This is a genomic window from Pseudorhodobacter antarcticus (assembly GCF_900110135.1).
In the GTDB taxonomy this organism is placed as follows: Bacteria; Pseudomonadota; Alphaproteobacteria; order Rhodobacterales; family Rhodobacteraceae; genus Pseudorhodobacter; species Pseudorhodobacter antarcticus.
The window spans coordinates 1-92,692 of sequence record NZ_FOCO01000013.1; the positions used below are offsets into that span (position 1 = coordinate 1).

General features: G+C 56.4%; 95 protein-coding genes and 3 pseudogenes. 69 read left to right on the forward strand and 29 right to left on the reverse strand.

Features of this window, described 5'->3' with window-relative positions:
- Window positions 1-77: 77 nt before the first annotated feature.
- Window positions 78-710, reverse strand: coding sequence for a Fic family protein (locus BMY36_RS08340; protein WP_050518132.1), 633 nt, complete (start codon window positions 708-710; stop codon window positions 78-80).
- A gap of 116 nt (window positions 711-826) precedes the next feature.
- On the opposite strand from BMY36_RS08340, the gene BMY36_RS08345 reads away from it, so the two are divergent.
- The 7 genes and pseudogenes from BMY36_RS08345 to BMY36_RS20445 all read left to right on the forward strand — a co-directional run bounded on the left by BMY36_RS08345 (window position 827) and on the right by BMY36_RS20445 (window position 4,020).
- Complete coding sequence (locus BMY36_RS08345) at window positions 827-1,417, forward strand: phospholipase D-like domain-containing protein (RefSeq protein WP_050518133.1); 591 nt, start codon at window positions 827-829, stop codon at window positions 1,415-1,417.
- Between the two features lie 42 nt (window positions 1,418-1,459).
- Window positions 1,460-2,125 (forward strand): phospholipase D-like domain-containing protein, encoded by a 666-nt coding sequence (locus BMY36_RS08350; protein WP_074818614.1) that lies wholly within the window; start codon window positions 1,460-1,462, stop codon window positions 2,123-2,125.
- Window positions 2,126-2,170: 45 nt separating this feature from the next.
- Window positions 2,171-2,488, forward strand: a complete 318-nt coding sequence (locus BMY36_RS08355; protein WP_050518135.1) for a calcium-binding protein — start codon at window positions 2,171-2,173, stop codon at window positions 2,486-2,488.
- 71 nt (window positions 2,489-2,559) lie between these two features.
- On the forward strand, window positions 2,560-2,820 hold the full coding sequence (locus BMY36_RS08360) for a hypothetical protein (protein ID WP_050518136.1): 261 nt from the start codon (window positions 2,560-2,562) through the stop codon (window positions 2,818-2,820).
- A gap of 26 nt (window positions 2,821-2,846) precedes the next feature.
- A complete protein-coding gene (locus BMY36_RS19445) occupies window positions 2,847-3,041 on the forward strand; it encodes a hypothetical protein (protein WP_156215046.1) in 195 nt (64 codons plus the stop codon).
- On the forward strand, window positions 3,017-3,352 hold the full coding sequence (locus BMY36_RS20440) for a calcium-binding protein (RefSeq protein ID WP_050518137.1): 336 nt from the start codon (window positions 3,017-3,019) through the stop codon (window positions 3,350-3,352). Before BMY36_RS19445 ends, BMY36_RS20440 begins: the two co-directional genes overlap by 25 nt.
- Window positions 3,240-4,020: pseudogene (locus BMY36_RS20445) on the forward strand (Hint domain-containing protein). Before BMY36_RS20440 ends, BMY36_RS20445 begins: the two are co-directional and overlap by 113 nt.
- Window positions 4,021-4,030: 10 nt before the next feature.
- On the opposite strand, the gene kdsA reads toward BMY36_RS20445, so the two are convergent.
- Complete coding sequence (gene kdsA / locus BMY36_RS08380) at window positions 4,031-4,861, reverse strand: 3-deoxy-8-phosphooctulonate synthase (protein WP_050518168.1); 831 nt, start codon at window positions 4,859-4,861, stop codon at window positions 4,031-4,033.
- Between the two features lie 137 nt (window positions 4,862-4,998).
- Between kdsA and BMY36_RS08385 the strand changes: the two genes are divergently transcribed.
- The 30 genes from BMY36_RS08385 (at window position 4,999) to BMY36_RS08525 (ending at window position 33,354) form a co-directional block, all read left to right on the forward strand.
- On the forward strand, window positions 4,999-6,156 hold the full coding sequence (locus BMY36_RS08385; protein WP_050518140.1) for an acyl-CoA dehydrogenase family protein: 1,158 nt from the start codon (window positions 4,999-5,001) through the stop codon (window positions 6,154-6,156).
- 48 nt (window positions 6,157-6,204) lie between these two features.
- Window positions 6,205-7,809, forward strand: a complete 1,605-nt coding sequence (locus tag BMY36_RS08390) for a carboxyl transferase domain-containing protein (protein ID WP_050518141.1) — start codon at window positions 6,205-6,207, stop codon at window positions 7,807-7,809.
- Between the two features lie 74 nt (window positions 7,810-7,883).
- On the forward strand, window positions 7,884-9,818 hold the full coding sequence (locus BMY36_RS08395; RefSeq protein ID WP_050518142.1) for an ATP-binding protein: 1,935 nt from the start codon (window positions 7,884-7,886) through the stop codon (window positions 9,816-9,818).
- Window positions 9,815-10,456 carry a glutathione S-transferase family protein gene (locus BMY36_RS08400; RefSeq protein ID WP_050518143.1) on the forward strand — a complete coding sequence of 214 codons (642 nt, stop codon included), beginning with the start codon at window positions 9,815-9,817 and terminating at the stop codon, window positions 10,454-10,456. The genes BMY36_RS08395 and BMY36_RS08400 overlap by 4 nt, the downstream gene beginning before the upstream one ends.
- The gene (locus BMY36_RS08405) at window positions 10,457-11,332 is read left to right on the forward strand and encodes a hydroxymethylglutaryl-CoA lyase (RefSeq protein ID WP_050518144.1); all 876 of its coding nucleotides are present in this window, start codon (window positions 10,457-10,459) and stop codon (window positions 11,330-11,332) included. It abuts the gene before it with no gap.
- Window positions 11,313-12,098, forward strand: a complete 786-nt coding sequence (locus tag BMY36_RS08410) for a crotonase/enoyl-CoA hydratase family protein (RefSeq protein ID WP_050518145.1) — start codon at window positions 11,313-11,315, stop codon at window positions 12,096-12,098. Before BMY36_RS08405 ends, BMY36_RS08410 begins: the two co-directional genes overlap by 20 nt.
- Before the next feature lie 177 nt (window positions 12,099-12,275).
- Window positions 12,276-12,641, forward strand: a complete 366-nt coding sequence (locus BMY36_RS08415) for an NADH-quinone oxidoreductase subunit A (protein WP_074818620.1) — start codon at window positions 12,276-12,278, stop codon at window positions 12,639-12,641.
- Window positions 12,632-13,165: a NuoB/complex I 20 kDa subunit family protein gene (locus BMY36_RS08420; protein WP_050518147.1), complete on the forward strand. Its 534-nt coding sequence runs from the start codon at window positions 12,632-12,634 to the stop codon at window positions 13,163-13,165. Before BMY36_RS08415 ends, BMY36_RS08420 begins: the two co-directional genes overlap by 10 nt.
- Before the next feature lie 12 nt (window positions 13,166-13,177).
- Window positions 13,178-13,789: an NADH-quinone oxidoreductase subunit C gene (locus tag BMY36_RS08425; RefSeq protein ID WP_050518148.1), complete on the forward strand. Its 612-nt coding sequence runs from the start codon at window positions 13,178-13,180 to the stop codon at window positions 13,787-13,789.
- Window positions 13,789-15,024 carry an NADH-quinone oxidoreductase subunit D gene (locus BMY36_RS08430; protein WP_139193982.1) on the forward strand — a complete coding sequence of 412 codons (1,236 nt, stop codon included), beginning with the start codon at window positions 13,789-13,791 and terminating at the stop codon, window positions 15,022-15,024. The genes BMY36_RS08425 and BMY36_RS08430 overlap by 1 nt, the downstream gene beginning before the upstream one ends.
- Window positions 15,021-15,326, forward strand: a complete 306-nt coding sequence (locus BMY36_RS19450) for a hypothetical protein (protein WP_139193983.1) — start codon at window positions 15,021-15,023, stop codon at window positions 15,324-15,326. Before BMY36_RS08430 ends, BMY36_RS19450 begins: the two co-directional genes overlap by 4 nt.
- A gap of 10 nt (window positions 15,327-15,336) precedes the next feature.
- The gene (locus BMY36_RS08435; RefSeq protein WP_050518150.1) at window positions 15,337-16,491 is read left to right on the forward strand and encodes an NADH-quinone oxidoreductase subunit E; all 1,155 of its coding nucleotides are present in this window, start codon (window positions 15,337-15,339) and stop codon (window positions 16,489-16,491) included.
- Between the two features lie 15 nt (window positions 16,492-16,506).
- Window positions 16,507-17,325, forward strand: a complete 819-nt coding sequence (locus tag BMY36_RS08440) for a helix-hairpin-helix domain-containing protein (protein ID WP_139193984.1) — start codon at window positions 16,507-16,509, stop codon at window positions 17,323-17,325.
- A 2-nt stretch (window positions 17,326-17,327) separates the two neighbouring features.
- Window positions 17,328-17,570 carry a DUF5337 domain-containing protein gene (locus tag BMY36_RS08445; RefSeq protein WP_050518152.1) on the forward strand — a complete coding sequence of 81 codons (243 nt, stop codon included), beginning with the start codon at window positions 17,328-17,330 and terminating at the stop codon, window positions 17,568-17,570.
- A gap of 9 nt (window positions 17,571-17,579) precedes the next feature.
- Window positions 17,580-18,875 carry an NADH-quinone oxidoreductase subunit NuoF gene (gene nuoF, locus BMY36_RS08450; protein WP_050518153.1) on the forward strand — a complete coding sequence of 432 codons (1,296 nt, stop codon included), beginning with the start codon at window positions 17,580-17,582 and terminating at the stop codon, window positions 18,873-18,875.
- Window positions 18,872-19,162, forward strand: a complete 291-nt coding sequence (locus BMY36_RS08455) for a hypothetical protein (protein WP_050518154.1) — start codon at window positions 18,872-18,874, stop codon at window positions 19,160-19,162. The genes nuoF and BMY36_RS08455 overlap by 4 nt, the downstream gene beginning before the upstream one ends.
- On the forward strand, window positions 19,153-19,647 hold the full coding sequence (locus tag BMY36_RS08460; protein WP_050518155.1) for a DUF3291 domain-containing protein: 495 nt from the start codon (window positions 19,153-19,155) through the stop codon (window positions 19,645-19,647). Before BMY36_RS08455 ends, BMY36_RS08460 begins: the two co-directional genes overlap by 10 nt.
- A gap of 4 nt (window positions 19,648-19,651) precedes the next feature.
- Window positions 19,652-21,673: an NADH-quinone oxidoreductase subunit NuoG gene (nuoG, locus tag BMY36_RS08465; protein ID WP_050518156.1), complete on the forward strand. Its 2,022-nt coding sequence runs from the start codon at window positions 19,652-19,654 to the stop codon at window positions 21,671-21,673.
- Window positions 21,674-21,676: 3 nt separating this feature from the next.
- A complete protein-coding gene (locus tag BMY36_RS08470; RefSeq protein WP_050518157.1) occupies window positions 21,677-22,084 on the forward strand; it encodes a YNQ4 family lipoprotein in 408 nt (135 codons plus the stop codon).
- Between the two features lie 40 nt (window positions 22,085-22,124).
- Complete coding sequence (gene nuoH, locus BMY36_RS08475) at window positions 22,125-23,162, forward strand: NADH-quinone oxidoreductase subunit NuoH (RefSeq protein ID WP_050518158.1); 1,038 nt, start codon at window positions 22,125-22,127, stop codon at window positions 23,160-23,162.
- 2 nt (window positions 23,163-23,164) lie between these two features.
- On the forward strand, window positions 23,165-23,668 hold the full coding sequence (gene nuoI / locus BMY36_RS08480; RefSeq protein WP_050518169.1) for an NADH-quinone oxidoreductase subunit NuoI: 504 nt from the start codon (window positions 23,165-23,167) through the stop codon (window positions 23,666-23,668).
- Window positions 23,665-24,075, forward strand: coding sequence for a carboxymuconolactone decarboxylase family protein (locus BMY36_RS08485; RefSeq protein ID WP_050518159.1), 411 nt, complete (start codon window positions 23,665-23,667; stop codon window positions 24,073-24,075). The genes nuoI and BMY36_RS08485 overlap by 4 nt, the downstream gene beginning before the upstream one ends.
- Window positions 24,072-24,686, forward strand: coding sequence for an NADH-quinone oxidoreductase subunit J (locus BMY36_RS08490; RefSeq protein ID WP_050518160.1), 615 nt, complete (start codon window positions 24,072-24,074; stop codon window positions 24,684-24,686). The genes BMY36_RS08485 and BMY36_RS08490 overlap by 4 nt, the downstream gene beginning before the upstream one ends.
- Window positions 24,687-24,764: 78 nt before the next feature.
- The gene (gene nuoK / locus BMY36_RS08495; protein WP_050518161.1) at window positions 24,765-25,070 is read left to right on the forward strand and encodes an NADH-quinone oxidoreductase subunit NuoK; all 306 of its coding nucleotides are present in this window, start codon (window positions 24,765-24,767) and stop codon (window positions 25,068-25,070) included.
- A 5-nt stretch (window positions 25,071-25,075) separates the two neighbouring features.
- Complete coding sequence (nuoL, locus tag BMY36_RS08500; protein ID WP_074818625.1) at window positions 25,076-27,148, forward strand: NADH-quinone oxidoreductase subunit L; 2,073 nt, start codon at window positions 25,076-25,078, stop codon at window positions 27,146-27,148.
- A complete protein-coding gene (locus BMY36_RS08505; protein WP_050518162.1) occupies window positions 27,148-28,686 on the forward strand; it encodes an NADH-quinone oxidoreductase subunit M in 1,539 nt (512 codons plus the stop codon). Before nuoL ends, BMY36_RS08505 begins: the two co-directional genes overlap by 1 nt.
- A 10-nt stretch (window positions 28,687-28,696) precedes the next feature.
- Window positions 28,697-30,136 carry an NADH-quinone oxidoreductase subunit NuoN gene (nuoN, locus tag BMY36_RS08510; protein WP_050518163.1) on the forward strand — a complete coding sequence of 480 codons (1,440 nt, stop codon included), beginning with the start codon at window positions 28,697-28,699 and terminating at the stop codon, window positions 30,134-30,136.
- The gene (locus tag BMY36_RS08515) at window positions 30,126-30,884 is read left to right on the forward strand and encodes a biotin--[acetyl-CoA-carboxylase] ligase (protein ID WP_050518170.1); all 759 of its coding nucleotides are present in this window, start codon (window positions 30,126-30,128) and stop codon (window positions 30,882-30,884) included. Before nuoN ends, BMY36_RS08515 begins: the two co-directional genes overlap by 11 nt.
- Before the next feature lie 17 nt (window positions 30,885-30,901).
- On the forward strand, window positions 30,902-31,681 hold the full coding sequence (locus BMY36_RS08520) for a type III pantothenate kinase (RefSeq protein WP_050518164.1): 780 nt from the start codon (window positions 30,902-30,904) through the stop codon (window positions 31,679-31,681).
- Entirely contained in the window at window positions 31,678-33,354 is a 1,677-nt protein-coding gene (locus BMY36_RS08525; RefSeq protein ID WP_050518165.1) for a ribonuclease J, read from the forward strand. The genes BMY36_RS08520 and BMY36_RS08525 overlap by 4 nt, the downstream gene beginning before the upstream one ends.
- Before the next feature lie 75 nt (window positions 33,355-33,429).
- Here the strand turns inward: BMY36_RS08525 and BMY36_RS08530 are convergent, their stop codons facing one another.
- The 5 genes from BMY36_RS08530 to BMY36_RS08550 all read right to left on the reverse strand — a co-directional run bounded on the left by BMY36_RS08530 (window position 33,430) and on the right by BMY36_RS08550 (window position 39,847).
- Entirely contained in the window at window positions 33,430-35,061 is a 1,632-nt protein-coding gene (locus BMY36_RS08530; protein ID WP_050518166.1) for a DEAD/DEAH box helicase, read from the reverse strand.
- 117 nt (window positions 35,062-35,178) lie between these two features.
- Window positions 35,179-36,324, reverse strand: a complete 1,146-nt coding sequence (locus BMY36_RS08535; protein ID WP_074818628.1) for a glycosyltransferase family 2 protein — start codon at window positions 36,322-36,324, stop codon at window positions 35,179-35,181.
- Window positions 36,324-37,088 (reverse strand): hypothetical protein, encoded by a 765-nt coding sequence (locus BMY36_RS08540; RefSeq protein WP_139193985.1) that lies wholly within the window; start codon window positions 37,086-37,088, stop codon window positions 36,324-36,326. Before BMY36_RS08540 ends, BMY36_RS08535 begins: the two co-directional genes overlap by 1 nt.
- Window positions 37,089-37,285: 197 nt before the next feature.
- Window positions 37,286-38,884, reverse strand: a complete 1,599-nt coding sequence (locus BMY36_RS08545) for a peptide chain release factor 3 (RefSeq protein ID WP_050518173.1) — start codon at window positions 38,882-38,884, stop codon at window positions 37,286-37,288.
- 45 nt (window positions 38,885-38,929) lie between these two features.
- A complete protein-coding gene (locus BMY36_RS08550) occupies window positions 38,930-39,847 on the reverse strand; it encodes a Hint domain-containing protein (RefSeq protein WP_050518221.1) in 918 nt (305 codons plus the stop codon).
- A gap of 338 nt (window positions 39,848-40,185) precedes the next feature.
- Here BMY36_RS08550 and BMY36_RS08555 point away from each other — a divergent pair, with 338 nt between their 5' ends.
- The 4 genes from BMY36_RS08555 to BMY36_RS08570 all read left to right on the forward strand — a co-directional run bounded on the left by BMY36_RS08555 (window position 40,186) and on the right by BMY36_RS08570 (window position 43,568).
- Window positions 40,186-40,965: an SDR family oxidoreductase gene (locus tag BMY36_RS08555; RefSeq protein WP_050518174.1), complete on the forward strand. Its 780-nt coding sequence runs from the start codon at window positions 40,186-40,188 to the stop codon at window positions 40,963-40,965.
- A gap of 244 nt (window positions 40,966-41,209) precedes the next feature.
- On the forward strand, window positions 41,210-41,830 hold the full coding sequence (locus BMY36_RS08560; protein ID WP_139193986.1) for a hypothetical protein: 621 nt from the start codon (window positions 41,210-41,212) through the stop codon (window positions 41,828-41,830).
- Window positions 41,827-42,411, forward strand: coding sequence for a histidine phosphatase family protein (locus tag BMY36_RS08565; protein WP_050518176.1), 585 nt, complete (start codon window positions 41,827-41,829; stop codon window positions 42,409-42,411). The genes BMY36_RS08560 and BMY36_RS08565 overlap by 4 nt, the downstream gene beginning before the upstream one ends.
- A 74-nt stretch (window positions 42,412-42,485) precedes the next feature.
- The gene (locus tag BMY36_RS08570; protein WP_050518177.1) at window positions 42,486-43,568 is read left to right on the forward strand and encodes an ABC transporter ATP-binding protein; all 1,083 of its coding nucleotides are present in this window, start codon (window positions 42,486-42,488) and stop codon (window positions 43,566-43,568) included.
- A 15-nt stretch (window positions 43,569-43,583) separates the two neighbouring features.
- On the opposite strand, the gene BMY36_RS08575 is transcribed toward BMY36_RS08570, so the two are convergent.
- The gene (locus tag BMY36_RS08575) at window positions 43,584-43,949 is read right to left on the reverse strand and encodes a helix-turn-helix transcriptional regulator (RefSeq protein WP_050518178.1); all 366 of its coding nucleotides are present in this window, start codon (window positions 43,947-43,949) and stop codon (window positions 43,584-43,586) included.
- A gap of 149 nt (window positions 43,950-44,098) precedes the next feature.
- Between BMY36_RS08575 and tatA the strand changes: the two genes are divergently transcribed.
- The 4 genes from tatA to BMY36_RS08595 are packed head-to-tail and all read left to right on the forward strand — an operon-like array spanning window position 44,099 to window position 46,608.
- Complete coding sequence (gene tatA, locus BMY36_RS08580; RefSeq protein ID WP_050518179.1) at window positions 44,099-44,308, forward strand: twin-arginine translocase TatA/TatE family subunit; 210 nt, start codon at window positions 44,099-44,101, stop codon at window positions 44,306-44,308.
- A gap of 25 nt (window positions 44,309-44,333) precedes the next feature.
- Window positions 44,334-44,912: a Sec-independent protein translocase protein TatB gene (tatB, locus tag BMY36_RS08585; protein ID WP_050518180.1), complete on the forward strand. Its 579-nt coding sequence runs from the start codon at window positions 44,334-44,336 to the stop codon at window positions 44,910-44,912.
- Window positions 44,909-45,763, forward strand: coding sequence for a twin-arginine translocase subunit TatC (gene tatC / locus BMY36_RS08590; RefSeq protein ID WP_050518181.1), 855 nt, complete (start codon window positions 44,909-44,911; stop codon window positions 45,761-45,763). The genes tatB and tatC overlap by 4 nt, the downstream gene beginning before the upstream one ends.
- Window positions 45,760-46,608, forward strand: coding sequence for an ATP-binding protein (locus BMY36_RS08595; RefSeq protein ID WP_050518182.1), 849 nt, complete (start codon window positions 45,760-45,762; stop codon window positions 46,606-46,608). The genes tatC and BMY36_RS08595 overlap by 4 nt, the downstream gene beginning before the upstream one ends.
- A 29-nt stretch (window positions 46,609-46,637) precedes the next feature.
- On the opposite strand, the gene BMY36_RS08600 is transcribed toward BMY36_RS08595, so the two are convergent.
- From BMY36_RS08600 to surE, 3 genes are read right to left on the reverse strand one after another with little or no spacing between them, the layout of a single operon-like run.
- Window positions 46,638-47,825 carry a LysM peptidoglycan-binding domain-containing M23 family metallopeptidase gene (locus BMY36_RS08600; RefSeq protein WP_139193990.1) on the reverse strand — a complete coding sequence of 396 codons (1,188 nt, stop codon included), beginning with the start codon at window positions 47,823-47,825 and terminating at the stop codon, window positions 46,638-46,640.
- Between the two features lie 59 nt (window positions 47,826-47,884).
- Complete coding sequence (locus tag BMY36_RS08605; RefSeq protein ID WP_050518222.1) at window positions 47,885-48,538, reverse strand: protein-L-isoaspartate(D-aspartate) O-methyltransferase; 654 nt, start codon at window positions 48,536-48,538, stop codon at window positions 47,885-47,887.
- Between the two features lie 11 nt (window positions 48,539-48,549).
- Window positions 48,550-49,335, reverse strand: a complete 786-nt coding sequence (gene surE / locus BMY36_RS08610) for a 5'/3'-nucleotidase SurE (RefSeq protein WP_050518184.1) — start codon at window positions 49,333-49,335, stop codon at window positions 48,550-48,552.
- Window positions 49,336-49,569: 234 nt separating this feature from the next.
- Between surE and BMY36_RS08615 the strand changes: the two genes are divergently transcribed.
- From BMY36_RS08615 to BMY36_RS08655, 7 genes are all read left to right on the forward strand, one after another.
- Window positions 49,570-50,937 (forward strand): phosphohexomutase domain-containing protein, encoded by a 1,368-nt coding sequence (locus BMY36_RS08615; RefSeq protein ID WP_050518223.1) that lies wholly within the window; start codon window positions 49,570-49,572, stop codon window positions 50,935-50,937.
- A gap of 1,023 nt (window positions 50,938-51,960) precedes the next feature.
- Window positions 51,961-52,851, forward strand: a complete 891-nt coding sequence (gene hemF / locus BMY36_RS08625; protein WP_050518186.1) for an oxygen-dependent coproporphyrinogen oxidase — start codon at window positions 51,961-51,963, stop codon at window positions 52,849-52,851.
- A complete protein-coding gene (gene idi / locus BMY36_RS08630) occupies window positions 52,842-53,369 on the forward strand; it encodes an isopentenyl-diphosphate Delta-isomerase (protein ID WP_050518187.1) in 528 nt (175 codons plus the stop codon). The genes hemF and idi overlap by 10 nt, the downstream gene beginning before the upstream one ends.
- A gap of 55 nt (window positions 53,370-53,424) precedes the next feature.
- A complete protein-coding gene (locus BMY36_RS08635; RefSeq protein ID WP_050518188.1) occupies window positions 53,425-54,840 on the forward strand; it encodes an amidohydrolase in 1,416 nt (471 codons plus the stop codon).
- Window positions 54,841-54,843: 3 nt separating this feature from the next.
- Window positions 54,844-55,458, forward strand: a complete 615-nt coding sequence (locus tag BMY36_RS08640; protein WP_050518189.1) for a glutathione S-transferase family protein — start codon at window positions 54,844-54,846, stop codon at window positions 55,456-55,458.
- 266 nt (window positions 55,459-55,724) lie between these two features.
- A complete protein-coding gene (locus BMY36_RS08650) occupies window positions 55,725-56,378 on the forward strand; it encodes a protein-L-isoaspartate O-methyltransferase family protein (protein WP_050518191.1) in 654 nt (217 codons plus the stop codon).
- Window positions 56,379-56,435: 57 nt separating this feature from the next.
- On the forward strand, window positions 56,436-57,791 hold the full coding sequence (locus tag BMY36_RS08655) for a TolC family outer membrane protein (protein ID WP_050518192.1): 1,356 nt from the start codon (window positions 56,436-56,438) through the stop codon (window positions 57,789-57,791).
- A 14-nt stretch (window positions 57,792-57,805) separates the two neighbouring features.
- On the opposite strand, the gene BMY36_RS19895 is transcribed toward BMY36_RS08655, so the two are convergent.
- Window positions 57,806-57,976, reverse strand: coding sequence for a hypothetical protein (locus tag BMY36_RS19895; protein WP_156215053.1), 171 nt, complete (start codon window positions 57,974-57,976; stop codon window positions 57,806-57,808).
- 71 nt (window positions 57,977-58,047) lie between these two features.
- Here BMY36_RS19895 and BMY36_RS08660 point away from each other — a divergent pair, with 71 nt between their 5' ends.
- A complete protein-coding gene (locus BMY36_RS08660; protein WP_050518193.1) occupies window positions 58,048-58,959 on the forward strand; it encodes a hypothetical protein in 912 nt (303 codons plus the stop codon).
- Window positions 58,960-59,051: 92 nt separating this feature from the next.
- On the opposite strand, the gene BMY36_RS08665 is transcribed toward BMY36_RS08660, so the two are convergent.
- The gene (locus BMY36_RS08665) at window positions 59,052-59,372 is read right to left on the reverse strand and encodes a DUF6280 family protein (protein ID WP_050518194.1); all 321 of its coding nucleotides are present in this window, start codon (window positions 59,370-59,372) and stop codon (window positions 59,052-59,054) included.
- Window positions 59,373-59,586: 214 nt separating this feature from the next.
- Between BMY36_RS08665 and efp the strand changes: the two genes are divergently transcribed.
- Window positions 59,587-60,150, forward strand: coding sequence for an elongation factor P (efp, locus tag BMY36_RS08670; protein WP_050518195.1), 564 nt, complete (start codon window positions 59,587-59,589; stop codon window positions 60,148-60,150).
- Window positions 60,151-60,180: 30 nt separating this feature from the next.
- Here the strand turns inward: efp and ygfZ are convergent, their stop codons facing one another.
- Complete coding sequence (ygfZ, locus tag BMY36_RS08675) at window positions 60,181-60,957, reverse strand: CAF17-like 4Fe-4S cluster assembly/insertion protein YgfZ (protein ID WP_050518196.1); 777 nt, start codon at window positions 60,955-60,957, stop codon at window positions 60,181-60,183.
- A gap of 227 nt (window positions 60,958-61,184) precedes the next feature.
- On the opposite strand from ygfZ, the gene BMY36_RS08680 reads away from it, so the two are divergent.
- From BMY36_RS08680 to BMY36_RS20950, 3 genes are all read left to right on the forward strand, one after another.
- Window positions 61,185-62,402: a pyridoxal-phosphate-dependent aminotransferase family protein gene (locus BMY36_RS08680; protein ID WP_050518197.1), complete on the forward strand. Its 1,218-nt coding sequence runs from the start codon at window positions 61,185-61,187 to the stop codon at window positions 62,400-62,402.
- 43 nt (window positions 62,403-62,445) lie between these two features.
- On the forward strand, window positions 62,446-62,820 hold the full coding sequence (locus tag BMY36_RS08685; protein ID WP_050518198.1) for an antitoxin Xre-like helix-turn-helix domain-containing protein: 375 nt from the start codon (window positions 62,446-62,448) through the stop codon (window positions 62,818-62,820).
- Window positions 62,821-62,929: 109 nt separating this feature from the next.
- Window positions 62,930-63,523: an RES family NAD+ phosphorylase gene (locus BMY36_RS20950; RefSeq protein WP_414811667.1), complete on the forward strand. Its 594-nt coding sequence runs from the start codon at window positions 62,930-62,932 to the stop codon at window positions 63,521-63,523.
- Window positions 63,524-63,551: 28 nt separating this feature from the next.
- Here BMY36_RS20950 and BMY36_RS08695 read toward each other — a convergent pair whose 3' ends face one another.
- Together BMY36_RS08695 and BMY36_RS19205 are read right to left on the reverse strand one after the other, a co-directional pair.
- Window positions 63,552-64,508, reverse strand: a complete 957-nt coding sequence (locus tag BMY36_RS08695; protein ID WP_050518200.1) for a magnesium transporter CorA family protein — start codon at window positions 64,506-64,508, stop codon at window positions 63,552-63,554.
- A 39-nt stretch (window positions 64,509-64,547) separates the two neighbouring features.
- Window positions 64,548-64,775, reverse strand: a complete 228-nt coding sequence (locus BMY36_RS19205) for a DUF305 domain-containing protein (protein ID WP_082224724.1) — start codon at window positions 64,773-64,775, stop codon at window positions 64,548-64,550.
- Between the two features lie 204 nt (window positions 64,776-64,979).
- Here BMY36_RS19205 and BMY36_RS08705 point away from each other — a divergent pair, with 204 nt between their 5' ends.
- Window positions 64,980-65,774, forward strand: coding sequence for a gamma-glutamyl-gamma-aminobutyrate hydrolase family protein (locus BMY36_RS08705; RefSeq protein ID WP_050518224.1), 795 nt, complete (start codon window positions 64,980-64,982; stop codon window positions 65,772-65,774).
- A 74-nt stretch (window positions 65,775-65,848) separates the two neighbouring features.
- Here BMY36_RS08705 and BMY36_RS08710 read toward each other — a convergent pair whose 3' ends face one another.
- Window positions 65,849-66,763, reverse strand: a complete 915-nt coding sequence (locus BMY36_RS08710; RefSeq protein WP_074818636.1) for a L,D-transpeptidase — start codon at window positions 66,761-66,763, stop codon at window positions 65,849-65,851.
- Between the two features lie 318 nt (window positions 66,764-67,081).
- Between BMY36_RS08710 and BMY36_RS19900 the strand changes: the two genes are divergently transcribed.
- Complete coding sequence (locus tag BMY36_RS19900; RefSeq protein ID WP_175469272.1) at window positions 67,082-67,264, forward strand: hypothetical protein; 183 nt, start codon at window positions 67,082-67,084, stop codon at window positions 67,262-67,264.
- Here the strand turns inward: BMY36_RS19900 and kynU are convergent.
- A complete protein-coding gene (gene kynU / locus BMY36_RS08715; protein WP_050518202.1) occupies window positions 67,261-68,457 on the reverse strand; it encodes a kynureninase in 1,197 nt (398 codons plus the stop codon). The genes BMY36_RS19900 and kynU overlap by 4 nt on opposite strands.
- A 91-nt stretch (window positions 68,458-68,548) precedes the next feature.
- Here kynU and BMY36_RS08720 point away from each other — a divergent pair, with 91 nt between their 5' ends.
- From BMY36_RS08720 to BMY36_RS08735, 4 genes are all read left to right on the forward strand, one after another.
- Window positions 68,549-68,986, forward strand: coding sequence for a methyltransferase family protein (locus BMY36_RS08720; RefSeq protein ID WP_050518203.1), 438 nt, complete (start codon window positions 68,549-68,551; stop codon window positions 68,984-68,986).
- A 131-nt stretch (window positions 68,987-69,117) separates the two neighbouring features.
- Window positions 69,118-70,695, forward strand: coding sequence for a Re/Si-specific NAD(P)(+) transhydrogenase subunit alpha (locus BMY36_RS08725; RefSeq protein ID WP_050518225.1), 1,578 nt, complete (start codon window positions 69,118-69,120; stop codon window positions 70,693-70,695).
- 12 nt (window positions 70,696-70,707) lie between these two features.
- Window positions 70,708-72,153 (forward strand): NAD(P)(+) transhydrogenase (Re/Si-specific) subunit beta, encoded by a 1,446-nt coding sequence (locus BMY36_RS08730; protein ID WP_050518204.1) that lies wholly within the window; start codon window positions 70,708-70,710, stop codon window positions 72,151-72,153.
- A 177-nt stretch (window positions 72,154-72,330) separates the two neighbouring features.
- Window positions 72,331-73,614, forward strand: coding sequence for a DUF3422 family protein (locus tag BMY36_RS08735; protein WP_050518205.1), 1,284 nt, complete (start codon window positions 72,331-72,333; stop codon window positions 73,612-73,614).
- Here BMY36_RS08735 and BMY36_RS08740 read toward each other — a convergent pair.
- The 6 genes from BMY36_RS08740 to BMY36_RS08765 all read right to left on the reverse strand — a co-directional run bounded on the left by BMY36_RS08740 (window position 73,611) and on the right by BMY36_RS08765 (window position 80,664).
- Entirely contained in the window at window positions 73,611-74,660 is a 1,050-nt protein-coding gene (locus tag BMY36_RS08740) for a YeeE/YedE thiosulfate transporter family protein (protein WP_050518206.1), read from the reverse strand. The two genes, BMY36_RS08735 and BMY36_RS08740, sit on opposite strands and share 4 nt — an antisense overlap.
- Before the next feature lie 217 nt (window positions 74,661-74,877).
- Entirely contained in the window at window positions 74,878-75,798 is a 921-nt protein-coding gene (locus BMY36_RS08745) for an ABC transporter permease (RefSeq protein WP_082224723.1), read from the reverse strand.
- Window positions 75,791-76,798 (reverse strand): ABC transporter permease, encoded by a 1,008-nt coding sequence (locus BMY36_RS08750; protein ID WP_050518208.1) that lies wholly within the window; start codon window positions 76,796-76,798, stop codon window positions 75,791-75,793. Before BMY36_RS08750 ends, BMY36_RS08745 begins: the two co-directional genes overlap by 8 nt.
- 80 nt (window positions 76,799-76,878) lie before the next feature.
- Entirely contained in the window at window positions 76,879-78,579 is a 1,701-nt protein-coding gene (locus tag BMY36_RS08755; RefSeq protein WP_050518209.1) for a peptide ABC transporter substrate-binding protein, read from the reverse strand.
- Window positions 78,576-79,655, reverse strand: coding sequence for an ABC transporter ATP-binding protein (locus tag BMY36_RS08760; RefSeq protein ID WP_050518210.1), 1,080 nt, complete (start codon window positions 79,653-79,655; stop codon window positions 78,576-78,578). The genes BMY36_RS08755 and BMY36_RS08760 overlap by 4 nt, the downstream gene beginning before the upstream one ends.
- The gene (locus BMY36_RS08765) at window positions 79,648-80,664 is read right to left on the reverse strand and encodes an ABC transporter ATP-binding protein (RefSeq protein WP_050518211.1); all 1,017 of its coding nucleotides are present in this window, start codon (window positions 80,662-80,664) and stop codon (window positions 79,648-79,650) included. The genes BMY36_RS08760 and BMY36_RS08765 overlap by 8 nt, the downstream gene beginning before the upstream one ends.
- Window positions 80,665-80,875: 211 nt before the next feature.
- On the opposite strand from BMY36_RS08765, the gene argE reads away from it, so the two are divergent.
- From argE to BMY36_RS08780, 3 genes and pseudogenes are all read left to right on the forward strand, one after another.
- Window positions 80,876-82,042 (forward strand): acetylornithine deacetylase, encoded by a 1,167-nt coding sequence (gene argE, locus BMY36_RS08770; protein ID WP_050518226.1) that lies wholly within the window; start codon window positions 80,876-80,878, stop codon window positions 82,040-82,042.
- Window positions 82,043-82,327, forward strand: a pseudogene (locus tag BMY36_RS08775) (NAD(P)/FAD-dependent oxidoreductase); the annotation flags it as partial.
- A gap of 147 nt (window positions 82,328-82,474) precedes the next feature.
- Window positions 82,475-83,638, forward strand: a complete 1,164-nt coding sequence (locus BMY36_RS08780; protein ID WP_050518213.1) for a M20 aminoacylase family protein — start codon at window positions 82,475-82,477, stop codon at window positions 83,636-83,638.
- Window positions 83,639-83,650: 12 nt separating this feature from the next.
- On the opposite strand, the gene BMY36_RS08785 is transcribed toward BMY36_RS08780, so the two are convergent.
- On the reverse strand, window positions 83,651-85,246 hold the full coding sequence (locus BMY36_RS08785) for an AMP-binding protein (protein ID WP_050518214.1): 1,596 nt from the start codon (window positions 85,244-85,246) through the stop codon (window positions 83,651-83,653).
- Between the two features lies 1 nt (window position 85,247).
- Window positions 85,248-85,745: a hypothetical protein gene (locus tag BMY36_RS08790; RefSeq protein ID WP_050518215.1), complete on the reverse strand. Its 498-nt coding sequence runs from the start codon at window positions 85,743-85,745 to the stop codon at window positions 85,248-85,250.
- A 76-nt stretch (window positions 85,746-85,821) separates the two neighbouring features.
- On the opposite strand from BMY36_RS08790, the gene moaA reads away from it, so the two are divergent.
- On the forward strand, window positions 85,822-86,826 hold the full coding sequence (moaA, locus tag BMY36_RS08795; protein ID WP_050518227.1) for a GTP 3',8-cyclase MoaA: 1,005 nt from the start codon (window positions 85,822-85,824) through the stop codon (window positions 86,824-86,826).
- 69 nt (window positions 86,827-86,895) lie between these two features.
- On the opposite strand, the gene BMY36_RS08800 is transcribed toward moaA, so the two are convergent.
- The 3 genes from BMY36_RS08800 to glmU are packed head-to-tail and all read right to left on the reverse strand — an operon-like array spanning window position 86,896 to window position 90,742.
- Complete coding sequence (locus tag BMY36_RS08800; RefSeq protein WP_050518216.1) at window positions 86,896-87,576, reverse strand: DNA alkylation repair protein; 681 nt, start codon at window positions 87,574-87,576, stop codon at window positions 86,896-86,898.
- Complete coding sequence (glmS, locus tag BMY36_RS08805) at window positions 87,573-89,387, reverse strand: glutamine--fructose-6-phosphate transaminase (isomerizing) (RefSeq protein ID WP_050518217.1); 1,815 nt, start codon at window positions 89,385-89,387, stop codon at window positions 87,573-87,575. The genes BMY36_RS08800 and glmS overlap by 4 nt, the downstream gene beginning before the upstream one ends.
- The gene (gene glmU, locus BMY36_RS08810; RefSeq protein WP_050518218.1) at window positions 89,387-90,742 is read right to left on the reverse strand and encodes a bifunctional UDP-N-acetylglucosamine diphosphorylase/glucosamine-1-phosphate N-acetyltransferase GlmU; all 1,356 of its coding nucleotides are present in this window, start codon (window positions 90,740-90,742) and stop codon (window positions 89,387-89,389) included. The genes glmS and glmU overlap by 1 nt, the downstream gene beginning before the upstream one ends.
- 103 nt (window positions 90,743-90,845) lie before the next feature.
- On the opposite strand from glmU, the gene BMY36_RS08815 reads away from it, so the two are divergent.
- Both BMY36_RS08815 and BMY36_RS08820 read left to right on the forward strand, forming a co-directional pair.
- On the forward strand, window positions 90,846-91,514 hold the full coding sequence (locus BMY36_RS08815) for an HAD family hydrolase (protein WP_050518228.1): 669 nt from the start codon (window positions 90,846-90,848) through the stop codon (window positions 91,512-91,514).
- 574 nt (window positions 91,515-92,088) lie between these two features.
- Window positions 92,089-92,562: pseudogene (locus BMY36_RS08820) on the forward strand (transposase); the annotation flags it as partial.
- Window positions 92,563-92,692 lie beyond the last annotated feature (130 nt).

Genomic DNA, 92,692 nt, shown 5'->3' on the forward strand with positions numbered 1-92,692 from the left:
CATCTGTGAAGGCATGACCATCTGTTCGTTCTCCTGCGCCCTCAAGTGTAAACTTCAGCCAGTCGATTGTCTCACGATTATTGGCACGGAGGGCGGGATGGAACAGAATAGCGTTGCAAGCCAAGACCAAAGCCGGGGCCGTAAGGGCGGTTGGCAACTTGCCACTGTGGTGTAACGGAAAGATCGGTGCGTCGTGCCAGCGCAATCATCGTCAATCGCCAGACATGGCCGTTGCCATCCAAGAAGGGATGGATCCAGAACATCCTGTGGGTCATATCGCACAGGTGGGGCAGCAGGGCTGTAGGCGGCATGTGCCAAAACTTTGCGATGTCGTCGCACAGCTGTTGCATGGCGGGGCCAACGGCGCTGGGCGGCGCACAAGGGTCATTGCGGCGCAGGCCAGGGGCCATAACGCGCGTAACAACAATACGCCTTGGCGTTTGCAGCAGTGGCGCTGGGCTGCCGCGATACGCACCCACCACCTGATCGGCAAAAAGGCCGCCGTAAAGCTGTCGATGCAGTGTTCGCGGATCGCCCATCAGCGGCCAGAGTTGGGGGGTGGGCAAGGTCCGAAATGCAGCTTCGGCCGTGGTGCAGCGGTTTGTCAGCAGGGCAATGGCTGCGGCGTTCAACCGCGTGGCCGTCCGCCGGATGCTTGCGGCGCGCCCTGCGGCGGTGCCGGGTTCAGACGATCCTGTGTCGCGCGCCATTGTGTGGCCCTAATTCCCAAAACCTATCTTACTCCTGCCACGGTTTGACAATTATCTAATCATGATTTTTCGCGATGTTTGCGCCAGTGGTGTGTGATGTACCGAGGAATTGGTTGATGAAAAAGGTTTTGTTTTCCAGCATTGATGGTGGCAGCGTGCACCAAGGCCTGATTTTGGCGCAGCTTGACGAAATCATGACCATTGCCCAAGCCACATCCGATATCATTACCCTAGAGGTGATGACCTTTGCGTTTGCCGGTACAGACATTGCCACGGCGATGGAAACGCTGGTCGCGCAATGCGATACCATACACATTAAAATTCTAGCTGATTGGAGCCAAGGCGCGCCGAAAAGCCCCAGTGTTGTGTCGCGGCTGGCGGCGCACCCATCCGGTCGCATCACGTTGAAATACAAGTTGGATTTGCCCTATTCCACTGACCCTATCAGCGAGCGGGTTAGCTGGCGGTATCACACCAGCCACGGGATGTTGCATCACAAAACCATGTTGATGACCCGTGCGGGGCATGCGGAACGGTTAATCCTTGGCAGTTTCAACTGGAGCGCACGCGGGGCGGTTGCGTATGAAAACACACTGCTTTTGGTGCGCGATGGCGTGACCGATGTGGTGCTGGATGCCTTTTGTGCTGAATTTGCGGCCCTGTGGGGGGATTTTTTTGCGTCTGTCGCCCCGGCGCAGGCGGCGTAGTTGGCAATCATTGCGCGCCAAAAGGTGCAATCTGGGGGGAATATGCACAATCTGGATGATTTGCAGGCTGTGCTTGAATCATATGCGCCCAGAACTGAATCCGAAACCGTACCTGCAACTGACATGGGCGCGCGCGGCCAGACCTATCTGTGCGAAGGTTCTATTCTGCCTGCGTTCTCTGGCCGCTACCTGACAAGGCGCGAGGCACATTACGGGTTTGCCCCAGCCAACAACAGCCGAAACCTTGATTTGTTGCGACCGTTCGGCGCGCGCCGGCCTGCCCCATGTTCGGTGAACGCAGTTGCGTTCGAGGCAATCCGCGCTGTGCCAGACGGCGGGCGATTGAAAGTCGCAATGTACGCCATGTCGGCGCGTGTGCCCGAATACGGCGCGTTGATAGAGGCCGCCCGCCGCGGCTGCCCTATTGAGGTGTTGCTTGACCGTAAAATTGGCAAAGTTTTTGGCGAGGATTTGGCTGCGCGCGCAAAAACCGAAGGGTTGCCGATCACCGTTCGAGGCACCAATCGGCGGATGCACCAAAATTACATTCTGGCCCAAGATTGCCACAGCGTGGTGACCGGGACCGCCAATCTGACCCAAGATTCCGCCAATCGTCACGCAGAATATCGCATTTTATTCCGAAATGACCCCGCGCTTGCTGCCCAGTTTGAGACTGACTTCAACACCATCTGGCAGCGCGTCGCCTAACGTCGCATCCCCTTCAACCGTTCCGCAATTGCAAAGATCACCTTTATGCCCACCTTTTATGGCACCCCTTCAAATTATCAGATCGACGGAAGCGTCGATTCTGACGATATTTTTGGCGGCGATGGTGACGACCTTCTTTATGGTCATGGTGGTGACGATGGAATTTATGGCGAGGATGGCAACGACCACCTGTCTGGTGGCGCGGGGGATTACACGCTTGAGGGCGGTGACGGCGATGACCGTCTTTATGGTGGGTTGGGTAACGACAGTCTGGACGCGGGCAACGGCGATAACAGTGTGTTTGGCGGGACGGGTGACGACACTCTGTTTGGCGGCGACGGCAACGACACAATGGGTCTGTAAACAGCAGCCCCAATCTGATCGCCAATGGTGGATTTGAAAACGGCACCCACAGCGCAAATGGCGTAAATGGGTTGACGGGCTGGGCCAACTTTTCGGGATCACCAGACAGTGCCGATGATGGCGCAGCGGCGGAAAGCTGGAACACCACCAATTATGCTGCGGATGGCACGGGTTATGTGACGATGTGGGGCACCACGAACGGCACCCAAGAAGCGATGAGCCAAGCCTTGGCAGCGCCGCTTTTGGCGGGTGTCACCTGCACTGTCACGCTGGATGCGATTTCATCGGATAATATTGGCGGGCAATGGTTTACCCCGGCCAATATCCCTTAGTTTTCCAGATGCTCGACCAATCGACCATGACGGTTTTAGGATCTGTCACGGTGCAATCCACCGGGTATGAAAGCTATAGCTTTACCATCACGCCAAGCACGCCCGTCACCAGTATTGTCATTCGGCCTATGGGGGCGGGGCTGGGCACTTACCCTTCCTTGATCATCGACAAGGGATTTATGCGAGGACGCCCACGTTGGGCGAGGCTGGAAATGATCTGATTGACGCGGGCGGCGGTGATGATCTGATTTATGCCGGAACGGGCAATGACACGATCGCCGCATGCGAAGGTGCGGATACGGTCTATGGCGGGGCGGGCAATGACCTGATTTATGCCAAAGCGGCGGACGGCGTTGCAGATCAGATTTTTGGCGGGTCCGGCGCAGATGTGATTTACGCAGGCGGCAATGATACCGTCGATGGCAGCGTTGTCGGCATTGACACAGATATTTTGCGTTTGGGGCCTGCGCCCGTTGGTGGATCAAAAAAATGTGGTGATCATCGGGGCGGACAGCAACGGCAACGGCTTTGACGGTTACGTAGAGTTTTTGGATGCCAGCGGCACCGTCGTGTCCACCCTGCAATTCACTGGGATTGAGACGATTGTGCCCTGTTTTATCCCTGGCAGTCGCTTTGAAACCGATCGCGGTCCGGTTCTGGTGGAAATCTTGCGCCGAGGTGACCGCGTTTTGACAAAGGACCAAGGGTTTCAACCCTTGGTTTGGGTTGGGCATAAAACCCTGACGCAGCAGGCCTTGGCGGCGGCCCCCCATCTGCGTCCAATCCGAATTTCTGCAGGTGCGCTGGGCGCGCGTGCGCCTTTGCAAGATGTGTGTGTCACCTCAGCATCGCATGTTGATCAGTGGTGACGCCGTAAATCTGTGGTTTGGCGCCGATGAAGTGTTGTTTGCGGCCAAGTACTTGACGGTTTTGGACGGTATTGCACCCGTTTCGGTCGATTGCGTCACTCACGACCATGTGATGTGTGAAGCACATGAGATTATCTTGGTCGATGGGGTCTGGACCGAAAGCTTTCAGCCCGGCGATGCTAGCCTCTGCGGCCTAGATCACGCCGCACCGGCAGAAGTTCTGGCCTTGTTCCCCGAGTTGCAAGGCCAAGACGCGCTTGAGTATGTCGCAGCCCGCCCCAGCCTGCGCAAGCATGAGGCGATGGTGCTGTTGGCTAGTCATTCCAGTTAAGATGGGGCGGTTAGGTAGCCTTTACCAAAGCATCAATCGCCTTCAGGCTGGTCAAAAGTCCGGCCAATTCGGACAAAGGCACCATATTGGGGCCATCTGATGGAGCGCGGTCTGGGTCGTCGTGGGTTTCAATGAAAACCCCTGCCACACCCACTGCCACCGCCGCACGAGACAGAACAGGCACAAATTCGCGCTGCCCGCCTGATGATCCGCCCATTCCCCCTGGTTGCTGCACGGAATGGGTTGCATCAAAGATCACAGGTGCGCCGGTTTGCGCCATAATGGGCAAGCTGCGGAAATCGCTGACCAATGTGTTGTAGCCAAAACTGGCCCCCCGTTCGGTTAACATCACATTGTTATTGCCTGACCCGGTGATTTTCGCCACTACATTCACCATATCCCAAGGGGCAAGAAATTGCCCCTTTTTCACGTTGATCACTCGGCCGGTTTGGGCAGCAGCAATCAGCAGATCCGTTTGGCGGCATAAGAAAGCTGGGATTTGCAGAATGTCACAAACCTCGGCTGCGGGGGCACAATGGGCGGCTTCATGCACATCGGTCAGCACGGGCATGCCAAAACGTTCTTTTACCTCAGCAAAAACCGCCATTGCTTGTGCCATGCCGATGCCGCGCGGGCCGGTCAGGCTGGTGCGGTTGGCCTTGTCATAGCTGGCTTTGAACACCGCCTGCACGCCGACGTTTCGCGCAATTTCGTCAATCGCAGCCGCCATTTCCAGCGCGTGGTTGCGACTTTCCATTTGGCAGGGGCCAAGGATAAAGGCCACGGGGGCCGCGTTATCAAACACCACATTGCCGGCGGTTACGGATGTCTTTGCTTGCATTTCAGGCCCCACATTTTGCACCCCCCTGCGGTGGCGCAAGCCCGCCCGCGTGTCAAGCAAGATTGGTTTTTCTTGACACGAGCCTGTGCATGGGTGCATTAAATGAACATACGTTCAATTCAGGCGGGGGTTGCTGAATGTTCATGGCGTCAATGCGTTTCGATTTGGGCGATGATATCGTGGCCCTGCAAGATATGGTGCATCGCTGGGCGCAAGAACGGGTAAAGCCAATGGCGCAAGCGATTGACGTCGATAATGTCTTTCCAGCGGCGTTGTGGCGCGAAATGGGCGACCTTGGCATGCTGGGGATCACTGTGGCCGAGGAGGAAGGCGGTGCGGGCATGGGATACCTTGCGCATGTGATCGCGATTGAGGAAATCGCGCGGGCCTCTGCCTCCGTTTCGTTGTCATACGGGGCCCATTCCAACTTATGCGTGAACCAGATCAAGCTGAACGGCACAATAGGTCAAAAGGCCAAATACCTGCCCGGTTTGATTGCTGGAACCCATGTTGGCGCGTTGGCGATGTCTGAGGCGGGGGCGGGGTCGGACGTGGTCAGCATGAAGTTGCGGGCGGAAAAGAAGGATGGATACTACGCGCTGAAGGGCAACAAATATTGGATTACCAATGGCCCGGATGCCGACGTGTTGGTGGTTTACGCCAAAACCGACCCGGAGGCGGGCAGCAAGGGCATGACCGCGTTTATTGTGGAAAAGACCATGAAGGGGTTTTCCACCAGCCCGCATTTCGACAAACTGGGGATGCGCGGATCCAACACCGCAGAGCTGATTTTTGACAATGTCGAAGTGCCGTTTGAAAACGTGCTGGGCCTTGAGGGCAAAGGCGTGCGGGTCCTGATGTCGGGTCTGGATTATGAGCGGGTGGTGCTGTCTGGCATCGGCACCGGGATTATGGCGGCCTGTCTGGATGAGGTTGTGCCTTATCTGCAAACCCGTGAACAATTTGGCCTACCCATTGGCAATTTCCAACTGATGCAAGGCAAAGTGGCCGACATGTATACGGCAATGAATTCCGCCCGTGCCTATGTCTATGCGGTGGCGCGCGCCTGCGATCGTGGCGTGGTGACGCGCGCCGATGCGGCGGCCTGCGTGCTTTACGCGTCGGAGCAAGCAATGGTGCAGGCGCATCAAGCGGTGCAAGCCTTGGGCGGTGCCGGATTTTTGGCCGACAGTGTTGTGTCACGCTTGTTTCGCGATGCAAAGCTGATGGAGATTGGGGCTGGCACGTCTGAAATCCGGCGGATGCTGATTGGCCGAGAGGTTTTGGCAACTTAATCATGTGTTTTTCGTCCCTTTAAGTTTGCAGTCACCCAAGAGGCCCTGATGAAGTTGCAATCGACGTTCCTGCCCAATTCGGAAGCCGCCCGCACCAATCGGGCCGCCCATCTGGTGATGTTGGATGCTGTTGCACAGGCCGCGACACTTGCGGCGGCAGGGGGCGGGGCGGCATCCCAAGCGCGGCACATTTCGCGCGGTAAAATGCTACCTCGGGACCGGGTGGCAAACTTGCTAGACCCCGGGTCGCCGTTTTTGGAAATTGGGATCACGGCTGCGCACGGGCTTTATGGTGGTGAAGCGCCTTGTGCGGGCGTCATAGCGGGCATTGGCCACGTCATGGGGCAAGAGGTTATGGTGGTGTGCAATGATGCGACCGTCAAAGGTGGTACTTATTATCCAATGACGGTCAAAAAACACCTGCGCGCCCAAGAAATTGCCGAAGAAAACCATCTGCCTTGCATCTATTTGGTCGATTCAGGCGGGGCCAACCTGCCCAACCAAGATGAGGTGTTTCCCGATCGCGACCATTTTGGGCGGATTTTTTACAATCAGGCCCGCATGTCGGCAAAAGGGATTGCGCAGATCGCCGTGGTCATGGGGTCATGTACCGCTGGCGGCGCTTATGTTCCCGCCATGTCCGATGTGACCATCATCGTTCGCGACCAAGGCACGATTTTTCTGGCGGGCCCCCCATTGGTCAAGGCTGCCACCGGGGAAATCGTCAGCGCCGAAGACCTTGGCGGCGGCGACGTGCATACCCGCCTGTCTGGCGTCGCAGATTATCTGGCCGAGGATGATGCGCACGCATTGGCGCTTGCCCGCCGTGCGGTAAGCCATTTGAACCGCGCCAAACCTGTGACCGTGCAATGGCAATCGGCAGAAGATCCGGCCTATGACCCCGATGAAATCCTTGGCCTCGTGCCCCCCGATCTGCGCACGCCCTATGACATCCGTGAGGTGATTGCCCGCGTGGTTGATGGGTCGCGTTTTGATGAATTCAAAGCGCGGTTCGGCGAGACGCTGGTCACGGGTTTTGCCTATGTAAACGGCTGCCCGGTCGGGATTGTGGCCAACAATGGCGTGCTGTTTTCAGAGGCGGCTGTGAAAGGTGCGCATTTCGTGGAACTGTGCAGCCAGCGCAACATCCCTTTGGTTTTTTTGCAAAACATCACGGGGTTCATGGTGGGGCGCAAATACGAATCTGAAGGGATTGCGCGCCACGGCGCCAAGCTGGTCACGGCTGTGGCGACCACCAATGTACCCAAAATCACCATGTTGGTTGGCGGCTCTTTTGGCGCGGGCAATTACGGCATGGCGGGGCGCGCTTACAGCCCGCGCTTTTTGTGGTCATGGCCAAATTCGCGCATCGCGGTTATGGGCGGCGCGCAGGCGGCAGGGGTGTTGGCATCGGTCAAGCGCGACGGCATTGAACGCAAAGGTGGCGCGTGGAGTGTAGAGGCAGAAACGGCCTTTAAACAGCCCACGTTGGATATGTTTGAGGCGCAATCCCACCCGCTTTATGCCAGTGCGCGGCTTTGGGATGATGGGATCATTGACCCGCGTAAAACCCGTGCAATTCTCTCCCTCTCCCTTTCTGCCGCCCTTAACGCCCCGATTGAGCCTACCAAATTCGGCATTTTCCGCATGTAAATCATCATGTGGTCCCAAATATCCCGGGGTTCTGGGGGCTGGCCCCCGGCGACCTTAACCAAGCGAGACGCCCCATGTTTCAAAAGATACTGATCGCCAACCGTGGTGAAATTGCCTGCCGAATTATCGAAACCGCCCATAAACTTGGCGTTGCGACGGTCGCAGTTTATTCCGATGCCGACGTTGCGTCCAAACATGTTGCGATGGCGGATGAGGCGGTTCATATCGGTGGATCTGCCCCGCGTGACAGTTATCTGCGCGGCGATATGATCATTGCGGCGGCGCAGGCCACGGGCGCGCAGGCAATCCATCCCGGTTATGGATTTTTGTCGGAAAACCCAGATTTTGTTGATGCTGTAGATGCTGCGGGTCTGGTTTTCATCGGCCCCTCAGCGCAGGCAATCCGCGCGATGGGGCTGAAAGATGCTGCGAAACGGCTGATGATGGCTGCAGGGGTGCCGGTGGTGCCCGGCTATCTTGGTGAAAACCAAGACTCAGCACATTTGGCTGCGGAAGCGTTAAAAATCACCTATCCTGTGTTGATAAAGGCCGTGGCGGGTGGTGGGGGCAAAGGCATGCGCTTGGTCGCCAATTCAGGCGATTTTGCAGCCGCATTGGCAAGCGCGCAAGGTGAGGCGGCGACCGCGTTTGGCAATGACGCAGTACTGATTGAGAAATATGTCGATAAACCCCGCCATATTGAGGTGCAGGTGTTTGGCGATGGTGTGGATGCGGTGCATTTGTTTGAACGCGATTGTAGCCTACAACGGCGCCACCAAAAAGTGATTGAGGAGGCGCCAGCCCCCGGCATGACACCCCAAATGCGCACCGCGATGGGCGATGCGGCCGTCAATGCTGCCCGCGCGATTGGGTATAAAGGGGCCGGCACCATCGAATTTATCGTTGATGCCAGTGACGGCCTGCGCGTTGATCGGTTTTGGTTCATGGAAATGAACACACGGTTGCAAGTAGAACATCCCGTGACCGAGGCAATTACTGGGGTTGATCTGGTCGAATGGCAGCTTCGGGTGGCATCTGGCGAACACTTGCCGCTGCGCCAGCAGGATTTGACAATTAAAGGCCACGCGTTTGAGGCCCGCCTCTATGCTGAGGATGTACTCGCCGGGTTTTTACCGGCAACGGGGCGGTTGGACCATTTGGTATTCCCATGTGATGCGCGTGCGGACAGTGGGGTGCGGGCGGGTGACACCATCAGCCCGTGGTACGATCCAATGATCGCCAAGATCATTACGCACGGACCCAGCCGCGCCGTGGCATTGTCGAAACTGTCGCGCGCCTTGGTGCAAACGCAAGTGGCGGGATCGGTCACGAACCTTGCGTTCCTTGTCGCGTTGACCCGGCATCAAGGGTTTGGTCAGGGGGATGTTGACACAGGATTGATTGGGCGGGATTTAGATGCTTTGATTGAAACGCCCATTGCCACTGCGCCCATCAAAGCGCTTGCGGCATTGGAAGTGGCCAAGTTACCAAACGATGCTTTAGCGGGTTTTTTTCAATGGAACCCTTTGCGTCAAACCATCCTTTTGCGGCATCAAAGCGCGGTGTGCGATGCGATGCTGGAACTCCTTGGCCCCAACGCCGCGCGTGTTACCATGGACGGTCAAACACTGGTTGCAGATCGCAAAAACGGACTTTGGCACATAGACGGGGCGATAGGCGCAAAGGCGATGTGGACAGGGGCCAGTGTGACGGTCTTTGCACCAGAATGTGCGTTTAGCTTTTTCCCGATGGATCCCTTGGCGAAAGATGCTGTGGTGGCAGGGGATGGGCGCGCCACGCTGTCGCCGATGCCGGGAATGGTGAAGGCCGTTTTTGTGGTGGCAGGCCAGACGGTCACGGCGGGTGACCGTTTGTGTGTGCTGGAAGCGATGAAGATGGAACATACCCTGACCGCCACGCGCGATGGGGTTGTTGCCGAAGTGCTGGCATCAGCGGACGAACAGGTCGAGGCGGGGGTGGCCCTGATCTTGTTAGAGGGGTCGGAATGATCCGGCTGCACCATATCGCACAATCACGATCTTTTCGCATTTTGTGGTTGCTAGAGGAGATCGGGCTGCCCTTTGATCTGATCCCACATGCGTTCGACAAAACCCTGCGCGATCCTGCTTATTTGGCCTTGTCGCCCGTTGGTCGCGTGCCTGCCTTGGAAATCGACGGGCAAGCATTGTTTGAAAGCGGCGCGATTGCAGAATATTTGGTGGAAACCCGCGCTCCGCATTTGATGCGCGGTCCGGGGCAGGCGGGCCGCAGCACCTATCTGGAATGGGTGCATTTTGGTGAAACCATTGGTCAACATCTGGCCAATCTGACCCAGCATAACATCGCCCTGCGCGAGGATTGCATGCGATCCCCGACAGTGATGCGTCTGGAGGCGAAGCGGCTGGCAAATTGCCTTGAGGCGGTCGCAGCGCAAGCAGGCGATGGATATGTGGCGGAAGATTTTTCAGCGGCGGATATTCAATGCGGATACGGGCTGTGGCTGGGTCAACGTTTTGTTCGCTTGTCGACTGCGGCGCAGCAATATTTGAACCGACTGACGGCGCGCCCTGCGTTTCGGGCGGCATTGGCCAAGGATGGCCCCGCCAAGATCTATACCCGCGACTTTTATCCCGCACCGGAGGCGTAAATGGAGCGCGTTGAAATCTGCGAAGTTGGCCCGCGAGATGGTCTGCAAAATGAGACGCGGCTGATTCCCTTGGCCGAAAAGGTGGCATTGATTGATATTTTGTCGCGCGTAGGCTTTCGGCGGGTGGAGGTGGCCAGTTTCGTGTCGTCAAAATGGGTGCCGCAAATGGCCGACAGTGCGCAGGTTATGGCGCAAATCGCGCGTGTGCCCGGTGTTACATACGCGGCGCTGACCCCCAATATGCAAGGTTATGCGGCGGCGCGCGCGGCGCGGGTTGATGAGGTGGCGATTTTCGCCTCAGCCTCTGAAGGGTTTTCAAAGGCCAATCTGAACGCGACGATTAACGAAAGCCTTGCGCGCTTTGCCCCGGTGGCGCAGGCGGCGCGACGCGATGGGGTCAAGCTGCGTTGCTATGTGTCTTGTGTCACGGATTGCCCTTTTGATGGGCCTGTGCCCCCCGATGATGTCGCGCGTGTGGCGGCTGCGCTGAGCGATTTAGGGTGCCATGAGATCAGTCTGGGTGACACAATTGGGCGCGGCACGCCGCAAACGATAGATGCCATGTTGGACGCGGTTTTGAAGGTGGTGCCCACTGGCCAATTGGCGGGGCATTACCATGATACCAACGGTCGCGCGCTGGAAAATATTGGCGCATCACTTGCGCGGGGGCTGCGGGTGTTTGATGCGGCGGTTGGGGGCCTTGGCGGTTGCCCTTATGCGCCGGGGGCGGCGGGTAATGTGGCGACAGAGCGGGTGGCGCGCTATTTGACCGCCCAAGGGTTTGCGCATGGTTTAGATGTGGGGCTGTTGGACCAAGCGGCGGGGATGGCGTGGGCAATGACAAGGCGGGATAAGCATGACATATCAGACAATTGATCTGCAAACAGACGCACGGGGCGTGGCGACCTTGACGCTGGCGCGGCCTGAAAAACGCAATGCAATATCAGCGCAGATGATTGCGGATTTGACCGATGCGGCAACTGTTCTGGCGGCAGATACGGCGGTACGCGTGGTAGTGCTGGCCGCACTTGGCGACAGTTTTTGTGCAGGAGGGGATCTAGGCTGGATGCGAGATCAAATGGTCGCTGATGGGCCGACACGCGCCGCTGAGGCACGCAAATTGGCGATGATGTTGGCCGCGTTGAACAATTTGCCCAAGCCTTTGATCGGGCGCGTGCAGGGGCAGGCCTATGGCGGTGGGATTGGGTTGATGGCGGTTTGCGATGTGGTCGTTGGGGTGGAAGGCGCGCGATTTGGCTTGACCGAAACTCGCCTGGGCCTGATCCCTGCGACCATCGGTCCTTATGTGATCGCGCGGATGGGGGCAGCCTGTGCGCGCAGGGTTTTTGCTTCCTCCCGGGTGTTTGATGCAGCACAAGCGGTTGGGTTGAACTTGATAAGCCAATTGGTCCCGGCCGATGGTTTGGATGCTGCGATTGAGGTGGAAGTGCTGTCATATCTGTCTTGCGCACCCGGTGCTGTGGTAGAGGCTAAGGCATTGATAAGGCATCTATCTCCGGCCCCCGATGCGGCCCAGATTGAGGTAAGCATCGCAGCCCTTGTCACCCGCTGGGAAAGCGCGGAGTGCGCTGAGGGCCTTGCTGCATTTTTCGCAAAGACCAGGCCAAGCTGGGTGCAATGAGGGGCGCATTAAGCCCTTAAGCCATATTTTTAATTCAGTGAATTTACCACGTTTTCGCGGGGGTTTTCACACGGCCTTCGGTTGACCCCGCCCAGGTGGAGGAGTACATTGAACACTAAATGTCTTTCGCCCTTCGGCGCTGGATGGTCGTGTGCCCTGATGGATAGGAGCAACTTCGTGGATCAAATGCTGCGGGAATATCTGCCGATAATCATTTTCTTGGCCATTGCTATTGGACTGGGGCTGGTTTTGTTGCTTGCCGCAGTCGTGCTGGCGGTCAGCAACCCCGACCCAGAAAAAGTTTCGGCTTATGAATGTGGCTTCAACGCTTTTGACGACGCGCGCATGAAATTTGATGTTCGCTTCTATCTGGTGTCGATCTTGTTCATCATTTTTGACCTTGAAGTGGCGTTCTTGTTCCCTTGGGCTGTCGCCTTTGGCGAAATTTCGATGACCGCGTTCTGGTCGATGATGGTGTTTCTGGCCGTTTTGACGGTCGGTTTTGCATATGAATGGAAAAAAGGAGCGCTGGAATGGGAGTGATGGCAGGTTCCAACACCGCAGCCGCGGATCTGGAGGCTTCGACGCAAGCCTTGAATGCTCAATTGCAGGACAAAGGATTTTTGCTGACCTCGTCCGAGGATATTATCAACTGGGCGCGCACGGGATCGCTGCACTGGATGACCTTTGGGTTGGCCTGTTGCGCGGTTGAAATGATGCATACCGCGATGCCGCGTTATGATGTGGAACGGTTTGGCTTTGCGCCCCGCGCATCGCCGCGGCAGTCGGATGTGATGATCGTGGCAGGCACGTTGACCAACAAAATGGCCCCGGCGCTGCGCAAGGTTTATGACCAGATGCCAGAGCCGCGTTACGTGATTTCCATGGGGTCCTGCGCAAACGGGGGCGGGTATTACCACTATAGCTATTCTGTGGTGCGTGGCTGTGACAGGATTGTTCCGGTTGATATTTACGTGCCCGGCTGCCCCCCAAGTGCTGAGGCGTTGCTATATGGTATCTTGCAGTTGCAGCGCAAAATTCGCCGTACCGGCACGCTGGTTCGTTAAGGAGCGATTGAAATGAGTGAAATCCTTAGTGAATTGGCTGCGCGGCTGGAACTGCGTCATCCTGATGCGATTGTTTCGACAGCGATCACGCATGGCGAACTGACTGTGACAGTGCAGGCGCGCGCATTGGTAGGCTTTGTCGACTACCTGAAAACGGATGGGAATTGCCAGTTTTCGAGCCTTGTTGACATCACGGCGATTGATTACCCCGAGCGGACATCAGCGCGGTTCGATGTTGTCTATCACTTCCTGTCGATGTACCAAAACACCCGCCTGCGCGTGAAATTGGCGCTACGCGAGGATGAAATGGTGCCGTCGATCACCTCTGTTCACCCATCCGCCAATTGGTTTGAGCGGGAGGTGTTTGACATGTTCGGCATCTTGTTTTCGGGGCATCCAGATTTGCGGCGCATCCTTACAGATTACGGGTTTCGCGGCCATCCTTTGCGCAAGGATTTTCCGACCACCGGCTATACCGAAGTGCGCTATGACGAGGTGCAAAAGCGCGTGATTTATGAACCGGTGACCTTGGTTCAAGAATACCGCCAGTTTGATTTCATGTCGCCATGGGAAGGTGCGCAATATGTGCTGCCCGGCGATGAGAAGAAAGAGGGAGCGAAGTGATGGACGGCGATATCCGCGTGAACACTTACGACGATGGCTCCACCGATTTTGAGACGGGCGAACAACGTATCCGCAACTTTAACATCAACTTCGGGCCGCAACACCCTGCGGCGCATGGTGTTTTGCGTCTTGTGCTGGAGCTGGACGGCGAGATTGTGGAGCGCTGTGATCCGCATATCGGCCTGTTGCACCGTGGCACCGAAAAGCTGATGGAAAGCCGCACCTACCTGCAAAATCTGCCCTATTTTGATCGCTTGGATTATGTGGCGCCGATGAACCAAGAGCATGCTTGGTGTTTGGCAATCGAGCGATTGACGGGTGTGGAAGTGCCACGCCGTGCGCAGTTGATCCGGGTTTTGTTCTGCGAAATTGGGCGTGTTTTAAGCCATTTGCTGAATGTGACCACTCAAGCGATGGACGTGGGCGCATTGACCCCGCCCTTGTGGGGGTTTGAAGAGCGCGAAAAACTGATGGTGTTTTATGAGCGGGCCAGCGGAGCGCGTTTGCATGCTGCGTATTTCCGGCCCGGCGGCGTGCATCAAGATCTGACATCCGCGCTGATTGAAGATATTGACGAATGGGCGCAGGATTTTCCGCGCGTTTTGAATGATATTGACGGGTTGTTAACCGAAAACCGCATTTTCAAGCAGCGCAACGCTGATATTGGTGTGGTAAGCGAACAAGACATTTTGGACTGGGGCTTTTCTGGCGTCATGGTGCGCGGCTCCGGGCTTGCATGGGATTTGCGCCGTGCGCAACCTTATGAATGTTATGATGAATTTGAATTTCAAATCCCGGTTGGCAAGAATGGTGATTGCTATGATCGCTACCTCTGCCGGATGGCGGAAATGCGGGAAAGCACATCAATCATCCGACAAGCGCTGGCCAAGCTGTGCAAAGAGCCCGGTGATATTTTGGCGCGCGGCAAGATCACCCCGCCAAAACGGGGTGAGATGAAAACCTCGATGGAAGCGTTAATTCACCATTTCAAACTGTATACTGAAGGGTTCCACGTACCCGCTGGTGAAATTTATGCGGCTGTTGAGGCACCAAAAGGTGAATTTGGCGTCTATTTGGTCGCTGATGGGACGAATAAACCTTACCGTGCCAAAATCCGGGCACCGGGTTTTTTACATCTGCAAGCGATGGATTACCTGTGCAAAGGTCATCAATTGGCCGATGTTGCCGCGATCATTGGCACCATGGACGTGGTGTTCGGGGAGATTGACCGGTGAAGAATACGCTTCTGACACTTTTATTTATGACAATACCAGTTGTCGCCTCGTCATTTGAGACGGGCACTTCTGCATTTCGGTGGTCATCAGATTTAGCGGCAGAGGAGTTTGCGCCGATCGCAATGTCGGGTGTCCCAAATTCGATCTATGGCATGGCGCGGGATGGTGCGATCTATCTTTGTGTTGTTGCTGACAGCTCTGAAAATCAAGCCAAACGCAAGCTTGTCTTGCTGGCAGAACTCGCGGGGGAGAACCCGGAGCCAATGCTTCCGAATATTCCCGTTACCTGTATTCTGACCTAATAGGACCGCCATGCTCCGCCGTTTGCACAAAGAACAGCCCGCCACTTTTGCCTTCACCCCTGCCAATCAGCAGTGGGCCGCTGGCCAGATTTCCAAATATCCCGAAGGGCGGCAGGCCAGCGCTATCATTCCGCTGCTTTGGCGCGCGCAGGAACAAGATGGCTGGCTGACCCGGCCCGCGATCGAACATATCGCGGATATGCTGGGCATGGCCTATATTCGGGCGCTGGAAGTTGCCACATTTTATTTCATGTTCCAGCTGCAACCTGTTGGCAAAATTGCTAATATCCAGATTTGCGGCACCACGTCTTGCATGATTTGTGGGGCCGAAGATTTGATTGCGGTTTGCAAAGAATTGATTGCGCCCAAAGCGCACACGCTGTCAGCCGATGGTAACTTTTCATGGGAAGAAGTTGAATGTCTTGGGGCCTGCACCAATGCGCCGATGGCCCAAATTGGCAAGGACTATTATGAGGATTTGACCCCTGACACGCTGCGCGATTTGATTGCACGGTTCGCCAAAGGCGAGGTCCCCGTGCCCGGCCCGCAAAATGGTCGCTATGCCTCGGAGCCATTGATCGGTTTGACCAGTCTGCAAGATCATGCCGCTGGCCGCAAACCCTACAACGCCAGCGCGCAAGCGGCTGTGGATTTGGGCGATACAGTAAAGCGCATCGACGGCACTGAAGTGCCGATTTTGACGCCTTGGCTTGGGAAATCAGGCAGCAAACCTGCCAAAGCACCTAACCCGACCCAGGGCGCACCCAAGATGCAATCCGCGATGAGCGCGCCGCAAATGATCGCTTCCGAAAAAGCGGCCAGCACGACTGCTGTCGACAAAGGGCGCCCGGCCACAGCAACCGCAGATGTTGGCAGCAAGCCAGCGGCGTTAGCATCTGCCCGTGATGGTAAAGCGGATGATTTAAAGCAGATCAAAGGTATCGGGCCAAAGCTGGAAGAGCTTTGCAACACCCTTGGGTTTTACCATTTTGATCAGATTGCCAATTGGTCCGATGCAGAAATCGCATGGATGGACGAGAATTTGGAAGGTTTTAAGGGGCGTGTCACCCGTGACACTTGGGTGGCACAAGCAAAACCTTTGGCTGCGGGGGGAGAAACTGATTTTTCCGCGCGGGTAGAAAAGGCAGTGTCTATTGACCTATAGATGCAAGGGAACGTCATGATGCAAAAGAAATCATACATCTTTACCTGTCCGGGTATTTGCTGGATTGTCGGTGCCGCCTTTGGTGTGCTGCTGGCGATTTTGCTTGGCTTGGGGATGCTTGCAGGTCTTTTTTGTGCCGTGGTTGTCAGTGTCGGTGCGGCGTTGTTTTTGCAGTGGGCGCTCTGTCATGTGCAGGGACAAACACCTGTTTCCGAGGCGATGCCAGCATCAAACCCAACGTCCGTTGGGCAACCTGCAGCGCAAAGTACTGGTTTCATTGCGGATACTGTGAAGGCTGATCTGTCGGCAGGATCGGAAGTAGTTTCGCCACCGCCTGTTTCCTTGGTATCTGCTGCTGTCACTGTGCCCGAAGTCCAAAACGTACAAAAACCCGCTGCATTCAAGACAAAGTCGGCTGCCGCTGAAAAGTCGGTTGTGAAAGCTGAAACGCCCAAAAAGTCAGCGGAAAAGATTAAGTCGCAGACGAGCGTCAAAAAAACAAAGCCTGCCGCAAAAGTTGCACCAGTGGGTGGGACTGTTGCAGTAGATGGCAAACCTGAGATGCTTTTAGTCGCGCGCGATGGAAAAGCAGATAATTTGAAAGAAATTAAAGGGGTTGGTCCGAAACTGGAAGCTTTGCTGAACCGGATGGGCGTGTTTCATTTTGATCAAATTGCCAGTTGGCGGGTTGCAGAGGTTGCTTGGGTCGATCAAAATATTGAAGGCTTCAAGGGCCGAGTGTCTCGCGATGCTTGGGTTGATCAAGCCAAAATCCTAGCTGCTGGTGAAGACACGGCGTTTTCCAAGCGCGTCGACAAGGGCGAGATCTACTGAAAATGTCCAAATCGCAACCCAGTAAGATTGACGTTCAGAACGCAAAAGACTCGTGCTTGGTGGCCATCGTGCTGGTCGGTACTATGGCGCTTTGGCTGGGCGCACAGTGGATGGGCGGTGAACTGGGTTGGGAGCCGCGCTTTGTATTTCTGTTTGATTTGGCCGCATTGGCCGCGTTCTTTTGGACGATGGTCGTAACTTATCGGATCTGGCGGCGGAATAAATCCGTCTCCGGGCGCAATTGAGGGCATGACATGCTGAAAGACCAAGATCGGATCTTTACCAATCTTTACGGGATGCATGACCGCACCCTTGCTGGCGCAAAAAAGCGTGGGCACTGGAACGGTACGGCAGGATTTATCGCCAACGGGCGTGGTTGGTTGGTGGACCAGATCAAGGCGTCCGGCCTGCGCGGTCGGGGCGGGGCTGGGTTTCCGACCGGTTTGAAATGGTCGTTTATGCCAAAGGAGTCTGATGGCCGCCCATCATATTTGGTGATCAACGCTGATGAGTCGGAGCCGGGCACCTGCAAAGACCGCGAAATCATGCGCCATGACCCGCACACCTTGATCGAAGGCGCGTTGATCGCGTCTTTTGCGATGGGGGCCAATGCTTGCTACATCTATATTCGCGGCGAATACATTCGTGAAAAAGAAGCGCTGCAGTCGGCAATCGACGAATGTTACGATGCTGGGTTGATCGGCAAGAACGCGTCGGGTTCTGGCTGGGATTTCGACTGTTATTTGCATCACGGGGCAGGTGCCTATATTTGTGGTGAAGAAACAGCGCTGCTGGAAAGCCTTGAGGGCAAAAAGGGCATGCCGCGGATGAAGCCGCCGTTTCCGGCGGGCGCTGGTTTGTATGGCTGCCCGACCACCGTAAACAATGTGGAATCAATCGCGGTTGTGCCGACGATTTTGCGCCGTGGTGCGGATTGGTTTGCAGGCATCGGCCGCCCCAACAACGCAGGCACCAAGCTGTTTGGCATTTCGGGCCATGTCATTAACCCTTGTGTGATTGAAGAGGCGATGTCGATTTCGCTGAAGGAATTGCTGGACCGTCATTGCGGTGGCGTTCGCGGCGGCTGGAAAAACATAAAGGCGGTGATCCCTGGTGGGTCGTCCGTGCCAATGTTGAACGCGGCGCAATGCGATGACGCGATTATGGATTTCGATTGGTTGCGTGAACAGAAGTCGGGCCTTGGCACGGCGGCGGTCATTGTGATGGACCAATCGACGGACGTGATAAAAGCGATCTGGCGTTTGTCGAAATTTTACAAACACGAGTCCTGTGGCCAGTGTACACCGTGCCGCGAAGGTACAGGCTGGATGATGCGCGTGATGGACCGGTTGGTGCGCGGTGAGGCAGAGGTTGAGGAAATCGACATGCTGCTGTCCGTGACCAAGCAGGTTGAAGGTCACACGATCTGCGCGCTGGGGGATGCCGCGGCGTGGCCGATCCAAGGTTTGGTGCGCCATTTCCGTGAGGAAATTGAGGACCGCATCAAAGCCAAGAAAACAGGGCGCATGGGCGCAATGGCGGCTGAGTGAACCGTTTCACCGCCTCCTTTGCTTTGGGCGCTTTGGCCTTGTCGGGATGTTTTGGCGTACAGGCCCCGCAGGCGCGCGGCTCGATTGTTTTGGAAGGCGTGCAATACGCTGTTGCCAAACGCCCATCGGGTGCGGTGGAAGTTGCGCGGATGGGCCGTCCCTTTGAAAATTGGGAAGGTCAAGTGGCGCGGCGCGCTGCGGATGCTTTTTGCGTTGGTCGTGCAAATACGTCCATGCGCGACAGGTTTGAAGGTGTGACTTGGCTGATCACCGGGGGATGTGCATGATGCATCTGGCAGAGCTGAACGTTGGCCGCTTGTTGGCCCCGACAGACGACCCGCGCGTGCAAGATTTTATGCGCGCCCTTGATACCGTCAACGGACTTGGCAAGCGGATGCAGGGTTTCGTTTGGATGATTGAAGGGTCTGGCACGCCGGGGCAGGGCAATACCGAAGCCAAGATTGATGGCGACCCGCAGTATGTGTCGAATTTGACGGTGTGGGAAGATGTTGCCAGCCTAGAGGCGTTTGTGTGGAAAGCAGTGCACAAGCAGTTTTACGATCGGCGCGCGGAATGGTTTGAAGTGCTGGGCAAGATGCATTTCGTGATGTGGTGGGTGCCGCAAGGGTACAGGCCAACATTGGATGAGGCGCTGGAAAAACTAGCGTATAAACAAGAACATGGGGATAGTGATGTGGCCTTTGGCTGGTCCTATCTGAAAGAAGCGCAGGCGTGGAAAACCCATGGTTGCGCAGCAGTGGCGGCGGAGTAAAAGCATGTCCAATCTGAAAAAGATCATCATTGACGGCATCGAGGTTGAGGTTGAAGGCGCGATGACGCTGATCCAGGCCGCTGAAGTGGCTGGGATTGAGATCCCGCGCTTTTGTTACCACGAACGTTTGACGATCGCGGGCAATTGCCGGATGTGTCTGGTCGAGGTTGTGGGCGGGCCGCCAAAACCTGCCGCATCTTGCGCGATGCAGGTCAAAGATTTGCGCCCCGGCCCCGAAGGCCAGCCGCCGGTTGTGAAAACCAATTCGCCCATGGTGAAAAAAGCGCGCGAAGGCGTGATGGAATTTTTGCTGATCAACCACCCTCTGGATTGCCCGATTTGCGATCAGGGCGGTGAGTGTGATTTGCAAGACCAAGCCATGGCCTATGGCGTCGATTTCAGCCGCTACCGTGAGCCGAAACGCGCCTCTGAGGATCTTGACCTTGGGCCGTTGGTTGCGACCACGATGACCCGCTGTATTTCTTGTACCCGTTGCGTGCGCTTCACCTCCGAGGTGGCTGGCATTTTGTCGATGGGGCAGACTGGGCGAGGTGAAGATGCTGAAATCACGACCTATTTGGGTGCGACGTTGGACAGCAACCTACAAGGCAATATCATTGATTTGTGCCCGGTTGGCGCGCTGACCTCCAAACCTTACGCCTTTACCGCCCGCCCTTGGGAGTTGACCAAGACCGAGACGATCGACGTGATGGATGCGCTTGGCGCCAATATTCGAGTGGACACCAAAGGCCGTGAAGTCATGCGCATTTTGCCGCGCAACCATGACGGCGTGAACGAAGAATGGATTTCGGACAAAACGCGTTTCGTGTGGGATGGACTGCGTCGCCAACGTCTTGATACGCCTTATATCCGCGAAAACGGCAAATTGCGCAAAGCTGGGTGGAATGAGGCGTTGCAGGTTGCAGCCGCCGCGATGAAGGACAAAAAGATTTCTGGGTTGGTTGGGGATTTGGTTCCTGCTGAGGCGGCGTTCAGCTTGAAGGTTATGATCGAAGGGTTGGGTGGCAAAGTTGAATGTCGCACTGACAAAGCCCAGTTGCCAGTTGGTAATCGGTCCGCCTATGTGGGTACTGCGATGATCGAAGATATTGATAATGCGAAATATATCTTGCTGGTTGGCACCAACCCGCGTGTTGAAAGCCCCGTTTTAAATGCGCGTATCCGGAAGGCGTGGAGCGTTGGCTGTGACGTTGATTTGGTCGGGCCTGCTGTCGATTTGACTTATGACTATTCCCACAAAGGTGTGGGCCGGGCGGCGTTGATGGGTTTGGCCAAGGTCAAATGCACGGATAAGGTTAAAGAAAACCCTTCTATTATCATCGTGGGAATCGGTGCCTTGAATGAGGCTGATGGCGAAGCGGTTTTGTCGCACGCGATGGCGATGGCCGAAGCGTCAGACAGCAAGTTGATGATTTTGCACACAGCTGCCGGGCGGGTTGGCGCGATGGATGTTGGTGCTGTCTCCGATCATGGGATGACCGCCGCCTTGGATGGCGCCGAAGTTGTTTACAACCTTGGTGCTGATGAGGTGGACATCGCGGCGGGCGCGTTTGTGATTTATCAAGGCAGTCATGGTGATCGTGGCGCGCATCGTGCCGATTTGATTTTGCCAGCGGCTGCTTATACCGAAGAATCGGGACTGTTTGTAAATCTGGAGGGGCGTCCGCAGCTTTCGGCCCGCGCAGGGTTTGCGCCGGGTGAAGCAAAGGAAAACTGGGCCATTTTGCGCGCCCTATCGGGTGAACTGGGTCAGGCAATGCCTTGGGACAGCCTTGCGGCTTTGCGCAAAGCTATCGTGGTTGTGGTGCCGCATTTGGGCAATATCGACGAAGTGCCGCAAAACGACTGGCAGCGCATTGCTTTGCGTGATCCTGCAAGCGCGGATTTCCGCTATATTATCAAGGATTTTTATCTGACCAATCCAATTGCGCGTGCGTCCAGTCTGATGGGTGAGCTATCAGCACAAGCAAAAGCGCGGGCTGAACAGCCGATGGCAGCAGAATAATCCATGGTTTTGCGCGTGCCCATCACCACGACCTTGTTGGCTTTGGCCAGCCTGTCGGCTTGCGCGCCGACAGACCAAGACGTGGCAGCGCGCGTTGCGTTAAATCCGACTTACAGCGGGATTCAAACCGTGCTTTTGGATGGGGATTTGGTGAATTTCCACGTCACCATGCGTGGCGCGCGCGATCAGGGCGACGTCGAAACCTATGCGCGCTGTGCTGCAGCGCAGTATGCATTGATCCGTGGCGCCGGATTCACGCGCCATGTTCGCACATCCGTTGCTAAGACGGGTGGTAATTGGCGCGGCGATGCGGTTTACACCATCTCAAAAGATTTGCCGCGTGGATCTGCAACCATTGATGCCGAAGTAACGGTTCGTGATTGCGGCGCGCAGGGGATACCAACGATATGACGAATTCGAACACGAACAAGGCCGGGGGATAACAGGCGTCATGGATCAATTTCTGCAAACCGGTTTGGGCATCACTTTGTTGATCGTGGCGCAATGCCTGTTGGTCATCGCTTTCGTGATGATTTCGTTGTTGTTTCTTGTTTATGGCGACCGCAAGATTTGGGCCGCTGTTCAGATGCGGCGTGGGCCAAACGTTGTTGGTGCTTTTGGTCTTTTGCAGTCGGTCGCTGATGCGCTGAAATATGTGGTCAAGGAAATTGTGGTGCCCGCGGGTGCGGACCGGCCGGTGTTCTTTCTGGCCCCGATGCTGTCTTTTGTCTTGGCGATCCTTGCCTGGGCAGTGATCCCTTTTAATGAGGGGTGGGTATTGTCTGACATCAACGTGGCGATCTTGTTCGTATTCGCTATTTCGTCTTTGGAAGTTTACGGCGTGATCATGGGGGGCTGGGCGTCAAACTCCAAATATCCGTTTCTTGGGTCGTTGCGGTCCGCCGCACAGATGATCTCATATGAAGTCAGCTTGGGCTTGATTATCATCGGGGTTATCATTTCCACAGGCTCGCTTAACTTTGGCGCGATCGTTGAGGCGCAGCGCGGTGACTATGGGTTGTTCAATTGGTATTGGATCCCGCATTTTCCAATGGTATTCTTGTTCTTTATCAGCGCCCTGGCGGAAACTAATCGCCCTCCCTTCGATCTGCCTGAGGCAGAATCCGAACTGGTCGCGGGGTTTATGGTCGAATATTCCTCCACCCCGTATTTGTTGTTCATGGCGGGGGAATACATCGCCATCTTCTTGATGTGTGCCTTGATGTCGCTGCTGTTTTTTGGCGGTTGGTTGTCGCCCATTCCCGGCCTGCCTGACGGTGTGCTGTGGATGGTGGGTAAGATGGCCGTGTTCTTTTTCATGTTTGCGATGGTAAAGGCGATCGTGCCACGCTACCGCTACGACCAATTGATGCGGATCGGCTGGAAAGTATTCTTGCCGCTGTCGCTGGGTTGGGTGGTTTTGGTTGCGTTTTTGGCAAAATTTGAAGTGTTCGGCGGCTTTTGGGCGCGCTGGGTCATTGGAGGCTGATCATGGGTGAGAACCGTCCTGTCGATTGGGGTCGTGCCACAAAATATTTCCTGTTGATGGATTTCATCAAAGGGTTTGGCTTAGGCTTCAAATACTTCTTTGCCCCCAAGGCGACACTAAATTATCCGCACGAAAAAGGCCCATTGTCGCCACGTTTTCGGGGGGAACATGCGTTGCGGCGTTACGCCAATGGCGAAGAGCGTTGTATCGCCTGTAAGCTGTGCGAGGCGGTTTGTCCGGCACAAGCCATTACGATTGATGCAGAGCCGCGCGATGACGGCAGCAGGCGCACCACTCGCTATGACATCGACATGACGAAATGCATCTATTGCGGGTTCTGCCAAGAGGCCTGCCCTGTGGATGCCATTGTCGAAGGGCCCAATTTTGAATTCGCAACAGAGACCCGTGAAGAGCTTTTTTATAACAAAGAAAAGTTGTTGGACAACGGCGATCGCTGGGAATCTGAAATTGCACGCAACTTGGAAACGGATGCGCCCTACAGATGAGCGATGATATTGCAAAAATGTTCAAGGCCATGATGGCGCAGGGCCAAGATATGGCGCGTGCTTTTGCGCCCGCAATGCAGGGTGCGGATGTCAAAGGGTTTGAGGCGTTGTTCCCCTCCATGCCGCCTGAGATGTTGGAGCTGTGGTTTGGGAAAACCTTCAACCCTGAGGGGCTGGATGCGCGCACGCGATTGCTGGTGACCATCGCAGCATTGACCGTTTTGGGTGCGCAAGCCGATGCGCAATTGCGATTGACCATTGAACAAGCCTTGGCCGCCGGGGCGACAAAACGCGAGATTACTGAAGTGACTTGGCAGATGAGCATGTTCGGGGGCTTGCCAGCCATGCAAAAGGCGTTGGAAATTGCCCAATCCGTTTTTGCCGAAGTTGAGGAGACTGAAAGATGACCGTCGCCGATTTGGCCTTTTACGCTTTTGCCCTGACGGCTGTGACCGCCGGGGTCTTGGTGACCGTCAGTCGAAACCCTGTTCATTCAGTTCTTTGGTTGATCCTTGCATTCCTGTCGGCGTCTGGGTTGTTCGTTCTTTTGGGTGCTGAATTTGTCGCGATGTTGCTGATCATCGTCTATGTCGGGGCTGTGGCGGTTCTGTTCTTGTTTGTGGTGATGATGCTGGATGTGGATTTCGCCCAACTGAAGGGCGAAATGGCAAAATATATGCCGATTGCTTTGTTGATCGGCGTTGTTTTGTTGATGCAATTATTCATCGGGCTTGGAACATGGGTCCAGGCGGATGCGGCGATGGCGTTGCGTAAATCCGTGACACCAGATATGGCGCAGGTGGAGAACACGCGTGCGATTGGGCTGCTGCTCTATGATGAGTATCTGATGGTATTTCAGCTTTCCGGGATGATTTTGTTGGTCGCCATGATCGGCGCGATTGTCCTGACGCTGCGCCATCGTAAGGACGTGAAGCGTCAAAATGTGATGCATCAGATGTGGCGCGATCCCGCCAAGGCGATGGAACTTAAAGATGTGAAGCCGGGGCAGGGGTTGTAAACTTTAACCGGACGTTGCGGGGTGTAAGCCTCTAAGAATATAAGAAAAAATCGGGCAACTGACCCGGAGGGACGTAATATGGTGGGACTAGAGCATTACCTCGCGGTGGCAGCAGCGCTATTCGTGATTGGGATTTTTGGCATCTTCTTGAACCGCAAGAACGTGATCGTCATCTTGATGTCGATCGAGTTGATGTTGCTTGCGGTTAACATCAACTTTGTTGCCTTCTCCTCCTTCCACGGTGATTTGGTCGGGCAAATCTTTACCATGTTCGTCCTGACGGTTGCGGCGGCAGAGGCTGCGATTGGTTTGGCCATCCTTGTTGTGTTCTTCCGCACTCGCGGCACCATCGACGTCGAAGACGTCAATGTGATGAAAGGCTAAATCAAATGGCAACGATTATTCTTTTCGCGCCCTTGATTGGCGCCCTGATCTGCGGCTTTGGCTGGCGCCTGTTTGGCGAATTCGCGGGGCAGGTTATTTCAACCAGCTTGGTGTTTTTGGCCGCTATTTTGTCGTGGGTCATCTTCTTGGGCCCAATTGATGAAACGCAACACATCGTCATCTTGCGTTGGATCGAGAGTGGTAGCCTCGCGACGGATTGGGGCATCCGGCTGGATCGTTTGACGGCGATAATGCTGGTAGTCATAACTACAGTTTCTGCGCTCGTTCACCTCTACAGCTTTGGTTACATGGCGCATGACGATAATTGGTCGCACCATGAACACTATAAAGCGCGGTTCTTTGCATATCTGTCGTTTTTCACTTTTTCGATGTTGATGCTGGTGACTGCAGATAACTTGGTGCAGATGTTCTTTGGTTGGGAAGGTGTGGGCGTTGCGTCTTACCTTCTGATTGGTTTTTACTATCGCAAGCCCACCGCAAATGCGGCAGCGATGAAGGCTTTTGTGGTTAACCGTGTTGGCGATTTTGGTTTTGCGCTGGGGATTTTCGCGCTTTTTTTCCTGTCTGGCAGCATCAAGTTGGACGACATCTTTGCTTTTGCACCGCAATTGGCTGAAACCAACCTGCATTTCTTGTGGGGCGAATGGAATGCGGCAAACTTGATCGGGGTGTTGTTGTTTATCGGGGCGATGGGCAAGTCGGCGCAGTTGTTTTTGCACACCTGGCTGCCGGACGCTATGGAGGGCCCGACCCCGGTTTCGGCGTTGATCCACGCAGCGACGATGGTGACGGCGGGCGTGTTTTTGGTTTGTCGCATGTCGCCAGTTTTTGAATATGCGCCGCAAGCGTTGGCCTTTATCACCGTATTGGGGGCAACGACTGCCTTTGTGGCCGCGACCATCGGTCTGGTTCAGAACGACATCAAACGCGTGATTGCGTATTCAACCATGTCGCAACTTGGTTATATGTTTGTGGCTGCGGGCGTTGGTGCTTATCCGGTGGCGATGTTCCACTTGTTCACCCACGCGTTTTTCAAGGCGATGCTTTTTTTGGGTGCGGGCTCTGTCATTCACGCGATGCACCATGAACAAGATATGCGGAATTATGGTGGGCTGCGCAAAAAGATCCCCGTGACATTCTGGGCCATGATGATTGGTACATTGGCGATTACAGGCGTTGGTATTCCATTGACCCATATCGGTTTTGCGGGCTTTTTGTCCAAGGATGCTGTGATTGAAAGCGCGTTTGTCGGGTCCAGCTTTGCATTTTGGACGTTGGTTGTGGCGGCTTTGATGACCAGTTTTTATAGCTGGCGCCTGATGTTCATGACCTTTTTCGGCACAGCGCGCGGCGATCACCACACCCACGAACATGCGCATGAACCCGGCAAAACGATGTTGATCCCGCTGGGTGTTTTGGCACTTGGCGCAGTGTTTTCTGGAATGGTTTGGTACAATTCCTTCTTTGGGGATGTTAATAAAGTACATAGTTGGTTTGGTATGGAAGCAGCGAAGCATCATTCCGCTGATGGCGCTGATACTCATGCAACAGATGAGGCAACTGCCACTGAGGCCCCTTACGCCGATGGTCATGCAGCCGTTGCACCGAAAGGCGCTATTTTCTTTGGTCCAGATAACAATATCCTGCACGAGGCGCATGATGTGCCAAAATGGGTAAAGGTGTCCCCCTTCATCGCGATGATCCTTGGCTTTGCTTTGGCATGGAAATTTTACATTCGCAGTCCCGATTGGCCGGGCAAACTTGCTGCACAGCAACGCCCTTTGTATTTGTTTTTATTGAACAAATGGTACTTTGATGAGCTGTATGACCTAATCTTTGTCCGCACGTCAAAGTGGTTGGGCAAGGTGCTTTGGAAAAAGGGCGATGGCGCAGTTATTGATGGTACGATCAATGGGATTGCCATGGGAATTATCCCAATGTTGACTCGCCTCGCAGGTCGCGCACAGTCCGGTTACGTCTTTCATTACGCATTCGCGATGGTTTTGGGCATTGTTGTCCTTGTCACTTGGATGTCGCTGTCGGGGGGCGCGCAATAATGGAAAATCTGCTGTCCATCATCACGTTCATTCCGGCTGTTGCAGCTGTTATTCTGGCTGTGTTCTTGCGGGGTGATGATACCGCCGCTCGCAACAACGCCAAGTGGGTGGCCCTTGTCGCGACCTCGACCACCTTTTTGGTTTCAGTTTTTGTGTTGGTTGGGTTCGATCCATCAAACACCGGTTTTCAGTTTGTTGAGGAACATGAATGGATCCTTGGCCTGAAGTATAAAATGGGTGTGGACGGCATTTCGGTTTTGTTCGTGATGCTGACGACATTCTTGATGCCTATCACGATTGCGTCGTGCTGGAGCATGGAGACCCGCGTTAAGGAATATATGATTGCGTTCCTTATGCTGGAAACGTTGATGCTTGGCGTGTTCTGTGCATTGGATCTGGTGCTGTTCTATCTGTTCTTTGAGGCGGGTTTGATCCCGATGTTCTTGATCATCGGGATTTGGGGCGGCAAGGAGCGGATCTATGCGGCGTTCAAATTCTTCCTTTATACCTTCCTTGGATCGGTGTTGATGCTGGTCGCAATGATTGCGATGTATGTTGATGCTGGAACGACGGATATTCCGACGCTTTTGGTTCATAACTTCGCGTCAGAAACGATGTCGATTGCAGGTTTCCATGTTGTAGGCGGTTTGCAAACACTGCTTTTCCTCGCGTTTTTTGCCAGCTTTGCGGTTAAAATGCCGATGTGGCCGGTTCACACTTGGTTGCCAGATGCGCACGTCCAAGCGCCAACTGCGGGGTCTGTGGTTCTTGCTGCGATCTTGCTGAAAATGGGCGGTTATGGCTTTTTGCGGTTCAGCCTGCCGATGTTTCCGATTGGCGCTGACTTGCTAAGCCCGCTGGTGTTGTGGATGTCGGCAATTGCGATTGTTTACACGTCTTTGGTTGCGTTGGCACAATCGGATATTAAAAAACTGATTGCCTATTCGTCAGTGGCGCACATGGGCTATGTGACGATGGGGATTTTTGCAGCCAATCAGCAAGGTGTTGACGGTGCGATTTTTCAGATGATCAGCCACGGCTTCATCTCTGGTGCGCTCTTCTTGTGTGTTGGCGTGATTTACGACCGGATGCACACCCGTGAGATTGACGCTTACGGTGGTTTGGTCAATCGGATGCCGCATTATGCGTTGATTTTCATGTTCTTCACGATGGCGAACGTGGGCCTTCCTGGCACCTCTGGTTTCGTGGGCGAATTCCTTGTTTTGGTTGGTATTTTCCAAGTGAACACTTGGGTCGCCGCTGTGGCAACCTCGGGTGTGATTCTGTCTGCGGCTTACGGATTGTGGTTGTACCGCCGAGTAGTTTTTGGTGATTTGATCAAAGAGAGCCTTAAGTCTATCACCGATATGACAACGCGCGAGCGGGCAATTTTTGCCCCCCTTATCGTGATGACCTTGCTTTTGGGCATTTATCCTAGCCTTGTGACCGATATCATCGGCCCCTCGGTAACCGCTTTAGTGACCGACTACCAAGCCGCCATCCCCGTCGCAGGTGATGTGCAATTGGCCAAGCATTGAGGGACGACAGATGACCCCGACTGATTTTTCGACCGTCTTGCCTGAAGTCACATTGGCGCTTTGCGCAATGGCTGCTTTGCTGGGTGCGGTTTACACTGGCAAAGATGCGATGGCATCAACCATCAATTGGGCCATGGCGAGTTTGTTTGTGGTGCTGGCCTTTTGGATTGGTGTGGGGACCAGTGGCGAACGGGTCGCTTTCGGCGGCATGTTTAATGATGATCCCTTTGCGCGGTTCGCAAAAGTAACGATTTTGCTGTCGGCGGCCGCGGTTTTGGTTATCAGCCACGACTTTATGCTCAAGCGCGGACTGCTCCGATTTGAATATCCCATCCTTGTTGCACTGGCCGTGCTGGGCATGATGTTCATGGTGTCTGCGGGTGATTTGATTGCACTTTACATGGGCTTGGAACTTCAATCGCTTGCGCTCTATGTTGTTGCCAGTTTGCGGCGCGACAGCGTTAAATCGTCAGAGGCGGGCTTGAAGTATTTCGTGCTTGGGTCCTTGTCGTCAGGTATTCTGCTGTATGGCGCGTCTTTGACATATGGCTATTCTGGCACGACCAATTTTGCGGGGATCATGTCAACCTTGGGCCAGGATGAGGTTCCGTTGGGGTTGCTGTTTGGCTTGATGTTCTTGATCACGGGGCTCGCATTCAAAGTTTCGGCAGTGCCGTTTCACATGTGGACCCCTGATGTCTACGAAGGTTCTCCCACGCCCGTGACGGCGTTCTTTGCCACGGCGCCAAAAGTTGCCGCGATGGCGTTGTTGGCGCGTTTGATGTATGACGCGTTCGGAACGATCCCCGATCAATGGGGACAGGTTATTGCGTTATTGGCCGTGTTGTCGATGTTTCTGGGGGCGATTGCGGCGATCGGGCAGCGCGATATCAAGCGTCTTATGGCGTATTCGTCGATCGCTCACATGGGTTTTGCGCTAATTGGGTTGGCCTCTGGTACTGTGTTTGGTGTACAGGCGATGCTGATTTATATGGCGATTTATGTCAGCATGAACATCGGCACCTTTGCATTCATCCTATCGATGGAGCGCGACGGTGTTGCCGTAACCAGCATAGACAGTCTGAACATGCTGTCGAAAAAAGCACCCGTACAAGCTTTTGCCATGTTGGTTTTGCTGTTTAGTCTTGCGGGCGTGCCGCCAATGCTTGGCTTTTTTGGCAAATTTTATGTTTTGCAGTCTGCAGTCGCCGCAGATATGGCTTGGCTCGCCCTTGCGGGTGCTGTTGCCTCTGTGATTGGTGCCTTTTACTATCTTCGCATCGTTTTTTACATGTATTTTGGCAAAGACGGTGGCGGCATTGATGCGCGCATGGGCGCCGTTCAGTGGACTGCGTTGATGGGGTCTGCCGCAATCATGGTCTTTGGAATTGTGAACCTGTTCGGGATTGAAGGCATTGCCTTGGTTGCGGCGCAAACGCTTGTCCGCTGACCTGCCACCGTGCTGGCCGCAAGGCGTGGCACGGGTTTTGCTGGATACTGTGAACAGCACAAACGCTTATGCGGCTTTGCTTTCCCCAAATGTGCCGACTTGGATCCTTGCGGCGGAACAATCTGGCGGTCGGGGGCGGCGTGGTCGACCATGGCTCAGTCCGCGTGGAAATTTCTATGCAACTTTGGCCCTTCAGCCGATTGAGACGCCGGACCTTGTCGCGTTACGGTCTTTCGCTGCGGCCTTGGCCCTGCGTGATGCGTGCATAGCTGTAACAGGGTTGACGGTGGGTTTTGCGTTGAAATGGCCGAATGATGTGCTTTTGAACGGTGGTAAGCTTGCCGGGATTTTGCTGGAAAGCACTGGGGCAGGGCAGCGGATCACCCAATTGTCCATTGGTATTGGTGTGAACCTTATAGCCGCCCCAAACGCCGATGAAGTGGAACAAGGGGCGGTTGTTCCTGTGTCGCTTTTATCCGAAACTGGTATCAGGGTTACCCCAGAAGCGTTTTTGACAGCACTCGCCAATGCGTATGAAAAGTGGGAAGCCGTTTATGCGGCGAAAGGTTTTGCCCCTTTGCGCTCTGAGTGGTTGTTGCACGCTGCAAAACTGGGTGAAACGATCACTGCCCGTATTGGTGACACGTCTGATGTTGGTGTTTTTCAAACAATTGATGAAACAGGCGCGTTGATCCTGCAAACCTTGCAGGGCCGTCGTGCCATTCCTGCAGCTGAAATTTTCTTTTGACCGGAAAGGCTATTCCTATGCTTTTGGCCATAGATTGCGGCAACACGAACACCGTGTTCTCTATTTGGAACGGAAAGACTTTTATCGCGACGTGGCGGTGTTCAACCGATCACAAACGTACCGCTGATGAATATTTTGTATGGCTCAGTACATTGATGTCATTGAATAAAGTAGAGGCGGTGATCACCAGCGCGATCATTTCCTCTACCGTGCCGCGCGTCGTCTTTAACCTGCGTGTTTTGACAGACCGTTATTTCAATTGTCGGCCATTGGTCGTTGGCAAACCGGAATGTGCGCTGCCCGTGCCACCTCGGGTGGATCAAGGGACGACCGTTGGATCAGATCGTTTGGTAAATACTGTGGCGGGCTTTGATCGGCACGGCGGTGATCTGATCGTGGTTGATTTTGGCACAGCAACCACCTTTGACGTGGTGGATCAAGATGGTGCCTATATCGGTGGCGTGATTGCCCCTGGCGTGAACCTTAGCCTGCAAGCGTTGTCTATGGCCGCCGCTGCCCTTCCGCATGTTGATGTTAGTCATCCAACAACCGCAATTGGAAAGAATACGGTGGCCTGTATGCAGTCAGGGGTGTATTGGGGCTACATTGGCCTTGTCGAGGGTATTTGTCGCCAAATCCGTTTGGAGCATCCGCGCCCGATGAAAGTTATTGCCACCGGGGGGCTTGCCCCGTTGTTCCAACAGGGAACCGAAATTTTTGACGCAATCGAGGACGATCTGACCATGCGTGGTCTTGTCCTTATCAACGAACTGAACAAGGAACGGGAAACCGCATGAAAGCGAACCGGCTAATCTATCTCCCCCTCGGTGGCGCGGGGGAGATTGGGATGAACGCATATGTCTATGGCTACGGGCCAGAAGATAAAGAACGGCTTATCTTGGTCGATCTGGGCGTGACTTTCCCCGATATGGACACCACCCCCGGCGTTGACCTAATCATGCCCGATATTTCGTGGCTTGAAGCCCGCAAAGACCGGCTTGAGGCGATTTTCATCACCCATGCCCACGAAGACCACATTGGGGCCGTTGCCCATTACTGGTCGCGCTTCAAATGCCCAGTTTACGCGCGGCGTTTTACCGCGACCATTGGGCGACTGAAGTTTGATGAACATGGCCACCCAAAAGACGCTATCACCGTGGTCGAGGCTCGGCCGGATGTGGTCAAGGCGGGGCCGTTTGACGTGCAGTTCGTGCCGGTCAGCCATTCGGTTCCCGAAAGCTCTGCATTGATCATCGACACTGAGGCGGGGCGGATTGTTCATTCTGGCGACTTCAAACTGGATGCGTCGCCGCTGGTTGGTGAAGCGTGGGACCCAGATATGTTCCAAGCGATTGCGCGTGAACGGCCTGTCAAAGCGCTGATGTGCGACAGTACTAACGTGTTTTCGCTACATGCGGGACGTTCGGAATCCACCCTGCGTGAACCGTTGCGCGATTTGATAAAATCCCAGCGCGGTATGGTTGTGGCGACCACTTTTGCGTCCAACGTGGCGCGCTTGAAATCGCTGGCCGAGGCAGCGGTGGCTGCAGATCGCACCGTGTGCCTTTTGGGGCGTGCGATGCGCCGTATGGTAACGGCCGCAGAACAATCCGGCGTGCTGAAGGACTTCCCAAAAACTGTTTCCCCTGAGGAAGCGCAGGATATTCCACGCGGCAACTTGATGCTTATTGTGACTGGGTCACAGGGGGAGCGCCGCGCTGCCTCGGCGCAGCTTTCCCGCGGCAAGTATCTGGGGCTGGAGATGAAAGAGGGTGATACATTTCTGTTCTCCTCCAAAACCATTCCGGGGAATGAGCGCGGTGTCATTTCGATCATGAATGCGTTTTCTGAAATGGGCGTCAATATTGTCGATGACAGCGGCGGGTTGTACCATGTGTCGGGTCATGCAAATCGCCCTGATCTGGAAACCGTCCATCGCGTACTGAACCCAGAAATCGTTATTCCAATGCACGGTGAACACCGTCATCTGCGCGAACACGCACGAATTGCAATGGCAGCCGGGCGCGTGTCGGATGTCGTCACTAACGGGATGATGATTGACCTTACGGGTGATCAGCCTGAAGTTGCCGAATACATCGAAACTGGACGCACCTATTTGGATGGATCCGTTATGATCGGGTCGCGTGATGGCGTTGTGCGTGACCGGATTCGCATGGTCCTGAACGGGCAGGTCATGGTCACCTTGCTGCTGGATGAGGCAGACGAACCTTTGGGCGATGCGTGGGTTGAGGTCAAAGGCCTGCCCGAGAAGGGCCGTACCGGAGCCGTTCTGGCCGAGACGCTGGAAGCAGATTTGACCGAGTTTGTGGATCGTGCGGGTAAAAAAGTTCTGAAAGATGATGCCAAACTGGATGAGGCGGTTCGCCGCGTTGTGCGTCAGATTTGCATGGAAGAAATCGGCAAGAAACCTGAAGTGACTGTTGTGGTTAGCCGTCTAACCGACGGTTGATTTTCGTCAGAATATTAAAAAGCGCGCAAGGGAAACCTTGCGCGCTTTTCTTTGTCTAGATGTTAGACGGCGTTCTTAGCTTTCGTTTGCTGTGCCGCCGTCGCTTTCCGAATGGGGCGCCGCAAAATCATCATCCGCATCGTCGCTGGTGTTATCTTCCAGTTTGAAACTGCGCAAAATGAAATCGGGTACATGGTCACCAAGCCCAACCACGCGGTCATTGCCACTTTGCCCCCGGCGGTCGTCCCGTCGATCATCACGCCGGTCGTTGCGTGGTTCATCGCGGCGCGTTTCCGTCCGATCATTGCGGCGGTCATCGCTGCGTGGTTCCCGGCTACGTTCCCCACGATTGCGGTCCTCACGCGGGGCAGGGATAGCCCCTGGCACAACGTCTGCAACCGTTTCGGCAACTGCAACAACAGTTTCCAACACTGGATCTGCTTCAACCTTGTCGGCCCGTGGCGTGCGGCTGCGGTTGCGGCCACCACGCGTCCGTGCCGGCTTTTCGGTTTCTTCCTCAACTGCTTTTGCGGGGCGTTCGGCCTTTACAGCTTCAATGCCCTCAGGCAATTCGCCGCGTGGTATGGTTTTCCCTACCAAAGCTTCAATCGCTGAAAGATACTTTGCGTCTGAAGGTACCGACAGGGTAAATGCCTTGCCTTCACGCCCGGCGCGGCCCGTACGACCGATGCGGTGAACGTAATCTTCGGGGTGGCTGGGAACATCAAAGTTAAAAACATGGCTGACCGCAGGAATATCAAGACCGCGCGCAGCCACATCGGAAGCAACAAGCAAATGCACGGAACCATCACGAAAACCGTCCAACGTGCGGGTACGCACTGACTGATCAAGGTCACCGTGGATCGGGGATGCGTTGAACCCGTGCTGTTTCAAAGACTTGGCGACCACATCGACATCCATCTTGCGATTGCAAAAAATGATCGCGTTGGTGCAAGTCGCCCCTTCGGCGCGGATAATCGCCCGCAACACTGCCCGTTTTTCGGCAAAGCTGCGATCCTTGCGGCTTGGCGTTATCTCGATCAGCTTTTGTGTAATCGTCTCAGAAGTGGAGTTTTGGCGTGCCACCTCAATTTTTACCGCAGCCGACAAGAATGTATTGGTGATGCGCTCAATCTCGGGCGCCATCGTGGCGGAGTAGAAAAACGTTTGTCGGGTGAATGGCGTCAAACTGAAGATTTTTTCGATATCGGGAATGAACCCCATATCCAGCATCCGGTCAGCTTCATCAACCACCATGATCTGCACGCCTTGCAGCAGCAATTTGCCACGCTCGAAATGGTCCAGCAGGCGGCCCGGTGTTGCAATCAAAACATCAACGCCGCGATCAATCAGCTTGTCCTGTTCGCCAAAGGCCACGCCGCCAATCAACAAAGCCTTTGTCAGCTTTGTGTGCTTTGCATAGGTTTCAAAATTCTCGGCTACTTGGGCGGCCAGTTCGCGTGTGGGGGCAAGCACCAAACTGCGGGGCATCCGCGCGCGCGCGCGGCCTTTGCCCAAAAGGGTGATCATCGGCAGCACAAAACTGGCAGTCTTGCCCGTGCCTGTCTGGGCGATGCCCAATACATCTTTGCCTTCCAGCGCATGCGGAATCGCTTGGGCCTGAATAGGTGTAGGGGTTTCGTAGCCAGCTTCGGCAACGGCTTGCAGGACGCGGGGGTCCAGCGCGAGGTCAGAAAATTTAATCATGTGCGTCCTGTGAATGCGGTATCGGACCGCAATAATGGGATGGGACGCTAGATTTCCGGGCGCCCCGGCGTCAATGCCCTTGGGGCTATTCGGGCGTAGCCTTTCTTTGGCCTCACGTCAAGTTGTAGCGTGGTCTGATGGCGTTGGTTGTTTTGGCGCGGCTTTCTTGGATACAGAACCGGCCGTGGCTGTCATTGAGGCAGGCTTGCGTGCTTTGCCTGTTTTTGATGTAGTTTTGGTGTCATCAAGTGTTTCTGACGCAGTGTCACGCGGGGTTTTTGTGTAATCGACGGCATTGGGATTTGCTTTGCAAAACGCCCGAAACGCGCGAATCTGCGGTTCTTGCAGCATCGTGTAATAACGGGCCAGATGTGTGAAGATCGCCGTCTCGCGCAGCTTCATCAATTTGCCGCCTGATGCGTCATCCAGCACCGCCATGCGCACTTTGATCCGGGCTTGAAAGGGTTGCATGCTGTCATCAATGGCAAAGTTTTTATTGCGCATCCGCCAATATCGATGGCCGATCGTGCGATTGGCCTGATGCGCCGATCCGCGCGCCGATTTCAACATAAAGCTGCACAGATCACGCACAATGTAGTGGTTGACTTGGGCAAATTCACAGCCGCCAGGATCTGTTGAGTTAAAGTTTTTCAATAAGTATTGCTCAGGCGCAAGACCGCTGCCATTGGTGTATCGAATTTTATCCTCTGCAATCAATGCTTTGTTGGGTTTATGGATGCCGGGGCGGTTAAACAAGGTGGGCCGGAACATGCATTTGAACGCCCCAAAATTATCCACCTCCCCAAGCTGATAATTGGCCATTTTGAAGCGATCTGTCACCAACTCCTCGGTCATCACCTCATAGCCGGAATTGCCAAAAATGCGCCAATTCAGATGCAAGCAATCACTTTCGGGCAGCACTTTCATGAGATCAGACAGCATGCCATCCCCGGTTTTGATCAACAGAAATTCATCCATATCCAAGGCCATAGCCCAGTCTGCTTGCTGATAAGCGGGAAGGGCCGCGGCGCGTGTATAAGCGCGGACCTGATGCATACCAACGTCGGCGCGGTTGTAAAAATACTGAATCGCGCCAAGGTCACGCAAGGCGGCCAAGGTTTCATGCGTCAAATCATCGCTGTCATTTTGATACACCACGATGTCGGTGAAGCCGATTTCTTGATGATATGCGACCCATTCGAGAAAATACGGGGCCTCATTTTTGGCTGTTGTCACCAAAAAAGCTTTTGGGGCGGGTATCATCACTCTTTCCTTTCGTCTTTTGTGCGTGCGGCGATCCGCGCTTGCTTTTTTGTGCGCATGGCGTTGATCCGGCGAAAGATGCCGCCTTGGTCGCTGTTCAGACGGTCTAGCAAAGCGCAGGCCAAGGCACCCATAACCCTCTCATCTGTTGCGCGTTGCCACAAAGGCGCCAACAGGTTGATATCAAGCCCGCCGGATGCCAGTGAAAAAGGGCTCATGCCCAAAGGCAGTTCCGCCTCAACCCGCCGCAGGCCAAACGCATCGTCGGGTGTTTTGCCAGAATGGAGGCGCTCAAACTCATATAACTTCATCATCGAAAACAGCATACCCAACTCGCGCCCAAGCGATTTTTCGCTTTCGGTTTTACCATATTCGCCAAAAGTGATTGCGGCAGAGATCAGCCAGCGGGTGTTCAGCGTGCCCAAAAGATAGTCGCAGTGATCCACCCAGATCTTGTAAAACAAATCTGGCGTATGTGCTGGAAAACTGCGTTTACGCAAATGCGATACCGTCATGCCATGCAATAAAACAAGTTCTGACTGTCCAGCCAACTCGCGCCGCAATTCATGTTCTTTGGCGCGATGCCGGCTGGCATTGTCGGGCAATGGGTTCGGGGGATCAGCCAAGTTTTTGGTGGTCAGGGCCGCAAGATCTGTGTCCAATCCAGCGAGGTTTTCACCTTTTGAAAATCCCAATGGCGCACGCCTCTTTTCCCAATGCGTGATCAGGCTGTCGGGGGCGTTGGAATAAGTTGGCCCGGTCAAAGTCATGCCCTTTTATTGCTGTTTGGCAGTCCCCTGACGCACCAAAATAGCGTTATCTGACAACACCATGCGCGCAGGTTCTGCCGCAATCGCTATGTTATCCTCTGACACAAGATGTGGTTCAAGTTCCCAACTGTCTATGAAAAGGAAACAATTGGCTGGAATATTGAGGGGGCCGTGACCCTAAGATCACGGCTTTAAACCATCATTTCCTTGGTCGCGGTCAGTTTTAATTCTGGATAATCCCGGATGATCCGATCAATATCCCACTGAAGGCGGGTCAAAAACACCGTGTCGCCATCGCTGTCTTGTGCGATGTGGCCTTTGTTGACGGACATGAATTTCTCCATTTCCGCCTTTGGCCCCCGCACCCACCGGGCAGACGTGAACTGAGACGGCTCAAACCGAACAGGTAGGGAATATTCCTGCTCGATCCGGCTGGCCAAAACGTCAAACTGCAATGCCCCCACCACGCCAACGATATAGCCAGAGCCAATTGCAGGTTTGAACACTTTGGCAGCGCCCTCCTCGGCAAATTGCAATAGCGCCTTTTCCAAATGCTTGGCCTTCATAGGATCGCCTGCGCGCACCCCTTGCAACAGCTCGGGTGCGAATGATGGTATTCCAGTGAATCGCAGCGCCTCGCCTTGGGTCAAGGCGTCACCGATGCGCAACTGGCCGTGGTTTGGGATGCCAATGATATCCCCGGCCCAAGCTTCCTCCGCCAATTCGCGGTCAGCGGCCAAAAACAGCACGGGGTTGCTTATGGCCATAATTTTTTTGCTGCGCACATGGTGCAGCTTCATGCCCCGTTCAAAATGACCAGATGCAAGGCGCACAAAGGCCACACGGTCGCGGTGCTTTGGGTCCATATTGGCCTGCACCTTGAACACAACACCCGTGACCGCTGTTTCTTCGGGTGCGACCTTGCGTTCGGCGGTCGGCTGGGGTTGGGGTTCTGGCCCAAACTTGCCGATCCCATCCATCAATTCTTTAACACCGAAGGAGTTGATTGCAGATCCGAACCAAATCGGAGTCATGGACCCATTCAGCAACGCCTCGCGGTTCAAGGGCGGTAGCAATTCACGCGCCATCTCCAACTCCTCACGCAGCTTTGCGAGCATTGCGGCGGGAATATGTTGGGCTAGTTTGGGATCACCAAGGCCCTTAATCTCGATGGTTTCTACGACGCGGTTACGGTCCGCGCGGTCCATCAATTCAAGGCGGTCATTCAGAATATCATAGCACCCCAAGAAATCGCGGCCTGACCCAATTGGCCAACTTGCGGGGCTCACATCAATCGCCAGATTCTCTTGAATCTCATCAATAATTTCAAAGGTATCGCGGGCTTCGCGGTCCATCTTATTGCAAAATGTCAAGATTGGCAGGTCGCGCAGGCGACACACCTCAAACAGTTTGCGTGTCTGGCTTTCTACGCCTTTGGCCCCGTCGATGACCATAACGGCTGCGTCTACGGCTGTCAGGGTGCGATAGGTATCTTCGGAGAAATCAGAGTGACCGGGCGTGTCCACCAAGTTGAACCGAAATTCCTTGAAATCAAATGACATAGCAGAGGCGGAAACCGAAATTCCGCGTTCCTGTTCCATCTTAATAAAATCTGACCGGGTGCGCCGTGCTTCACCTTTGGCGCGCACTTGCCCAGCCATTTGAATAGCCCCGCCAAACAGCAAGAACTTTTCGGTCAACGTGGTTTTGCCAGCGTCCGGGTGTGCGATGATCGCAAAGGTCCGACGTCGGGCGATTTCGGGCGGAAGGGGGGGGCGGTTGTCCAGCATTACTGCCACATATCCGCTATTTATACAGTTCGCAACGGGTGCCAATCAACACCCGCCAGTGCCGCGTTTTGATGCATCGCGCCGCAAGGCCGCAACATCCAACGGTCCCGCCTCGACCCCAAAATGTTGGTTTTGACTTAGTCCGGGGAACCGTTCTGCCACTTCGGCAGCAAGTTCTGGTGGCAAGCGCGAGACTGTCGCCTCACTCACCAACAGGCTTTCTGCGGGTATCCCCTCAGCATAGATGATCTCATGGCTGTCAAAAACCAAGCTGAAGTAATCGACAAAGCCGCCCTCGCGTAGAAAAATTTTATCACCGTCGACCAAATGTTTCGCCTGCACCAAAATTTCGGATTTTAATGACCCTTGGGCACGACGTCTTTGGTACAGAAACATGCGGTGATGCTGGCTGACAATAAGGTCGCTCGCGTTTCCCATAACGCCGGTCGAAATGACCACAGGGGCATAGGCACCAACCGCGCGCAGCGTCACATGCCCGACCCAGCGCAACTCTTGTGGGCCATTGTTGCGTGTTAAAATTTTGTCACCCGCTGTCAACGCTTCAATCGTGCGTTGGCTGCCATCGCCCAAGGTAATTAGGGTGCCGCGTGCAAATGAAATGCACAAAAGGTCCATCAACCGTTCCTCTGGGGCGGGTTGCGCCATTTGAACCAAAGTATATTCGATTTGCACGCCAATAGGCGACAGCGGCAGCAGCCAGTATTCGTCTGTCTCATCGCTGGTCAGCGCCAACAGTTCCACTTTGTCACCATCAGGTGCCATCATCGTAAATCTGGCAGCCAATCGCACCACAGCGCCGGGGCGGCCAACATCGCTATCATCGGCGACTGTTTGCAGATCACCGTCACGTTTCAGGATCATCTTTTGTGCCGATGCATCGGTGGAGAGTTCATAGATGTCGCCAAGGCAGGCGTCGTCAAGCGCGCCCATGCCATCGCCCATGTTCACGCCGATTGTTACAAAAATATCGGTGGTTCCGAAAACTTCGCAAATTTGTGAGGGGATGGAAGCAGCAGGAGACAAAGCAAAATCCAGTTCGTTGGCAACTATGTTTCGATCACCGCCGCGATGATCCTTTGTTATGATTAGCAAATCCTTGATGCTTCCACCAGTTCCTTCATAAAGTTTGCACAACGGCCTAAACTCTGCCGCAACCTAATGCCCAATGCTTCTTAAGCAGGCAAAATACTGCGGGGAGCCGTTGGCGCGATATGCCGTCAACCCTTTCCCTTTTTCGTTGTCGCTGATAGCTGAAAGGGGCAATCAAAAAGGGGCAAGATATGGATTTAGGCATCAAAGGCAAAACCGCGCTGGTTTGTGCGGCGTCAAAGGGCCTAGGCCGAGGCTGCGCTGAGGCATTGGCAGAGGCAGGTGTGAACTTGATCATCAATGCCCGCGGCGCTGAGGCGCTAGAGGCGACAGCGGTCTTTTTGCGGTCCCAATACGGCGTTACCGTCACCGCCGTCGCGGCCGACATCACCACCGATGCAGGCCGCGCGGCCGTGCTGGCAGCCGCCCCCGATGTTGATATTTTGGTGACGAACGCTGGTGGCCCGCCACCCGGCCTTTGGTCCGATTGGTCGCGCGATGATTTCATCAAGGCATTGGATGGCAACATGTTGACGCCGATTGCGTTGATGCAAGCCCTGATGCCGGGAATGATCGCACGCAAATGGGGCAGGGTGGTCAACATCACATCGGGTTCGGTAAAGGCCCCTATTCCGCAGCTTGGGCTGTCCAACGCTGCGCGCGCCGGGCTGACTGGTTTTGTCGCGGGCACCGCGCGCCAAGTGGCCGAACACGGCGTCACAATCAACAATCTGCTGCCGGGGATTCATGATACGGACCGTGCCATAAGTCTTGATGGGGGGGTAGCAAAGGCCCAAGGGATTGATATTCCCGCCGCCCGAAAGCAACGCGAGGCGACAATCCCTGCCCGCCGTTATGGCACGGCGGCTGAATTTGGCGCGGCCTGTGCCTTTTTGTGTTCCAACAAGGCCGGTTTTATCGTCGGCCAGAACATTTTGTTGGATGGTGGCGCGGTCAATGCAACCATCTGACGGCCTCGCTTGGCAATGCGTGATGTTTTTGTGGGGCGACAAATATGATGTCGCCCTCGTTAACCGCCTGATTGCGGCCATTGCCAAGCACACAAACCGCCAGCCCCGCTTTGTGCTGTTGTCTGATCGCGTCCGTCCGGGGCTTGATGCGCGTGCCGAACTGCGCATGATCCCGCAGTTTTGGCTGACACCATTGTTTTTGGCGTCCGGCTGCCAGGCCAAACTTGCAATGTTTGAAAAAGGCGTGCTGGCCGAGGATTTTCCAGCGTTATATATTGATCTTGATACGGTCGTATCTGGTGATCTGTCGCGGATTGTCGATCTGTTGCCAACGCCGGATGGATTGATGTTGTTGCAAAGTGCCATTGTGCCGTTGGGGGCTGTCGGCCGTTTTTTTTGGCGCCGGACAAAGGGGCGCAAATATGCGCGCGGAAATTCATCGCTCGTGGCATTTCATCCCAAGCATCATCACCAGATAGCAGCAAAATTCCTCGCGCTTTGGACACAGCTGCAAGACCTGTCATTCCGACCCATGATCGCTGATGAACGCTTTATGAGTTGGGCCGCCCAAAGCACTGTGGCCGCCATTCCAAACAGGCTTGCCGTTAAATTCCCGACCGAGTTTATGTCTCGGGTCAATGCCGTCAGTTATCTTTGGGCATTTCTGCCTTGGGTTCGGGCGCGCCGGGCCGGGCTTATCGCCGTGACGCTTTGTGGGGTGGAAATTAAACCGGAGGCATTATTGGCTTTGCCCGACGGTGCCCGCGTCACTGATCCAAAAGGACGCACGCTGATTTGGTCCGACTTCGTGCTGGGCAAAACCCGCCGCGACATCATCCGCTTTTACAGCGATCAACCCCGATGACGGATATCCTTTACCTATCCCATCCAGAGGTGAAGATTGACCCACAAACCCCCGTTTCGGAATGGGATTTGTCCGATCAGGGGCGCCGCCGCCTTTTGGCTGCGGTGGCGCGGGGGTGGCCAGGGCGCGGCTGGCGCATCATCGCCTCGCCAGAGGCGAAAGCACAGCAAACGGCCGAGGTTTTGTCCAATGCCTTCAATCTGCCGCTGCACACACATCCCGATATGGGCGAACTAGATCGCAGCACGACAGGCTATGTTCCGCATGACCGCCACGAAAGTTTGGCGAATGCATTGTTCGCCAACCGGACCAACGGACCCGAAGGATGGGAATCCGCCAACGCAGCACAAAAGCGCATAGCAAAAGCTTATGGAGAGGTGCTTGCCGAAGTGTCCGGCAGGTTGTTGTTTGTTGGCCACGGCGCAGTGGGCAGCTTTTTGTGGTGCGCCTTGACCAAAACCCCCATCAGCCGCGCAATGGATCAGCAACGCTGCGGCAGCTTTTGGGCGGGTTTGTCACAGATTGACGGTTTCAGACCCGCCCAATCTTGGCAGGCGCTGGAAACCGCTGCGGCAAAGTGAACGCCTTGCTCCCCGGTCTTGCGCCTGCTACCCCATTCCCGATGGAATTAATAAGGTAAGGTCGGCGCCCAGCTATGCCCCCCCCAGCACATCTTCGCTTACAGGTCACCAACCTGAATCGACAATTCGGCCCGCGCCCTGTGGTTTCGGACCTGTCTTTGACGGTCGCTGCGGGGCAAGTGACATGTTTGCTTGGCCCATCAGGGTGCGGCAAGTCCACCACTTTGCGGATGATCGCAGGCGTTGAAATGGCGGACAGTGGCACGGTTCAGATTGATGGCGAGGTCGTCTGCGACGCGACCCGCCATCTGCCGCCCGAGGCGCGGGGCGTGGGCATGATGTTCCAAGATTTTGCCCTTTTCCCGCATCTGACTGTAGCCAAAAACGTGGCTTTCGGCTTGAAAGGTGACAAGGCCCAAAACGCAATCCGCGTGGGCGAGTTGTTGGAGCGTGTCAATCTCTCAGGTTTTGGCTTGAAGCACCCGCATGAGTTGTCGGGGGGCGAACAGCAGCGCGTGGCCTTGGCCCGCGCTTTGGCACCACGTCCGCGTATCATGCTGATGGACGAGCCGTTTTCTGGGCTAGACAATCGTTTGCGTGACGGTATCCGCGACACCACGCTGGAGGTGCTGAAAGAAGAGGGCGCGGCGGTGCTGTTGGTGACCCATGAACCTGATGAGGCGTTGCGCATGGCCGATGAGATTGCGCTGATGCGCGATGGTCGGATCGTGCAGCGCGGGTCCCCCTATAACATCTACAATGCGCCCGCAGACCGTGCTGCCGCTGCTTTTTTCAGTGATATCAATGTAATCGAAGGCGTATCCAAAGGTGCGCTGACGGAAACACCCTTTGGTGCATTTTTGACGCCCGGCCATAATGATGGGGGCAAGGTGGAAATTGTCATTCGCCCGCAGCATTTGAAAATCGACTTTGATCGGGCAGGCCGCGGCCCCAACCCAACCATGCAAGACGGCACAGCCGCCCGGGGTGTTGTGTCGCGGGCGCGGTTCTTGGGCCATGAAAGCCTTGTGGATTTTTCGATGGATTTTGATGGATCCAAGCTGACAGCCGCAGTGCCGGGGGTGTTTTTGCCCAAGCTGGGCACCCCATTGTGGCTGATGATCCGCCGTGATCGTTGTTTTGTGTTCAAAGCCTAAGTCGCGGCTTTAACCTTAAGCTAAATCATCGGGGTCAGGGGCAAGGCCTGCTTGCGGCAGCAATGTTGTGATTTTGAAGCGGACAGCCCGCGCGGATTTGCCCAGTTGTCCTGCATCCTCACTGACACGCGCCAGACCTTCCAGCAGCGCTTCCAACTCCTCGGCAGTCAACATTAGGGGCGGCAGGACTAGTGGCGACCGCAGAATGTAGCCCAAACCCCGCTCGCCCTCCACCGGGATGCCCGTTGCCGCCATCATCGCCATATCGCGCCAAATGGTGCGCGTCGAAACCCCGACAATAGCTCCCAATTCCGCCGCCGTGTGCAACCGCCCATCGCGCATCCGCTGGATCAGCTCAAAAATACGTTGATCGCGGCTCATACTGGCTCCCGCCTCGCTTCAACTGACAAAATACTGTCAGCAGCCGGGTGGGTAAAGCATAATCCCCCTTTGATCGGGTGTTTAATGGTCTTAAACGCTAAGTGTAATGTGTCGGGTCACTTTTGTGGTCCTTTTGGGAGATTAGGCAAATGTTGAACAATATCGGTATTCCGGGCCTTCTTTTGATCGCTGTCGTCGTCCTTGTGCTGTTTGGCCGTGGCAAAGTGTCGGCCTTGATGGGCGAAGTTGGCAAAGGCATAACAGCCTTCAAAAAGGGCGTGAAGGAAGAAACTGACGAGCTGGACAAAAAGGCCGATGGTGCTGTCGACGTGACGCCAGCGGAAAAAGACAAGGTCTGATCGCCGCGCGCGGGGGAATACACCCATGTTTGATATCGGTTGGACCGAATTAATGGTGATCGGGATTGTGGCGCTGATCGTGATCGGCCCCAAGGACTTGCCCGAAATGTTTCGGACGCTTGGCCGTTTTACTGCCAAGGCAAAAGGCATGGCGCGCGAATTTAGCCGCGCGATGGACAGTGCTGCTGATGAATCAGGGGTCAAGGACATGGCCGCGGATTTGCGCAAAGCCACATCGGCAAAGTCGATGGGGCTGGATGCGGTCAAAGACGCTGCCAGCAAGTTTGAAGCGTGGGATCCGTTGAAATCCACCAAGACTGCAGCCCCAAAAGTGGATCCATCAGCCCCAAAGCCTGTGATTGCAAAAACCGAAGCGCTCAAGGCTGAAACAACAAAAGGCCCGGCAACCCAAGCCTTGGCTGCGGCGCAAGCGGCAAAGCGCGCTGAACTTGCCGCCCCCGCTGTGCCCCAAGACGCCCCAGCGGCCAAGCCAAAAGCTGCGCGCAAAGCGGCACCAAAAGCCAAGGATGCTGCTGTGTCTGACAAGCCGCAATCTAAAAAACCATCCCCCAAGAAACCTAGTGTAAAAAAGAGTGACGCATGAGCGTTGATGATATTGACGAAAGTTCGGCCCCGCTGATTGAACATTTGGCCGAATTGCGCAATCGGCTAATCTATTCGGTGGCCGCATTTTTGGTCGGGATGGTGCTGTGTTTCACGGTTTGGAACCAGATCTTCAACTTCCTGACGCATCCGATTTGCGCCGCCCTTGCTGACCGCAGTCAAGATTGCGGTCTTGTGCTGATCAAGCTGCAAGAGGGGTTCTTTGTGGCAATCCGCATTTCACTTTTTGGTGGCTTTATTTTGTCGTTTCCCGTAATTGCGTTTCAGCTGTGGCGCTTTGTGGCACCCGGTCTGTACAAAAATGAAAAAGGCGCGTTTTTTCCGTTCCTTATCGCCTCGCCTATTATGTTCACTTTGGGCGCTGCTTTTGCGTATTACGCCATTCTGCCGCTGGCCTTTGACTTCTTCCTTGGGTTTCAACAAATGACGCCCACGGTGGGCGATGTGGCCGAAGGCACCGCAGGGGTTTTGTTCCAAGGTTCGATGGAAGAGTATTTGGCGCTGACCACCAAATTCATCCTCGCCTTTGGGATTTGTTTTCAATTGCCTGTTTTGCTGACGTTGATGGGCAAGGCGGGGCTGGTTTCGGCGCGTGGCCTTGGCTCTGTGCGCAAATACGCTGTGGTCGCCATTTTGTTGCTGGCCGCCGTGGTTACGCCCCCTGATGTCATCACGCAGCTTATTTTGTTCGTCGTCGTCTATGGTCTTTATGAAATTTCGATCCTTCTGGTGCGCCGGGTGGAAAAAAAGCGTGAAGCCGAGTTGCGAGCCCAAGGCCTGTGGGTCGATGACGACTATGATGAGGATGACACCGGCGAGGAGGTCAGATGATCGACAGCGCCGCCTTGGTCCGCATTGCGGAGGCATTGGAACGGATCAGCCCGCGCCCGCAACCCGCACCTAATTTTGACGTGGCCGGTGCGTTCATATGGCACACAGCCCCCGACCGTTTGGACCCGGTTGTGAACGTATCGCGGGTTGACCTGTCATTGCTGGTGGGCATCAACCGCGCCCGCGATATCTTGCATGAAAACACCGTGCATTTTGCCAAAGGTTTGCCTGCCAACAATGCCCTTTTGTGGGGCGCGCGCGGTATGGGAAAATCTAGCCTTGTCAAAGCGATACACGCAGATGTTCACGCAAAGCATCCGTTGATTTTGGTCGAACTCAGCCGTGAGGATTTGCCGTCGGTCACAGCTTTGCTTCGGCATTTGCGCGCAGCCCAAGATCGGCGCTTCATCCTGTTTTGCGACGATCTGTCATTCAGCCATGACGACACGCATTATAAATCCTTGAAGGCTGTCTTGGACGGCGGTATCGAAGGCCGCCCTGACAATGTGATCTTTTACGCCACCTCAAACCGCCGCCATTTGATGCCACGCGATATGATTGAAAATGAACGATCAACAGCCATCAGCCCAGGCGAGGCGGTAGAGGAGAAGGTGTCGCTGTCGGATCGTTTTGGTCTGTGGCTTGGCTTCCATCCATGCACGCAAGATGAGTATTTGGCCATGATCGACGGCTACTGCGCCGCACATGGCTTGGTGGTGGAGCCCGCCAGCCTGCGCGCCCAAGCGATCGAATGGCAGGCAACACGCGGGTCACGTTCTGGCAGGGTGGCTTGGCAGTTTTTTACTGATTTGGCGGCACGGCATGGGCGGGTGGTTTCAGGCTAGGTCTGCCAAATACCACCCACCGTTTGCGATCATTGCAGCATCGACATAGGGTCGATCACCTCAACACCACGGCGAATTTCAAAGTGCAGGAACGACGGGTTCGCGTTGTGAACAACGCCAATCGTTTGACCCTTTTTGACTTTATCGCCCTTTTTCACTTTGATCCCATCGACTCCGGCATAGATGGACACAAGATTGCTGGCATGACGCATCAGCAAAATAGGTACTTTGTCGGTGCCTTGTGAAATCGCCATGACCTCTCCCGCACCTGCCGCCCGGACTTTGGCCCCGGCAGGCGCGCTAATATCAATACCATCACTTTTGCCTTTGACGAAAGGCCGAATGATTTTGCCATCCACGGGCATGACAAAGGCGCTGGCGGACGCTGCGGTGCGGGTTGCCCCCAAATCAGGCGAGGCTGGGGTCTCTTTTGGTTTGGCCGCAGCTGGCTGCGTCACCTCAGCAGGCAACGGTTTTGCGGCCGACGGTGGTACAGGCGTGGCCGATGCCGTGCCGGGCGCGTTTGTGCTGGTTGAGGGTGCTGGGGGGGTGCCATTGACAACCGGGATCAGCAAATACTGGCCTTCGCGCAGGTCAAGGTTCGCGCCCAAAGTGTTCCAATCGGCCAACGCTTTGACGCTGACCCCATAAGTGCGTGCAATGGAATAGACCGTTTCGCCGCGCTGAACGCGGTGGCGGCCTGGCTGTTCTGCGCTGCTGCTGGGCGCTGCCACAGCGGGACGTGGCGTGCTGACGGTCCCGACCCGGTCCAGCGCACCAGATGCGATTGAGGTAACTTCGATCGGTGCGGGGGCAATTGTACCACCTGAAATCGCACCAGATTGGGGCGCTGTGCCGATCAACGGGGCTGCATCAACGCGGCGGGGCAGGGCTAACACTTCGCCGTCGCGCAGCAGGCTGTCAGGCGTCAACGCGTTGTAACGGCCCAACTCTTCCCCGTTCATTCCCAGCCGGTCCGCTACGCTGCGCACCGTGTCGCCGCGCCGCGCCAAAGCAACCTGATAGCCGGGATAGGCAATAACGCCGCGGCTGTCCGGGCTTGGGCGGTTTTGCGTGGCCCCGCGCGCAGCATCTGCTGTGTCCAAGGCCCCGCCCGTTAAACCGCGCATATCCCAATCAAGGCCACCACTTGGCATGCAGGCCGTCAACGCCCCAATGGCGACACCAAGAGTCAAAAATCTGGAAAATCGGGTCATCATGCTGGGCCTCACAGGGTTCGTCCGGGTTGGCCCCGGTACGGGTTGGTTTACAGGGTTCAGTCGGCACCAAGACCTTCTATCAGCGGCACAAAACGCACTGGCCGAAGCTCTTCGTAGTCATAACCTTTTTCAAGGCGCGTCACTTTTATCAAACTTTGGACGGCATCGGACTGTCCAACGGGCACAACCATGATACCCCCAATTTTCATTTGCGCCAAGAGGGGGCCGGGTGGATCCTCGGCAGCGGCGGTTACCAAAATGCGGTCAAACGGGCCTTGATCGGGCAAACCGAAACTGCCATCGGCGGCAAAGACGGTGATATTGGTCAGGTTCAGGGCGCGAAACACTTCGGACGCTTCGCGCACCAAGCGGCGGTGGCGGTCAACAGTATACACGCGGCGGGCAAGCTGCGCGAGTATGGCCGCCTGATAGCCGGACCCCGTTCCCACCTCCAGCACAGTGTCGCGGGGCTGCACATTCAACGCTTGTGTCATCAAACCCACGACAGACGGCTGGCTGATGGTTTGACCACAGGCGATGGGCAGGGGCATATCCTCATAGGTGCGGTCCGCAAACAAACCCTTGATGAAATGCCCCCGGTCCACCCGTTCCATCGCGGTCAACACACGAGCGTCGGTCACGCCTTTGGACCGCAGCGCAAAAAGGAACCGCATCTTGCGTTCAGCCAGATCATCCGCGTCCTCTGGCATGCCTGTGGTCATTACAGTCGCGCCGCAAGGTCGGCTAGGCGATCATGCGCAGTCAGATCCGCGCGCATCGGCGTGATCGCGATGTAATCTTCCATATTTGCACGCACGTCCGTTCCGGGCCCACTGTCTACCGCTTGCGCGCCACCTTTAATCCACAAAAAACGTCGCCCGTTTGGCGCGTGGTGCGGCTCCACCCCGAAATAGGTGCCGGGCCGCCAGCCTTGGGCCACCACTTGGCTGCCTTTTACATCTGCGGCGGGGCAGGGCGGAAAATTGATATTGTAAAACAACTGGTAATCATCATTCGTGTCCCATAGCCCTTTGTCCAGCAAAGCACGCACAACGCTTGCACCATGCACCCGCGCGCCTTCAAACGGATCATCAAGCGGCTGCGTGCGCGGGCCCAAAAACTGCGACAGCGCAATTGCTGGAATGCCTTGCAGCGCCGCCTCCATCGCGCCCCCAATCGTGCCTGAATACAGCACGTTTTGCCCCGCATTATTGCCTCGGTTCACCCCAGACAGCACCAAATCAGGGCGGCCATGCGTCATCACGTCATAAATCCCAGCCAGCACACAATCGGCCGGGCTTCCCTCTGCTGCAAACCGCCTTGGCCCCAATTCCGCAATCATCATCGGGTGGGTATAGCTGATGCAATGGCCAACGCCGGATTGTTCAAACGCAGGGGCCACGGTCCACACTTCGCCCTGATCGCCCGCGATCTCATGCGCGATCTCCAGCAACACCTCTAGGCCCGGCGCGTTGATCCCGTCATCGTTCGTCACCAAAATGCGCATGTTGCCCCCTATATCTTGTGTACTTGATTAGACGAGGCGTGCGCCCCGGTAAAGTGCGCAAGCCGGGATTGATGTGTAAACCGTGCGGAATAGGTCGATTTTGGCACGGTTTATGCGGATCAGGAAACGGGGGGTGCATTTTGTCGCCAAAGTCTTTGGGTTTACGCTTGGCGCGCAGGGAAAGCTGTGGTTTGAAAAGGAAAACCCGCCGCCGACAATATACCGGAGAAGATGATGACCGCGCTGACCTGCTTCAAGGCCTATGATATTCGCGGCCGGCTGGGGGCAGAGCTGAACGCAGAGATTGCCGAACGTATTGCGCGTGCTTTTGCCCAAGTTTTGGGGGCGGAGCGCGTTGTCGTTGGGCATGATCCACGCCAATCATCGGCAGAATTGATCGCGGCAGTCAAAACCGGGCTGGTAAAGGCGGGGGTGGAGGTGTTGGACCTTGGACTGTGCGGTACCGAAGAAATGTATCACGCCACCAGCTATTTTGAGGCGGACGGTGGTATTGAAGTGACTGCCTCACACAATCCGATGGATTACAATGGGATGAAGCTGGTCGGCAAAGGCTCGCGCCCTTTGGACCCCGGAACGGATATGCATGCGATCAGGGCATTGGCCGAAGCAGGCAATTTTGCGCCCGAAAAACCGGGCGGCGAGGTGCGGCCAGCCAAAGCAGCGCGCGGGGCCTATGTGCGTGCCGTGTTGTCCTTTATCGATGTCACTGCCCTGCGCCCCATGAAAATTCTGGTCAATGCGGGCAACGGGGCGGCTGGTCCCACGTTTGATGAATTGGCAACAGCGCTGTCAAAACGTCGCGCGCCCCTATCATTCATCTGTCTGAACCACGAACCGGATGGCAGCTTTCCCAACGGTATTCCCAATCCGTTGCTGCCCGAAAATCAACCGATGACTGCAAACGCCGTGCTGGCGGCGGGCGCGGACCTTGGCATCGCGTGGGACGGTGATTTTGATCGCTGTTTCTTGTTTGATCATCTGGGCCGCTTTGTGCCGGGCGAATACATCGTCGGGCTGCTGGCAGAGGTGTTTTTGGCCAAGGAACCCGGCGCGAAAATTATCCATGACCCCCGCGTTTTGTGGAATACGGTTGATGTTGTGACCCGTTTGGGCGGCACCCCGTTGATGGCGCGCACGGGCCACGCGTACCTTAAACAAGCCATGCGCGATACTGGTGCCGTCTATGGTGGCGAGATGTCGGCGCATCACTATTTCCGCGATTTTGCCTGCTGCGACAGCGGGATGATCCCTTGGCTTTTGATTGTTGAATTGATGTCGCGGCGGGGCGTTTCCTTGGCCGATTTGGTCAGCGCGCGGATGGCGGCGTTCCCATCGTCGGGTGAGATTAACTTTCACAGCGATGACCCGGCAGGCGCGCGGGACCGTGTTTTGGCCGATTTGGCGGGGCAGGTGATTGCGCGTGACGACACAGATGGATTGTCCTTGGACATGGGGGATTGGCGGTTGAACTTGCGAACATCCAACACCGAAACCTTGCTGCGGCTGAACGTAGAATCGCGTGGTGATCCTGTAAAACTTGCCAATGCCGTGGCGCGCCTGCGCGGACTGATCCAAAGGTAAGTTCAGGGATTGGGCTGACATCAAATATCGCGTTTGCGGAATTGGTTTTGGCGCCGCCATGCTGGTTAGAACGCAAATGGATTGGGCGGCGTCCCAATCAATCAGTTTTTGCAGTCACAAACACTGATGAACATCAGATATACACCCGAAGCAGGGGCAGCAGCTTTGCTGATCAAGCATAAAAAAGGATGCCAAAAGGTGCCCATCATGCCTTTGACGTTTAGCGCGCAAAGGCGCGGGTGCAGCATGCGATGACGGCGGGGTTTGACCACCCTATCGCGCGACACGCGGCCAATGTTCAAAATCAATATGGCTCTGCAGAGTGAGGTGCTTTGCTGGCTGCGCAACTTTTCTGATAATAATGTTGTATCTTGGGCGTGAAATGATCGCTCTTAGCGGCTTGGACCCAGCCCACTACAAAACATAGATGCCATATGTTTCAATATCTTATAAGATGTATCCGTTATTTCGCATGCAGCAATGCGCATGGCGATCATCGCGGCCAGCGGATTGCTCGAAGCGGCAATGCCTGACGGTGGCAATAACCTTGTGACCTCAGCCTAGGGAATTCATTCGGGCATTGCGTGTCCCGGTTCTGCCATGTCGATTCGTGCTGAGGCGGTGGATTTTGCAGATTTGCAAACCGCTGATAAGGCAGCCGTTGCTGGTGGGCAGATGAAATTTATGACAAACGATAGCGCTTTTGTGCCTGCGCATGTGAAGAATTTTGTGCCCCACTTGCGCAGGCTAGAACGGGCGGATGCCAAATTTACTTTCGCCGCGCGCGCTTTCGGGACAACGCTGTTGCCACGAACTTGTTGCAATTGTGGGTTCAAATCACAGCGACATCACGCGCGAACCGCGTGTCGATCGAGGGATCGTTCACCACACCTTTGTTATCCAGAATGATCTTCATCGCGCGTGGCACCTGATGCGCACGATTTAGGTGCAATCGGTGGTCCCGAAACCTTGGCGCGCGCGCCCTGCAATGCTAAAAGACCACAAGGTTGAGGGAGGTTACGAATGACTGAGATGCTGGAAAACGAACGTAACACCGCCGCCGCATGGTTCAAAACCCTGCGCGATGATATTGTATCTGCCTTTGAAGCGTTGGAAGATCGCCAAACCGCTGGCCCCATCGCCCATCTGCCTGCGGGTAGGTTTGAGGTAACAAACACCAAACGCGACGCCGAGGATGGTTCTGATGCGGGCGGTGGTTTGATGTCGGTGATGCGCAGTGGCCGGGTGTTCGAAAAGGTTGGTGTCAACATCTCCACCGTTTATGGCGCGCTGGCCCCACCAGCGCAAAAGGCAATGGCCGCACGCGGTGTGCCAGGGATGGACCGCGATCCCAGATTTTGGGCATCGGGCATCAGCCTTGTCGCGCATATGCAAAACCCACATGCGCCAGCGGTTCACATGAACACTCGGATGTTTTGGACCCCGCATGCGTGGTGGTTTGGCGGCGGGTCGGACCTAAACCCCTGCATTGAATATGCGGCCGACACACAGCATTTTCATGACACACAAAAAGCCCATCTTGCCCCACATGGCGATGATCTGTACCCAAAGTTGAAAGAATGGGCGGATGAGTATTTTTACATCCCACACCGCAATCGTGCGCGTGGTGTTGGTGGCATTTTCATGGACGATCGCAATACGGGCGATTGGGCCGCAGATTTCGCGCTGACCCAAGATATTGGCCGGGCGTTTTTGCCTGCTTTTGTGCCTTTGATTGATCTGCGCCGCGATACCGCTTGGACCGATGCCGACAAAGACACCCAGTTAATCCACCGCGGGCTCTACGCAGAATATAATTTGGTGTACGACCGTGGCACCAAGTTTGGCCTTGCCACCGGTCATGACGCCAACGCGGTGTTGATGAGCTTGCCACCGTTGGCCAAATGGATTTGATCCCCGCATGGTTGGACGGGGTCTTGCAACCCGTTGAAAAGCTGGCCGTGCATCAACGCGGCCTGCGCCACAAAGCGATATCGGTATTTGTGCTGTGTGGCGATGCCGTGCTGATCCAGCAACGTGCAGCGGAAAAATACCACACACCAGGCCTGTGGGCCAACACCTGCTGCACCCATCCGCATTGGGGGGAGGACGATTTGGGCTGTGCCAACAGACGGTTGGAGCAGGAATTGGGCATAAAAGGCCTTGATCTGCGCGCTGTGGGTGAGGTGGAATACCGCGCCGATGTAGGCGGTGGGTTGATTGAACATGAATTGGTGCAAGTGTTCACCGCCCAAACGGCGCAGTCGCTGCCAACCGCGTTAAACCCCGAAGAGGTGCAAGCCGCCCGTTGGGTGCCCCTTACCGATCTGATGGCGGAAATCGCAGCGGATCCCGCGCCTTTCACACCGTGGCTGCGAATTTATCTGGACCAGCACCGCACTCAGATTTTTGGCACAACTGCACAGCTTTAGGGCTGGAAATCGCTTTTGCGCCACGGCAAGCTGCCCCAACAATTGGGGGACAACAATGCAAAATGCAAATGAGATGTGGCCGTTGGTCGACGCACATGCCGCCGATTTCAAAGCGCTTGCGGACCGCGTGTTCGACACGCCCGAGGTGGCCTATACAGAAACACAATCCTGCGCTGCGCATTTGGCGCAATTGCAAGCATCGGGCGCGCGGATTACGCAAAATTTGGCGGGTATCCCGACAGCAGTGATGGGCGAATGGGGGGCTGGTGGTCCCGTGATTGCGATTTTGGGCGAATATGATGCGCTGCCTGCCTTGGGGCAAGTTCCTGGCGTGGCAGAGCCACAACCGCTTGGTTATGCAGGCCACGGCTGTGGCCATAATCTATTGGGATCAGCATCAATGTTGGCCGCGGTCGCCTTGCGCGATTGGTTGCTGCAAACGGGTCGTCCCGGTCGCGTGCGCTATTACGGTTGCCCGGCCGAAGAAGGCGGGGCCGCCAAAGCGTTTATGGTGCGGGCCGGATCGTTTGCCGATGTGGACGCCGCAATCACTTGGCATCCCAATGATTTCACAGGAATTATGCCGCCCCGTGCGCTGGCCAATATGCGGATTGATTTCACCTTTCATGGCCGCGCGGCGCATGCAGCAGGCTCTCCGGAACTTGGTCGGTCAGGGCTGGATGCGGTGGAATTGATGAATGTCGGTGTCAATTACATGCGCGAACATATGCCAGATGATGCGCGCGTGCATTACGCTTATCTGGATGCAGGCGGCGAGGCACCGAATGTGGTGCAAGCCCGCGCCACGGTGCGTCAGTTGATCCGGGCATCCAGCAACGCAGGCCTGCGTGAATTGGTCGGGCGGGTGCGCAAAATTGGCGATGGTGCCGCGTTGATGACCGAAACCCGCGTTGAAGCGAAAGTGGTTTCTGCCGTATCCGCAATGCTGTCATCGCCCGTGTTGGAACGCGCGATGGAGGCTGAGATTTTTGCGATTGGCGCACCTGATTTTGATGCAACTGATCATGATTTTGCGGCGGCGATTCAAGCCACGCTGACGGACGCGCATATCGCCGATACGTTCTGGAGGTCAGGCAAGGCGGTTGTGCCGGGCAAGATGTTGGCCGATTATGTGGTCAAGCTGGCCGATATGCCGCCTGCGGGGGCCGGATCCACCGATGTCACCGATGTTAGTTGGGCCGTGCCTACGGTGCAGGCCTATGTTGCGACTTGTGCCATCGGGACGCCGTTTCACAGTTGGCAATTGACCGCGCAAGGCAAATCGGCCGCCGCCCATAAAGGCATGATCCACGCCGCCAAAATCATGGCGGCCACCGCGCGCGCGCTGATCGTGGACCCGGATTTGCTAGCGGCAGCGCAATCCGAACACGCCGCCAACCTTGCCAAGACCCCTTACATCTGCCCATTGGACCACGATGTGATGCCGCCCATCCCCGCCGTAAAAGGATAAAATATGCAGCTTTATATTGCCAAAGGCACAATCTCGATTGCAGCGGCTTTGGTGCTGGAGGAGGCGGGTCTGGCCTATGATGCCATCGTGCTTGATTTTGCGACTGCGGCGCAAACCAAGCCTGACTATATGGCGGTGAACCCCAAAGGGCGCGTGCCCGCCCTGACCGTGCCGGACGGGATATTGACAGAAACCGGAGCCATTTTGGAATACATCGCAACGCTTGCACCGGCGGCTGGGTTGGCCCCCGCTGATGCGCTTAATGCCGCGCGGATGCGAGAGGTGATGTATTATATCGCCTCCACCATGCATGTGAACCATGCACATAAACTGCGCGGCACACGTTGGGCTGATCTGCCCGAAAGTCATGCAGATATGCGCGCCAAAGTCGCCCAAACAATGGCAGCCAGCTGCACATATCTTGAGGAAAACGTGGCGTTTTCCCCGTTTGTATTGGGTCCGCACATCAGTCTGGCCGATGCTTATCTTTATGTCGCTTGTACTTGGTTGGAAGGGGATAATGTGGATATTGCCGCTTATCCGCGTCTGGCCGCACATTTTGCGGCAATGGGTGCGCGGCCGTCGGTAAAGAAGCTGCGCGCGAATGATTGGATTTAGGATCGGGTTCGCTGGGCGCTGATGCGCCAAGGCTGCTTGTCTAAACGTGGCCTTGCCACACAGTTCGCTCTTATCAGGCGCAAATCATGGGGCGATTAAATGTCGATGCCCCTTGCCGCAGCCGCGCTTGACGGGGTTGGACGATGGGCTGCGTGGGGTGCAAAACGCCGCCACAAAACCTAATGCGCCGCACGCGCTGCAGGTTGCCCATGGAGTGGTTCTGTGGCATCAAAGGTCCAACAGCAACCAAACCAATGAGTTCAGCCATGACCGATTTTTCCGCCCGTCGGACCGTGATGGTCGATACACAGGTTCGCCCGTCAGATGTGACCAAATTTCCGATCATCGAAGCGATGCTAACAGTGCCGCGCGAGCTGTATGTTGGGGCTGGGCAGCATGAGGCGGCATATATTGGCGAGAACCTGAAAATCGCGGCGGGGCGGGTTATTCTGGAACCGCGCAGTTTTGCAAAATTGCTAGAGGCGGTTGATGTGCAACCGGATGAGGCGGTGTTGGATCTGGGCTGCGGCTTTGGGTATTCGACCGCCGTGGTAGCCCGGTTGGCGGAGGCGGTTGTTGCTGTAGAAGCAGACCCGGCGATGGCGCAAGATGCGCAGGGCCGATTGTCAGCGCAAGGTGTGGACAACGCGGCCGTCATATCCGGCAGCTTGGCCGATGGCGCGGCCAAACATGGCCCCTATGATGTGATTTTGATCCAAGGCGCTGTTGAAATGGTGCCAGACGCGTTGTTGGCGCAGCTAAAGCAGGGCGGGCGTATTGGTGCAGTGTTTATGGAAGGCCGTCTTGGGGTGGCCCGCGTGGGTCACATGGGGCCACAAGGTGTGACATGGCGGTACGCGTTCAACGCGTCGGCACCCGTGCTGCAAGGATTTACCAAAACGGCTGCTTTTGCTTTGTAAGCAGTCAAGGACCGGGCGTAACGCCGCGGCCCGATAATGATAACCGGAGTAAGGCAGATGAAATCTTTTGGCACTTGGTTGCGGGTTGGCGTTTTGGGTGTGGCATTGGGCCTGCCACACGCTGTTTGGGCCGAAAGCCTTGCCGATGCGTTGATCGCGGCTTACCGAAACTCCAACATTTTGGATCAAAACCGCGCTGTGCTGCGGGCCGCGGATGAAGATGTGGCAATCGCCGTGTCCAGCCTGCGCCCCGTTTTGACGTTTCGCGCGGGCGGTGGATACACGCACACCCCAATAACCGAAGGGTTGAGCGGAACCATCAGCCTTTTGGCAGAGATGACTTTGTTTGATTTTGGGCGCAACGCTGCCACCATCGCCGCGCGCAAAGAGACGGTGCTTGCAACCCGTCAGGCCTTGATTGGGTTCGAACAGGATGTGCTGCTAAACGCGGTCAGCGCCTATGTCACATTGCAACAGCGCCAAGATGCCGTTGCCTTGCGCCAATCAAACTTGCGCTTGATAACCCAAGAATTGCGTGCGGCCCAAGACCGGTTTGAGGTGGGCGAGATCACCCGAACCGATGTTGCGATTGCCGATTCGCGGCTCGCCTCTTCGCAGGCGGAACTGGCAACAGCGCAAGGCGATTTGGCCATCGCCCGCGAGACGTATAAGCTGGCTATAGGGAAAGCGCCCAAAACCCTAAGTCGCTTGCCCAAAATGCCGCGCACCGCCAATAATCTGGCCGAGGCGCAGACCGTCGCCAAGCGCACGCACCCCAGCATCCGCCAATTGCAGCACGAAGTGTCCGCAGCCGAGGCAGGCATCGCGCTTGCAAAAGCCAATATGGGCCCCACCTTGACGGGAAATTTGGGCCTGACCGATGGCAGCAAAAAGGCTGATAGCTTTAGCGCATCTGTTACCCTGAACCAAACACTCTATGCCGGGGGGCGGCCATCGGCCTTTTACCGTCAGGCCTTGGCGCGGCGTGACATTGCGCAGGCGCAATTGCAGCAGACCACCGCCCAAATCATGCAGTCGGTTGGTGTTGCGTGGTCCAGTGTCGAAGTGGCGCAAGCCAGTATCGCCGCCAGCGATCGCCAGATCCGTTCGGCACAAACCGCCTATAATGGGGTGAGCGAGGAAGCAAAGTTGGGCTCTCGGACAACCTTGGACGTGTTGAACGCCGAACAAGAATTGCTAAGCGCCCGGACAGCGCGGCTGTCGGCCCAGGCCGGCTATTATACAGGCGTCTACAGCCTGCTGGCGCGGATGGGGCTATTGACTGTCGATCATTTGCAGCTTGGGATTCCGACTTACGATCCAGATGCCTATTACAACGCGGTGAAATCCGCGCCAGTCACATCTTCCCAAGGCAAACGTCTGGACCGGGTGCTGAAAGCGATTGGCAACTGATATTGCCGCGCGCGTCAAACCTTGAAACCCCGTAAACCCACCGCAGGGTTTGCGGGTTTTCCTTTATTGTTTCCCAAACGCGCAAGATTGTTGAATTCGTCACCTTTTGCAAACCAACTGTCTGCCAATTCCTTGTCATGTGCGCGGCAAGTGGATAAACTTTCTTCCGTAATGGTGGTGGTCATGGCTGCTAAGGCATTAAACAGGTGTGGGGCCTTTGGTCGCGCTGGATGGGCAGGAAACTATGTCAGAACCAATGAGCTCTGGTGAAATCGAAGATGTGCTGTCCTCCATCCGGCGGTTGGTGTCTGAGGATTTGCGCCCAGTGTCGTCCAGATCTGCGGCACCCGCCAAATCAACGATGGATCAAGCAGGCAAGCCCCAACTTGTTTTGGGCGGGGCCGAACTTGTTACTGGCAAGTTGCTGTTGACCCCGGCGTTCCGCGTTGTGTCCAATGACGTGCCGGTTTCAGACGCGATCAATCCTGCAACGGACGCGGCATCCGGTACGGCCGCACCCGCTTGGGGCGCTGAACAGTCTTTGGTTGGCGCACCTCCCAAACCATCAACAGCAGAAGATTGGTTGCCAGAATCATCCACATTGCCCGAAGATGATGTTTTTGGCGAACTGCCGGATGAAAGCGATGATTGGCTTGAAACCGACGACGCGGATGATGCCGTCCCCCCACCAGCATCCGACGTGACGCGTTTGGTGAGCGAAATAGGCGCTGCCGTTGCCGAAAACGCCGAGGAGTGGGAGCCAGAAGCAGGTGATAGCCCGATGGCAGCAATGTCATGGCAAGCCCCGGAATGGGTAGAGGAGGCGGAGGTCGTTGATGCCGCCATCAACACTGCCACCGGCACTGCGGCAGCCACAGCGCTTGCTGACGCAGCCGAGGCCGCCGCAGTCGCCGAGATCATGTCACGCGCTGCACAAGCGGCGGTGGAACAGCAAAAGGCTGCGGAGCGTTCCAAAGAGGCTGATGCATCAGACGATCTTTTCGCCGAGAATGCCGGTTATTTTGATGAAACCGTGTTGCGCGATTTGGTGCGTGATTTGATCCGTGAAGAATTAAGCGGCACCTTGGGCGAACGCATCACCCGCAACGTCCGCAAATTGGTGCGGTCAGAAATCAATCGCGCGATGACCGCGCGTGACTTTGAATAAACCAATCAATAGGGCATAAGAATAAAGCGCGCAAATTGCGCACTTTATTCTTATGAAATCATCAGCCGTGCCTGTGAAGTGCCGGTGGTATATCAAGCAGCTTCGGCTTGGTCCAAAGCATTGCGGCGCTCAGACTCTTCACGCGACAGTGCAACAGATGTGCGGATGCCTTTGGACACAAATTCCATCAAGCCTTTGACAACACGTTCGTTCGGGTCAATCCCAGCGCAAGACAGTACTTCACGCCCATCACGCGACCGTGCCCAGCGGGCAATCTGATCGGGACCATTCCCGTATTTCTTGTCATCTGCGATGGCATCATCCAAAGCGGCAAGAACCACGGCCGCAAACAGCTTGCGTGCACGCTGACCTTGTTCGAAATTAAAGGCGGTTCCATCTACAAAGTCTAACATCGGGTCGTCCTATTCTTGCTCTTGCACATTTTGACGTTTGCGCAATATGACCAATTCCCATCGATTCGGTGTCCCCCGTTTGGAATAGCACCTATGCGTCTGGCGCATGGCTGGCTTGGGGCGATACCGTATCTTGTAAGCTTGTCTACGCTCTCATGGGTATATATAGGGGTTGTCTGACTTCCTTCAATGTTTTGTCAAGGTTTTGCCACAAATGCCCAAGATTAATGGAAATGAAATTAAGGCCGGCTTTGTGCTGGAACATGATGCGGGCCTTTGGGCTGCGGTGAAGGTGAATATCGTAAAGCCGGGTAAGGGCGGCGCGTTTGCGCAGGTGGAATTGAAAAACCTGCGGGATGGGCGCAAATTGAATGAACGCTTCCGGTCAGAGGACAAGGTAGAGCGCGTCACCCTAGAGAACAAAGACCAACAATTCCTTTATGAAGTTGATGGGATGTTGGTGTTCATGGACAATGAAACCTTTGAACAGATCGAATTGCCCGCTGATCTGCTCGGCGACCGCCGCCCGTTTTTGCAGGACGGCATGATGGCCACCGTGGAATATTATGGCGACGAGGCCCTCTCAATGCGCTTGCCGCAAAAGGTAAAGTGCAGAATTGTGGAAACAGAGCCGGTTCAAAAGGGCCAAACCGCGGCCAACAGTTTCAAGCCTGCGATCTTGGACAATGGCGTGCGGATCATGATCCCGCCGTTTATTGCCGTCGACGAAGAGATCATCGTTCACACCGAATTGATGGAATATTCTGAACGCGCCTAACGTTATGGGGCGGGCCTGTGCGGTCTGCCCCTAACCTGCGCCTTGCCCTTCAAATGTCACCGCTGCCCCACCAGCTGTCATCGGCCCTTGTGCGCGATCAAACCGCAAATAGGCCAAGGCGGCGCCACCCGATTGGGTGAACAGATTGCCTACAGGTTTGCCGTCATCCGTCATAATCTCGGTGCCTACCAGAACCGTTCCGGCAATCCCAACCCGTGCCAAACCTTTTCGCAATTCGGTTTTATGCTTCATCCGTGCCGTCACCTCTTGCCCGACATAGCAGCCCTTGCGGAAATCCACGCCGTGCAGCCGTTCAAACCCCATTTCAAGCAAATAGCTTTCATCCGGAATCAATTCGATCCCGCTTTCGGGGATCACATGGGCCACGCGAATTGCGTCCCAGTCGATCAAAGGCGCTGTACCCTGCGCATCGCCATAAGCCCGCCACCCAAGGGCTGTGTGGCGCGGATCGGGCCATGCCTGCGCAGGGGCTTGCCCCAAACCGCGGGTCACGCGCAGCGCGCTTGGGGTCAATTGCACATTCGCGCGCAAACGGTACATCGAAAGGCGGCGCAATGTGGCATCGGCCAACGCATCGGGCATATCCAAAAGCAAGGCCGCGCCGGTGTTGACCACGAAGAAATCAGCCAGATATTTGCCCTGCGGCGACAAGAACGCGGCCCAAATCAAGCCCGGCCCTTTGCCCAGCGGCAAAATATCATTGCTCAGCAATCCTTGCAAAAATGGCAGGGCATCCGCACCACTTACTTCGATCACGCGGCGGTCTGATGTCATTTCGCCCGGCATTTTGGCCCCCTGTTTGGTCTGATCCGAAAAAGCGCAAATTGCCTTAACGCTTTGGTCGCGCCATTAATGCGTCATGTGGGCTAGGCTGTCCACCGCATGTCACGTATCCACACTCTCCAATCTATGAACAATGGGTCCGGTTTCAACCCACAGCGGTGGGGCAGCGGCCTTGACGGGGCAGGCGGGCAGGCCTAGCACTTTGACATCACAGCGCAGGAATTCCCCGAATGACCACCACTCGTCCCGCCTCCCTTGCCAACGGTCGCCCTTACCTTGCTATTCCCGGCCCCTCCGTTATGCCCGACCGCGTGTTGCGCGCGATGCATCGCGCTTCGCCCAACATCTATGGTGGTGAGATTTATGAGGTGGTTGCCGCGATCTGGCCGCGTCTGCGTGCTGTGGCGGGCACCACCCAAAATGCTGCGATCTATATCGGCAACGGCCACGCGGCATGGGAGGCGGCAAATGCCAACATGTTCAGCCGGGGTGACAAGGCGTTGGTGCTGGCTGTGGGGCATTTTGGCAATGGCTGGGCGAAAATGGCGCGTGCAATGGGCGTGGACGTAGAGGTAATGGATTTTGGCACCGCGGCCCCCGTTGATATGGCGCGGGTGGAGGCGGCTTTGCGCGCAGATACCAATCACAGCATCAAGGCGGTGCTGGCCACGCATGTCGACACCTCCAGCTCCACCAAAACTAATGTTGCGGCCTTGCGTGCGGTTTTGGATGCTGTGGGGCATCCCGCCCTTTTGGCGATTGATTGCATCGCATCAATGGCATGTGACGAATTTCATATGGACACATGGGGCGTCGATGTGGCCGTCTCTGCCAGCCAAAAAGGGCTGATGACACCGCCTGGCCTTGGCTTTCTGTGGTTTTCCGAAAATGCGGCGGCGCGGTGCCGCAACAGCGATCTGCGCACCCCCTATTGGGATTGGGAACCCCGCGCCAAAGGCACTGAATTTTGGCAATATTTCAACGGCACCGCCCCGACTCATCACATTTATGGCCTGTCCGAGGCGTTGTTGATGCTGGAAGAGGAGGGGATGGAAAATGTTTGGGCCCGCCACCGCGCGCTGGCAGGCGCAGTCTGGGCAGCATTCGATGTCTGGGGCAGTGAAAACCCTGCGATCGCCTTGAACGTGGCGCGGGCGCAAGATCGGGGTTTTTCGGTGACCGCCGCGCGGCTTGGTGGCCATGATGCCACCCGCCTGCGCGAATGGTGCGAACATCAGGCGGGGGTCACGCTGGGGATTGGCCTTGGCATGGCAGCCCCCGGCGATCCAGCATGGCATGGGTTTTTGCGTGTGGCCCATATGGGTCATGTGAACGCCCATATGACGCTGGGGGTGCTGGCCGTGATGGAAACCGGGCTGCAGGCGCTTGGTATCGCGCATGGTGCTGGCGGGATTATGGCGGCCACAAAGGCATTGTCGCACACTTGATTTCTTGTGAAATTATATTACATACAATTTCAAAGGAAACATCATGTATGCAGAAGCCCAAACCGATGACCGTCCCGAACCTAGCAGAGTTGCCGCCAAGGCGGTATTCGCCGCAGCCCTTGAATTAGGGTTAACGCAAAAGGAGCTTGCTCGCGCGATTGGGGTGTCCGAACCTTCGGTCAGCCGTATGAAGGGCGGCGGTTTTGTGCTGGATGGCAAGCCGCTGGAATTGGCGCTGTGCCTCATCCGTGTGTTTCGTGGGTTAGATGCTATCAATGGTGGCGAGGTATTGGTGACGCGCAGTTGGATGGCAAATCCGAACAGCGATCTGATAGGGGTGCCCAAAGCGATTATCGCCTCAGCCACCGGGTTGGTCGATGTTATGAACTATCTGGACGCCGCGCGTGCCCGCGTTTGATGGAACAGGGCCTTACAAGGGCAACCTTTGGCGGGTAATCGAAGCGCAATACAGATCCTCTACCTTAAGGTTGGTCGATACATTCGCAGAACATGACATGCTGGAGGCAATGCTGGAGACAGCAAAACCCGCAGTCCCGCCAGATTGTCAGCATTTGGATTATCAATTCTGGTCGCCATTCCGATATGGCTGCTACCCACGCGATTCGCGGTTTCGTCGCGCTGGCCGCACCCCGGGGGTATGGTACGGGTCAGAGGCCCCTTTTACAGCGATGTGCGAAACCATCTGGGGAAATCTACGGTTCTTTCGCGCCTCGTCTGGCACGCCCTTGCCCCGCCGCCCCGTTGAATACACCGCTGTTTGCGCGGATATCCAAACGCTTTTTGCATTGGATCTGACCGCGTCAGATTGGGCGGGGCAGGGGCGCTGGACCGACCCCGATGATTACACAGATTGCATAGCACTCGCCGATGCATACCGGACAGCGGGCGGTCAGGTCCTGCGCTATGCGTCCGTTCGCGCGCCCAATCATGGCTGCAATGTCGCTGTGTTAACCTGCGCAGTCTTCGCATCACCACGTCCCATAGCGCATCAAACATGGCGGGTGCTTTACGGTGCCTTGGTGCAGCGGGCAATCAGTGACAGCGATAATATGCGGTACAGTCTTGGGGTTGAGGTTTCAAAATTCAGATTAATAATATGATCTTATGGTGTAATCTTAATGCAGCACATTAAAGCCAATTTTTGTACTTAAAGTAAGCATAAGTCAGCACTGCCAGCCCGATCATCGCCCCAAGGGAAAGTGCAAACCCGTATCGCATATCCAATCCTGGCATGTTCGCAAAATTCATCCCAAAAATTGACGCGATCAACGTGGCCGGCAAAAAAATCACCGCCGCAACTGACAAAATCTTGCTGATATTTGTCTGTTCGATGTTGATCATGCCCAAAGTCGCATCCAGCAAAAACGTGATCTTGGACGCAACGAAATTTGCATGATCAGTCAAGGATTTCACATCATTCGTCAGTGTCTTGGCGCGTTCATGCAAATCAGGGGTGGCACTGTGTTTGGTCAGCACCTGCGCCAAATAACTTGCCAGACGGTCCAGCGTCAAAAGGCTGTCGCGGATGTTGGAATTCAAGTTTCCCATCTGTCCGATGGTTTCCAGAACGGATTGATAATCATGCGGTTTTCGTCCCTTGGCCAGCATGAACAAAGCGCGTGAATGGCTGTCAATTTCGGCTGCGGCGCGTTCCAAAATATCGGCTTGGCGGTCAATCACTGCCTCCATTACCGCGACCAGAACCGACAGTGGATCGGCCATCGCAATGCGCGTTACATGCGCGCGCGGGGGAAAAGACGTGAACACGCGTGGATCGTGAAAGCGGACGGTGACCAGATGTTTCGGCGTCAGAATAAAGCTTACCGGCCCCATCACCGGATCGCCCCCATCGGCATTGGCAGGCAGCAAAGCTGTCATATAGGTTGCTTGTTCAAAGGCATACAGACGCGATGAGATTTCAATCTCGCGCATGTCCTCCTCCGACGGAATATCGCAGCCTGTGATCGCAGCGACCGCGCTCTCCTCCTCGGGCGTGGGGGCATGCAGATCAATCCACACCGCCCCCGTCAGGTTGGCACCATTTGGATGTAATATGCCGTCCTGCAAGGTGTATGATTTGATCATGGCGCGCCTTTCCTGCTAAATATGCGCCCTTTATGGCGCTTATTTTGGCTGTTTGGCCAGCCACTGCGTCATCCACGCAATTTCGGCCTCTTGGGCTGCAATCACCATTTCGGCTAATTTGCGGACCTCGGGATCAGTTCCATGCTCCAACACGATCCGAGCCATATCGACATCGGCGTTGCCTGTCAGAGGCACGTTAATGTCGGCGTGCATTTTGGCATTGGCTTCTGCAAACGCGATGGATGCGGGGCTTTGATCGCCCGCCATTTGGTGGCCGGAATGGTCAGTTTGTGCCAAAGCGGGCAGGGGCAAAGCAAATGTTTCACAAAAACCCTCTGGATGTGAAGCAAGGGTGGTATGCAAGCTTCCTGCAAGGGGAATGCAAATCAAGGCTTTGTGAACCGCGCTTGGGTCCTTTTCCTTTTGCAGCGCTTGCCCTATCGTTTTAGGGCAGAACAATTGGAATGTCTTATGCCCCCCAAACCCGTGCGCCGCCCCGTTGTGGGCATTATCGGCAACATGAATCTGCTGAATGAAAGCTATCCGGTTCACGCGGGCGGCACGATGAACAGCCAAGCGGTGGCGCAAGTTGCGGGCTGCATGCCAATCATCATTCCCACCGATCCCGGCTTTGTCTCTGTGGCGGATTTGCTGGAATTGTGTGACGGATTTTTGCTGACAGGTGGGCGCCCGAACGTGCATCCCTCCGAATATGGCGAGGATGAAACCCCCGCGCATGGTGATTTCGACCGCTGCCGTGATGCGATCACCTTACCTTTGGTGCGCGCCTGTGTCGAACGGGGCCAGCCGTTTCTTGGGATATGCCGCGGCTTCCAAGAGGTGAATGTGGCGATGGGCGGCTCGCTTTATCCCGAAATCCGGGACCTGCCGGGGCGAATGAACCACCGCATGCCCCCCGATGGCACAATCGAGGAGAAGTTTGCCCTGCGCCACATCGTGCGCTTTGCGCCGAACGGCGTTTTCGCAGCGCTCATGGGCGTGGATGAAGTGATGACAAACACATTGCACGGCCAAGGTATTTGTCGGGTAGGCACTCGAGTTGTGATCGACGGACATGCCCCCGATGGCACGCCCGAGGCGCTGTATATAAAGGATGCGCCGGGGTTTACTCTGTCGGTGCAGTGGCATCCGGAATGGAACGCTGCCGCAGATCCGGTATCGCGGCCCTTGTTTACGGCGTTTGGGGCGGCGGCAGCGGCTTGGGCAGCAGCGCACAAACCCGTGCGGCATAAGGCAAACCAGTAACCAAACATTAAGCTGCAAAAAAAGGCGGGTCAATCTGACCCGTCTTTGTGTTTGATGCACTCAAATCTGTTACGTTACGGCGCAGCCTTTGTCGGGGCTGTTAACGCAGGTTTAACCGTTTGCTTCACCGCAGGGGTCGCAGTGGGCACCATCGTTGGCGATATCACAGCGGCAGCCGCAGGTGGCTGATAGGTCACGGTTTTAATCTCCAACGCAGGGATAACCGGCTTTGGCTTCGCCAGGGCCTTTGCAACTGATTGCTTTGGCTTTGGCGGTGTTGGGATCCTTAGGTTTTTGGGCATCGACCCGTCGGCATTTAGCACCAAAACCGTTGCCCCAGCCTGCACCCTTTGGTTCAGGTCGATCACATCCTGCTGCACCATCCTGATACAACCGGATGATGCATTGCGCCCAATGGACCACCAATCAGGCGTGCCGTGAATTCGGTAGCCATAGTCACGCCCATTTGACAAAAGATAGATGGCGCGTGCCCCCAATGGGTTTGTCGGGCCGCCAGGCTGCCCGTCTTTCCACTTTGCCAGCTCTGGCTTGCGGGCGATCATCTCCTTTGGCGGTGTCCAAGTGGGCCATTTTTTGGTTTCGGATACAACGGCCTCACCAGCCCATTCAAATCCGGATTTCCCGACGGATATGCCATAACGGATCGCCTTGTTCGGCCCGGTCACAAAATACAAAAATTTTTGCCCGGGATGAATAATAATCGAACCCGCAGGCCTATCTGTCTGATACGCAACTTCTTGGCGGCGCAATTGTTCCGGGAATTTTTCCAGCGGGATCGCAGGCACATTGATTGTCCCATCCATCCGCGAAACATAAGCGGTTTCTGCAGCCTCGACCGGGGCTGTGCTGGCCATGTTGACCACTGGTGCAGCAGCCGTCGGCGCGGTTGGCGGCACACAGCCTGCCAGCGCCAATGTCAGTGCAACAGGCAATCCTGCCAGACGAAGTGAAATGCCAGTGCGGCGCATAATAATAAACTTTCAAAAAGCCGCCAAGGCGGAGCGTTTGATTGTTTCTTTGATATAACAAATGCACCCACGGGTCAAAGCGCTTAGGCCCACATCAAAGAGCTAATCCTATATATATTGCCCGTGCCGGCACCGATCACAAGCTACAGCGCCGCAATAGCGGTCGTGGGGTATGCGCACCCCCCGCCAAAAGCGCAGATTGCAAGCATCAGATGCCACCCTTTACCCTCACGATTCGCATCTGCTGCCCGATAGTTGCGATCAATTGCCAGCCAAAATACGCTGCAAAATCAGTCGGTTTCAGCAGGTCTTATGTAAATGCCAACAGATTTCGCACCCAAATTCGGTCAGCACCTCTACCGGGTCAAGGTTCAGGACGGGCCGCCCCTACATCCCAACGGCAAAGCTGATCACTTTTTCGGCAAAATGACCCTGAACCATCATCATTCCACAACGTATCGGCCAAATCCAACCGTCACAGCCGCGTTTGCCGCCCGTTAAGTGACGCGGGCGCGGGTTTTGAACTCTGGCCGATCCCACAGGGCATTTTCCATCACATGTGTAATGCGGTTGATCGCCTCGTCCACATCATCCTCATTGATAAACAAAGGGGTAAACCCAAATCGCAAAATATCGGGCGCGCGGAAATCGCCGATCACGCCTTGGGCGATGATCGCCTGCATGATTGCATACCCTTCTGGGTGACGAAACGATGCTTGTGACCCGCGCTGTTGCCCATCGCGGGGGGCTGCAAGCGACAGGCTGGGGCAACGCGCCTCTATCCCCGCGATAAAACGGTCGATCAGTTCGATGGATTTGGCCCGCACATCCAAGATATCGGCTTGGTCCCAGATGTCCAAAGACGCCTCCAGTGCTGCCATTTGCAACACAGGCGGCGTGCCGACCCGCATCCGTTCAATCCCGTCGCCCGGGCGATAGTCCAGATCAAAAGCAAAGGGAGCAGCGTGGCCCAACCAGCCTGAAAGGGCAGGGCGCACCGCTGCCTGATGACGCGGCGCGACATAGATAAATGCAGGGCCGCCGGGCCCCGAGTTGAGGTATTTATACGTGCAACCCACCGCAAAATCCGCGCCACATGCTGCCAGATGCACAGGTAGCGCGCCTGCCGAATGTGCCAAATCCCACACCGTCACAGCACCCGCAGCATGGGCCAGACCTGTTAGCGCCGCCATATCATGCTTGCGCCCCGTGCGGTAATCCACCTCCGTTAACATCAAAACCGCGATAGTGTGATCAATGGCGCCTGCCACCTCTTCAGGGGCGACCGCTTTCAACACATAATCTGGTCCCAAGGTGCGGCACAGCCCTTCTGCCATATACAAATCAGACGGGAAATTCCCGCTATCCGACAAAATCACCCGCCGCGCAGGGACCATCTCCAGTGCCGAAGCCAGTGCTTGATACACTTTTATCGACAGCGTATCCCCCATAACCACCGATCCGGCTTCCGCCCCAATAAGGCGTGCAATCCGGTCACCAACGGCAGCAGGTTGCGCCATCCACCCGGCCTTGTTCCATCCGGCGATCAACAGCGCGCCCCATTCTTGCGTGATCGTCTGCGCCACCCGTGCAGCGGCAGCGCGCGGCATCGGCCCAAGCGAGTTCCCATCAAGGTAAATCATCCCATCGGGCAGATCAAACTGGGCACGCAGGCTGGCAAAATCGGTGGGCATGGGGCATCCTTTTTAATGTTAGCGTATTGAACCGATTTGGCGGTGGGCTGGCAAGCACAGAACTTGGGCAAGCACAGATCGGGGAAATGGGATGCAACGATTTGAATGGCCGCCCGTCTGGCTCGCGGTTGGTCTGGCGGCAATCTGGGGTTTGGGACGGGTGGTGTCGTTCGGCTCGCCCGCGCTGGTGACGCTGGGCTGGGCGATCATTGCGACTGGCCTCATTTTTATGGGCTTGGCGGTCTTTGAAATGACCCGCGCCCGCACCACGGTTATTCCTCGCAGAAGGGCCAGCCATTTGGTCACCACGGGCGTTTTCCGCTACAGCCGCAATCCGATCTATCTGGGGGATTCGCTTATATTGCTCGGGGCGTGCTTGATTTGGTCCAGCCCCCTCGGCCTTGCCGTTGTGCCAGCCTTTGTCTTTGTGATCACCCAACGGTTCATCAAGGCCGAAGAGGCCGCCCTTGCACAGTATTTTGGCCCAGATTACGCCGCTTGGTCCACTAACACACGGCGTTGGGTCTGAAATGTCGCTATATCAGTGCAATGTGCCGTAAGGTCGCTGCTGGCTTGTGAAACAATGTTGCGCGGTGTTAAACACAACCGTCACACACCATCGGGCGCACGATGTTGCGCCTACCAGCCGGGGGGAAGCTATTGAAGATCGGGGCACCAAAGGAAATTTTTGAAGGCGAAGCGCGCGTTGCGATGACGCCGGATTCGGCCAAGCTGTTGCAAAAGCTTGGCCACACCTGCGTGATTGAAGCGGGGGCTGGCGTCAAAGCTGGCTTTTCCGACAAGGCCTATGCGGATGCAGGCGTTGAGGTGGCGAAAACCGCCACCGCCTTGTTCAAGGCCGCCGATGTTGTGGTCAAGGTCCGCGGCCCAGAGCCGAAAGAGGCCAAGATGCTGGGCGAGGGGCAAACCCTCATCTCCTTCTTTTGGCCTGCGCAGAACGAAAAAATGCTGGAACAGATGAAGGCACAAGGCTCCACCGTGATCGCGATGGATATGGTGCCGCGTATCAGCCGCGCGCAAAAAATGGATGCACTGTCGTCTATGGCCAATATCGCGGGCTACCGCGCGGTGATTGAGGCGGGCAATAATTTTGGCCGCTTCTTTACGGGTCAGATCACAGCGGCGGGCAAAGTGCCGCCGGCCAAAGTGCTTGTCGTGGGGGCAGGCGTTGCGGGCCTTGCCGCGATTGGCACCGCCACCAGCCTTGGCGCTATCACCTATGCGTTTGATGTGCGCCCCGAAGTGGCGGAGCAAATCGAATCCATGGGTGCGCAGTTTGTCTATCTGGAATTTGACGCCTCCGAATTGCCCGATGGTGCCGCAACGGGTGGCTATGCGGCCCCCTCCACCCCCGCGTTCCAAGCCAAACAGCTGGCGAAATTCCTGGAACTTGCGCCCGACATCGACATTGTTATCACCACCGCCCTGATCCCCGGTCGCCCAGCCCCCAAGCTGTGGACCAAAGAAATGGTCGCGATGATGAAGCCCGGATCAGTTGTGGTCGATCTGGCGGCTGAGCGGGGCGGCAACTGCGATTTGACCGTGATGGATGAAAAAGTGGTGTCGGATAATGGCGTGACCATCATCGGCTTTACCGATTTCCCCAGCCGTATGGCCGCCCAAGCGTCAACGCTTTATTCCAACAATATCCGCCACATGCTGGCTGATCTTACGCCTGCCAAGGATGGCGTGATCAACCACAATATGGATGATGACGTGATCCGAGGCGCCACCGTGGCGCACAAAGGCGAGATTACCTTCCCGCCGCCGCCGCCCAAAGTGGCCGCAATCGCGGTGCAAAAACCCAAGGGAAAGGTCAAGGAATTGACCCCTGCGGAACGCCGCGCCAAAGAAACGGCGGAATTCAAGCTGCAAACCCGCAATCAGATTGCCATGTTGGCCATTGGCGGTGGCTTGATCTTGCTCGCGGGCCTGTTCACGCCCGCCTCGTTCATGTCGCATTTCATCGTGTTTGTGCTGGCCTGTTTCGTTGGCTTTTCGGTTATTTGGAACGTCAGCCACAGCTTGCACACCCCATTGATGGCCATCACCAACGCCATCTCCTCAATCATCATTCTGGGCGCGTTGCTGCAAATCGGGTCGGGCAGCTATCTGGTAATCTTGCTGGCGGGTCTGTCGATTTTGATGGCAGGCATCAACATTTTCGGTGGCTTCATGGTCACCCGGCGCATGCTTGCCATGTTCCAAAAGTCGTAAGGGATCAGGGGAATGGAATACGGATTTACCACAGCCGCCTATGTCGTCGCGGCAGTTCTTTTCATCCTGTCGCTGGGCGGCCTTTCGGGGCAGGAAAGCGCCAAACGCGCGGTTTGGTACGGCATCGTTGGCATGGGCATTGCGGTGCTGGCCACGGTAATGGGGCCGGGCGCCGGCAATTGGTTTGCGTCACTGCTGATGCTGGCCATTGGCGGCGGCATCGGTTGGGTCGTCGCACAGCGCGTGAAAATGACCGAAATGCCACAGCTTGTGGCCGCGATGCACAGCCTTGTGGGCTTGGCGGCGGTGTTCATCGGCTTCAATTCGGAAATCGAAATGGTGCGCGTGGCGGCAATGCAGGCCGCAAATGACACCGCTGGGCTTGCCGCTTTGGCCGGGTTTGCCGCCAAGGTTGCTGAAAAAACCGCTGTTGAAATCAACATCCTCAAGGTCGAGGTGTTTCTTGGCGTGTTCATTGGCGCTATCACCTTTACCGGGTCGGTCGTCGCCTATGGCAAACTGGCAGGCAAGGTTGATGGTGCTGCCAAAAAGCTGCCCGGCGGCCATATGCTGAACGCAGGCGCCGCTGCAGGCTCGCTTTTGATGTTGATTATTTACCTGCAAATTGGATCAGCTTTCGCGCTTATCCTTATGACATTGTTGGCATTTTTCATCGGCTATCATTTGATCATGGGCATCGGTGGCGCAGATATGCCGGTTGTTGTGTCCATGCTCAACAGCTATTCCGGCTGGGCGGCAGCGGCGATTGGGTTCTCGCTCTCCAATGATTTGATGATCGTGGTCGGCGCGCTTGTTGGCTCCTCGGGTGCGATCTTGTCCTATATCATGTGCAAGGCGATGAACCGGTCGTTCATCAGCGTGATCTTGGGCGGCTTTGGCGGCACCACAGGCCCCGCGATGGAAATCAGCGGTGAACAGGTCGCCATTGACACCGAAGGGGTCGCCGCCGCGCTGAATGAAGCCGACAGCATCATCATCATCCCCGGTTACGGTATGGCCGTGGCGCAAGCGCAGCAAACCGTGTCTGAATTGACCCGCAAACTGCGTGCCAAAGGCAAAACCGTGCGCTTTGCGATCCATCCTGTGGCGGGCCGCTTGCCCGGCCACATGAACGTACTGCTGGCCGAGGCGAAGGTGCCGTATGACATTGTTTTGGAAATGGATGAAATCAACGAAGATTTCCCCACAACCGATGTGGTAATCGTCATCGGGTCCAACGACATCGTAAACCCGGCCGCCCAAGATGACCCCAACAGCCCTATCGCAGGCATGCCCGTGCTGGAATGTTGGAAAGCCAAACAGGTGTTCGTGTCAAAACGCGGCCAAGGTACTGGCTATTCCGGCATCGAGAACCCGCTGTTTTTCAAAGAAAACACGCGGATGTTTTATGGTGATGCGAAAAAATCTTTGGACGCATTGCTGCCTTTGATCGATTGATCCAGTCAGCGCCACATAAAATTGCGCCCCGCTGGAAACAGTGGGGCGTTTGCCTTTCCGATCAAAGCGTTGCTGATTTGCCAGTGTACCGTTGCGCACTGCCGCAGGTGTGGAACCAAGATTTACAAACCCCGCCCTGCCGCGTCTGCTGGCCAAACAGCCCCCTCTGAGGATCCTATGTCCAAGATCAAAGATCATCCGCTGCGTTATGACTTGGTGAATGAACTGCACGCCCGGCCTTTTCCGGCGCTGTCGGTGCCGTCCCACGCTGTCTACATTGCGATCAAAGAGCCGGAGCGCGCTGTCAGCCGCGACCGGAGCAAGGATCTTGCGCATCTTTTGGGCTTGCTGGACCGTCACGCCAGCCCGCACCCCCAACCCGAGGCCACGCATTTTTCCGGTGGCATCGGGCGGCACAACCTGAAATGGGAAAGCCATACCGAATTTGTGACCTATTCTGCCTTTGGTCCAGGCGTGTCCACCCGCGCTTTTGACCCGATGGAGGCGGACGTGTTCCCCGCCGATTGGCTTGCAACCGCGCCCGGTTCCCGCCTCGTATCCGTGTTGATCCGGGTGGAGGAGATGCTGGCCGACGAAGACGAGATGCTGGCCAAACTTGGCGACTGGTTTGTTCCCGAAAGTCTTGCCATCAGCCGGGTGGTTGATGGTGCAGCGGTGATCGCGGGTGATTTTCGGATTGATCAGGCGGGCCACATGCGCTTTGCCGTGTTCGTGCAAAAAGGCACCGGCGCGCGCCGCGTGGGCCGCATCGTGCAGCGGTTGTGTGAGGTGGAAACCTACCGCGCCATGTCGATGTTGGGGCTGGTGCGCGCACGCGGTCTGGGGGCGCAGTTGAACCGCTTGGACCCCCAGCTTGCCACCATGATCTCTGGTATGACAAGCACGGGCCAAGCGCCAGAGGCCGTGCTGAAAACCCTGCTCGAAATTTCTGCGGAGCTGGAAAGCTTGGGCGTGCAATCCAGCTTTCGCTTTGGCGCAACCGCAGCTTATGAGGCGATTGTGACGCAGCGTGTGTCCGTCATGCGCGAAACCCGCGTAAAGGGGCTGCAGACCTTTGGCGAATTTATGATGCGCCGCTATGACCCCGCAATGCGCACCGTGAAATCAGTTGAGGCCCGTTTGGGCTCTATGGCGGAACGCGCCACACGGGCGGCCGAATTGTTGCGCACACGGGTTGATGTGGAACGCAGCGCACAAAATCAGCGTTTGTTGGAAAGCATGGATGCGCGCGCCGATCTGCAATTGCGCCTGCAAACCACCGTCGAAGGGCTGTCTGTGGTCGCGATCAGCTATTATGCGATGAACATTTTGGCCTATGTCATCTATCCAGTCACCGATAGCTTGGGCCTATCAAAAGGTTGGACGATGGCCGTATTGGCCCCCTTGGTCATTCTTGGGGTCTGGGGCCTTGTGCGCCGCATCCGCAATCGGTTGCATTAACCAAACGCGGGCGATGCGGCCCGTGTGTTAAGCGCGCGGTCCGCGGCCACGCCACCAACCACAATTGCCGCCAGCGCCAAGAGGGCTGCCACAGACAACGTTGGCACACCCGCAAGGCCCGCGCCCAAGGTGCAGCCGCCCGCCAACACGCCACCCATGCCCATCAACGCGCCACCCAGCGCATAACGTCCCGTTTGTGCGGGCGATGAAAAGCTTTCCCACTTAAATCGGCGGCTGGCCAACGATGACAGCGCCGCCCCGCCAATCGTGCCACCAAACAACCCCGTGCCAAAACCCGCCGCGACCGACGATGATGCAATCGCCCAAAACAGCGTATCCGACAGCGGCAGGGTGAAAGACAGGCTTTCCATCGCAATCAGGTCAAATTCATCCAGCAGCACGAACCCCGTGCCAACCCAGGCCAACGGCACCAACAGCCCAATCGCCACACCCGCAGCAACCCGACCAAAGGACAAGCGCGCCGTGGCCGCATAGGCCAGCGCCGCCGTTGCCATCAACCCCGTCACCAACGCACCCCCGCCCGGCAGCGCGGCCAAGCTGATTGCCTCACCCATTGGCACCGTCAGCGTGCCCAGCGATGTGCGCAACGGCGCCAACAGCCCTTTCATCGTGGCATGTGCCGCAATGGCAAACACCCCCAGCACCATCAGCGCGCGCAAATTCCCTGTCCCACTCAGCACCGTTAACCGCGACGCACAGCCCCGCGTCAACACCATGCCAGCCCCGAACGCCAAGCCGCCAATCACGATCGCCGCCACGGGCAGGTCGGGCGTCATCAAACGATGCCCGTCAAAACTGATCCATCCCGCCGCAACCGCCCCTTGGGTGCCCAACAGCGCAGCGGCCAGCGCAACAGCCCACAGCGCCAGCGCAGGCTTGCGTTCCGCCGGCGCGCCGACCAGACCGCGCCGCAAACAGAACCGCGTGGTTTCGGCCATGGCCCCAAAGGCCAGCCCAATCACCAGCCCAAGCATCACGGACGCGCCGCGTGGGGTAACGGCGTCAAAGCCAAGGGTTTCAAACATGCGGGCCTCCTGCATCGACGGAATTTTGTTCCGTTTGCAGCAAGGTTGGCGGCAGTGCAATATCCAGCAGCCAATCCATATGTCGCAATATTAGAACAGCGTTCCAAATTGCCCCACCCCGCAGAATAATCGCCCGCAAAACAAAGCCCGCACGGAACAGATGTTCCAGCGCGGGCGATTGCCGTGGGGGATTGGTTTTATTTACACCATTGCAGGCTTAACGCCCCCGGATCCGTGGGTCCAACGCATCGCGCAACCCGTCCCCGATATAGTTCACCGACAACACCGTCAGCGAAATCGCCACACCCGGCCAAATCACCCGCTCGGGGAATTGCTGGATATATTCGGCACCGTCAAACAACAGCCGCCCCCATGTCGGAAAATCAGGCGGAAAGCCAAGTCCAAGGAACGATAGCGCAGATTCCGTGATGATCGCATTCGCAATTCCCAAAGTTGCCGCCACCATGATCGGCGACATCACATTGGGCAGGATATGGCGTAAAATCATGCGGCGCGATGGCGTCCCGATGGACCGCGCGGCCAGCACAAATTCACGTTCCTTCAGCGCCAACACCTCACCGCGCACCACACGCGCCGCCTGCATCCAACTGGTCAGACCGATGGCGACCACAATCAACAAAAACGTGCCGCCTTCAGTGCCAAACGCCTTGGACAATGGATCGCGAAACAACATCGCCATAACCAACAGCAACGGCAGCAAGGGCAGGGCCAAGAACAGGTCGGTGACCCGCATCAACACATTGTCCAACCGCTTAAAATACCCTGCAATCACGCCGACAAACGTGCCCAACGTGATCGAAATCACCATCGCCGTCAAACCCACAGCGATGGACACTTGCCCACCTTTCATCATCCGCGCCAGCATGTCACGACCAAGTTGGTCGGTGCCCAAAGGCCATTCCAGCGACGGCGGCTTATTGCGTGTGCGGATCATCGTGGCCCCGTCAGGGTTGATGAATGTCGGGTCTTTGGCCCAAATAAGCGGCCCAACCGACACGAACAAAACTAATGAGACAAAGACGAACAGCCCAACCAATGCCCCTTTGTGGGTTTTGAATTGCACCCAGACATCGGCCCATTGGCTGCGCGGTTTGGCAAGGGGGGCGGTATCAGTCATAGCGGATCCTCGGGTCAAGCATGCCGTATAAGATATCGGCGATCAGGTTGAACAACACGATCAACACGGCAAAAATAAAGGTCAGGGTTTGCACCGTCGGCAAGTCCGATCCTTGGATCGCCCCGATCAATAGCGCCCCCAATCCATTCACGCGAAACACCTGTTCGGTGATAATCGCACCGCCAAAAATGCTTGGTATTCCCAGTGCGATCACGGTCACAACCGGGATCATCGAATTGCGCACAACATGTTTCAGCACGACAATACGCTCGGACAACCCTTTGGCACGCGCGGTGCGCACATAATCCGCCCCAAGGTTTTCCAGCATCGACGACCGCATATATCGGCTGATCTGGGCCGCGTTGAACAAGGCCAACACCATGACAGGCATCGCCATTTGCCGGGCCTGCGCCAGAAAACTATCCCAATCCGTGACACGCAAACTGGTGTCATAAATCGACGGGAACCATTGCAAGTTCACCGCGAACACCAAAATCAGCACCAAACCGGTGAAAAATGTCGGCACCGAAAACCCGATCATTGCGATGAATGTGCCGATCTGGTCAAACCAGGAATATTGGCGATACGCCGAATAAATCCCAATCGGCAGCGCGATCATCACCCCCAAGACATAGGATGTGCCGATCACGGTCAGGGTTTGTGGCATGCGTTCTACGATAATATCCATCACCGGGCTGCGCGATTGCCAGCTGACAATGCGCTGCATCCCGTCAGAATAGCTGGTGCCAAACCAATGGTCCCACAGCACCAACGGTTCCACCACGAAAAACTGTTTCAGCCACAAGAAATAGCGCACGAACACCGGTTCATTGACGCCCATCGCCTCCATGATCTTCAGGCGCACATCAGGCGGCACGGTCAGGGGGATCTGGCTCATCGGAGAGCCGGGGGCGAGGTCAACCAGCAGAAAAATCAGCAAGCTGATGAACAAAAGCGTCGGGATGGCAAACATCAGCCGACGAAGGGTAAAGGTAAGCATATGCGGCGCCTTTGTTCAGCAGCGAAAAGATAGGGAAGGGGCGGGGGGCGCAAAACGCCTCCCGCCCCAGTCGTGTCAGATCACTTGATGCGGAACCAGTCCTGCACGTTGTGCATTTCCGAATCCCAGACGTTCAGCACCACACCGCCCAACGTGTTGGAATGTGCGGACAAACGGCCACGGTCCACCAAAGGCACGATTGTGTAGGTGTCCTTGGTCAGCATTTCATTCATGCGGATCACAATCGCGGCGCGCTCTGCCTCGCCTTTGGTTGTGATCAACTTTGCGGCCAGTTCATCAAACACCGGGTCGCAGAAACGGTTGATGTTTTCACCCTGCCACTGGCTTTCAGGCTTTGGGGCCTTGTCACAAGTATAGGCCACGATATACGGTTCTGGGTCCGTGCCGGGGAAGTTGTTTGCATACATTTCCACGTCTGCATAAAACTTCTGGAAGGTGTCGGGCGAACCCGGGTCCCCACCAAAGAAGATGCCGGAATCGATGGTTTTCAACTCCACCTCAACGCCCAGCTCATTCCACCAACCTTTGATCAGCGCTTGGAAATCCTGACGCACGGGGTTTACGGATGTTTGATACAGCAGCTTGAAGCGCTTGCCATCCTTTTCACGCACGCCATCCGCGCCAACGACCCAGCCCGCTGCATCCAGCAACGCCTTTGCGCCGTCCATGTCCTGCGCAATGCAGTCCGTGTTGGGCGAGGCATAGATCGCAGGCGCTGGCACCAAGTTACAGGTCGGGCGGCCCGATGCGCCGTAACCAACCTCAACCAAAAGGCTGCGATCAATCGCCATCGACAGTGCCTTGCGCACGTTCACATCCGACAAGATCGGGTGCGGGTGCATCGCGGTGGAGCGTTCCCCCTCGGGCAAATCCGGGGATGGGTCTGTCATGTTCATCTCAATCCGTTCAACCAGCGTGCCGAAACCGGTCACAAACTGGCCCTTGCCGCCTGCCGCCATGGCCGCTTGCAATTCTGGGTTGATCTGGGTGTTCCAAGCGTAATCAAATTCGCCAGTTTCCATCACGGCCCGCGCCGCAGATGCCGCATCACCACCCCCTTTGACCGACAGCGTGGCAAAGTTTGGCTTTGCCGGGTCGCGGTAGTTGGGGTTAGCCACAAATTCAACGCTGTCGTTCACCTTGAAATCAGTGACCATAAATGGCCCGGTGCCGATGGGGTTAAAGTTGGCTTCGGTGCAGGTCGGTGCCGCAGCGCCTGTACAATTGGCAAACTGTGCCTTTTGCAGAATGGGCGATTCCGCGCCCACAAAGGCCACCAATGGGTTTGGCTTTGGCCCGGTGAACGTGACTTTGACAGTCAGCGGGTCAATCGCTTCAACCGACTGCACGCCTTCGTATTTCGCCAATTGCGCACAACCGCCCGCAGGGTCCATGCAATAGGCGGCAGTAAACACCACGTCATCGGCGGTGAACGCTGTACCATCAGACCACAACAGGCCTGGGGTAATTTTCCATGTGACCGAGGTCAGATCTTCGGCAATGCCGCCATTTTCCAAGCTTGGCAGTTCAGTCACCAGACGTGGGAACATCGTGCCCACTTCATCAAAACCCGCCAGCGGTTCCAGCACAATGCTGCCCACTTCAACGTCTTTGGTGCCCGATGAAAGATAGGCGTTCATGATCGACACGGCCTGCGAATACAGGACCTTTACGTTGCCATCAGCGCCACGTTCCGCAAATGCCGCAGGGGCAAAGGCGAAAGCGCAGGCAGCGCCCAGCAGGGCGGTTTTCATTTTCATTGTTCTGGTTCTCCTTGTTGGTTGTGCTTTTGGACCGTCGTGCCGCTGGTTGATCCGGCAGCATTATTGTTTTGGGCGGGCACAAGGTGGCAGGCCACAAAACGGCCGGGTCGTACCTCGGCCAATTCGGGCTTCACCTCGCGGCAAATCGGGATCACTTCGGGGCAACGCGTGCAAAAGTTGCAGCCCTTCGGCGGGTTTGATGGCGATGGGACATCGCCCTTCAAAATAATGCGCTGGCGCGTTGCCTCGCGCGATGGGTCCGGGTCTGGCACCGCCGACAGCAACGCCTTGGCATAGGGGTGCAGCGGATCGGCATACAGCGGCTCGCGTGGGGAAATTTCCGCAATCCGCCCCAAATACATCACCGCGACCCGGTCCGCGATATGGCGCACCATCGACAGATCATGGCTGATGAACAAATAGGTCAGCCCCAGCTTTTCCTGCAAATCCTCCAGCAAGTTCACCACTTGCGCTTGGATGGACACGTCCAACGCCGCGATTGGTTCATCACACACTATAAACTTGGGGTTCAATGCCAATGCGCGTGCAATCCCGATGCGCTGGCGCTGCCCGCCCGAAAACGCATGCGGGTAACGGTTGGCAAAGACGCGGTTCAACCCCACCGCATCCATCAGCTCATACACTTTGGCCAGCTTTTGGTCTGCGCTCCAATCGGTATGTTCGTCCAGCGGCTCAGAGACTATCTGCGCCACGGTCATGCGCGGGTTCAAACAGGCCTGCGGGTCTTGGAACACCATCTGCATCATCGGGCGCTTTTTGCGCAACGCCTCCGGCTCCAATGTGGCGATGTCTTCGCCCTCAATCGTCACCGACCCGGCGGTCAGTTCATAAAGCCGCAGCAGCGCGCGCCCCACAGTGGATTTGCCGCAACCAGACTCGCCCACCAGCCCAAGGGTTTCGCCTTGATAAATATCAAAGTTGATCCCATCCACCGCTTTCACATCGCCGGTATGGCGGCGAAACAGGCCTGTGTGGATGGGAAAATACATCTTCAGGTCTTTGACCTCGACCAGCTTTGTGACCAGCTTTACACTCGGTTTGGCATCAAGCATGCGCGGCCCCTTTTGATGCGTCCCAGTGGCAAGCGACATCGTGGCCATACCCAACGCGGCCCGCCCCAAGCGCCCGACGGATTGGGTTTTCAGCGCCACAGCGATCAAACGCATGGCCACAGCGGGGCGCAAAAGGACAAGCGGTGGGGGCTGCCCCCAAAATGGGCGGCTGGCCTTCAATCACCTTCAATCGGGTTTCGCGTTCGCCCGTCACCGATGGAATCGTCTTCAACAACGCCCGCGTGTAGGGGTGTTGCGGATTGGCAAACAGCTCCTTCACCGGGGCCTGCTCCACCACTTGGCCCGCGTACATTACAATCACCCGATCCGCGATGCCCGCGATCACGCCAAGGTCATGCGTGATCCATACGATCGCCATCCCCAGCTTGGTACGCAATTCCTTCACCAGTTCAATGATTTGCGCCTGAATGGTCACGTCCAGCGCTGTCGTCGGCTCATCCGCGATCAACACCTCGGGGTCACACGCCAGCGCAATAGCAATCATCACGCGTTGGCGCATCCCGCCCGAAAACTGGTGTGGATAATCCTTCAACCGACGCTCGGGGTCGGGGATGCCCACCAACTCCATCAACTCCACCGCGCGCGTGTAGGCCTGCGCCTTGTTCATGCCCATGTGGCGGCGCAACGGCTCCATCACTTGGTTGCCGATGTTATAGACCGGGTTCAAACTGGTCATCGGGTCTTGAAAAACAAAACCAATGCGCCGCCCACGAACATCGCGCAACTGCGCTGGCGAGATTTTCAGAATATCCATGTCGCCCAGCAACACCTCACCCTCCCGCACCTCGGCAGGGGGCATCGGCAGCAAGCCAATCAACGACATCATGGTCACGGATTTACCCGACCCGCTTTCCCCCACAACCCCAAGCAGTTCGCCGGGTTCCAGATGAAAGCTGACTGAATTGACCGCGTGTACGTCGCCGCCACGCGTGCGGAACACGGTCTGTAAGCCCCGCACATCCAGCACAGGCTTGGCCCCATCGGGCATATGACGACCCCCATGTCGTTGACTCTTATACGCAAGCGCGGCTTGTGCCGTACCAATTACGGTGAGTGTTATCGTTTTTTACGCCCCCCGCAACAATCTTTCTGCACGCGGTCCGCAAATGGCGCCCCCGTCCGCGCCGATCGTGCTTGACCTGCGCGCGGGGCAAGGCCAAGTTTGGCCGCAAAACAAGGCAATCAATAGGAATTTCTCGATGACCCCGATGCACCTTACTCCCCGTGAAATACTTGACCACTTGGTCGGGTTTCGCAGCGTCAGTTCGGTCAGCAACATTGATCTGATCGACTGGGTGGCGGGGTATCTGACCTCGCACGGGGTTACTTCGCATCGCGTCTGCAACGATGATTGTAGCAAATCCTCGCTTTTCGCCAATGTGGGGCCCAATGTGCCGGATGGTGTGATTCTGTCCGGCCATTCCGATGTGGTCCCGGTTGAAGGGCAAGCATGGACCACCGATCCGTTCAAGGTGGTGGAGGCAGACGGCCGCCTGTATGGCCGCGGCACCTGCGATATGAAGGGGTTTTTGGCACTGGCGCTGGCCGCCGTTCCCCTTGCGCTGGCATCAAACGTCAAACGCCCCCTGCAAATCGCGATCAGCTATGATGAGGAGGTGGGCTGCGTCGGCGCCCCCCCCATGATCGCGGAAATGGTCAAAACCCTGCCGCGCGCCAGCGCCGTGGTGGTGGGCGAGCCGTCGATGATGAAGCTGGTCAATGGCCACAAAGGCGGTCACGGATTTTCCGTTCATATCCAAGGGTTTGAAGTCCATTCCTCGCTGATGCACACAGGCGTCAACGCCATTATGACGGCCGCAAAACTGATCGACTGGGCCAACCAGATCAATGCCGAAAACGCCGCCAAACCACCGTCCGCTCTGTCCGAAAAATTCGTGCCGCATTGGACCACCGCGCATGTAGGCAAAATCAGCGGGGGCACCGCCGAAAACATCACCGCCAAGGATTGTCACTTTGGCTTTGGTTTTCGCGTGGTGCCGGGCGAAAGTGAATCCGTCTGGGCCGACCGCTTTTTGGCCCGCGCCGCAGCACTGGAGGCAGAAATCCAATCCATCCGCCCCGAAGCCGCGATCACCTGCGTGCAGACCTTTTTCGTGCCCGCCCTTGTGCCTGAAATCAGCGGGGCCGCCGATGCGCTGGTGCGTCGCGTGACGGGGGACAACGACTCCGATGTGGTCAGCTATGGCACCGAGGCCGGGCAGTTTCAGGCCGAGGGTTATTCTTGCGTGGTCTGCGGGCCGGGCGACATTGCCCAAGCGCATCAACCCAACGAATACCTAGAGGTGGCGCAGTTTAACGAAGGCTGGGCCTTCATGCAGCGGTTGGTCAAGGATCTCGCCGCATAAATGCAACCCTTTCCCATCCACGCCCAACAGCCGCCCGCCCACACTGCCGCCTTGCCCGCCGCCTGCGATGTGGTCGTGATTGGCGGCGGCATCATGGGGGTCATGACCGCGTGGTTTTTTACGCTGGCTGGGCAAAAGGTGGTACTGTGCGAAAAGGGCAGGGTGGCAGGCGAACAATCCGGCCGCAACTGGGGCTGGATCCGCCAACAGGCCCGCGACCCCGACGAATTGCCAATCATGGCGCAAAGCCTTGCGTTGTGGCGCCGCCTTGCCAACGATCTGGGGCCGGGCCGCCCCACGGGCCACAATATCCAACGCTTTCGCCTGTCGCGTTTTACCGATGGTTCAAAAATTCAACCCGCCCCCACGCTCTGACCCTTGCGGGCCGGGGCCGATTGTACCACGCTGGCTCCATCATAACAGGAGGCCACCATGCCCGTTAAAAATCGCTTTGCCGAGATGTTGCCAGAACTCACCGCGATTCGCCGTGATTTCCACGAACACCCCGAACTCTTGTTCGATGTGCATCGCACGGCTGCCAAAGTCGCGGACCTGTTGCGCAGCTATGGTTGTGATGAGGTGGTGACAGGCATCGGGCGCACTGGCGTGATCGGCGTGATCCATGGCAAAACCGACAGCGGCAAGGTGGTGGGCCTGCGCGCCGACATGGACGCCTTGCCGATCAACGAGGCGACAGGCCTTGATTACGCGAGCAAAACGCCGGGGAAAATGCACGCTTGCGGCCATGATGGCCACACCACCATGCTGCTGGGGGCTGCCAAATACCTGTGCGAAACTCGTAACTTTGATGGCAAAGCGGTCATGATCTTTCAACCCGCCGAAGAGGGCGGCGGCGGCGGCGATGAAATGGTCAAGGACGGCATGCTGGACCGCTGGAATATCCAAGAGGTGTACGGCATGCACAACATGCCCGGCATCCCCGTGGGCCACTTTGAAATCCGCCCCGGCCCGATGATGGCCGCAGCCGATCAGTTTGAAATCATCGTGACGGGCAAAGGCGGCCACGCCGCAAAACCGCATGATTGCATCGACACGCTGCTGGTTGCCTCCCATATCATCGTCGGTTTGCAATCCATCGCATCGCGCAACGTGGACCCGCTAAAACAAATCGTCGTGTCCACTTGCGTGGTGTCAACCGACAGCAACGCCCATAACGTCATCCCGCAAACCGTTGTTCTAAAAGGCACTGTGCGCACGTTCGACCCCGCCGTGCAGGACTTGGTGGAAGCGCGGATGAACCTGCTGCCCGTCCAAATGGCTGCCGCTTACGGGGCCACCGCCACCGTCGATTTTCAGCGCGGCTATCCCGCCACCGTAAACGCCGAAGAAAACACAGCTTTTGCCGCGGAAGTCGCGAAATCCGTGTCCGGCCATATCAGCACGGACACAGCCCCCCTGATGGGCGCCGAGGATTTCAGTTATATGCTGAACGAACGCCCCGGCGCTTATATCTTCCTTGGCAATGGCGACACCGCAATGGTCCACCACCCCGCCTATAACTTTGATGACAACGCCATCCCCTTTGGGTCCAGCTGGTACGCGGGCATGGTCGAGGCGCGGATGCCTGCGGCGTAAAACCCGGGTGGCCTAAACCGCCAAATCCCGCAATTCGCGGCGCATCACCTTGCCGGTGGCAGTCATCGGCAAGGTGTCCACAAACACCACATCGCGGGGGGCCACATGTGGGCTAACCCGCGTTTTCACCCGGTCAATCAACCGCTGCGCATCGGGCACCGCACCGCTGCGCAACACCACAAAAGCACGCACAATTTCGGTGCGCAGCGCATCTGGCACCCCCACGCAAGCTGCCATAACCACATCACTGTCGCCCATCAAACAATTCTCAATTTCCGATGGTCCAATGCGATACCCCGCCGATGTAATCACATCATCATCGCGCGCGGCAAAGGTCAGATAGCCGTCGCTGTCCGCCACCCCCAAATCACCCGTTCGCAGCCAATCCCCGCGAAACTTCGCCGCCGTTTTCTCGGGCTGGTTCCAATAGCGCAAAAACATACTGGCCGCCCCTTTGGCCACGCAAATCTCGCCCATCACGCCCGGCGGGCAGGGCGTGCCCGCATCATCCATCACCACCACGTCAAAACCGGGCAGGGCTTGCCCCATGCTGCCGGGTTTGACTGCCATCATTCCCGCCACTTGGCTTACGCATAAATTACACTCCGTTTGGCCGTACAGCTCGTTGATCGGCGCACCCAGCGTGGCTTGCCCCCATACCAACATCTCGGCCCCCAACGCCTCGCCACCCGATGAAATGGACCGCAGGCGCACACTGTCCGGCACCGCCGCACCGCGCATCAGCTTTAACGCCGTGGGCGGCATAAACACATTGCGGATACCGTGATCGGCAATCAACGCATAGGCCGCAGCCGCATCAAACTTGCGCATCCGGTGCGCCACCAGTGGCACACCGTAATACAGACACGGCATCGCCATATCCATCAATCCGCCAATCCACGCCCAATCGGCTGGCGTCCATCCCTTATCGCCGGGCTGCGGAAAGCCGCCATGCGTCAATTCCATGCTGGGCAAATGCCCAAACAAAAACCGGTGCGCATGTAAAACCCCCTTGGGCGGCCCTGTTGTGCCCGACGTATAGATCATCACCGCCGCATCCTCCGCACTGGTTATCACGGGTTCAGCCAAAGGGGCATAGGCGGCAATGCTGGCCCAAAGATTCGCCGCATCCGGTGTGGCGTCTGTGCAGAATATAGATGTAAGATCAGGCAGTTCTGGCGCGATCTTAAGGATTTTTGACAGGCTTTCGCCATCCGTTACCACCACCGCCGCACCTGAATCCGCCAGGCGGTACAACAGGGCATCGGTGCCAAACAACGTGAACAACGGCAGCGCCACCGCCCCCAGCTTCATCGCCGCAAAATGCACAATTGGCACCGCAGCAGATTGCGCCAACAGCACAGCCACGCGGTCGCCACGCCGCACGCCTGCCCTTAAGAACGCCGATGCCAGCCTGTCTGATGCGTCTTTCAGCGCGCCATAGGTCCAATCGCGGGCCCCCTGCGCATCAACCTCAATCAGCGCTACGCGGTCCGGCTCCGCGCGCGCCCAATCATCGCAACACCCCTGCGCGATGTTGAAATCTGCTGGCCAATCCCATGCAAAGGCGGCCCGCTTTGCGGCCCAATCCCCCGACAGCGGGATCATCCTATTGCGCAAAGATCGTCACATCTGGCAGGTCGGTCAAGGGCAGGTTCAACGCGCGAAACGCTGCCAGCGACAGTTGTGCTGCCCCGTCACCCGGAATCAAACCCACCGCAATCGACCCGCCCGCAGCCGTCACCACGCGCCCAGACCCCGCAGATTTAACCAAGGCAGACCGCAGCCAAAACCCCGGTTCTGTCACATTGCCAAGTGCGACGGCCGTCTTGCCCAAACTCTGCTCGCCCGCAGGTTTCGCAGGCGCCGCAAGTGCTGCCGCCTTTTGCGCGGCGGTCGTGGTATCCAACGCCGCCGCAGATTTCGCGCCCACCGGCGGCACCGCAACCCCGCCAGATGTCGGGCCAACCGCCGGACGCGTCTGCGGGCGCGGTTCAATCACGCCAACAGGTTCCATCGCCTGTCCGCCCCCCTTCCCAAAGGGCAAGCTGGCGCAGGCAGACAAGATCAAAAGGGCGGGCAACAAAGCCACGGTTTTATGTTTCATGGCCAAAACTCTATCTGCTGCCTTTGCGGCTTTCAATGCCCTTGCACCGACTTGCCACGCGGCCTACCTTGATGACATGAACACGCCATTGATAGACCCATTCGCCCGCGCCATCACCTATCTGCGCGTCTCTGTGACGGATCGTTGCGATTTTCGCTGCGTCTATTGCATGTCCGAAAACATGAACTTTCTGCCCAAAGCGGAACTGCTGACGCTGGAGGAGTTGGACCGCATGTGTTCCACCTTCATCGGCCTTGGCGTGCAAAAACTGCGCATCACGGGCGGTGAACCCCTTGTGCGCAAAGGGATTATGACATTTTTCGACGGTATGGCCCGCCACCTCACCTCCGGTGCGTTGCAAGAGCTGACGTTGACCACCAACGGCAGCCAATTGCGCAAATTCGCCGCCGATCTTGCGGCTTGCGGGGTCAAACGCATAAATGTCTCACTCGATACGCTGGATGACGCAAAATTTGCCAAAATCACCCGCTGGGGGCGACTTTCGCAAGTGTTAGACGGAATTGCCGCGGCAAAAGAGGTGGGGATCCACGTCAAAATCAACGCGGTCGCGCTGAAAGGGTTTAACGAGGATGAACTGTTCACCCTGACCGATTGGTGCGCGCGCGAAGGCCATGATCTGACGTTCATTGAGGTGATGCCAATGGGTGATCTGGGGAATGAGGACCGGCTGGACCAATATTGGTCGCTAAAAGAGCTGCGCGCCCGCCTGCGCGACCGTTTCACCGTGACCGACCTGCCCGACCGCACAGGCGGCCCCGCGCGCTATGTGCGATTGAAAGAAACGGGCCAGCGCATTGGATTTATCACGCCACTGACGCATAATTTCTGCGAAAGCTGTAATCGCGTGCGCCTGACCTGCACCGGCGAACTTTATATGTGCTTGGGGCAAGAGGATATGGCAGACCTGCGCGCGCCCTTGCGTGCCAGCCCTGAAAACCACCTGCTGGAAACCGCGATCCGCACCGCGATCAGCCGCAAGCCAAAAGGCCATGATTTCGACTATTCCCGTCAGAAAGCGGGCGGTCAAATGACCCGACACATGAGCCATACGGGCGGCTGACAAAATAGATTTTTCCATGAAAAATCTTGCCTCCGGCGGAGGTATTTTTACCAAGGTGAAACTGCAAGGTTAGGGCAGAAGTTGCCCGGCCTCTTTGCGCGCCCAAGTTTTCATCAAATCGCCGTATTCTGCCAAAAACGCCTGCGTGCGGTCGGGGTCATGTTTGGAAAGACCACGCAACCAGCCCGCCACGGCTTTTTGGATAAACCAATCCTTGTCGGTTAGATAAGACGCGGCCCAATGCAAAACGCGTTCGCGCGCCTCGGCCTCGTCCGGTTTGGGGTGGTTCAGCAGGGCAAAAGGCAAAGTGGCCACCAGCGCCGCGCGCCTTTCCCACATCACCTCACTTTTGGTCCACGCCTCCACCTTTTCAAGGCGCGATGGGTCCGCGACAATCCGCTTTTGTGCGGCACTGCAAACTGCATCCGCAATTGCCCAAGCGTCAAGCTGCGGCAGCCAGGCGCAGATCAAATCCCATGCGCCTGCATCATCCGGTTTGATACGCGCTTGTGTCAGCAGTTTTGCCGCCGCGATCCGCGCCTCGTGGATATTGCTGCCCCACAGGTCCGCACACAACGCCAGCCGTGCGTCTAGCGTCAGATCCACGCGCCACACCTTGCACAGCGCATCAATTTCAGAGGGGGCGGTGCCCAGATAGGGACGATCTGCCTTGTGATAGGCCGCCATATCAGCCGCTTTTTCCGGAATGGCGCAGGCGGTCAGTTGCGCAATCGCCTCTTGCAACATCATTCGACGGTCACCGATTTGGCAAGGTTTCGCGGTTGGTCCACATCCGTCCCTTTCGCAATCGCGGTGTGATAGGCCAGTAACTGTGCTGGAACTGCGTATAAAATGGGCGCCAGAAAGTTTGGCACCGATGGCATCGCAATCGTGCGCCAACAGCCCGCGCCCGCCTCGGCCACGCCCGCCGCGTCGGAGATCAGCAGAACCTTGCCATGCCGCGCCATCACCTCTTGCATGTTGGACACGGTTTTTTCAAACAACGCGTCACGCGGGGCCAAAACGATCACCGGAACTCGCGCATCAATCAGCGCGATCGGTCCATGCTTCAATTCACCACTGGCATAGCCTTCGGCGTGGATGTAGCTGATTTCTTTCAGCTTTAGCGCGCCCTCCATCGCCAATGGGAACAGTGGCCCGCGCCCCAGAAACAAGATATCCTGCGCTTCGGCCAACTCCTCGGCGATCACGGCAACCTCTGGCGCGATGCGCAACGCTTGGCTCACCAGCCCCGGCAGGGCCTGCAAATCGGCGATATGTTGCGCCAGTTCGGCAGGTGTCAAACGGCCGCGGTCCACTGCCGCTTTCAACGCCATCAGCGCCAAAGTGGTCAATTGGCAGGTAAAGGCCTTGGTCGAGGCAACACCCACCTCCACCCCCGCGCGGATTAGCAGGGCGATATCGGATTCGCGCGCGATTGACGATGTGGGCACATTGACCACCGCCACGATTTTTGCCGCCTTGTCGCGGCAATAGCGCAGGGCGGCCAGCGTGTCTGCAGTTTCGCCAGACTGGCTGACAAAAATTGCCCAAGTGTTGGGTGTGATCGGCGGCTCGCGATAGCGAAATTCAGACGCGACATCCACATCCACGGGTAGGCCTGCGATTTGTTCAAACCAATATTTCGCCACCACACAGGCGTAATAGGCGGTGCCGCAACCGACCATGGTCAAACGGTCCACGCCCGCAAAATCCACCTCTGCAGGCGGGTTCAGGGCGTTGCCTGCGACCATATGTTTGATCGCATCAGCCAGCACTATGGGCTGTTCGGCGATCTCTTTTGCCATGAAATGTTTGTAACCGGCCTTTTCAATGCGGGTATTTTCCAGCACGATTTTGGTGGCACCACGGTTGGCGCGACGATTGTGTTCATCAAATATTTCAACGCCTTGCCGGGTCAAAACCGCCCAATCGCCTTCTTCCAAATAGGTGATGGTATCGGTCATGGGGGCCAGTGCGATAGCATCCGACCCGACAAACATCTCTCCCTCGCCATGCCCGATTGCCAAGGGCGATCCTTTGCGGGCTGCGATCATCAGATTATCTTCGCCCTCAAACAGAAAACACAGCGCAAACGCCCCATGCAGCCGCGCCAGCGTTTCACGCGCGGCCTCAATCGGGGTCATACCTGCGTCCAAATGGGCACGGGTTAAAATGGCAACGGTTTCGGTATCGGTTTGGGATTCGAAAACATATCCCTTTGCTTCTAACTCCGCCCGCAGATCGCGAAAATTCTCGATGATGCCGTTGTGAACGACCGCAACTTTGCCCGATTGATGCGGGTGCGCGTTGGCAACAGTGGCCGTGCCATGCGTGGCCCAGCGGGTGTGCCCAATGCCGGATTTGCCTGCTAGCGCATCATGCACTAGCAAATCCGAAAGGTTCACCAACTTGCCCACCGCACGCCGCCGCCCCAGCCGGCCGCCATCCAATGTGGCAATGCCGGCGCTGTCATAGCCGCGATATTCCAACCGTTTCAGCGCCTCCACCAGCAAAGGTGCGACTTCGTTCTTACCAAGGACCCCGACAATACCGCACATTATTGGACTTCTTTCTGGCATTTTGCCTTGGCAGATTTGTACATATCGAACAACTTGACCGCGAGGCCGGGTTTGTTCACTTGCTTGGCCCGCCCCAGCGCCAAGGCTTCCGCCGGGACATCGCTGGTGATCACGGAACCCGACCCCGTCATCGCATCGCGCCCCACAGTGACAGGCGCGACCAGCATTGTGTTTGATCCGATAAACACACGCGGACCGATTTCTGTGTGATGTTTGCTGACCCCATCAAAATTGCAGGTGATCGTGCCCGCGCCAATGTTGGTATGTTCGCCCACATGTGCATCGCCTAGATAGGTGAGGTGGCCAACTTTAACCCCTTCATCCAGCACGGTGTTTTTGATTTCAACAAAGTTCCCGACATGAACATCCTCGGCCAGTTCCGCGCCGGGGCGCAGGCGGGCAAAGGGGCCGACAACGGCGCCGCGGCTGATATGGCAGCCTTCAAGGTGGCAAAAGGCACGGATTTCGGCGCCTGATTCAATGGTGACACGCGGGCCAAAGACCACATTCGGGGCGATGGTGGTGTCGCGGCCAATCACCGTGTCCAGCGCGAAATAGGTGGTTGCGGGGTCGGTCAGGGTCACGCCGTTGTCCATCGCCTCGGCGCGCATGCGGGTCTGAAACAGCGCCTCAGCCTGGCTAAGTTCAGCGCGGGTGTTGATGCCCAGCGTTTCCGATTGGTCACAGATCACCACGCCTGCGGACAGGCCAGCGGCGCGGGCCAGCGCGATGATATCGGTCAAATAGTATTCAGCCGCCGCATTTTGGTTGCCGATCTGGGCGACCAAATCGAACAGCACACCCGCTTCGGCGCAGATCACGCCGGAATTACACAGGGTTATGGCGCGTTCGGCGTCGGTTGCGTCCTTGAATTCAACGATGCGGTCCAAGCTGTCGCCTGACGTGATCAGGCGGCCATAGCGGCCCGGATCGGCGGCTTCAAACCCCAGCACGACGACGGCATGATCGGCGCGGGCGTCCAGCATGGCTTGCAAAGTTTCCAGCCGCACGAAAGGGGTGTCGCCGTAAAGAACGATCACGTCGCCGGTGGCATTTGCCAGCTGCGAGGCCGCTTGGGCGACGGCGTGGCCGGTGCCAAGCTGTTCGGTTTGCAAGACCACGGTGATGCTGTCATCAAAAGCGCGGGCAGCTTTTTCGACCGCTTGCGCGCCGTGGCCTGCGACGACGACGATCTTTTCGGGGTCCAATGCTTGGGCCCCTTGCAGCGCGTGGTGGAGAAGGGGGGCGGCCCCCAGAAGGTGCAAAACTTTGGGCAGGTCCGAATTCATCCGGGTGCCTTTGCCTGCGGCCAAAACGATCAATGAAACCGACATGAAACCCTTTCCATCACTGTGGGTTCCCTTTTACACGGGGGGGCCTGAGTCGCAAGGCCGGGCTGGTCACGCGCTGTTGCAGCGCTGTCATATGGGGGGAAATATGCGGACGGTTGTGTTTGATTTGGACGGGACGTTGGCCGACACCAGCGGAGATTTGATCGCCGCCGCGAATGCGTGCTTTGAGGCGCGGGGGCAGGGGCGGCCGTTGGATGCGGTGGCGGATCAATTGACGGCGTTCGCGGGCGGGCGGGCGATGTTGCGGCTGGGGGCCGGGCGGTTGGGCTTGGGGTGGGATGAGGGCGATATTGATGCGCAGTATCCGGTTTTACTGGCGGAGTATGGGCGGGCGATTGCGGTGCATACGCGGCTCTATCCCGGCGCTGTGCGTTCGGTGGAGGGGTTGCGCGGCGCTGGGTTTGCCACGGCGATTTGCACGAACAAACCCGAAGGGTTGGCGGTGCAATTGGTGGCGGCGCTGGGGATATCAGACCTGTTTGGCGCGCTGTTGGGGGCGGATAGTTTGCCCGTGCGCAAGCCTGACCCGGAGCATTATTTTGAAACGGTGCGGCGGGCGGGGGGCCTGCCTGCGCGGTCGCTTTTGATTGGGGATACGGTGACGGACCGGGACACCGCGCGGGCGGCGGGGGTGCCGATTATCTTGGTGGGGTTCGGACCGGAGGGGGCAGGGGTTTCGCGATTGGAACCGGACGCAATTTTGGATGATTACGACGGCTTGATGGGGGTGATTGATCGGCTTTTGCCGGGGTAGCATCGCGGTTTGGCGGGTGCGAAATCGCGCGCGATGCGGGGGGTAAGACATTGATTTGGTTTGGTGTTGATTTTTTTGTTAACTAAATATTAAGGTTTGATCGCGCGGTTTTGAGGCGGCGCGGGGCGGTGGGTTACACCCACCCTACACCGCCCCGCAAAAGAGGGCTGGGGTCTGTTTTTTGACGCGGCGCTAAATTTTGGCAAGCGATGCGGATATAAAAACGCGATTTATGCTGCGCCTTGAGTGGCGCGCAGCCAATCAAAAAACAAGCGGGATTGTGGCGCCCTTATTCATCGAAAACGTGCTGATATCAAAATCAGCTGCGAGTTTGTCCGGGCCCGCCTAATGATTGTAGCATGAGGGAGAACCAACACTTCGCTGACCACTTGAGGGCGGAACGCCGTGGTCGAAACACATTGAACAATAAGGTTCAAAAGCCCTTTTTTATCGCGGAAATAGTCAGAATTGTAATGGTAATCCATCGCTGACCATGCCCAATCTTCGAGGCGTTGTTGCAGAACTCTGATTGCCGAGGATTCACATCGTGACTCCATGCGGTTAGACGGGCGGCATGAGCAAGCCATCACCCGCTCGCTACCGCACGACGAACTGGTCCAGCTACACCGCCTCCCTGAAGAAGCGTGGGTCGCTGTTGATCCGTTGCCAGGCAACGCATGTTTGTATGCGTGAGAGGGGGGGGGTGGATAAGGAGATAATCTGGCTTGCGCCGCATGACGGCAGTCCCGGTCGGCCCGCGGTGTTCTCTGATGCGGCCATCCAGTTTTGCCTGACGATCAAAGTTCTGTTCAAGTTGCCATTACGGCAGACGACCGGCATGGTCGCCAGCTTGCTGAAGTTGGCGAACCTGAACTGGGCGGTGCAGGATTATACGACCCTGTGCAGACGGTAAAGGACGCTGGCCGTCCAGATCCCCTATCGTTGTGCCGATGGGCCGCTGAACCTGCTCGTCGATAGCACTGGGATTAAGTTCCTTGGCGACGGCGAGTGGCAGGCCCGAAAGCATGGTATTCAGGGCCGCCGTCGGTCGTTGCCCCCTCTCGCACATGTAGACATGTGGGCACCTCTATTAATACCATAAATGGTCAATGATCGCCCCGTAAGTAATTGTTTTCATTGCGGTCCCCTTTGGCGGTTCTGAATTAATAGAGGTGCCC

What these genes read in the sequence shown, in the direction of transcription:
- BMY36_RS08395 (WP_050518142.1), top strand. Translation starts at nt 7,884, where the DNA reads ATGTTTCAAAAGATACTGATCGCCAACCGTGGTGAAATTGCCTGCCGA.
- BMY36_RS08535 (WP_074818628.1), bottom strand. Translation starts at nt 36,324, where the DNA reads ATGATACCCGCCCCAAAAGCTTTTTTGGTGACAACAGCCAAAAATGAG.
- BMY36_RS08440 (WP_139193984.1), top strand. Translation starts at nt 16,507, where the DNA reads ATGATGCAAAAGAAATCATACATCTTTACCTGTCCGGGTATTTGCTGG.
- glmU (WP_050518218.1), bottom strand. Translation starts at nt 90,742, where the DNA reads ATGTCGGTTTCATTGATCGTTTTGGCCGCAGGCAAAGGCACCCGGATG.
- BMY36_RS08445 (WP_050518152.1), top strand. Translation starts at nt 17,328, where the DNA reads ATGTCCAAATCGCAACCCAGTAAGATTGACGTTCAGAACGCAAAAGAC.
- BMY36_RS08685 (WP_050518198.1), top strand. Translation starts at nt 62,446, where the DNA reads ATGTATGCAGAAGCCCAAACCGATGACCGTCCCGAACCTAGCAGAGTT.
- BMY36_RS19900 (WP_175469272.1), top strand. Translation starts at nt 67,082, where the DNA reads ATGCCAACAGATTTCGCACCCAAATTCGGTCAGCACCTCTACCGGGTC.
- BMY36_RS08400 (WP_050518143.1), top strand. Translation starts at nt 9,815, where the DNA reads ATGATCCGGCTGCACCATATCGCACAATCACGATCTTTTCGCATTTTG.
- BMY36_RS08490 (WP_050518160.1), top strand. Translation starts at nt 24,072, where the DNA reads ATGACCGTCGCCGATTTGGCCTTTTACGCTTTTGCCCTGACGGCTGTG.
- efp (WP_050518195.1), top strand. Translation starts at nt 59,587, where the DNA reads ATGCCCAAGATTAATGGAAATGAAATTAAGGCCGGCTTTGTGCTGGAA.
- nuoG (WP_050518156.1), top strand. Translation starts at nt 19,652, where the DNA reads ATGTCCAATCTGAAAAAGATCATCATTGACGGCATCGAGGTTGAGGTT.
- BMY36_RS08780 (WP_050518213.1), top strand. Translation starts at nt 82,475, where the DNA reads ATGCCCGTTAAAAATCGCTTTGCCGAGATGTTGCCAGAACTCACCGCG.
- BMY36_RS19895 (WP_156215053.1), bottom strand. Translation starts at nt 57,976, where the DNA reads ATGACCACCACCATTACGGAAGAAAGTTTATCCACTTGCCGCGCACAT.
- BMY36_RS08595 (WP_050518182.1), top strand. Translation starts at nt 45,760, where the DNA reads ATGATCGACAGCGCCGCCTTGGTCCGCATTGCGGAGGCATTGGAACGG.
- BMY36_RS08800 (WP_050518216.1), bottom strand. Translation starts at nt 87,576, where the DNA reads ATGATGTTGCAAGAGGCGATTGCGCAACTGACCGCCTGCGCCATTCCG.
- BMY36_RS08695 (WP_050518200.1), bottom strand. Translation starts at nt 64,508, where the DNA reads ATGATCAAATCATACACCTTGCAGGACGGCATATTACATCCAAATGGT.
- BMY36_RS08420 (WP_050518147.1), top strand. Translation starts at nt 12,632, where the DNA reads ATGGGAGTGATGGCAGGTTCCAACACCGCAGCCGCGGATCTGGAGGCT.
- BMY36_RS08600 (WP_139193990.1), bottom strand. Translation starts at nt 47,825, where the DNA reads ATGACCCGATTTTCCAGATTTTTGACTCTTGGTGTCGCCATTGGGGCG.
- BMY36_RS08665 (WP_050518194.1), bottom strand. Translation starts at nt 59,372, where the DNA reads ATGTTAGACTTTGTAGATGGAACCGCCTTTAATTTCGAACAAGGTCAG.
- BMY36_RS08680 (WP_050518197.1), top strand. Translation starts at nt 61,185, where the DNA reads ATGACCACCACTCGTCCCGCCTCCCTTGCCAACGGTCGCCCTTACCTT.
- BMY36_RS08720 (WP_050518203.1), top strand. Translation starts at nt 68,549, where the DNA reads ATGCAACGATTTGAATGGCCGCCCGTCTGGCTCGCGGTTGGTCTGGCG.
- kdsA (WP_050518168.1), bottom strand. Translation starts at nt 4,861, where the DNA reads ATGCAAGCAAAGACATCCGTAACCGCCGGCAATGTGGTGTTTGATAAC.
- ygfZ (WP_050518196.1), bottom strand. Translation starts at nt 60,957, where the DNA reads ATGCCGGGCGAAATGACATCAGACCGCCGCGTGATCGAAGTAAGTGGT.
- BMY36_RS08520 (WP_050518164.1), top strand. Translation starts at nt 30,902, where the DNA reads ATGCTTTTGGCCATAGATTGCGGCAACACGAACACCGTGTTCTCTATT.
- tatC (WP_050518181.1), top strand. Translation starts at nt 44,909, where the DNA reads ATGAGCGTTGATGATATTGACGAAAGTTCGGCCCCGCTGATTGAACAT.
- BMY36_RS19445 (WP_156215046.1), top strand. Translation starts at nt 2,847, where the DNA reads ATGACGGTTTTAGGATCTGTCACGGTGCAATCCACCGGGTATGAAAGC.
- BMY36_RS08815 (WP_050518228.1), top strand. Translation starts at nt 90,846, where the DNA reads ATGCGGACGGTTGTGTTTGATTTGGACGGGACGTTGGCCGACACCAGC.
- BMY36_RS08430 (WP_139193982.1), top strand. Translation starts at nt 13,789, where the DNA reads ATGGACGGCGATATCCGCGTGAACACTTACGACGATGGCTCCACCGAT.
- BMY36_RS08355 (WP_050518135.1), top strand. Translation starts at nt 2,171, where the DNA reads ATGCCCACCTTTTATGGCACCCCTTCAAATTATCAGATCGACGGAAGC.
- nuoI (WP_050518169.1), top strand. Translation starts at nt 23,165, where the DNA reads ATGGGTGAGAACCGTCCTGTCGATTGGGGTCGTGCCACAAAATATTTC.
- BMY36_RS08525 (WP_050518165.1), top strand. Translation starts at nt 31,678, where the DNA reads ATGAAAGCGAACCGGCTAATCTATCTCCCCCTCGGTGGCGCGGGGGAG.
- BMY36_RS08640 (WP_050518189.1), top strand. Translation starts at nt 54,844, where the DNA reads ATGCAGCTTTATATTGCCAAAGGCACAATCTCGATTGCAGCGGCTTTG.
- nuoH (WP_050518158.1), top strand. Translation starts at nt 22,125, where the DNA reads ATGGATCAATTTCTGCAAACCGGTTTGGGCATCACTTTGTTGATCGTG.
- kynU (WP_050518202.1), bottom strand. Translation starts at nt 68,457, where the DNA reads ATGCCCACCGATTTTGCCAGCCTGCGTGCCCAGTTTGATCTGCCCGAT.
- BMY36_RS08575 (WP_050518178.1), bottom strand. Translation starts at nt 43,949, where the DNA reads ATGAGCCGCGATCAACGTATTTTTGAGCTGATCCAGCGGATGCGCGAT.
- BMY36_RS08750 (WP_050518208.1), bottom strand. Translation starts at nt 76,798, where the DNA reads ATGCTTACCTTTACCCTTCGTCGGCTGATGTTTGCCATCCCGACGCTT.
- BMY36_RS08485 (WP_050518159.1), top strand. Translation starts at nt 23,665, where the DNA reads ATGAGCGATGATATTGCAAAAATGTTCAAGGCCATGATGGCGCAGGGC.
- BMY36_RS08735 (WP_050518205.1), top strand. Translation starts at nt 72,331, where the DNA reads ATGTCCAAGATCAAAGATCATCCGCTGCGTTATGACTTGGTGAATGAA.
- BMY36_RS08660 (WP_050518193.1), top strand. Translation starts at nt 58,048, where the DNA reads ATGAGCTCTGGTGAAATCGAAGATGTGCTGTCCTCCATCCGGCGGTTG.
- BMY36_RS08555 (WP_050518174.1), top strand. Translation starts at nt 40,186, where the DNA reads ATGGATTTAGGCATCAAAGGCAAAACCGCGCTGGTTTGTGCGGCGTCA.
- argE (WP_050518226.1), top strand. Translation starts at nt 80,876, where the DNA reads ATGACCCCGATGCACCTTACTCCCCGTGAAATACTTGACCACTTGGTC.
- BMY36_RS08755 (WP_050518209.1), bottom strand. Translation starts at nt 78,579, where the DNA reads ATGAAAATGAAAACCGCCCTGCTGGGCGCTGCCTGCGCTTTCGCCTTT.
- BMY36_RS08635 (WP_050518188.1), top strand. Translation starts at nt 53,425, where the DNA reads ATGCAAAATGCAAATGAGATGTGGCCGTTGGTCGACGCACATGCCGCC.
- BMY36_RS08785 (WP_050518214.1), bottom strand. Translation starts at nt 85,246, where the DNA reads ATGATCCCGCTGTCGGGGGATTGGGCCGCAAAGCGGGCCGCCTTTGCA.
- BMY36_RS08460 (WP_050518155.1), top strand. Translation starts at nt 19,153, where the DNA reads ATGTGCATGATGCATCTGGCAGAGCTGAACGTTGGCCGCTTGTTGGCC.
- BMY36_RS08435 (WP_050518150.1), top strand. Translation starts at nt 15,337, where the DNA reads ATGCTCCGCCGTTTGCACAAAGAACAGCCCGCCACTTTTGCCTTCACC.
- BMY36_RS08550 (WP_050518221.1), bottom strand. Translation starts at nt 39,847, where the DNA reads ATGGGCGATGGCATGGGCGCGCTTGACGACGCCTGCCTTGGCGACATC.
- BMY36_RS08605 (WP_050518222.1), bottom strand. Translation starts at nt 48,538, where the DNA reads ATGCCAGAGGACGCGGATGATCTGGCTGAACGCAAGATGCGGTTCCTT.
- BMY36_RS08650 (WP_050518191.1), top strand. Translation starts at nt 55,725, where the DNA reads ATGACCGATTTTTCCGCCCGTCGGACCGTGATGGTCGATACACAGGTT.
- BMY36_RS08740 (WP_050518206.1), bottom strand. Translation starts at nt 74,660, where the DNA reads ATGTTTGAAACCCTTGGCTTTGACGCCGTTACCCCACGCGGCGCGTCC.
- BMY36_RS08425 (WP_050518148.1), top strand. Translation starts at nt 13,178, where the DNA reads ATGAGTGAAATCCTTAGTGAATTGGCTGCGCGGCTGGAACTGCGTCAT.
- BMY36_RS08350 (WP_074818614.1), top strand. Translation starts at nt 1,460, where the DNA reads ATGCACAATCTGGATGATTTGCAGGCTGTGCTTGAATCATATGCGCCC.
- BMY36_RS08765 (WP_050518211.1), bottom strand. Translation starts at nt 80,664, where the DNA reads ATGCCCGATGGGGCCAAGCCTGTGCTGGATGTGCGGGGCTTACAGACC.
- BMY36_RS08570 (WP_050518177.1), top strand. Translation starts at nt 42,486, where the DNA reads ATGCCCCCCCCAGCACATCTTCGCTTACAGGTCACCAACCTGAATCGA.
- nuoK (WP_050518161.1), top strand. Translation starts at nt 24,765, where the DNA reads ATGGTGGGACTAGAGCATTACCTCGCGGTGGCAGCAGCGCTATTCGTG.
- moaA (WP_050518227.1), top strand. Translation starts at nt 85,822, where the DNA reads ATGAACACGCCATTGATAGACCCATTCGCCCGCGCCATCACCTATCTG.
- tatB (WP_050518180.1), top strand. Translation starts at nt 44,334, where the DNA reads ATGTTTGATATCGGTTGGACCGAATTAATGGTGATCGGGATTGTGGCG.
- hemF (WP_050518186.1), top strand. Translation starts at nt 51,961, where the DNA reads ATGACTGAGATGCTGGAAAACGAACGTAACACCGCCGCCGCATGGTTC.
- BMY36_RS08385 (WP_050518140.1), top strand. Translation starts at nt 4,999, where the DNA reads ATGTTCATGGCGTCAATGCGTTTCGATTTGGGCGATGATATCGTGGCC.
- BMY36_RS08345 (WP_050518133.1), top strand. Translation starts at nt 827, where the DNA reads ATGAAAAAGGTTTTGTTTTCCAGCATTGATGGTGGCAGCGTGCACCAA.
- BMY36_RS08790 (WP_050518215.1), bottom strand. Translation starts at nt 85,745, where the DNA reads ATGAAACATAAAACCGTGGCTTTGTTGCCCGCCCTTTTGATCTTGTCT.
- BMY36_RS08760 (WP_050518210.1), bottom strand. Translation starts at nt 79,655, where the DNA reads ATGCTTGATGCCAAACCGAGTGTAAAGCTGGTCACAAAGCTGGTCGAG.
- BMY36_RS08705 (WP_050518224.1), top strand. Translation starts at nt 64,980, where the DNA reads ATGCCCCCCAAACCCGTGCGCCGCCCCGTTGTGGGCATTATCGGCAAC.
- BMY36_RS08655 (WP_050518192.1), top strand. Translation starts at nt 56,436, where the DNA reads ATGAAATCTTTTGGCACTTGGTTGCGGGTTGGCGTTTTGGGTGTGGCA.
- BMY36_RS08710 (WP_074818636.1), bottom strand. Translation starts at nt 66,763, where the DNA reads ATGCGCCGCACTGGCATTTCACTTCGTCTGGCAGGATTGCCTGTTGCA.
- BMY36_RS08410 (WP_050518145.1), top strand. Translation starts at nt 11,313, where the DNA reads ATGACATATCAGACAATTGATCTGCAAACAGACGCACGGGGCGTGGCG.
- BMY36_RS19205 (WP_082224724.1), bottom strand. Translation starts at nt 64,775, where the DNA reads ATGGCGGGCGATCAAAGCCCCGCATCCATCGCGTTTGCAGAAGCCAAT.
- BMY36_RS08405 (WP_050518144.1), top strand. Translation starts at nt 10,457, where the DNA reads ATGGAGCGCGTTGAAATCTGCGAAGTTGGCCCGCGAGATGGTCTGCAA.
- BMY36_RS08390 (WP_050518141.1), top strand. Translation starts at nt 6,205, where the DNA reads ATGAAGTTGCAATCGACGTTCCTGCCCAATTCGGAAGCCGCCCGCACC.
- BMY36_RS08340 (WP_050518132.1), bottom strand. Translation starts at nt 710, where the DNA reads ATGGCGCGCGACACAGGATCGTCTGAACCCGGCACCGCCGCAGGGCGC.
- BMY36_RS08505 (WP_050518162.1), top strand. Translation starts at nt 27,148, where the DNA reads ATGGAAAATCTGCTGTCCATCATCACGTTCATTCCGGCTGTTGCAGCT.
- BMY36_RS08530 (WP_050518166.1), bottom strand. Translation starts at nt 35,061, where the DNA reads ATGATTAAATTTTCTGACCTCGCGCTGGACCCCCGCGTCCTGCAAGCC.
- nuoL (WP_074818625.1), top strand. Translation starts at nt 25,076, where the DNA reads ATGGCAACGATTATTCTTTTCGCGCCCTTGATTGGCGCCCTGATCTGC.
- BMY36_RS08615 (WP_050518223.1), top strand. Translation starts at nt 49,570, where the DNA reads ATGACCGCGCTGACCTGCTTCAAGGCCTATGATATTCGCGGCCGGCTG.
- BMY36_RS08730 (WP_050518204.1), top strand. Translation starts at nt 70,708, where the DNA reads ATGGAATACGGATTTACCACAGCCGCCTATGTCGTCGCGGCAGTTCTT.
- nuoF (WP_050518153.1), top strand. Translation starts at nt 17,580, where the DNA reads ATGCTGAAAGACCAAGATCGGATCTTTACCAATCTTTACGGGATGCAT.
- glmS (WP_050518217.1), bottom strand. Translation starts at nt 89,387, where the DNA reads ATGTGCGGTATTGTCGGGGTCCTTGGTAAGAACGAAGTCGCACCTTTG.
- BMY36_RS08565 (WP_050518176.1), top strand. Translation starts at nt 41,827, where the DNA reads ATGACGGATATCCTTTACCTATCCCATCCAGAGGTGAAGATTGACCCA.
- BMY36_RS08745 (WP_082224723.1), bottom strand. Translation starts at nt 75,798, where the DNA reads ATGACTGATACCGCCCCCCTTGCCAAACCGCGCAGCCAATGGGCCGAT.
- BMY36_RS08545 (WP_050518173.1), bottom strand. Translation starts at nt 38,884, where the DNA reads ATGCTGGACAACCGCCCCCCCCTTCCGCCCGAAATCGCCCGACGTCGG.
- nuoN (WP_050518163.1), top strand. Translation starts at nt 28,697, where the DNA reads ATGACCCCGACTGATTTTTCGACCGTCTTGCCTGAAGTCACATTGGCG.
- idi (WP_050518187.1), top strand. Translation starts at nt 52,842, where the DNA reads ATGGATTTGATCCCCGCATGGTTGGACGGGGTCTTGCAACCCGTTGAA.
- tatA (WP_050518179.1), top strand. Translation starts at nt 44,099, where the DNA reads ATGTTGAACAATATCGGTATTCCGGGCCTTCTTTTGATCGCTGTCGTC.
- BMY36_RS08470 (WP_050518157.1), top strand. Translation starts at nt 21,677, where the DNA reads ATGGTTTTGCGCGTGCCCATCACCACGACCTTGTTGGCTTTGGCCAGC.
- BMY36_RS20950 (WP_414811667.1), top strand. Translation starts at nt 62,930, where the DNA reads ATGCTGGAGACAGCAAAACCCGCAGTCCCGCCAGATTGTCAGCATTTG.
- surE (WP_050518184.1), bottom strand. Translation starts at nt 49,335, where the DNA reads ATGCGCATTTTGGTGACGAACGATGACGGGATCAACGCGCCGGGCCTA.